The sequence below is a fragment of the Micromonospora lutea genome (assembly GCF_016863535.1).
GTDB classification, from domain to species: Bacteria; Actinomycetota; Actinomycetes; order Mycobacteriales; family Micromonosporaceae; genus Micromonospora; species Micromonospora lutea.
The window spans coordinates 1-113164 of record NZ_BOPB01000007.1; the positions used below are offsets into that span (position 1 = coordinate 1).

General features: G+C 71.4%; 110 protein-coding genes and 2 pseudogenes (1 of these 112 cut by a window edge). 75 read left to right on the forward strand and 37 right to left on the reverse strand.

What is annotated here, in order from left to right:
• The 8 genes from Vlu01_RS06740 to Vlu01_RS06775 all read left to right on the forward strand — a co-directional run.
• The coding region (locus Vlu01_RS06740; protein ID WP_308440930.1) for a CoA-transferase subunit beta at window positions 1–771 on the forward strand (771 nt) is incomplete at its 5' end.
• Window positions 772–814: 43 nt separating this feature from the next.
• Window positions 815–1555 (forward strand): protocatechuate 3,4-dioxygenase subunit beta, encoded by a 741-nt coding sequence (gene pcaH / locus Vlu01_RS06745; RefSeq protein ID WP_308440931.1) that lies wholly within the window; start codon window positions 815–817, stop codon window positions 1553–1555.
• Window positions 1548–2117 (forward strand): protocatechuate 3,4-dioxygenase subunit alpha, encoded by a 570-nt coding sequence (gene pcaG / locus Vlu01_RS06750; protein ID WP_203995558.1) that lies wholly within the window; start codon window positions 1548–1550, stop codon window positions 2115–2117. The genes pcaH and pcaG overlap by 8 nt, the downstream gene beginning before the upstream one ends.
• Window positions 2092–3432 carry a 3-carboxy-cis,cis-muconate cycloisomerase gene (gene pcaB / locus Vlu01_RS06755; RefSeq protein WP_203995559.1) on the forward strand — a complete coding sequence of 447 codons (1341 nt, stop codon included), beginning with the start codon at window positions 2092–2094 and terminating at the stop codon, window positions 3430–3432. The genes pcaG and pcaB overlap by 26 nt, the downstream gene beginning before the upstream one ends.
• Window positions 3429–4211, forward strand: a complete 783-nt coding sequence (gene pcaD / locus Vlu01_RS06760) for a 3-oxoadipate enol-lactonase (protein ID WP_239095750.1) — start codon at window positions 3429–3431, stop codon at window positions 4209–4211. Before pcaB ends, pcaD begins: the two co-directional genes overlap by 4 nt.
• Window positions 4208–4588, forward strand: coding sequence for a 4-carboxymuconolactone decarboxylase (pcaC, locus tag Vlu01_RS06765; protein WP_203995560.1), 381 nt, complete (start codon window positions 4208–4210; stop codon window positions 4586–4588). The genes pcaD and pcaC overlap by 4 nt, the downstream gene beginning before the upstream one ends.
• A complete protein-coding gene (locus tag Vlu01_RS06770; RefSeq protein ID WP_203995561.1) occupies window positions 4585–5373 on the forward strand; it encodes an IclR family transcriptional regulator in 789 nt (262 codons plus the stop codon). The genes pcaC and Vlu01_RS06770 overlap by 4 nt, the downstream gene beginning before the upstream one ends.
• A 109-nt stretch (window positions 5374–5482) precedes the next feature.
• Complete coding sequence (locus Vlu01_RS06775) at window positions 5483–7057, forward strand: Na+/H+ antiporter (RefSeq protein ID WP_203995562.1); 1575 nt, start codon at window positions 5483–5485, stop codon at window positions 7055–7057.
• A 28-nt stretch (window positions 7058–7085) separates the two neighbouring features.
• On the opposite strand, the gene Vlu01_RS06780 is transcribed toward Vlu01_RS06775, so the two are convergent.
• Window positions 7086–8333, reverse strand: coding sequence for a PucR family transcriptional regulator (locus tag Vlu01_RS06780; protein WP_203995563.1), 1248 nt, complete (start codon window positions 8331–8333; stop codon window positions 7086–7088).
• Between the two features lie 84 nt (window positions 8334–8417).
• Between Vlu01_RS06780 and Vlu01_RS06785 the strand changes: the two genes are divergently transcribed.
• On the forward strand, window positions 8418–9509 hold the full coding sequence (locus Vlu01_RS06785; protein WP_203995564.1) for a ferredoxin reductase: 1092 nt from the start codon (window positions 8418–8420) through the stop codon (window positions 9507–9509).
• 13 nt (window positions 9510–9522) lie between these two features.
• The gene (locus Vlu01_RS06790; protein WP_203995566.1) at window positions 9523–10680 is read left to right on the forward strand and encodes a fatty acid desaturase family protein; all 1158 of its coding nucleotides are present in this window, start codon (window positions 9523–9525) and stop codon (window positions 10678–10680) included.
• Window positions 10681–10715: 35 nt separating this feature from the next.
• Here the strand turns inward: Vlu01_RS06790 and Vlu01_RS06795 are convergent, their stop codons facing one another.
• Together Vlu01_RS06795 and Vlu01_RS06800 are read right to left on the reverse strand one after the other, a co-directional pair.
• Window positions 10716–10892 carry a hypothetical protein gene (locus tag Vlu01_RS06795; protein WP_203995568.1) on the reverse strand — a complete coding sequence of 59 codons (177 nt, stop codon included), beginning with the start codon at window positions 10890–10892 and terminating at the stop codon, window positions 10716–10718.
• A gap of 97 nt (window positions 10893–10989) precedes the next feature.
• A complete protein-coding gene (locus Vlu01_RS06800) occupies window positions 10990–11709 on the reverse strand; it encodes a polyamine aminopropyltransferase (protein WP_203995569.1) in 720 nt (239 codons plus the stop codon).
• Window positions 11710–11820: 111 nt separating this feature from the next.
• Here Vlu01_RS06800 and eccB point away from each other — a divergent pair, with 111 nt between their 5' ends.
• Together eccB and Vlu01_RS06810 are read left to right on the forward strand one after the other, a co-directional pair.
• Entirely contained in the window at window positions 11821–13194 is a 1374-nt protein-coding gene (gene eccB / locus Vlu01_RS06805; RefSeq protein ID WP_203995572.1) for a type VII secretion protein EccB, read from the forward strand.
• Window positions 13195–13313: 119 nt separating this feature from the next.
• Window positions 13314–13889, forward strand: a complete 576-nt coding sequence (locus tag Vlu01_RS06810; protein ID WP_203995573.1) for a dihydrofolate reductase family protein — start codon at window positions 13314–13316, stop codon at window positions 13887–13889.
• Window positions 13890–14100: 211 nt separating this feature from the next.
• On the opposite strand, the gene Vlu01_RS06815 is transcribed toward Vlu01_RS06810, so the two are convergent.
• The 4 genes from Vlu01_RS06815 to Vlu01_RS06830 all read right to left on the reverse strand — a co-directional run bounded on the left by Vlu01_RS06815 (window position 14101) and on the right by Vlu01_RS06830 (window position 18951).
• Complete coding sequence (locus Vlu01_RS06815) at window positions 14101–15861, reverse strand: ABC transporter ATP-binding protein (protein ID WP_203995574.1); 1761 nt, start codon at window positions 15859–15861, stop codon at window positions 14101–14103.
• Window positions 15858–17609 (reverse strand): ABC transporter ATP-binding protein, encoded by a 1752-nt coding sequence (locus Vlu01_RS06820; protein ID WP_239095751.1) that lies wholly within the window; start codon window positions 17607–17609, stop codon window positions 15858–15860. Before Vlu01_RS06820 ends, Vlu01_RS06815 begins: the two co-directional genes overlap by 4 nt.
• Window positions 17610–17705: 96 nt before the next feature.
• The gene (locus Vlu01_RS06825; protein ID WP_239095752.1) at window positions 17706–18317 is read right to left on the reverse strand and encodes a class I SAM-dependent methyltransferase; all 612 of its coding nucleotides are present in this window, start codon (window positions 18315–18317) and stop codon (window positions 17706–17708) included.
• A 22-nt stretch (window positions 18318–18339) separates the two neighbouring features.
• Window positions 18340–18951: a class I SAM-dependent methyltransferase gene (locus Vlu01_RS06830; RefSeq protein ID WP_203995575.1), complete on the reverse strand. Its 612-nt coding sequence runs from the start codon at window positions 18949–18951 to the stop codon at window positions 18340–18342.
• A 306-nt stretch (window positions 18952–19257) separates the two neighbouring features.
• On the opposite strand from Vlu01_RS06830, the gene phoU reads away from it, so the two are divergent.
• From phoU to Vlu01_RS06860, 6 genes are all read left to right on the forward strand, one after another.
• Window positions 19258–19902, forward strand: coding sequence for a phosphate signaling complex protein PhoU (phoU, locus tag Vlu01_RS06835; RefSeq protein WP_203995576.1), 645 nt, complete (start codon window positions 19258–19260; stop codon window positions 19900–19902).
• 214 nt (window positions 19903–20116) lie between these two features.
• A complete protein-coding gene (pstS, locus tag Vlu01_RS06840; protein ID WP_203995577.1) occupies window positions 20117–21193 on the forward strand; it encodes a phosphate ABC transporter substrate-binding protein PstS in 1077 nt (358 codons plus the stop codon).
• An 84-nt stretch (window positions 21194–21277) separates the two neighbouring features.
• On the forward strand, window positions 21278–22270 hold the full coding sequence (pstC, locus tag Vlu01_RS06845; protein ID WP_239095753.1) for a phosphate ABC transporter permease subunit PstC: 993 nt from the start codon (window positions 21278–21280) through the stop codon (window positions 22268–22270).
• Window positions 22267–23181 (forward strand): phosphate ABC transporter permease PstA, encoded by a 915-nt coding sequence (pstA, locus tag Vlu01_RS06850; RefSeq protein ID WP_203995583.1) that lies wholly within the window; start codon window positions 22267–22269, stop codon window positions 23179–23181. The genes pstC and pstA overlap by 4 nt, the downstream gene beginning before the upstream one ends.
• Window position 23182: 1 nt before the next feature.
• Window positions 23183–24040 carry a phosphate ABC transporter ATP-binding protein PstB gene (gene pstB, locus Vlu01_RS06855; protein WP_203995585.1) on the forward strand — a complete coding sequence of 286 codons (858 nt, stop codon included), beginning with the start codon at window positions 23183–23185 and terminating at the stop codon, window positions 24038–24040.
• A 178-nt stretch (window positions 24041–24218) separates the two neighbouring features.
• On the forward strand, window positions 24219–24968 hold the full coding sequence (locus tag Vlu01_RS06860; RefSeq protein WP_203995587.1) for a winged helix-turn-helix transcriptional regulator: 750 nt from the start codon (window positions 24219–24221) through the stop codon (window positions 24966–24968).
• A 110-nt stretch (window positions 24969–25078) separates the two neighbouring features.
• Here Vlu01_RS06860 and Vlu01_RS06865 read toward each other — a convergent pair whose 3' ends face one another.
• Window positions 25079–25537, reverse strand: a complete 459-nt coding sequence (locus Vlu01_RS06865) for a hypothetical protein (protein ID WP_203995591.1) — start codon at window positions 25535–25537, stop codon at window positions 25079–25081.
• A 347-nt stretch (window positions 25538–25884) separates the two neighbouring features.
• On the opposite strand from Vlu01_RS06865, the gene Vlu01_RS06870 reads away from it, so the two are divergent.
• Entirely contained in the window at window positions 25885–26241 is a 357-nt protein-coding gene (locus Vlu01_RS06870; RefSeq protein ID WP_203995592.1) for a DUF2267 domain-containing protein, read from the forward strand.
• A gap of 77 nt (window positions 26242–26318) precedes the next feature.
• On the forward strand, window positions 26319–26801 hold the full coding sequence (locus tag Vlu01_RS06875; RefSeq protein ID WP_203995593.1) for a type II toxin-antitoxin system PemK/MazF family toxin: 483 nt from the start codon (window positions 26319–26321) through the stop codon (window positions 26799–26801).
• Between the two features lie 59 nt (window positions 26802–26860).
• Here Vlu01_RS06875 and Vlu01_RS06880 read toward each other — a convergent pair whose 3' ends face one another.
• Window positions 26861–27508, reverse strand: a complete 648-nt coding sequence (locus Vlu01_RS06880; RefSeq protein ID WP_203995595.1) for a GGDEF domain-containing protein — start codon at window positions 27506–27508, stop codon at window positions 26861–26863.
• Window positions 27509–27760: 252 nt separating this feature from the next.
• On the opposite strand from Vlu01_RS06880, the gene Vlu01_RS06885 reads away from it, so the two are divergent.
• From Vlu01_RS06885 to Vlu01_RS06895, 3 genes are all read left to right on the forward strand, one after another.
• Window positions 27761–28000 carry a DUF397 domain-containing protein gene (locus tag Vlu01_RS06885; protein WP_155216430.1) on the forward strand — a complete coding sequence of 80 codons (240 nt, stop codon included), beginning with the start codon at window positions 27761–27763 and terminating at the stop codon, window positions 27998–28000.
• A gap of 139 nt (window positions 28001–28139) precedes the next feature.
• Window positions 28140–29015 carry a Sco1979 family transcriptional regulator gene (locus Vlu01_RS06890; protein WP_373307307.1) on the forward strand — a complete coding sequence of 292 codons (876 nt, stop codon included), beginning with the start codon at window positions 28140–28142 and terminating at the stop codon, window positions 29013–29015.
• A gap of 15 nt (window positions 29016–29030) precedes the next feature.
• On the forward strand, window positions 29031–30548 hold the full coding sequence (locus tag Vlu01_RS06895; protein ID WP_203995597.1) for a serine/threonine-protein kinase: 1518 nt from the start codon (window positions 29031–29033) through the stop codon (window positions 30546–30548).
• A 29-nt stretch (window positions 30549–30577) separates the two neighbouring features.
• Here Vlu01_RS06895 and Vlu01_RS06900 read toward each other — a convergent pair whose 3' ends face one another.
• Entirely contained in the window at window positions 30578–31285 is a 708-nt protein-coding gene (locus Vlu01_RS06900; RefSeq protein ID WP_203995598.1) for a carbon-nitrogen hydrolase family protein, read from the reverse strand.
• Between the two features lie 83 nt (window positions 31286–31368).
• On the opposite strand from Vlu01_RS06900, the gene Vlu01_RS06905 reads away from it, so the two are divergent.
• Both Vlu01_RS06905 and Vlu01_RS06910 read left to right on the forward strand, forming a co-directional pair.
• Window positions 31369–32169, forward strand: coding sequence for a DedA family protein (locus Vlu01_RS06905; RefSeq protein WP_203995986.1), 801 nt, complete (start codon window positions 31369–31371; stop codon window positions 32167–32169).
• Between the two features lie 80 nt (window positions 32170–32249).
• Complete coding sequence (locus tag Vlu01_RS06910) at window positions 32250–32693, forward strand: protein-tyrosine phosphatase family protein (protein WP_203995599.1); 444 nt, start codon at window positions 32250–32252, stop codon at window positions 32691–32693.
• A 110-nt stretch (window positions 32694–32803) separates the two neighbouring features.
• On the opposite strand, the gene Vlu01_RS06915 is transcribed toward Vlu01_RS06910, so the two are convergent.
• Both Vlu01_RS06915 and Vlu01_RS06920 read right to left on the reverse strand, forming a co-directional pair.
• Complete coding sequence (locus Vlu01_RS06915) at window positions 32804–33532, reverse strand: class I SAM-dependent methyltransferase (RefSeq protein WP_203995600.1); 729 nt, start codon at window positions 33530–33532, stop codon at window positions 32804–32806.
• A 149-nt stretch (window positions 33533–33681) separates the two neighbouring features.
• Window positions 33682–34581 carry a hypothetical protein gene (locus Vlu01_RS06920; protein WP_203995601.1) on the reverse strand — a complete coding sequence of 300 codons (900 nt, stop codon included), beginning with the start codon at window positions 34579–34581 and terminating at the stop codon, window positions 33682–33684.
• A 319-nt stretch (window positions 34582–34900) separates the two neighbouring features.
• On the opposite strand from Vlu01_RS06920, the gene Vlu01_RS06925 reads away from it, so the two are divergent.
• The 11 genes from Vlu01_RS06925 (at window position 34901) to Vlu01_RS06975 (ending at window position 47038) form a co-directional block, all read left to right on the forward strand.
• Window positions 34901–36196, forward strand: coding sequence for a D-alanyl-D-alanine carboxypeptidase family protein (locus tag Vlu01_RS06925; RefSeq protein WP_203995603.1), 1296 nt, complete (start codon window positions 34901–34903; stop codon window positions 36194–36196).
• A gap of 162 nt (window positions 36197–36358) precedes the next feature.
• Window positions 36359–37558 carry a D-alanyl-D-alanine carboxypeptidase family protein gene (locus Vlu01_RS06930; RefSeq protein WP_203995994.1) on the forward strand — a complete coding sequence of 400 codons (1200 nt, stop codon included), beginning with the start codon at window positions 36359–36361 and terminating at the stop codon, window positions 37556–37558.
• Window positions 37559–37668: 110 nt separating this feature from the next.
• Window positions 37669–38430 carry a M15 family metallopeptidase gene (locus tag Vlu01_RS06935; protein ID WP_275409271.1) on the forward strand — a complete coding sequence of 254 codons (762 nt, stop codon included), beginning with the start codon at window positions 37669–37671 and terminating at the stop codon, window positions 38428–38430.
• 207 nt (window positions 38431–38637) lie between these two features.
• Window positions 38638–39552: an ion transporter gene (locus Vlu01_RS06940; RefSeq protein WP_239095755.1), complete on the forward strand. Its 915-nt coding sequence runs from the start codon at window positions 38638–38640 to the stop codon at window positions 39550–39552.
• Between the two features lie 119 nt (window positions 39553–39671).
• Window positions 39672–42494, forward strand: a complete 2823-nt coding sequence (locus Vlu01_RS06945) for a Na+/H+ antiporter subunit A (RefSeq protein ID WP_203995609.1) — start codon at window positions 39672–39674, stop codon at window positions 42492–42494.
• Window positions 42491–42958, forward strand: coding sequence for a Na(+)/H(+) antiporter subunit C (locus Vlu01_RS06950; protein WP_203995611.1), 468 nt, complete (start codon window positions 42491–42493; stop codon window positions 42956–42958). The genes Vlu01_RS06945 and Vlu01_RS06950 overlap by 4 nt, the downstream gene beginning before the upstream one ends.
• Entirely contained in the window at window positions 42955–44532 is a 1578-nt protein-coding gene (locus tag Vlu01_RS06955) for a Na+/H+ antiporter subunit D (RefSeq protein WP_203995613.1), read from the forward strand. The genes Vlu01_RS06950 and Vlu01_RS06955 overlap by 4 nt, the downstream gene beginning before the upstream one ends.
• Entirely contained in the window at window positions 44529–45158 is a 630-nt protein-coding gene (locus tag Vlu01_RS06960) for a Na+/H+ antiporter subunit E (RefSeq protein WP_239095756.1), read from the forward strand. The genes Vlu01_RS06955 and Vlu01_RS06960 overlap by 4 nt, the downstream gene beginning before the upstream one ends.
• Complete coding sequence (locus Vlu01_RS06965) at window positions 45155–45418, forward strand: MrpF/PhaF family protein (RefSeq protein WP_203995615.1); 264 nt, start codon at window positions 45155–45157, stop codon at window positions 45416–45418. Before Vlu01_RS06960 ends, Vlu01_RS06965 begins: the two co-directional genes overlap by 4 nt.
• Complete coding sequence (gene mnhG / locus Vlu01_RS06970) at window positions 45415–45789, forward strand: monovalent cation/H(+) antiporter subunit G (protein WP_203995617.1); 375 nt, start codon at window positions 45415–45417, stop codon at window positions 45787–45789. The genes Vlu01_RS06965 and mnhG overlap by 4 nt, the downstream gene beginning before the upstream one ends.
• A 307-nt stretch (window positions 45790–46096) precedes the next feature.
• Complete coding sequence (locus Vlu01_RS06975) at window positions 46097–47038, forward strand: RtcB family protein (protein ID WP_203995618.1); 942 nt, start codon at window positions 46097–46099, stop codon at window positions 47036–47038.
• A gap of 37 nt (window positions 47039–47075) precedes the next feature.
• On the opposite strand, the gene Vlu01_RS06980 is transcribed toward Vlu01_RS06975, so the two are convergent.
• Window positions 47076–48008 carry a hypothetical protein gene (locus tag Vlu01_RS06980; protein ID WP_203995619.1) on the reverse strand — a complete coding sequence of 311 codons (933 nt, stop codon included), beginning with the start codon at window positions 48006–48008 and terminating at the stop codon, window positions 47076–47078.
• A 226-nt stretch (window positions 48009–48234) separates the two neighbouring features.
• Between Vlu01_RS06980 and Vlu01_RS06985 the strand changes: the two genes are divergently transcribed.
• On the forward strand, window positions 48235–49437 hold the full coding sequence (locus Vlu01_RS06985) for an MFS transporter (protein WP_203995620.1): 1203 nt from the start codon (window positions 48235–48237) through the stop codon (window positions 49435–49437).
• A 176-nt stretch (window positions 49438–49613) separates the two neighbouring features.
• The gene (locus Vlu01_RS27775) at window positions 49614–49736 is read left to right on the forward strand and encodes a hypothetical protein (RefSeq protein WP_275409265.1); all 123 of its coding nucleotides are present in this window, start codon (window positions 49614–49616) and stop codon (window positions 49734–49736) included.
• Window positions 49737–49757: 21 nt separating this feature from the next.
• Here the strand turns inward: Vlu01_RS27775 and Vlu01_RS06990 are convergent, their stop codons facing one another.
• From Vlu01_RS06990 to Vlu01_RS07015, 6 genes are all read right to left on the reverse strand, one after another.
• The gene (locus Vlu01_RS06990; protein ID WP_203995621.1) at window positions 49758–50414 is read right to left on the reverse strand and encodes a maleylpyruvate isomerase family mycothiol-dependent enzyme; all 657 of its coding nucleotides are present in this window, start codon (window positions 50412–50414) and stop codon (window positions 49758–49760) included.
• Complete coding sequence (locus Vlu01_RS06995; protein ID WP_203995622.1) at window positions 50411–50968, reverse strand: DUF488 domain-containing protein; 558 nt, start codon at window positions 50966–50968, stop codon at window positions 50411–50413. Before Vlu01_RS06995 ends, Vlu01_RS06990 begins: the two co-directional genes overlap by 4 nt.
• Window positions 50969–51143: 175 nt before the next feature.
• Complete coding sequence (locus tag Vlu01_RS07000) at window positions 51144–52040, reverse strand: Gmad2 immunoglobulin-like domain-containing protein (RefSeq protein WP_203995628.1); 897 nt, start codon at window positions 52038–52040, stop codon at window positions 51144–51146.
• The gene (locus Vlu01_RS07005) at window positions 52037–53536 is read right to left on the reverse strand and encodes an ATP-binding protein (RefSeq protein ID WP_203995629.1); all 1500 of its coding nucleotides are present in this window, start codon (window positions 53534–53536) and stop codon (window positions 52037–52039) included. The genes Vlu01_RS07000 and Vlu01_RS07005 overlap by 4 nt, the downstream gene beginning before the upstream one ends.
• 13 nt (window positions 53537–53549) lie before the next feature.
• Window positions 53550–54230, reverse strand: a complete 681-nt coding sequence (locus Vlu01_RS07010; protein WP_203995634.1) for a response regulator — start codon at window positions 54228–54230, stop codon at window positions 53550–53552.
• Window positions 54231–54328: 98 nt separating this feature from the next.
• Window positions 54329–54907 (reverse strand): AMIN-like domain-containing (lipo)protein, encoded by a 579-nt coding sequence (locus Vlu01_RS07015; protein ID WP_203995636.1) that lies wholly within the window; start codon window positions 54905–54907, stop codon window positions 54329–54331.
• A 234-nt stretch (window positions 54908–55141) separates the two neighbouring features.
• Between Vlu01_RS07015 and Vlu01_RS07020 the strand changes: the two genes are divergently transcribed.
• The 3 genes from Vlu01_RS07020 (at window position 55142) to Vlu01_RS07030 (ending at window position 58824) form a co-directional block, all read left to right on the forward strand.
• Window positions 55142–56326, forward strand: coding sequence for a snapalysin family zinc-dependent metalloprotease (locus Vlu01_RS07020; RefSeq protein WP_203995638.1), 1185 nt, complete (start codon window positions 55142–55144; stop codon window positions 56324–56326).
• Between the two features lie 154 nt (window positions 56327–56480).
• Window positions 56481–57527 (forward strand): TRM11 family SAM-dependent methyltransferase, encoded by a 1047-nt coding sequence (locus Vlu01_RS07025; protein WP_203995639.1) that lies wholly within the window; start codon window positions 56481–56483, stop codon window positions 57525–57527.
• 181 nt (window positions 57528–57708) lie between these two features.
• A complete protein-coding gene (locus Vlu01_RS07030) occupies window positions 57709–58824 on the forward strand; it encodes a ricin-type beta-trefoil lectin domain protein (protein ID WP_203995640.1) in 1116 nt (371 codons plus the stop codon).
• Between the two features lie 103 nt (window positions 58825–58927).
• Here Vlu01_RS07030 and Vlu01_RS27910 read toward each other — a convergent pair whose 3' ends face one another.
• Both Vlu01_RS27910 and Vlu01_RS28055 read right to left on the reverse strand, forming a co-directional pair.
• Window positions 58928–60634 carry a sulfatase-like hydrolase/transferase gene (locus Vlu01_RS27910; RefSeq protein WP_203995641.1) on the reverse strand — a complete coding sequence of 569 codons (1707 nt, stop codon included), beginning with the start codon at window positions 60632–60634 and terminating at the stop codon, window positions 58928–58930.
• A gap of 14 nt (window positions 60635–60648) precedes the next feature.
• Window positions 60649–61470 (reverse strand): CDP-alcohol phosphatidyltransferase family protein, encoded by an 822-nt coding sequence (locus Vlu01_RS28055; RefSeq protein ID WP_203995642.1) that lies wholly within the window; start codon window positions 61468–61470, stop codon window positions 60649–60651.
• Window positions 61471–61566: 96 nt separating this feature from the next.
• Between Vlu01_RS28055 and Vlu01_RS07045 the strand changes: the two genes are divergently transcribed.
• The 7 genes from Vlu01_RS07045 to Vlu01_RS07075 all read left to right on the forward strand — a co-directional run bounded on the left by Vlu01_RS07045 (window position 61567) and on the right by Vlu01_RS07075 (window position 67221).
• Window positions 61567–62547: a zinc-dependent alcohol dehydrogenase gene (locus tag Vlu01_RS07045; RefSeq protein ID WP_203995643.1), complete on the forward strand. Its 981-nt coding sequence runs from the start codon at window positions 61567–61569 to the stop codon at window positions 62545–62547.
• A gap of 3 nt (window positions 62548–62550) precedes the next feature.
• Complete coding sequence (locus Vlu01_RS07050; RefSeq protein ID WP_203995645.1) at window positions 62551–62982, forward strand: 6-pyruvoyl trahydropterin synthase family protein; 432 nt, start codon at window positions 62551–62553, stop codon at window positions 62980–62982.
• On the forward strand, window positions 62966–64018 hold the full coding sequence (locus Vlu01_RS07055; RefSeq protein WP_239095757.1) for a glycosyltransferase family 4 protein: 1053 nt from the start codon (window positions 62966–62968) through the stop codon (window positions 64016–64018). Before Vlu01_RS07050 ends, Vlu01_RS07055 begins: the two co-directional genes overlap by 17 nt.
• Complete coding sequence (locus Vlu01_RS07060; RefSeq protein ID WP_203995647.1) at window positions 64015–64839, forward strand: methyltransferase domain-containing protein; 825 nt, start codon at window positions 64015–64017, stop codon at window positions 64837–64839. The genes Vlu01_RS07055 and Vlu01_RS07060 overlap by 4 nt, the downstream gene beginning before the upstream one ends.
• Window positions 64840–64925: 86 nt before the next feature.
• On the forward strand, window positions 64926–65864 hold the full coding sequence (locus tag Vlu01_RS07065; RefSeq protein ID WP_239095769.1) for a lysylphosphatidylglycerol synthase domain-containing protein: 939 nt from the start codon (window positions 64926–64928) through the stop codon (window positions 65862–65864).
• A gap of 11 nt (window positions 65865–65875) precedes the next feature.
• Complete coding sequence (locus Vlu01_RS07070) at window positions 65876–66517, forward strand: GTP cyclohydrolase II (RefSeq protein ID WP_203995654.1); 642 nt, start codon at window positions 65876–65878, stop codon at window positions 66515–66517.
• Window positions 66514–67221 (forward strand): RibD family protein, encoded by a 708-nt coding sequence (locus Vlu01_RS07075; protein WP_239095758.1) that lies wholly within the window; start codon window positions 66514–66516, stop codon window positions 67219–67221. Before Vlu01_RS07070 ends, Vlu01_RS07075 begins: the two co-directional genes overlap by 4 nt.
• On the opposite strand, the gene Vlu01_RS07080 is transcribed toward Vlu01_RS07075, so the two are convergent.
• Both Vlu01_RS07080 and Vlu01_RS07085 read right to left on the reverse strand, forming a co-directional pair.
• Complete coding sequence (locus Vlu01_RS07080) at window positions 67188–67772, reverse strand: GNAT family N-acetyltransferase (RefSeq protein ID WP_203995655.1); 585 nt, start codon at window positions 67770–67772, stop codon at window positions 67188–67190. The two genes, Vlu01_RS07075 and Vlu01_RS07080, sit on opposite strands and share 34 nt — an antisense overlap.
• Entirely contained in the window at window positions 67765–69825 is a 2061-nt protein-coding gene (locus tag Vlu01_RS07085; RefSeq protein WP_203995656.1) for a penicillin acylase family protein, read from the reverse strand. The genes Vlu01_RS07080 and Vlu01_RS07085 overlap by 8 nt, the downstream gene beginning before the upstream one ends.
• Window positions 69826–70172: 347 nt before the next feature.
• Here Vlu01_RS07085 and Vlu01_RS07090 point away from each other — a divergent pair.
• From Vlu01_RS07090 to Vlu01_RS07110, 5 genes and pseudogenes are all read left to right on the forward strand, one after another.
• Window positions 70173–70298, forward strand: a pseudogene (locus Vlu01_RS07090) (ABC transporter substrate-binding protein); the annotation flags it as partial.
• Window positions 70299–70439: 141 nt separating this feature from the next.
• Window positions 70440–71999 (forward strand): pyridoxal phosphate-dependent decarboxylase family protein, encoded by a 1560-nt coding sequence (locus tag Vlu01_RS07095; protein ID WP_203995657.1) that lies wholly within the window; start codon window positions 70440–70442, stop codon window positions 71997–71999.
• A 35-nt stretch (window positions 72000–72034) separates the two neighbouring features.
• Entirely contained in the window at window positions 72035–73315 is a 1281-nt protein-coding gene (locus tag Vlu01_RS07100) for a lysine N(6)-hydroxylase/L-ornithine N(5)-oxygenase family protein (RefSeq protein WP_203995658.1), read from the forward strand.
• Window positions 73312–73935 carry a GNAT family N-acetyltransferase gene (locus Vlu01_RS07105; protein WP_203995660.1) on the forward strand — a complete coding sequence of 208 codons (624 nt, stop codon included), beginning with the start codon at window positions 73312–73314 and terminating at the stop codon, window positions 73933–73935. The genes Vlu01_RS07100 and Vlu01_RS07105 overlap by 4 nt, the downstream gene beginning before the upstream one ends.
• A complete protein-coding gene (locus Vlu01_RS07110; RefSeq protein WP_203995662.1) occupies window positions 73922–75730 on the forward strand; it encodes an IucA/IucC family protein in 1809 nt (602 codons plus the stop codon). Before Vlu01_RS07105 ends, Vlu01_RS07110 begins: the two co-directional genes overlap by 14 nt.
• Window positions 75731–75781: 51 nt before the next feature.
• On the opposite strand, the gene Vlu01_RS07115 is transcribed toward Vlu01_RS07110, so the two are convergent.
• A complete protein-coding gene (locus tag Vlu01_RS07115) occupies window positions 75782–76360 on the reverse strand; it encodes a hypothetical protein (protein WP_203995664.1) in 579 nt (192 codons plus the stop codon).
• A 141-nt stretch (window positions 76361–76501) separates the two neighbouring features.
• Between Vlu01_RS07115 and Vlu01_RS07120 the strand changes: the two genes are divergently transcribed.
• The 3 genes from Vlu01_RS07120 (at window position 76502) to Vlu01_RS07130 (ending at window position 79308) form a co-directional block, all read left to right on the forward strand.
• Window positions 76502–77686 carry an NHL domain-containing protein gene (locus Vlu01_RS07120; RefSeq protein WP_203995666.1) on the forward strand — a complete coding sequence of 395 codons (1185 nt, stop codon included), beginning with the start codon at window positions 76502–76504 and terminating at the stop codon, window positions 77684–77686.
• Between the two features lie 62 nt (window positions 77687–77748).
• Window positions 77749–78153 (forward strand): hypothetical protein, encoded by a 405-nt coding sequence (locus Vlu01_RS07125; RefSeq protein WP_203995668.1) that lies wholly within the window; start codon window positions 77749–77751, stop codon window positions 78151–78153.
• A 78-nt stretch (window positions 78154–78231) separates the two neighbouring features.
• Window positions 78232–79308: a hypothetical protein gene (locus Vlu01_RS07130; RefSeq protein WP_203995670.1), complete on the forward strand. Its 1077-nt coding sequence runs from the start codon at window positions 78232–78234 to the stop codon at window positions 79306–79308.
• Between the two features lie 79 nt (window positions 79309–79387).
• On the opposite strand, the gene Vlu01_RS07135 is transcribed toward Vlu01_RS07130, so the two are convergent.
• Both Vlu01_RS07135 and arfA read right to left on the reverse strand, forming a co-directional pair.
• Window positions 79388–80386, reverse strand: coding sequence for a phosphotransferase family protein (locus tag Vlu01_RS07135; RefSeq protein WP_203995672.1), 999 nt, complete (start codon window positions 80384–80386; stop codon window positions 79388–79390).
• A gap of 4 nt (window positions 80387–80390) precedes the next feature.
• The gene (arfA, locus tag Vlu01_RS07140) at window positions 80391–81920 is read right to left on the reverse strand and encodes an arabinosylfuranosidase ArfA (RefSeq protein ID WP_203995674.1); all 1530 of its coding nucleotides are present in this window, start codon (window positions 81918–81920) and stop codon (window positions 80391–80393) included.
• A 110-nt stretch (window positions 81921–82030) separates the two neighbouring features.
• Between arfA and Vlu01_RS07145 the strand changes: the two genes are divergently transcribed.
• The gene (locus Vlu01_RS07145; RefSeq protein WP_203995675.1) at window positions 82031–82738 is read left to right on the forward strand and encodes a hypothetical protein; all 708 of its coding nucleotides are present in this window, start codon (window positions 82031–82033) and stop codon (window positions 82736–82738) included.
• A gap of 75 nt (window positions 82739–82813) precedes the next feature.
• Here the strand turns inward: Vlu01_RS07145 and Vlu01_RS07150 are convergent, their stop codons facing one another.
• Window positions 82814–83830 carry a LacI family DNA-binding transcriptional regulator gene (locus Vlu01_RS07150; RefSeq protein WP_203995676.1) on the reverse strand — a complete coding sequence of 339 codons (1017 nt, stop codon included), beginning with the start codon at window positions 83828–83830 and terminating at the stop codon, window positions 82814–82816.
• A gap of 264 nt (window positions 83831–84094) precedes the next feature.
• Between Vlu01_RS07150 and Vlu01_RS07155 the strand changes: the two genes are divergently transcribed.
• The 4 genes from Vlu01_RS07155 to Vlu01_RS07170 all read left to right on the forward strand — a co-directional run bounded on the left by Vlu01_RS07155 (window position 84095) and on the right by Vlu01_RS07170 (window position 89162).
• A complete protein-coding gene (locus Vlu01_RS07155; protein WP_203995677.1) occupies window positions 84095–85246 on the forward strand; it encodes a Gfo/Idh/MocA family protein in 1152 nt (383 codons plus the stop codon).
• Window positions 85243–86397 carry a dihydrodipicolinate synthase family protein gene (locus Vlu01_RS07160; protein WP_203995678.1) on the forward strand — a complete coding sequence of 385 codons (1155 nt, stop codon included), beginning with the start codon at window positions 85243–85245 and terminating at the stop codon, window positions 86395–86397. Before Vlu01_RS07155 ends, Vlu01_RS07160 begins: the two co-directional genes overlap by 4 nt.
• Window positions 86394–87212: a sugar phosphate isomerase/epimerase family protein gene (locus tag Vlu01_RS07165; RefSeq protein ID WP_203995679.1), complete on the forward strand. Its 819-nt coding sequence runs from the start codon at window positions 86394–86396 to the stop codon at window positions 87210–87212. Before Vlu01_RS07160 ends, Vlu01_RS07165 begins: the two co-directional genes overlap by 4 nt.
• A 417-nt stretch (window positions 87213–87629) precedes the next feature.
• A complete protein-coding gene (locus tag Vlu01_RS07170) occupies window positions 87630–89162 on the forward strand; it encodes a COG1361 family protein (protein WP_203995680.1) in 1533 nt (510 codons plus the stop codon).
• A 35-nt stretch (window positions 89163–89197) separates the two neighbouring features.
• Here the strand turns inward: Vlu01_RS07170 and Vlu01_RS07175 are convergent, their stop codons facing one another.
• On the reverse strand, window positions 89198–90106 hold the full coding sequence (locus Vlu01_RS07175) for a 5'-3' exonuclease (RefSeq protein WP_203996002.1): 909 nt from the start codon (window positions 90104–90106) through the stop codon (window positions 89198–89200).
• 83 nt (window positions 90107–90189) lie between these two features.
• Here Vlu01_RS07175 and Vlu01_RS07180 point away from each other — a divergent pair, with 83 nt between their 5' ends.
• A complete protein-coding gene (locus Vlu01_RS07180; RefSeq protein WP_203995682.1) occupies window positions 90190–90570 on the forward strand; it encodes a VOC family protein in 381 nt (126 codons plus the stop codon).
• A 10-nt stretch (window positions 90571–90580) separates the two neighbouring features.
• On the opposite strand, the gene Vlu01_RS07185 is transcribed toward Vlu01_RS07180, so the two are convergent.
• Window positions 90581–90805 carry a hypothetical protein gene (locus tag Vlu01_RS07185; RefSeq protein ID WP_203995683.1) on the reverse strand — a complete coding sequence of 75 codons (225 nt, stop codon included), beginning with the start codon at window positions 90803–90805 and terminating at the stop codon, window positions 90581–90583.
• A gap of 245 nt (window positions 90806–91050) precedes the next feature.
• Between Vlu01_RS07185 and Vlu01_RS07190 the strand changes: the two genes are divergently transcribed.
• Both Vlu01_RS07190 and Vlu01_RS07195 read left to right on the forward strand, forming a co-directional pair.
• Window positions 91051–92193 (forward strand): acyl-CoA dehydrogenase family protein, encoded by a 1143-nt coding sequence (locus Vlu01_RS07190; protein WP_203995688.1) that lies wholly within the window; start codon window positions 91051–91053, stop codon window positions 92191–92193.
• An 86-nt stretch (window positions 92194–92279) separates the two neighbouring features.
• Complete coding sequence (locus tag Vlu01_RS07195) at window positions 92280–92750, forward strand: Lrp/AsnC family transcriptional regulator (RefSeq protein ID WP_203995690.1); 471 nt, start codon at window positions 92280–92282, stop codon at window positions 92748–92750.
• A gap of 14 nt (window positions 92751–92764) precedes the next feature.
• Here the strand turns inward: Vlu01_RS07195 and Vlu01_RS07200 are convergent, their stop codons facing one another.
• On the reverse strand, window positions 92765–93379 hold the full coding sequence (locus Vlu01_RS07200) for a histidine phosphatase family protein (protein WP_203995692.1): 615 nt from the start codon (window positions 93377–93379) through the stop codon (window positions 92765–92767).
• Between the two features lie 273 nt (window positions 93380–93652).
• Between Vlu01_RS07200 and Vlu01_RS07205 the strand changes: the two genes are divergently transcribed.
• Window positions 93653–93847 (forward strand): CsbD family protein, encoded by a 195-nt coding sequence (locus tag Vlu01_RS07205; RefSeq protein ID WP_203995694.1) that lies wholly within the window; start codon window positions 93653–93655, stop codon window positions 93845–93847.
• Window positions 93848–93953: 106 nt separating this feature from the next.
• Here the strand turns inward: Vlu01_RS07205 and Vlu01_RS07210 are convergent, their stop codons facing one another.
• On the reverse strand, window positions 93954–95351 hold the full coding sequence (locus Vlu01_RS07210) for a KamA family radical SAM protein (RefSeq protein WP_203995696.1): 1398 nt from the start codon (window positions 95349–95351) through the stop codon (window positions 93954–93956).
• Between the two features lie 93 nt (window positions 95352–95444).
• Between Vlu01_RS07210 and kdd the strand changes: the two genes are divergently transcribed.
• From kdd to Vlu01_RS07240, 6 genes and pseudogenes are all read left to right on the forward strand, one after another.
• The gene (gene kdd, locus Vlu01_RS07215) at window positions 95445–96554 is read left to right on the forward strand and encodes an L-erythro-3,5-diaminohexanoate dehydrogenase (RefSeq protein WP_203995698.1); all 1110 of its coding nucleotides are present in this window, start codon (window positions 95445–95447) and stop codon (window positions 96552–96554) included.
• Window positions 96555–96558: 4 nt separating this feature from the next.
• Window positions 96559–98127, forward strand: coding sequence for an amidohydrolase (locus Vlu01_RS07220; RefSeq protein WP_203995700.1), 1569 nt, complete (start codon window positions 96559–96561; stop codon window positions 98125–98127).
• A pseudogene (gene kamD / locus Vlu01_RS07225) lies at window positions 98124–99680 on the forward strand (lysine 5,6-aminomutase subunit alpha); the annotation flags it as partial. The gene Vlu01_RS07220 and the pseudogene kamD, both read left to right, overlap by 4 nt.
• A 62-nt stretch (window positions 99681–99742) precedes the next feature.
• The gene (gene kamE, locus Vlu01_RS07230) at window positions 99743–100498 is read left to right on the forward strand and encodes a lysine 5,6-aminomutase subunit beta (protein ID WP_203995704.1); all 756 of its coding nucleotides are present in this window, start codon (window positions 99743–99745) and stop codon (window positions 100496–100498) included.
• The gene (gene kal, locus Vlu01_RS07235) at window positions 100495–100887 is read left to right on the forward strand and encodes a 3-aminobutyryl-CoA ammonia lyase (RefSeq protein WP_203995705.1); all 393 of its coding nucleotides are present in this window, start codon (window positions 100495–100497) and stop codon (window positions 100885–100887) included. Before kamE ends, kal begins: the two co-directional genes overlap by 4 nt.
• Entirely contained in the window at window positions 100884–102215 is a 1332-nt protein-coding gene (locus tag Vlu01_RS07240; RefSeq protein WP_203995706.1) for a glutamate mutase L, read from the forward strand. The genes kal and Vlu01_RS07240 overlap by 4 nt, the downstream gene beginning before the upstream one ends.
• Before the next feature lie 451 nt (window positions 102216–102666).
• Here the strand turns inward: Vlu01_RS07240 and Vlu01_RS07245 are convergent, their stop codons facing one another.
• The gene (locus tag Vlu01_RS07245) at window positions 102667–103251 is read right to left on the reverse strand and encodes a helix-turn-helix domain-containing protein (RefSeq protein WP_203995713.1); all 585 of its coding nucleotides are present in this window, start codon (window positions 103249–103251) and stop codon (window positions 102667–102669) included.
• 72 nt (window positions 103252–103323) lie between these two features.
• Here Vlu01_RS07245 and Vlu01_RS07250 point away from each other — a divergent pair, with 72 nt between their 5' ends.
• From Vlu01_RS07250 to Vlu01_RS07265, 4 genes are all read left to right on the forward strand, one after another.
• A complete protein-coding gene (locus tag Vlu01_RS07250; protein ID WP_203995715.1) occupies window positions 103324–104904 on the forward strand; it encodes a bifunctional NAD(P)/FAD-dependent oxidoreductase/class I SAM-dependent methyltransferase in 1581 nt (526 codons plus the stop codon).
• Window positions 104905–104964: 60 nt separating this feature from the next.
• Window positions 104965–106590: an apolipoprotein N-acyltransferase gene (gene lnt / locus Vlu01_RS07255; protein ID WP_239095771.1), complete on the forward strand. Its 1626-nt coding sequence runs from the start codon at window positions 104965–104967 to the stop codon at window positions 106588–106590.
• Between the two features lie 14 nt (window positions 106591–106604).
• The gene (locus Vlu01_RS07260) at window positions 106605–107411 is read left to right on the forward strand and encodes a polyprenol monophosphomannose synthase (protein ID WP_203995717.1); all 807 of its coding nucleotides are present in this window, start codon (window positions 106605–106607) and stop codon (window positions 107409–107411) included.
• Window positions 107412–107505: 94 nt separating this feature from the next.
• Window positions 107506–108045, forward strand: coding sequence for an FxsA family protein (locus Vlu01_RS07265; RefSeq protein WP_203995719.1), 540 nt, complete (start codon window positions 107506–107508; stop codon window positions 108043–108045).
• A gap of 67 nt (window positions 108046–108112) precedes the next feature.
• On the opposite strand, the gene Vlu01_RS07270 is transcribed toward Vlu01_RS07265, so the two are convergent.
• The 5 genes from Vlu01_RS07270 to Vlu01_RS07290 all read right to left on the reverse strand — a co-directional run.
• The gene (locus Vlu01_RS07270; RefSeq protein ID WP_046564157.1) at window positions 108113–108454 is read right to left on the reverse strand and encodes an RNA polymerase-binding protein RbpA; all 342 of its coding nucleotides are present in this window, start codon (window positions 108452–108454) and stop codon (window positions 108113–108115) included.
• Between the two features lie 290 nt (window positions 108455–108744).
• On the reverse strand, window positions 108745–109338 hold the full coding sequence (locus Vlu01_RS07275) for a pyridoxamine 5'-phosphate oxidase family protein (protein WP_203995721.1): 594 nt from the start codon (window positions 109336–109338) through the stop codon (window positions 108745–108747).
• A gap of 148 nt (window positions 109339–109486) precedes the next feature.
• On the reverse strand, window positions 109487–110644 hold the full coding sequence (locus Vlu01_RS07280) for a coiled-coil domain-containing protein (protein ID WP_203995723.1): 1158 nt from the start codon (window positions 110642–110644) through the stop codon (window positions 109487–109489).
• 51 nt (window positions 110645–110695) lie between these two features.
• Window positions 110696–112894 carry a glycosyl hydrolase family 95 catalytic domain-containing protein gene (locus tag Vlu01_RS07285; protein ID WP_203995726.1) on the reverse strand — a complete coding sequence of 733 codons (2199 nt, stop codon included), beginning with the start codon at window positions 112892–112894 and terminating at the stop codon, window positions 110696–110698.
• Window positions 112891–113164, reverse strand: the 3' end of a protein-coding gene (locus Vlu01_RS07290; protein ID WP_203995728.1) for a LacI family DNA-binding transcriptional regulator. The gene runs 800 nt beyond the window's last position; the window shows 274 of its 1074 coding nt (coding positions 801–1074); its start codon lies beyond the right edge, outside the window; the stop codon is at window positions 112891–112893. The genes Vlu01_RS07285 and Vlu01_RS07290 overlap by 4 nt, the downstream gene beginning before the upstream one ends.

Below are 113164 nucleotides of genomic sequence, written 5' to 3' on the forward strand. Positions count from 1 at the left end.
GGCATGAGTGAGCGGTACACGGCCGACGAGATGATGACGGTGGCGGCCGCCCGACAACTGCGCGACGGTACCGCCTGCTTCGTCGGGATCGGACTGCCCAGCACGGCGGCCAACCTGGCCCGGGCCACGCACGCCCCCGGCCTGGTGCTGATCTACGAGTCGGGTTGTCTCGGGGCCAAGCCGGACCGGCTGCCGCTCTCCATCGGTGACGGCGTCCTCGCCGACACCGCCGACGCGGTGATCCCGGTGCCCGAGGTGTTCAACTACTGGCTGCAACCCGGGCGCATCGACGTCGGTTTCCTGGGGGCCGCGCAGCTCGACCGCTACGGCAACATCAACACCACGGTCATCGGTGGCGACTACACCGACCCGAAGGTGCGCCTGCCCGGTGCCGGTGGCGCTCCCGAGATCGCCGCGTCCTGCGGTGAGGTGGTGGTGATCGTCCGGCAGAGCCGACGTACCTTCACCGAACGCGTCGACTTCGTCACCTCGGTCGGCTACGGTGCCGGCCCCGGTGACCGGGCCCGGCTCGGGCTGCGCGGCGGTGGACCCCGCACCGTCATCACCGACCTCGGCGTCCTCGAAGCCGACCCGGACACCTGCGAACTCACCCTGACCCGGCTGCATCCGGGCATCACCGTCGAGCAGGTCCGCGACGCCACCGGTTGGCCCCTCGCGGTCGCCGACGATTTGAGCACCGGCGAGCCACCCACCACCGAGGAACTCACCGTGCTGCGCGCCCTTGAGGCCACCATGCGGCCGACGGCATGAACAGGCGGCGGATACTCGGAGCGACTGAAGGGGAGGAGCGGCCTTGACCCAGGACGCCGACCGGAAACTGATCCTGCCGAGCTACCGGCGCGACGACGTCGACGCTCACCCGCCACTGCTCAGCCCCGGTTACCGGTCCACCGTGGCACGGGCACCGCACCAGCCGTTGGTCTACCTGCCGCAGCGGCTCACCGAGGTCACCGGCCCGCTGCTCGGCGAAGGCCGTCTCGGCGAGCTGGACCATGACCTGACCCGCCAGCACGACGGCGAACCCCTCGGGCAGCGGATCATCGTGCACGGCCGGGTGCTGGACGGCGACGGTCGCGCCGTGCCGCACACCCTCGTGGAGATCTGGCAGGCCAACGCCGCCGGGCGCTACCGGCACGCCGCCGACACCTGGCCGGCGCCGCTGGATCCGAACTTCACCGGCGTCGGGCGCGCCCTGACCGACTCCGACGGCCGCTACCACTTCGTCACCGTGCAGCCCGGGGCGTACCCGTGGCGTAACCACGACAACGCCTGGCGGCCCGCGCACATCCACTTCTCCCTCTTCGGTCGGGCCTTCACCCAGCGGCTGGTGACCCAGATGTACTTCCCGGGCGACCCGCTCTTCTCCCAGGACCCGATCTTCAATTCGGTCCGCGACGAGCGGGCCAGGCAGCGGATGGTGGCCCGCTACGACCACCGCACCACCCGCCCGGAGTGGGCGCTGGCCTACGAGTTCGACATCGTGCTGCGGGGCCGGGAGGCGACCGTGTTCGAGGACGAGGACGACGATGAGTGAACCGCTGGGCCTCACGCCCGCCCAGACCGTCGGGCCGTACCTGCACATCGGGCTGAACTGGCCCGACGGGGCGTACGTGGTGCCGGACGGCACACCCGGAGCGTTCTGGCTGCGTGGCCGGATCGTCGACGGCACCGGCGCCGCCGTGGTCGACGCGATGGTGGAGAGCTGGCAGGCCGATCCCGACGGCTGCTTCGACCACCCCGACGATCCGCGTGGCGCCCGGCCATCGGCGGTTCCCGGCTTCCGGGGCTTCGGCCGGGCCGCGACCGACAGCGAGGGCCGGTACGCGTTGCACACCGTCATGCCGGGGCCGCTGCCCACCTTCGACGGCGACACCGAGGCGCCGCACCTGACCCTGTCGGTGTTCGGGCGGGGCCTGCTGCACCGCCTCGTCACCCGGGTCTACTTTCCCGGCGAGGCGGCCAACGCCACCGACCCGGTGCTGCGTACCGTCGACCAGGAGCGTCGTGACACGCTGCTGGCCCGCCCGGCCCCGGACGGCTTCCAGTTCGACATCCGCCTGCAGGGAGAGCATGAGACCGTCTTCTTCGCCGTCTGAGGGACTGCTGCGGGGGCTCTCCGGCACGGCTGACGTCGACGCCGAACTCGGCGACCACGCCCTGCTGCGGGCGCTGCTGGACGCGGAGGCCGCGCTGGCCCGGGCAGGTGCCGAGGCCGGACCGGTGCCCGCCCCGGCCGCCGACGAGATCGTCCGGCAGTGCCGCGCCGAACGCTACGATCCGGCCGTTCTCGGCGCGGCGGCGGAGGCGGCCGGCAACCCCGTCGTCCCGCTGGTGCGGGAGTTGAGCGCGGCGGTCGCCGGACCGGCCCGCCCCTGGGTGCACTACGGCGCCACCAGCCAGGACGTGCTCGACACCGCCCTGTCGCTGGTGTCCGTCCGCGCCGCCGGTCCGCTGCTGCGGCACGTCGCCGACGCCGCCGACGGCGCTGCCCGGCTGGCCCGGACCCACCGGGACACCCTGATGGCCGCCCGTACCCTCGGCCAGCAGGCCGCACCGACCACCTTCGGGCTCAAGGCGGCCGGCTGGCTGGTCGGCCTGGTCGACGCGGGTACCCGGCTGAACCGGGCGCGTGCCGGCATGCCCGCGCAACTCGGCGGGGCGGTGGGCACCCTCGCCGCGTACGGCCCGGCCGGGCCGATGGTGGTCGAACGGTTCGCCGCGCACCTGGGCCTGGCGGCCAGCCCGCTGCCCTGGCACACCCGCCGCCAGCCCCTGCTCGACCTGGCCTCGGCCCTCGGCGGGTTGCTCGCCGTGACCGGCAAGATCGCCCTTGACGTGGGCCTGCTCGCGCAGACCGAGGTCGGCGAGGTGGCCGAAGGCGGCGACGGGCGCGGCGGCTCCTCGGCGATGCCACACAAACGCAACCCGGTGGACTCGGTGCTGGTCAGCGCTGCGGCCCGTCGCGGTCCCGGGCTCGTCGGCACGCTGTTCGCCGCCGCCGGTCAGGAACACGAGCGGGCCACCGGTGGCTGGCACGCCGAATGGGAACCCCTGCTCGATCTGGTGCATCTCGCCGGTGGAGCCGCGGCGCGTACCGCCCGGATGCTCGGCGCCCTCGACGTGCGTCCGCAGCGGATGCGGGCCAACCTGGACGCCACCGGTGGCCTGCTGCTCGCCGAGGCGGTCGCCGCGCGGCTGGCACCGGCCCTGGGTCGGTCCGCCGCACACGACCTGGTGCGTCGCGCCGCCGGCCGGCCCGACTTCCGGGCGGCGCTGCTGGCCGAGACGGAGCTGCGCGCCCACCTGTCGGAAGCGGACGTCGACGCCGCACTCGACCCGGCCGGTTGGCTCGGCAGCACCGGGCACCTCATCGATCGCGCCCTCGACCTGCATCAGGAGGCATCGTCGTGACCGTCGGGCTGCACGCCACCGTGGACGGCCCGCCGGACGCCCCGGTGCTGCTGCTCGGCAGTTCCCTCGGCACCACCGGCGCGATGTGGCAGCCGCAGGTGGCGGCGCTGGCCGCCCGGTACCGCGTCGTCCGTTACGACCATCTCGGCCACGGCGGTTCGGCGGTGCCGACCGGGCCGTACACCATCGACCTGCTCGGCCGGAAGGTGCTGCGACTGCTGGACGACCTGGGCGTCGCCCGCGTCCACTACGCCGGGCTCTCCCTCGGCGGGATGGTCGGCATGTGGCTGGCCGCGCACGCGCCCGAACGGATCGACCGCCTCGCCCTGCTGTGCACCTCCGCCTCGCTCGGGCCGGCCGACGGCTGGCGGGCCCGGGCCGCCACCGTGCGTGCCGGTCGGCTGGACAGCATCGCCGATGCGATCGTCTCGCGCTGGTTCACCCCCGCTTTCGCCGCGACCCGCCCGGACATCGTCGCCGCGTACCGGGATCACCTGGTCAGCACCCCCGCCGTCGGGTACGCCGGCTGCTGTGAGGCGATCGCCGCGATGGATCTACGGGCGGACCTGGCGACGGTACGCGCCCCGACGCTGGTGATCGGTGCCGCCGATGACCCGGCGACCCCACCGGAGCAGGCGGCGGCCATCGCCGAGAGGATCCCGGCGGCCCGCCTGGTGGTGCTCGACGGGGCGGCGCACCTGGCCAACGTCGAGCAGCCCGAGGCCGTCACCCGGCTGCTCACCGACCACCTCGATCCGGAAGGCGCGGTGCGGAGATGACCGACCAGCAGCGGTACGAGGCCGGCATGGCGGTACGCCGACAGGTGCTCGGCGACGCGCACGTCGACCGGGCCGTCGCGGGCACCGACGAGTTCACCACCGACTTCCAGGACCTGATCACCCGCTACGCCTGGGGTGAGATCTGGACCCGGGAAGGGCTGGACCGCCGTACCCGCAGCTGCGTCACCCTCGCCGTGCTGGCCACCCTGCACCACGACGAGGAACTGGCCATGCACGTACGCGCCGCCCTCCGCAACGGCCTGACCCGCGACGAGATCGGTGAGGTGCTGCTCCAGGTGGCCGTCTACGCTGGCGTACCGGCGGCGAACCGGGCATTCAAGGTGGCCCAGGAAACTCTGCGGCAGGAGGCCCAGTGACCGACGAGGCGGCGACCCGCTCCGGCGAGTACGTCCAGTCGTTGGAGCGTGGTCTCGCCGTGATCCGGGCCTTCGATGCCGAACACCCGCAGCTCACCCTCAGCGAGGTGGCCCGCACCACCGGACTGACCCGCGCCGCCGCACGCCGTTTCCTGCTGACCCTGGTCGAACTCGGCTACGTACGCACCGACGGGCGGCTGTTCTCCCTGCGTCCGCGCATCCTCGATCTCGGCTACGCCTACCTGTCCAGCCTGAGCCTGCCCGAGGTGGCCCGCCCGCACATGGAGGCGCTGGTCGCGCAGGTGCACGAGTCCTGCTCGGTGTCGGTCCTCGACGGCGACGAGGTCGTCTACGTCGCCCGGGTGCCCACCAAGCGGATCATGACGGTGGGGATCAGCGTCGGCACCCGGTTCCCCGCGTACGCGACGTCGATGGGTCGGGTGTTGCTCGCCGCGCAGCCGGCCGGGTGGCTGGACGACTATCTCGCCACGGCGCCGCTTCGGCCGCTGACCCGGCGCACCGTGACCGACCCGGCCAAACTGCGCGCCATCCTGACGAAGATCGCCGCAGCGGGGTACGCGCTCGTCGACCAGGAGCTGGAGGAGGGGCTGCGGTCACTGGCCGCGCCGATCCACGGCGACAACGGCTCGGTGGTGGCCGCGGTCAACGTCTCCGCCCACGCCAGCCGAGGCTCCTTCGAGACGATCCGCAAGGAGCTGCTGCCGCCGTTACTGGCCACCGCCAGGCGCATCGAGGAGGACCTGGGCGCGGGTCCCGGTCGCTGAGCACGGCTGCGAGCCACTTCTCCAAGCTCCGGACCCCCGCCCTGTGGCGAATCCGCCCGGGGCGGTCCGTCGGCGTACCACCATGTGGGGGCGACGAACGGGAGACGAGATGCGTGAGCTGCTGCTGGTCATCACGCTGGGCATCGTCGTGCTGGTCGGTACCACCCTCGGTGGCCGGTACCGGGTGGCACCGCCGGTGCTGCTCATCTGCATGGGTGCCCTGGTGGCGCTGCTACCCCCGTTCTCGCACGTGGTTCTCGCACCCGAGCTGGTGCTGGTGCTGTTCCTGCCGGCGATCCTCTACCGGGAGAGCCTGGTCATCAGCCTGCGGGAGATCCGGGCGAACATCGTGGTCATCACGATGCTGGCCGTCGGCCTGGTCGGTGTCACGATGGTCGCGGTGTCGCTGGTCGTGCAGCGGCTCGGCGTCGACCCGGCGGTGGCCTGGGTGCTCGGCGCGGTGCTCGCCCCGACCGACGCCGCCGCGGTGGCCGGGCTGGCCAAGCGGATGCCTCGACGCCTGCTGACCACCCTGCGCGCGGAGAGCCTGGTCAACGACGGCACCGCCCTGGTGCTGTTCGCCATCGCGCTGGGCCTGCTCGGTGGGGGTGCCGCACCGACCGCCTTCGAACTCGTCGAGCGGATCGGCCTGTCGTTCCTGGGTGGCATCGCGGCCGGCATGCTGGTCGGCACGGTGGTGATCCTGATCCGCCGCCGCCTCGACGACCCGCTGCGGGAGGGCGCGCTGAGCGTGCTCACCCCGTTCACCGCCTTCTTCCTCGCCGACAGCATCCACGAGAGCGGGGTCCTCGCGGTGGTGGTCGCCGGCCTGATGCTCTCCTACGCCAGCCCCCGGGTGGTCCGGGCCCGGTCCCGGATCCTCGCGCTCTCCTTCTGGGACCTGACCACCTTCCTCATCAACGGTGGGCTCTTCGTGCTGGTGGGCATGCAGATTCCGCGGGCGGTGCGGAGCGTCACCAGCGTCGCTCTGGGCCGGGCCGTCGTCATCGCGCTGGTGGTGGCCGTGGTCCTGGTGCTGGTACGGATGCTCTGGTTGCACCTGATCGCCGCCGTGGCCCGGTTGGTGGATCGGCGCGAGTCCAGGCTCGCCCGCCGGGTCAACTGGCGGGTGCGTACGGTCGCCGGATGGGCGGGTTTCCGGGGGGCGGTCTCCCTGGCGGCTGCGCTCGCCGTGCCGTTGACCACCGGGGATGGCAGCCCGGTGCCGGAACGAGACCTGATCATCTTTGCCGTCGCCGCGGTGATTCTGGTGACCATGCTCGTGCAGGGCGCCACCCTGCCCTTCCTGATCAGCTGGGCCGGGTTGAGAGGCGACCCGGAACAGGTCACGGAGGCGAGGCAGGCCCAGGTGGCCGCCACTCAGGCCACCCTCGACGCCCTGCCCGCCATCGCCGACCGGGTGGGTGCCGAGGAGAAGATCGCGCAGCGGCTCCGGGCCGAGTACACGGGCCACCTGAACGCGGTGCAGGCCGAGCCGGAGGACGAGTCGTTGGCCGCCCGGGAGGTCGAACGTGAACTGCGACTTGCGGCCCTCGAACACAAGCGACGCGAGATCACCCGGATGCGGGACCGGCGGGAGATCGACGATGCCGTCCTGCGGGAACTGCAGGCCCGGCTGGACGTCGAGGAGATCCGCCTGCTGGGCCCGATGTCCTCCGAGTGAGAGTCGCGTCCCACCGCTGCGGGGCCACTCACCCGGCCAGCGCCCCGCCGGCCGGCAGCGCGAGTGCGACTGTGAGGTCGAGCAGACTGCGCGGATCGGTGAGACGGTCACCGTAGAGCTGGCGTAGCTGACCCATCCGGTAACGCACGGTCTGCGGATGGACGAAGAGGTCGGCGGCGACGTCGTCTCGCCGTCCCTGGTGCAGCAGCCAGGACCGCAGCGTCTCGGTGAGCCGGTCGGCGGTGGCCGCCGGCAGCTCGGCCAGGGGTTGCAGGACCCGGGTCCGCAGATCGGTGAGCGCCTCGATGTCGGCACTGAGCAGCAGTTCGGCCAGGTGCTGTTCGGTGTCCAACGGCTCGCCGTCGGTGGGCTGGGGGAGAGCCAGCGCGACGACCCGGAGCACTCTGCGATACGAGGAACAGACCCGGGCCCAGGGACGGGAGGGCCCGAGCACCGCGCGACGTCCGTGCAGCACCCGGACGAGCTGCCGGCGACGGTCGCCGTGCATGTCCGGTACGAGCAGCACGGCGGTTTCCTCACCCGGCTCGCCGACCGGCAACTCCTCGCTGCTCTCCAGGGTGTGCTCGCCCAGCAGGGCCAGCGCCCCGCGCGCCTTCGCCTGTGGCAGCAGCGCCACGGTGAGGGTCTGCGGCAGCGGCCAGTCGGCCCGCTCGGCGCTGCGCCGCAGCACGTCCTCCGCGTCACCGGCTAGTAACTGCTGGGTGAGGCGTTCCAGGTTCCTCCGTCGGGCCCGGCCCACGCTGGCCAACTCGTCGGCGTGCCCGGCGACACTGGCGGCGGAAAGCTCGTCGATGTACGCGAACATCAACTCGGCGAAGTCGGCGACCGTGGCGGCGGGCAGGCCGGTCGCCACCGTGGCGGCGGCCAACTCCCGCCAGGAGACCCGGGCACCCACCCGGTACGCCGCCAGCAGCGCGTCCACACTGCGACCCGACCGGGCCTCGCCGCTGCCCAGGGCGTACGCGGCCTCCAGTGCCGGGACCAGCGGGGTGCTCGGGTCGCTGACCTGCGGACGGTCGCTGGCCTGGGACTGTTCGAGCAGTTGCAGGAAGGTGCCCAACGCGATCTGCACCGCGCTCTCAATCTTGTCCCGCATCTGCCCGGTCAGGGTGCCGGAGTAGCTGGGCACCTCGCCGGTGATCGCAGTGACGGTCTGCGCGGCGACCAGCGGCAGCCGGTCGCGCAGCTCACGGGCCACCCGCTGGTCCAGTTGGATGCGGGCCGCCCGATTGGTCGTTCCGGCTGGTTCCGCCACGGTTGTTCTCCCCGCACAAAAGGGATGGATCGCTTTACCTTCGCTGGCCAAGATTTTATGCCAGGCCGCCGCGACCATCGTCTTATGACCGCCACCGTCCCGCGACCGGGCCCGACGAGATCTTTTCGGCGCCGCCTGTGGCGGCTCGCCGAGACGGTGACCACGCCGGTCCTGCCCAGTGACTACCTCGACCTGGTCGCCCCGCTCCGCGCCGGTGCCGACCTGCGCGGCCGGATCGTCGCCGTACACCCGGAAACCCCGGACGCGGCGACCCTGCTGATCCAGCCCGGCCGGAGCTGGCGTGGACACGTTCCCGGCCAGTACGTCCGGCTCGGCGTCGACGTCGACGGGGTCCGCCAGTGGCGGGCCTACTCGGTCACCTCGGCCCCCGGCCGGCGCGCCGAACCGATCACGGTGACGGTGAAGGCGATCCCCGACGGCGTGGTCAGCAACCACCTGGTACGCCGCATCACCTCCGGCACCATCGTGCAGCTCGACCAGGCGCGCGGCGACTTCGTGCTGCCGGAGCGGGTGCCGTCGCGGGTGCTGTTCCTGACCGCGGGCAGCGGCATCACGCCGGTGGCCGGGATGCTGCGCTCGGGGGCGCTGGCCGGCAGCGACGTGGTGCTGGTGCACTCGGCGCCGACCGCCGTCGACGTGGTCTTCGGCGCTGAGCTGCGGGGTCTCGCCGAGCGCGGCGCCATCCGCCTGATCGAGCGGCACACCGAGGTCGAGGGTCTGCTGGACGTCGCCGAACTCGACACCCTGGTCCCCGACCACCTGGAGCGCGAGACCTGGGCCTGTGGCCCGCTCGGGCTGCTCGACGCGGCGGAGGAGCACTGGTCGGCACGCGGTCACGCCGCGCGGTTGCACACCGAGCGGTTCCGGCCCACGGTGATCACCGCGGGTGACGGCGGGACCGTCACCTTCACCCGATCGTCGGTGACCGTGGCGGCCGCCGGCGGTACCCCGCTGCTGGATGCCGGCGAGAACGCCGGGGTGCTCATGCCGTCCGGCTGCCGGATGGGCATCTGCTTCGGTTGCGTGCTGCCGCTGCGCCAGGGTGCGGTCCGCGACCTGCGCAACGGTCAGCTCACCACCGCCCTGCCGGGTGACGGCGTACGCGTGCAGACCTGTGTGTCTGCCGCCGCCGGCCCCTGTGAACTCGAGATTTGATCGGAGACCGACCATGACCGTGATGCAGAAGAAGGCCGAGAACCCGATCGCCCACCTGACTGCCGAGGACATCGAGACCCTCGGCAAGGAACTCGACGCCATCCGGGAGCGGGTGATCGCCTCCCGGGGCGAGCGGGACGCCGCGTACATCCGCAAGGTCATCTCGACGCAGCGGAAGTTGGAGATCAGCAGCCGGGTGGTGCTGTTGTTCTCGCTGTTCCCGCCGGCCTGGATCGTCGGCACCGCCGGGCTGTCGGTGGCGAAGATCCTGGAGAACATGGAGATCGGGCACAACGTCCTGCACGGCCAGTGGGACTGGATGCGGGATCCGAAGATCCACTCGACGAGTTGGGAGTGGGACCACGTCGCCCCGGCCGACCAGTGGAAGCAGTCCCACAACGAGCTGCACCACCGCTACACCAACGTGGTCGGCAAGGACAACGACCTCGGCTACGGGATCATGCGGGTCGACGAGGACCAGCCCTGGCACCCGGCACACCTGGGCCAGCCGGTCTACAACTTCCTCAACGCCTGCTTCTTCGAGTACGGCATCGCGGCGTACGACCTCGACCTGGGGAACAAGCTGAAGAACGGGGGGCACAAGGATCCCGAGTTCCGGACCAGGCTCCGTGCGGTCGGTCGGAAGATCCGCCGCCAGTTCCTCAAGGACTACCTGCTGTTCCCGGTGCTGTCCGGTCCGTCGTTCCTGCACACCCTGGCCGCCAACTTCACCGCGAATCTGATCCGCAACCTGTGGAGCCACTCGGTGATCATGTGTGGGCACTTCCCGGAGGGGGTGGAGACCTTCGAGAAGACCTCGATCGAGGGTGAGACCCGGGGGGAGTGGTACGTGCGGCAGATGCTCGGCTCGGCCAACATCAGCGGCAGCCGGCTGATGCACATCATGACCGGTAACCTGTCGTTCCAGATCGAGCACCACCTCTTCCCCGATCTGCCGAGCAACCGTTACCAGGAGATCGCGCCGGAGGTGCGGGCGCTGTTCGACAGGTACGGGCTGAAGTACACCACCGGCTCGCTGCCCCGGCAGGTCTTCTCCGCCTGGAAGAAGGTCTTCCGGCTCGCCCTGCCGAACCGTCGCCAGCCCACGGCGCCGGCCACCCCGCTCGACGACTCCGCCGACCGTCCGACCCAGGCTCTCGTCCCTGCCTGACCGGGCTCACCGCGCCCGTCCGCGTTCGACCAGGCTCAGCGACGGTTGGGGTAGTTGTGGGCGGATTGGCGGCCCTTGACGAAGGCCAGCACGATCACTGCGGCGAGCGCGATGAGGCCGATGATCACCAGCCAGCGGACCGCTTCGAGGAGCAGCCCGAGCAGGACCAGCACCCCGGCGATCACGCCGACGACCCAGAGCAGGGCACGCATCTCCACCTCCCAGCCGGACGCCCGGCGGTCCGGGCGCGGTTGCCCGGACGGGTACCCGTATCGCCCAGGATCATGCGGGATGCGTAGCTGCGCGGGCTCAGCCCGCAAGCTGCCCCAGATAGACGGTGTTGGCTGACTCGCCGCCGGTCAGCGGATTGGCGAACCGCACCACATGGCTGTGGTGGATGGGGAAGACGGCGGCGAGGGCAGCTTCGAAGTCCCGGTCCGGTGGATCGTCCGACCAGAGGGCGAACACCCCGCCCGGACGCAGCAGCCGCGCCAGCCGGCGCAATCCGTCGGGCCGGTAGAACGCGGCGTGACTCGGATGCAGCGGGTGTCGGGGGGAGTGGTCGACATCCAGCAGCACCGCGTGGAAGCGACGCCCGGCGTCGTCGGGGTCGAGGCCGTCCGGACCGGCCACCCGGGCGAAGAAGTCGGCCCGCACCAGCCGGGTACGCGGATCCGTGGCCAGTCCGGCGGCGAAGGGCAGCAGGCCGCGCCGATGCCAGTCGATGACGTCCTCGACCGCCTCCACCACCAGCAGGGAGGCGACCCGCTCGTCGGCCAGGGCGGTACGGGCGGTGTAGCCGAGGCCCAGTCCGCCGACGACGACGTCGAGGCGGTCACCGGTCAGCGGCGCCAACCCCAACCGGGCCAGCTCGACCTCACCGGCGGTGAACAGGCTCGACATCAGGAACTCGTCGTCGAGCTTGACTTCGTACACCTCCAGGTCGAGCCGTGGATCGCGACGCCGGCGCAGGCTGATCTCGCCGATCGGTGTCGGCCGCCAGGCCAGTTCCTCGAAACGTAGGTTCACCGCCGCGATGCTACCGACCGGTGAACCGCCGCCCCTGGTGTGACGCACGGTCCTCGGGACATCGACGCAGCGCATATCCTGTGCCCCGATCGTCTCGCCGGAGGGGAAACGATGGCGTCGCGGCAGGACCAACTGCACTCGTACCAGTTCACCATCCAGCGGACGGTGGCCGCCCTGGTGACGCGGGAGCCTGATCCGGTGCAGTCGCCGTTGCGTCGGCTCGCCAGCGCCGGGATGGCCAGTGTGCTGGTGGCGGCCATCGGGCTGGGCGGTGCCGCCCTGTACGGCCTCTTCACCGGTGGCGGCGCGAAGTGGCGCGACGCCGGTGTGGTCATCGTCGAGAAGGAGTCCGGCGCCCGGTTCGTCTACCGGGAGGAGAAGCTGCACCCGGTGCTCAACTACGCCTCCGCCCTGCTCATCATCGGCGCGCAGCAGCCGAAGACCGTCCTGGTGTCGCGCCGGTCGATCGACGGAGTGCCGAGGGGCTTGCCGTTGGGCATCCGCGACGCTCCCGACTCGCTGCCGCCGGCGACCCGATTGTCCACCGCACCGTGGACGGTCTGCTCGGTGTCTCCGCCCGAGCACCGACCGGCGACGCGGTCGGTGCTGCTGGTGGGCACCGGCGACACCGCCGGTCGGCCGCTGGGCCGGGACGCACTGCTGCTCCGTGATGACGACGGTCGGCTGCACCTGCTCTGGCAGCACCGGCGACACCTGATCCGGGACACCGACCGGGTGCTGGCCGCGCTCGCGATCACCCGCTCCCGGTCCGTCCCGGTGGCCGCCGCCCTGCTCAACACGGTGCCGGCCGGAATCGACCTGGCTCCGCTGAACCCGCCCGGCCTGGGCCGACCGTCCGCCCGGGTCGCCGACGCCCGCATCGGCGACGTGCTGGTGGTGAGCAACTCCGGCGGCCTGCGGCAGTACGCGGTGGTGCTGCGCGACGGGCTGGCCGGCATCACCGAGTTGCAGGCCGGCCTGCTGCTCGCACGCACCGGACAGCGGGAGCCGGCGCAGACCAGCCTGGGCCGGTTCGCCGCCCTGCCGCAGCTGCCCGATCTCGTCCCGGTCGGGCCCGACGCGCCGCCGGCTGCGCCGCCTCGGCTGGCCACGCCGGACTCGTCGACGATCTGCGCGCGGGTCGGCGATGACACCGGCGCGGTCGAACTGTGGCTGGATGCGGAGGTGCCGGCCCCGACCCCGGCGTCGGCGCGGTCTCCTTCGACCACCGCTGACCAGGTGCTCGTGGAGCCGGGGCGGGGTGCGGTCGTCGAATCGGTAGCCACGCCGAGTGCCACCGGCGGCGCGATCTCCGTGGTGACCGACCTCGGCCGCCGGTACGCGCTCGCCGGTCCCGAGGTGACCGGCATGCTCGGCTACGGCGACGTGCAACCCGTCCGGCTGCCCGCAGGGGTGGTCAGCCTCGTCCCCGCCGGTGCGCCGCTCGACCCGGACGCGGCCCGCCAGCCTGCCGCTCCTGCCTGACGCGCGTCGCACGCGCCCCGGAAGTGGTAGGAAATTTCTCGGCGTGCGTTGTCGAATCCGGCGACACCCGCTCGTCGCACTGATGACAGCACGTCAGACCTACACCGAGGAGCGACCCCATGCGTACCCTGATCGCCACCGCGTTCGTCTCGCTCGACGGCGTCATGGAGGCACCCGGCGGAGAACCGGGTTACCGCAACTCCGGCTGGACCTTCAACGACATCGCGTTCGACGAGGCCGCCTACGAGATCAAGGGCCGCGAACAGGACGAGGCGGCGGCGATGATGATGGGTCGGGTCAGCTACCAGGCGTTCGCGCCGGTGTGGCCGGACATGACCGCCGAGTTCGCCCGCTACAACGCGATGCCGAAGTACGTCGTGTCGACCAGTCTCCAGGAGCAGGACCTGGTGTCCAACTGGGGAGAGACCGTCATCCTCCGATCGCTGGACGACGTCGCCGCGCTGAAGCAGACCGACGGCGGGCCGATCATCATCCACGGCAGCACCACGCTGAACCGCAACCTCTCCGACGCCGGTCTGATCGACCGTTACCACCTGCTGCTCTTCCCGGTGCTGCTCGGTGCGGGCCAGCGGCTGTTCAGCGACACCGACCGCGACAAGCAGAACCTCACGCTCGTCGAGAGCGAGTCCTACGCCAACGGGATCCAGAAGCTTGTCTACGACGTCACCCGCTGATCAGGGTCACCGACCCGCTCGACCGGCGGGCCCGCCTGTGGTGCCGTCGTGGGTAGATCTGTTGTCGTCGGAACGACAACAGATCTACCCACCCGACAGGTGCGCCGGATCAGGAACCCCCCGGCTGGGCACCGACCCCACCACTGCTTGCGGTGGCGTTCCCAGCGCCAACTCCATCTCGTTCGTGAGGCGGTCAATCTCGCCCGGTCGGTCAGCCGTGCCAGGAGTGCCAGAGGGCGGCGTAGGCGCCACCGGCGCGGACGAGTTCGTCGTGGCTGCCGAGTTCGGTGATCCGGCCATCCTCCAACACCGCCACCCGGTCGGCGTCGTGCGCGGTGTTCAGCCGGTGCGCGATCGCGATGACGGTACGCCCGCTGACCACGGCGGCGAGCGCCCGCTCGGTGCGCCGCGCGGTCGTCGGATCGAGCGCCGCGGTCGCCTCGTCGAGGATCAGGATGTGCGGGTCGGCGAGTACCAGCCGGGCCAGCGCGAGCTGTTGGGCGTCGGCGGCACCGAGTTCGCGGGCGCCGTCGCCGAGTTGCGTGTCGAGTCCGTCGGCCAGGTCGGCGTACCAGTCGGCGCTCACGGCCGCCAGTGCGGCGCGCATCTGCTCGTCGGAGGCGTCGGGCGCGGCGAAGGCGAGGTTGTCGCGTAGCGTACCGATGAAGACGTGGTGTTCCTGGGTGACCAGGGCGATCCGGCGTCGTCGCTCGGCCGGATCGAGGTCCGTCACCGGGCGACCGTCGAGGCTGACCACGCCTTCACGTGGTGCGTCGATGCCGGCGAGCAGCCTGGCCAGAGTGGACTTCCCGGCACCCGAAGGGCCGACGATGGCGAGGCGTTCACCAGCGCGTACCGCCAGGTCGATGCCGTGCAGCACGTCCGGCCCGTCCGCGTACGAGAACCGGGCGCCGCGCACGACGAGCCGTCCGGGCCGGACGGGCACCGGGTCGCGTGGTCGCGGTGCCCCGGCAGTGACCGAAGTGGTGGCGGGATCGGACTGCTGGCCGACACCGAGTACGCGGGCGAACGAGGCGAGGCCGCGTTGGGCCTGTTCCATCCACTGCAGCAGCCGATCCAGTGGTTCGATCGCCTGCTGGAGGTAGAGCGCGGCGGCGACCACCTCGCCGAGGGTCGCCATGTCCCGGTCCAGCAGGACACCACCGAACAGCAGCACCGCGGCGATCGGGAGGGCGTAGCTCGCCTCCACCACCGGAAAGAAGACCGACCGGAGCGCCAGGGTCGCCCGGCGGCTGGCCCACACGCGACCGATGCGCTGCCTGCCGTGCGCGATGCGGACGGCACCGAGGCGGAGCCCTTCGACGGTGCGGGCCCCCTCCGCGGTCGTGGTCAACGCCTCGGTCAGCTCGGCCGTCGCGGCACCTTCGGCGAGATACGCGGGCCTGGCGCGACGCAGATACCAGCGGGTGACCGCGACAATCGACGGCAGCCCGGTCAGGGCGACCAGGCCGAGCAGCGGATGCAGCAGGAAGACCGCGCCGAAGAGCAGCGTCAGCTGGGTCGATGCGATGACCATGACGGGCACCACGTCTCGGACGGTGCTCCCGACGGTCGTCACGTCCACCGAACTGCGGGTGGCGAGTTCGCCGGTGCCGGCCCGTTCGACGACGGAGATCGGCAGATCGAGCGTCCGCGCGACGAATCCCTCGCGCAACCGGGCGACAGCCCGTTCACCGAACCGGTGGCCGGCGTACTGGGCGTACCGGGTGAGCAGCCCGTGAGCCAGCACGCATCCGCCGATGGCGAGCGCCAGGCGATCCAGCTCGGCGGTGCCGGCACCGGCTGCGACCGCGTCGACGATCCGGCCCAGCAGCCACGGCGTGGCGAGCCCGGCGACCGCTGCCGCCCCGTGCAGCAGCAGCACGACGACGACCGCGCGACGGTCCACCGCGATGAGACCCAGCGCGGCGCGGCGGACGACCGGCCGGTCGGCGACGGGCAGGCCGCTCACCGCCGGGACCCGTCGACGTCGGCGGACACGCCGTCCCGGGACACCAGGGCCCGGTAACCCGGGTCACCCTGGAGCAGCTCGACGTGGCTGCCGACCGCGACGACCCGGCCCTGGCACAGATGCGCGACCAGGTCGGCGTTGCCGAGCAGCAGCGGTGAACTGGTCAGCACGACCGTGGTCCGCCCGGCCCGCGCGGCGTGGAGACGCCGTGCGATCCGCGCCTCGGTGTGCGAGTCCACGGCCGATGTCGGGTCGATGAGGATCAGCACGTCCGGCTCGGCGAGCAGGGCCCGGGCCAGGCGTACGCGTTGTCGCTGGCCGCCGGAGAGGGTCCGGGCCCGTGCACCGACGGGCATCGCGAGCCCGTCCGGATGGGCGTCGACGATGTCCTCCGCCGACGCCGTACGCAGCGCCACTCTCAGGTCGGCGTCGCTGCTACCGGCCCGCACCGTCAGGGTCTCGCGCAGCGTCCCGGCGAAGAGGTAGGAGTCGTGGTCGGCGACGAGGATGCGGGCCCGCACCTCGTCGAGCGCGATGCTGGTCAGTGGTACGCCGCCCCAGGTCACCTCGCTGCCGACGTACCGCCCGAGGCGGTCGGCCAACGCGACGGCCGCATTGGGATCATCGGCGGCGACGGCCAGCAACCGCCCGGCGGGAACGGTCAGGCCGGTGTCGGGGTCGTGCAGGTCGGCGGGCCCGTCCGGTGCGGGCTGCGGCTGCGTCCCGCCGACCGGCGACGCCGGGCCGACCTCGTCCGGGGTCAGGTTGAGCAGCGCCACGATCCGGCGGGCGGCGACCCGGCCCCGGATCAGCTGATAGCCACCTTCGAGCAGGAACCACACCGGCACGATGAGGACCGCCACGTACCCGTACACGGCCACCATCTGCCCGATCGTGATGTCACCGGCCGCGGCCATGCGTGCCGCCAGCCACACCACGGCGGCCAGGAACAGCCCCGGCACGACGATCGTCAACGCCTCGATCCAGCTGTTCACGGCACCGACCCGGTAGCCCTCGGCCAGCAGTTGCTGTGAGCGGGCGGCGTACCGGCGGGCGAACAGTCCCCGCCCGCCGACCCCGGCGAGCACGCGCAGCCCGGCCACGATGTCGGCGGCGCGGGTGGTGAGGACACCCTGCTGGTGACGGTAGACCGACTCGACCCGTTCGAGGCGGCGCAGCAGCGGTGCGACGACCAGCACCACCGCTGGCACGCCGAGCAGCACCAACACGGCCAGCAGCGGGGCGACCGACCACAGTACGAAGGCGACGAACACGTACGCGAGGACGGCACCGACGCCCGGGCCGGTCATCGTCAGTACCGCCGATGTGTGGGTGATGTCGGCGCCGCCCACGGTGGCGACATCACCGGCGGCGAGTCTGCGGGGCAGCACCGCACCGATCCCGGACAGGTGACGTGACAGGACGGTGGCGGAGCGGGCGGACGCGTCCTCCCGGACGAACGTCATCGTCCGGTGCCGCATGATGCCCAGGTACGCCAGGCCTGTCCCGGCGGCAACGATCGCGGCCACCCACCACAGCAGCGTCCGGTAGTCGGCGGCGCGCAGTCCGTCGTCGATGGCCCGGGCGACGAGGTACGGCCGCAGCGACAGTCCGAGCATCCAGGCCGTGCCGATGAGGGCCCCGCGCAACACCCGCCACGGCTGGCAGCGGACCAGCCACCAGATGTACCAGAGTGGCCCCCTCGTATCCGGCGTGCCCGGCTCGGCAAGAGGGAGCTGTGGGGGCATCGGTACAGATTACGATCAGCCTCGCGGCGCTTCCACGTCAATATGAGCCGAGCCGACGCCGAGCTACCGGGATCGCAGGAGGTGGGGGAGCGGCGGTCAGGTGGGGCGACGCAGGATGGTGACGGCGAAGTCCGCGTCGTCGCGCCACGGGCGCAGATCCCAGGTGGCGAAGCGATGTTCCAGGCGGAGTCCGGCGCTGACCACGTCGGCGTCGAAATCCGTCAGCTGATACCCCCGGTCGGTCCCGAATCCGACCGCGACCACGCCGTCCGGGTGCAGATGGGCGGCGACGCGGCGCAGCACCCGGGGTTCGGTGCCGGCGGCGACGAAGGTCATCACGTTGCCGGCCAGCACCGCCGCGTCGAACGGCTCGCTCTCGCCGGCCGCCGTGAGGTCCAGTTCGGCCAGATCGGCGACGAGCCAGCGTGGCGCGGGATGATCGACGCGGGCCGCGTCGATCAGGACCGGGTCGGCGTCCACCCCGACCACCGTGTGCCCATGCCTGGCCAACTCGGCGCCGACCCGGCCGGTGCCGCAGCCGGCATCGAGGATCCGGGAGGCCGGTGGTACCAGCGTGTCGAGCAGGCGGGCCTCACCGGCCAGATCCGCCCCTTCGGCCGCCAACTGCCGGAACCGGTTGACGTACCACTGCGAGTGCCCAGGTCCGGTGTCGGTGACCCAACGGGTGTCCCTCATGCGCTCGCTCATGTCGCAACCGTATCCGGACGGCTCAGGGCAGTCGGGCGACGGTCACGAACTCGTTGTAGGTGAACACCTTGCCGGCGACCCGGTGGAACGGAAAGGAGTACTGGCGCAGCACGGTCAGGCCGAGTTCCCGGCAGGTTTCCGCGGTCTCGTCGAACCCGACGAAGCGGACGTGCGTGGGGTCACTGTGGTAGCCGCGCTCCTGCGGGGTGATGAACACCGCCCGGCCGCCGGGGCGCACGAACGGCAGGTACGAGGAGACCACCTCGCGCGCCTGTTCGGCCGGCATGTGTTCCAGCAGGTGTGCGGCGAGCATCGAGTCGAACGCGTCCGGGCGGGCGTGCTCGGACCGGAAGAACTCCTCGACGGTGTACGCCTCCAGCCCCAGCTCCCGCGAGTGGGCCACCGAGGTGGGGTTGTGGTCGACGCCGACCGCGCCCGTGCCAAGGTTGATCAGGTTGCGGCCGAGACCCGACCCGACGTCGAGGGTCCGACCCAGCCGCAGTCGCCGCAGGTTCCACCGGTAGGGGGCCTGCACGTCCAGCAACCGCTTCCAGCGCGCCCCGCCGAGGTGCCGCAGTCGCTGGGTGTAGTCCTCACCTTCCGTGTCCGTCGGCTCCTGCCGTGCGGGTGCCATCAGCCCTCCCAGTTGCCGTGCCGCTCGTCCTGGTACACCCCCATGTACGCGTGACCCGCGTCGCGATCGTCCCAGCCTAGCGGGGAAAACCGCTGCGTCACGCGGTGGCACGTGTGGCGATCCGAGCTGTTCCGTCGGTCGGGTCGGGTCGGTTCCGAGTGCCGCTGCGGGCCGACGGTGAACACGGTCGGCTGTGGGGGGTCACACGGCCCGACGGCAGGTAGGTTTCTGTCCAGGGTCGGCTGGCTGCCGTCCCGGTTCCGGGTGCCACCGTGACGGGGCGACCGGTTGAACGGGAGGGGCGCGATGAGTCGGGACAGCTTCGACGAGCAGCTCGACCGGCTCACCGGCGTACTGGCGGTGATGAGCCGGGACGCCAGCGCGGCGATCCGAGGGGCCAGCACCGCATTGCTGGAGGTGGACCGGAACGCGGCCGAGACGGTGCTCGCCGGCGACGCCGTGCTGGACGCCCGGCGGGCCGAGGTGGAGACGATGATCCCCGAGGTGCTGGCGCGGCACCAGCCGGTCGCCTCGGACCTGCGGCTGGTGGTGTGTGCGCTGCGGGTCGCCGGGTCGTTGGAACGGATGGGCGACCTCGCGGTGCACGTCGCGAAGGTCGCGCTGCGTCGGCATCCGGTGGGGGTGGTCCCGGAGCCGGCCATGCCGGTCATGATGGCGCTGGCCGAGGCGGCGGCCCGCGTCGCGGACAAGAGCGCGATCGTGCTGGCCACCCGGGACCGGTTCGACGCCATGCAACTGGGGCTGGACGACGACGAGGTCGACGCTGCCCAGGAACGCCTGCTGTCGCAACTCGTCACCGACTGGCCGTACGGGGTGGAGTCCGCGATCGACCTGGCCCTGCTCGGCCGGTACTACGAGCGTTACGCCGACCACGCGGTGAACGTCGCGCGCCAGGTCGTCTACCTGGTGACCGGCACGATCCGTCTCTGATCGGGCCCGCGACGGACAACAACCGGTCGCAAGAATCGGGACAATCGGTACTCCGGGCCTGCAACGTCACATCGGCGCTCCCCGGGTGGCGGTAGCGGGCCGGCAAGTTCATGTTGCGTTCACCTGGGTCCGGGAGTCCGGCTACCTGGGCCTCCTAACTTGGCTCGCGTACGGCCCGAACGGGCTGATGCACCCCGATAGAGAGGCTTACCTGGTGAACCGCAACGTGCTTTCGCGGCGCGTCCTTGTCGGCGTCGCGCTTGCCGCGCTCGCGCTTACCGGCTGTGGTGGCAACGGCAACAGCTCGGAGCCGGGCGGCAGTGGCGGCGACGGCGCCTACGCCGACCTGTCCGGCGAGTTGAAGGCGTCGGGCGCCAGCTTCCCGGATGCTTACTACCAAGAGGTCGTCGAAGCCTTCAAGGCCGAGGCGTCCGGTGTGACGGTCACCTACAACGCGACCGGCTCCGGCACGGGCAAGAAGCAGTTCGGTGAGGGTCTTGTCGACTTCGCCGGCACCGACAGCCTGGTGAAGGAGACCGACGGCGTGGCCGCCGGCTCGTTCCTCTACGTCCCGACGGTGGCGGCCCCGATCACGGTTTCCTACAACCTTGAGGGCGTCGACAAGCTCCAGCTCAGCCCGGAGACGCTCGCCAAGATCTTCCAGACCGACATCAAGACCTGGGACGACGCGGCCATCAAGGCCGACAACCCGGGTGTCGAGCTGCCCAACACGCCGATCACCGTCGCGCACCGTTCGGACGGTTCCGGCACCACCAGCAACTTCACCAAGTACCTCGACGCCGCTGCCGCCGGCACCTGGAAGCTGGGCAGCGGAGACACGGTGGCCTGGCCGGCCAGCACCCAGGGCGGCGAGAAGAACACCGGTGTCGCCCAGATCGTCAAGCAGACCAACGGTGCCGTCGGGTACGTCGACCTGAGCGACGCCAAGGCCACCGGTCTGACGTTCGCCGCCATCAAGAACAAGGACGGCCAGTTCGTCGAGCCGTCGCTGGAAGGCACCACCGCTGGTCTGGAAGGTGCCGAGATCGCCGACGACCTGAGCTACAACCCGCTCAACGCCGCCGGTGCCACCGCCTACCCGATCACCGCGCCGACCTTCATCGTCGTCAAGACCTCCTACGACGACGCGAACAAGGCCGCGCTGGTCAAGGGCTTCCTCACCTACCTGCTCAACGAGGGCCAGGACCTGGCCAAGGACGTGGACTTCGCGCCGCTGCCGGCCTCCCTCAAGGACAAGGCGCTGGCCCAGGTCGAGAAGATCCAGGGCTGATCCGATCAAGATCGCTAGGGCTTTCAGCTGGGGACGGGATCGCGTCGATCCCGTCCCTAGCGGGGTACCTGAGCTGGAGTGAAGATGACCTTGACGAAGAATCCCCCCGCCGCCAAGCCGACGTTGACCCAGCGCGGCAGCAGCGCCCTCGGCGACCGCGTCTTCTCCTGGTGGACGCTCGGCACCGGCCTGCTGGTGCTGGCGGTCCTCGGGCTGATCCTCATCACCACCGTGCGGGAGGCCTGGCCCGCGTTCGACGCGATGGGCCTGCGTTTCATCACCGAACGCGTCTGGGACCCGAACCCGGCCACCGGCGACGCCATCTTCGGTGCGCTGTCGTTCGCGTACGGCACCGCGGTCTCGTCGCTCATCGCGCTGCTCTTCGCGGTGCCGGTCTCGGTCGGCATCGCGCTGTTCCTGACCGAACTGGCACCGCGCCGGCTGCGCGGCCCGGCAGTGACCGTGATCGACCTGCTGGCCGCCGTGCCGTCGGTGGTCTTCGGCCTCTGGGGCATCCTGGTCGTGGCGCCCGCGCTGGTTCCGTTCTACCAGTGGATGCATGACGTCCTCGGCGGCGTACCGCTGCTCGGCCGTCTCTTCGGCCCGGTCGGCAGCGGGCGCAACTTCATGACCGCCGGCCTGATTCTGGCGATCATGGTCACGCCGATCATCACCTCGATCACCCGCGAGGTGTTCAGCACGGTGCCGCGTGCCGACAAGGACGCCGCCCTCGCGCTGGGCGCCACCCGGTGGGAAATGATCCGGGGAGCGGTCTTCCCGCACAGCTTCGGTGGGGTCGTCGGCGCGGTCATGCTCGGCCTGGGGCGGGCGATGGGCGAGACGATCGCCGTTGCCCTGGTCATCGGCGGCGCCACGAACATCACCGCCAACCTGTTCGCCCCCGGCAACTCGATGGCCGCCGTCATCGTGCAGCAGTTCGGCGAATCCACCGGCACCTTCACCGCCGCGCTGATCGGTCTCGGTGTGGTGCTGTTCGCGATGACGGTGTTGATCAACGTGTTCGCCCAGGTGGTCGTCCGTCGGGCCGAGGCCCGGATGAAGGGAAGCGTCGCGTGACCGTCACCGCACCACCCGCCACCCGCCCGACGGCCAGCGGACCCGACCTGACCCGGGCGGCGCTCTCTGGCCGGCGGCGGTTCACCAACCATCTCGCCACGGCAGCCATCTGGTTCGCCGTGCTGCTCGCCGTCATCCCGCTGGCCCTGGTGACCTATACGGTCATCGCCAAGGGCGGTGGGGTGATGAGCCTGTCGTTCCTGAACGAGGACATCCCCAACTCCTACCGCCGCGTCGGCGGGGGCATGGGCCCGGCGATCGTCGGCACGCTGCTCATCACCGGGATGGCCGCGTTGATGGCGATCCCGCTCGGCGTCTTCGGCGCGATCTACCTCAACGAGTACGGCAAGCAGCGTCCACTGGCCCGGGTCATCCGGTTGATGGCCGACGTGATGACCGGCGTGCCGTCGATCGTGATGGGGCTGTTCGTCTACATCTCCTGGGTGCTGCTCGTCGGTGAGCAGACCGGCTTCGCCGGTGCGTTGGCGCTGGCCTGCCTGATGCTGCCGGTGGTCATCCGCAGCAGCGAGGAGATGCTCCGGTTGGTACCGGACGAGCTGCGGCAGGCCAGCATGGCGCTCGGTGCCCGCAAGTGGAAGACCACGCTCACCGTGGTGCTGCCGGCGGCGATCTCCGGGATCACCAGCGGCTCGCTGCTGGCCGTCGCCCGCGCGGCCGGCGAGACCGCCCCGATCATCATCGTCACCGGCATCGTCTTCTCGCCCAACTGGAACCTCTTCGACGGTTCCAACACGGCGCTGCCAGCGCAGATCTTCCGCAACGCCAGCCAGCCCTTCGAAGCCGCTCAGGACCGGGCCTGGGGTGCGGCGTTGACGCTCATCGTGATCGTGCTCGGCTTCACCATCATCGCCCGATTCATCTCCAGCCGGTTCGCCATCAAGGAGCGCTGACATGGCCAGCAACGACACAAACCTCACCACCCGCCCGTCCGTGGCGGTGCACACCCCCGGCACCGCCACCGGTGCCGAGTCCGCCGCCTCGGTGATGCGGCTGCGCGACGTCAGCGTCTACTACGGCAGCTACGAGGCGGTCCGCGGCACCAGCATGCCGATCCAGCAGAACCAGGTCACCGCGATGATCGGGCCGTCCGGCTGCGGTAAGTCCACCGTGCTGCGGGCGCTCAACCGGATGAACGACCCGATCCCGGGTGCCCGGGTCAGCGGTGACGTCCTCTTCCACGGCCAGAACCTGTACGCCAGGGACGTCGACCCGATCCAGGTCCGCCGGCGCATCGGCATGGTGTTCCAGAAGCCCAACCCGTTCCCCAAGTCCATCTACGACAATGTCGCGTACGGGCTGCGGATCAACGGCATCAAGGGCCGTCTCGACGACCACGTCGAGGAGGCGCTGACCCAGGCCGCGCTCTGGGACGAGGTCAAGGACAAGCTCCGCAAGAGCGCCCTGGCGCTCTCCGGGGGCCAGCAGCAGCGGCTGTGCATCGCCCGGACGATCGCGGTCAAGCCCGAGGTGATCCTGATGGACGAGCCCTGCTCGGCCCTGGACCCGATTGCCACGGCGAAGATCGAGGATCTGATCTTCGAGCTGACGAACGACTACACCATCGTGATCGTCACGCACAACATGCAGCAGGCGGCCCGGGTCAGCCACTACACCGCGTTCTTCACCGCCGAGGTGGACGAGCAGCAGGAGCGGCACGGCCGGCTGGTCGAGTTCAGCCAGACCGGCAAGCTGTTCACCAACCCCGCCGACAAGCGTACGGAGGACTACATCACCGGTCGCTTCGGCTGAGGCCGAACGCGACCGTCGACGATGGGGCGCCGTTGTCCACGGGTGACCCACCGGGTGTGGTTGCTCGTGGTGACGCCCAGCCACGTCCGTTCGACCGTCGCCGACCTGTAGTGCAGGGGGTCGCCCTGCGCGACCGAGGTGTCGCGGTGGGCCTGAACTGAACCGGAGCCGGTGTGCGATGAACAATCTCGTCGAGGCCACCAGGGGTGACCATCGATCCGACGGGCGTTTCGTGCTGCTCGTGGTGGACGACGACGAGAGCGTCGGTGCCGCGTTGGTCGCCCAGCTGGCCGACCATCGGGTACGCGGCCACCACTTCGCGCACGCCGCCGAGGCCCTGCTGGCCGCCGGGGCGCTGCAACCGGACGCGGCTGTGGTCGCCGCTGGGCTGGCCACCATGAGCTGCACCGAGTTGGTGCGGCTGCTCGCCCGCCGGGCCGGCATCCCCACGGTGGTCGGGGTGGGTGACGAGGACGGCGGGGTGGCCGCAGCGGCGCTCAAGGCCGGTGCCACCGCCTGCGTACGGTGTCCCTACCAGCCCGAGGAGATGCTGCCCATCCTGCGGGCCATCCGTCCGGAGATCTCCGGTGCCCTCGATCCACCGATCGAACTGGGCGGGCTACGGGTGGACCCGGCGACGTTCGAGGTGAGCCTGCACGGCCGGACGATGGCCCTGCCGTTGAAGGAGTTCCGGCTGCTCTACTTCTTCATGAGCCACGCGGAGCGGACGGTCACCCGGGAGCAACTGCTCGCCGCCGTCTGGGGTGGCATCTCCGACGACACCTCGAACACCCTGACCGTGCACATCAAGCGACTGCGTCGGCGGTTGGCGCTGGACGGGGACCGGGCCCCGATGATCGTGACGGTACGCGGCCTGGGCTATCGGTTCGTGCCGGCCCAGGCCACGGCAACGCCGTCGACGTCGTGACGATGGACCGGGGGCGCGCCGTGCGGTGGCGGGAGGTGCGTCAGCGAGGTCCGGGGGCGGCCGGGGGTGTTGGCGCGGGGCCAGACCCGTGCCAAGCCGGTCGGGCCGGCTCAGCTTCCGGCGACGCGCGCGGCGTCACCGCGTCGGTTGCCGGCGGCGACCTCCAGTCGGCGGACCTGTTCGATCACCGCCACCACGACGGCGTGTCCCTCCGGCGACAGGCGGGCGTCGACAAGCCGTAACGCCACCTGCCGGATGTGCGGGTCGGCCAGCAGATGGAGGAGGTCGTCGTCGGGCGGATCCCGGTCGGCGGGTCGTCCGGTGAAGAACGAGGGTGGGCGACCGAAGAAGGCGGCGATCCCCTCCACCACGGATCGCCGTGGGTCCGGTGCCCGGCCCTGGCGCAGGTTGTTGAGGTGGGTGTGGGAGATCCGGCAGCCGCGCCGGGTCAACTCGCCGGCGACGTGACGGACGCTGTACGGCTTGCCGGTCGGGTCCGGGGTGGTGCGGAACAACCAGTCGAGACGCTCGGCGAAGGTCTCGCCGGGCTGGTCCGGCTCCTCAGTCATGGAGGCTCCTCGCGCCGCGGAACACCAGATTTACACGAGGGCTGGACACGGAATCCAGCATTGACAGGACTCCTTACTGTACGCGTACGATGGCATTCGTTTGGCAACCCCAGCGGCCGGACGGCTCCGGCCCGGCGGGTTGCCAACGTGGTCTCTCGGGCCCGCACACGTGGTGGCGAACGGGGGCGCGACGTGTGCGAGCGAGCCGCGCACGACGGCCGAGAGACCTCCGGGCGGCGCTCGTCCCGCCGGCCTCGCTCATGGCCGGTACCCGGCGGGCCCGCCCGGGCACCGTACGGTCACCACGGGCGGGCGTTTGTCCGGTGCCGACGGGGGTACCCAGCGCCGTGCGGTTTCCGCTCTTCGTCGCCGCGGTGTCCCGCCGTTCCGGGCTGGCACCCGAACCCGCGGCCATCATCTCGCGCGCGGTGCTGCAGACCGTCGTGGAGCGGATGACCGGCTCCGCGCCGGCCGACCCAACCGGGTATCTACCGACCGAGCTGACCGATGCGGTGTCGCCGGACGGGCCGACCGACTTCCTGCGCCGGGTCGGCGAACGGGCCGGAGTCGACGAGCGTACGGCTGCTGCCGGGGCGGCGGCCGTGTTCGCCACCCTCCGCGAGACGGTGACCGTCGGCGAGTTCCAGGACATGGTGGCGCGGCTGTCGGCCGACAGCGGTGGCACCGAGCCGATCGCCGGGTGACGCGCGTCCGTCACCTGGCACGAGTGAGCCCGCTCCCTGCCGGCGGGCGGACCGGTGGCAACGGATAGGCTGCCGCCGTGGCAGGTCTGTTCAGGAATGTGGCGTCCCGCGTCGGCGCGGTGATTCCGAAGCCGCGACGGGCCGGACCGTCCCCGGCGAAACTCGCGCGGCCGCGTCAGGTCAACGCGCTGCAGCGCCGCGAGTTGTCGTACGCCCCGGAACTCGACGGCCACGCCGACCCCGGGGAAATCGTCTGGACCTGGGTGCCCTACGAGGACGACCCCCGGCAGGGCAAGGACCGGCCGGTGCTGGTGGTGGGTCGGCACAGCCGGACGCTGTTCGGGCTGATGCTCTCCAGTCAGGGTGACCGTCAGGGCGACCGGCACTGGCTGGCCCTCGGGCCGGGCGAATGGGACCGGGACCGGCGTCCGAGCTGGGTGCGCCTGGACCGGGTGCTGACCATGCGGGAGGACAGCATCCGGCGGGAAGGCGCGGTGCTGGACCGGGCCCGGTTCGACCGGGTGAGTCAGGCCCTGCGCGCCGGGTACGGCTGGCGCTGATCGCCTCGCTCGCCGCGGAGTCGGTGGCCTCAGCCGGCGACGCGTGTGCCGGGGTGGCGTCAGCACTCGGCGAGGTACGCGGTGTCGCGTAGCGCCCGGCCGGGTCGGCCACTGCCGAGCGCCTTGGCCTCGTACATCGCCGCGTCGGCGCGGTTGAGCGCCTCGGTGAGCTGGCTGTCGTGCACCGGTGCCAGACCGACCGAGGCGGTCACCCGGAGAGTGACGCCACCCATTGGGATCGGCGCGGCGAGCATGTCGTACAACCGTCGGGTGGCGTGGTCGATCCATCGTCGGTCGAGGGTCGGGCTGGCCAGCAGCCCGGCGAACTCGTCGCCACCGAGGCGGGCCACCAGGTTGTCACCGGCGAAGGTGGCCAGTCGCTCGGCGACGCTGACCAGCACCTGATCGCCCGCAGCGTGTCCGTACCGGTCGTTGATCTGCTTGAAGTCGTCGAGGTCGAGCACCACGGCGATCAGGTGGCAGCCGGAACGGTCGGTCAGCAGCGTCGCGGCGAGGCGGTAGAAGGCCCGCCGGTTGGGTAGACCGGTGAGGGGATCGTGGCTGGCGGCGTGGCGCTCGGCGGTGAGTTCGGCTTGCAGACGCCCGATTTCGGCTTCGGCCCGCACGGCTCGGCGCCCCAGCTGCCAGGAAGAGAGCAGTGCTCCTGCGGCGCAGATGCCGGACGCGACGGTCAGCGGATCCGGCACCACCATCTCCCTTCTCCGCGACACGCGTCCGACGCCGATCGGCGGACGCTGCCAGACACCTCGTTTCCCCTGATGGTCGTCAGGTTCGCGGGACAGAACGTGAGCAGGTAGGCGTCACGTACGTGCGTTATCATCCCCGGTGTCCATTGCAGATGCAATAGCAGATGCACGTGCATAACGAGCCGACACCGTCCCTCAAGCCGCTACCGCTCCTCCCACGGCACCGGCGCCCATCGGAGAGAACAGAACCTCATGCAGCAGCCGCCCAACGGTGTTCCCGTCAACCACCTGCCACCCCTCGCCTGGCAGAAGAGCCGGCGCAGCAATCCCAGCGGTAACTGCGTCGAACTGGCGGAACTGCCCGGTGGGGCAGGCATCGCCATGCGTAACTCCCGACACCCCGACGGACCGGCACTGATCTACACCGTGGACGAGATCGCCGCGTTCGTGCTCGGTGCCCGAGACGGTGACTTCGATCACCTGATCGGCTGACCCCACATCCCATCGACGGGATTCGTCGCCCACGGGATGGGCGGTTCATCTCACTGATGGTTCATGGCATGCTTACACGTCGGTCGAGTCGGTCCACCGACATCAACCGCTGACGGCATGTGGAGGACGGTAGGTGACCATGGTTTCCGCCGAGGAGGGCCCGGCGGCCGGCCCGACCGTGCTGCGGATGCTGCTGGGTGCCCAGTTGCGGCGGCTGCGGGAGTCGCGGGGCGTGACCCGGGAGAGCGCCGGTTGGGAAATCCGGTCCTCGGAATCGAAGATCAGCCGGATGGAGCTGGGGCGGGTCGGCTTCAAGGAGCGCGACGTCGCCGATCTGCTCACGCTCTACGGCGTCACCGCCGAGCAGGAGCGTGCCGCGTTGCTCAAGCTGGCCCGGGACGCGAACAACCCGGGCTGGTGGCACCGGTACGGCGACGTCCTGCCCTCATGGTTTCAGTCGTACCTCGGCCTGGAGGCCGCGGCCGCTCTCATCCGTAGCTACGAGGTCCAGTTTGTCCCGGGGCTGCTGCAGACCCCCGAGTACGCCCGAGCCGTGGTGCTGCTCGGCCACAGCACGGCCGGTCCCGAGGAGATCGACCGTCGGGTGGACCTGCGGATGCGACGACAGGAACTGTTGGCTCGGCCGCGTCCACCGCGACTGTGGGCGGTCGTCGACGAGGCGGTGCTGCGCCGGCCCATCGGTGGCCCCGCGGTGATGCGCGGCCAACTGGAGGCGCTGCTCAAGGCGACCCGTACGCCGAACGTCCGGCTCCAGGTGATCCCGTTCGCCGCGGGTGGGCACGCCGCCGCCGGGGGCGCCTTCACCATCCTGCGCTTCGGCGATCAGGACCTACCCGACATCGTGTACATCGAGCAGTTGACCAGCGCCATCTACCTGGACAAGCGCGAGGACCTCGACTTCTACGCGGTGGCCATGGAACGGCTCTGCGTCGAGGCCGAGCCCCCGGAACGCACCCCGGAAATCCTCGAACGCCTCATCGCCGACCTGAACTGACCCACCCCCACCCCCATGTCGCCGTTCACCCCCAGCCTACGGTTGCACGACCGCTACGTGCTGCACGAGCGCATCGGCCTCGGCGGCATGTCCGAGGTCTGGCGCGCCGACGACGAGGTGCTCGGCCGGTCGGTCGCGGTGAAGGTGCTCGCCGGGACGTTCGCCGTCGACCCGGACCTGCGGGCCACCCTCCGACGGGAGGCCCGCGCCGCAGCGCGCCTGACCCACCCGCACGTCACCCAGGTGTACGACTACGGCGAGGCGGCCCTGCCCGGCGGGAACGTCGTGCCGTACCTGGTGATGGAGTTGGTCGACGGGCGGAATCTCGCCGATCGCCTGGCCGAGGGGCCGCTGCCCTGGCGACCGGCCCTGCGGATGGCCGCCGAGGTGGCCGCCGCCCTGGCCGCCGCGCACCGCCTGGGCGTGGTGCACCGGGACATCAAACCGGGCAACGTCATGCTCACCGCCAACGGCGCCAAGGTGCTCGACTTCGGCATCGCCGCGCTCGCGGGGGCCCCGACGCCCGGTGCCCGACCGGCGAGTGGCGCCCTGATGGGTACGCCCGCGTACCTCGCGCCGGAACGGCTGAGCGCCGACCCGCCGCACCCGGCCAGCGACGTGTACGCCCTCGGCGCGCTGCTGTACCGCACCCTCACCGGTGACGTCCCGTTGCCCGTGCGCAGTTGGCCGGATGCCGTCCGGGTGCACGCGAACCGCCCGACCGTGCCGCCGCTGCGGGTGCCGGGGCTGCCGACCGACCTCGCCGAGCTGGTGCTGGCCTGCCTCGACCCCGATCCGGAACGACGCCCCCCAGCCGGACGACTGGCCACCCGGTTCCGCGCCGCCGTTGCCGCGGAGGCGGCACCGGCCACGTACGACACACCGGTCGCCGATGGTGACCAGCAGGCGGCGACGGACCTCACTCGGCCGCTGCGTCAGCATCCACCAACCCTGGTCGAGCCGGCGGCCCGCCCGGCGACCGGCAGCTCCGCCGTCCGACCTCGATCCTTGACGCGTGCGCCACTACGGGTGCGGGCACCCGGACGGCCGCCGATCCGGCGCGGGCGTACCGGCCCACCAGCGGGGGCACTGGTCACGTTCGTCCTGGTCCTGCTGCTGGGGCTGGGCGCGTCACTCATCCTCGGCGATCGGGGGGACGGGCAGTCCACAGCCGCTCCCACCACGCCGACGTCCGCACCGCCGACCTCCTCCGCGCCCGCCTCACCACGACCCGCCGCCACCTCGCCGGCCGACCGACCGGAACCGGTGAGCCTGCGACGGGCGGCCGTCGAACTCATCGCGTTGCTCACCGAGGCGCAGCTCACCGGGGAGATCGACCGTAAGGCCGCCGATCGGTTGCGCAAGGAGCTGACCGATCTGGCCGGGGGCCGGCCGAAGGACCAGGAGAAGCGACTCCAGGATGTGCGCAAGCGTCTCGATCACGAGGTGGAACGCGGTCGGATTCCCGCCGACTTCGCCGACCGGGTGGACGACGTGCTGGACCGGTTCCCGACGACCCTGCCGAGGGACTGACCCGGCCCGGCACCGCCCTTGTGCTGCGGTCAGGTGAGGGTCGTCCGGACGAATTCGCCCGGTGCGGTCCCGGCGCGGGCGAGCACCGATCCGTCCGGCGCCCAGATCGCCGATCGTCCGGCCGCCGCGGCGAAGCCGCCACCGGTCGAGCCGGCGAAGCTGGCGACCGCCACGACGACCTGGTGGGTGGTGGAGATGTGCGCCGCCCGCTGGTCGGGCACGTGCGCCTCCGCCGCGGAGTCGAGAATCGAGGCCGCGTACACGTCGACGCCGGCAGCGCAGGTGCGTGCCGCGTGGTCCGGTATCCCGGTGTCCCTGCAGATCGCCAGGCCGACACGCCAGCCGTCGACGTCCAGCACCACCGGTGCCGGCCCCGGGCGGAACCGCCGGGCCTCGACGCCGCCGAGCCACATCTTGCGGTACGCCACCCGGGCTCCGGTGTCGTCCACGGCGAGGGTGGCGATGTGTTCGCCGGCCACCGGCGCGCCGACCAGCGCGAGCGTTCCTGTCGCCGCGCAGGCCGCGACGAGCGGTGCGAGCCGGGAATCCGACGGGTCGACCGGCGCGGCGTCCAGTTCGTAGCCGGTCAGCGACAACTCCGGGAAGACCACCACCCGGGCCGCCGCGGTACGCACCAACGCCGCGTGCGCCGCCACGTTCGCGTCGATGTCGTACGCCGCGCACCGGGGCTGGGCGACGGCGATGCGCAGCGGAGGGAGCGCCGATGGCCGTGGCATCCGCGAAGCCTAGACTCCGCGCAGCAGAAAAGTCGACGCCGGTTGAGCAACTCTCAGGTGAGCTTCGTAGCGTGTAGCGCATGATGCATGTCCAGTACGCTTCGTCCGAGGTCGTCGCCCAGTCCGCACCGCCCGAGGACGGTCTGGTCGGGTTCGTCACCGACCTGGTCGAGCGGCTCGGCGGCCCGGGGGCGGGGCTGGCCGTGGCGCTGGAGAACCTGTTCCCCCCGATCCCCAGCGAGGTGATCCTGCCGCTCGCCGGGTTCGTCGCGGCGCAGGGGCGGATGAGCGTCATCGGAGCCATCTTCTGGACGACACTCGGTTCGCTGCTCGGTGCCGTCGCGCTCTACTGGATCGGAGCCGCGCTGGGTCGGGAACGGACGCGGGCCATCGCGGCGCGGCTGCCGCTGGTGAAGCTCAGCGACATCGACCGGACCGAGGAGTGGTTCCTGCGGCACGGCGTCAAGGCCGTCTTCTTCGGGCGGATGATCCCGATCTTCCGAAGCATGATCTCCATCCCGGCCGGGGTGGAACGCATGCCGCTGTTGACCTTCGTGGTCTACACCACGCTGGGCAGCCTGATCTGGAACACCACCTTCGTGATGGCCGGTTATCTGCTCGGTGACAACTGGCACCTGGTGGAGGGGTACGCCGGAATTCTGCAGAATCTGGTGATCATCGCCACGGTGCTGGGTCTCGTCTGGTTCGTCGTCACCCGGTTGCGGCGCTCCCGTCGGGCCGGCGGCCTGCGGTCCAACGACAGCGTCGTCGGCCTGACCGACTCGGCGTCGACCGGGGTTCCTGATCCCGACGGACGGGGCACCATCTACCGCAGCGTCTGGTCCGACGGTCACCAGCAGAGCGACCAGGACGTCAATCGCTGAACAGTGCCCCGCTGACGGGTCGGACGCGTCCACCCGGACGACGTCGGCTGTGGCAGTCGAGCTTGGGTAAGGTCGTCGGGGTGCAGGAGCGACGAGCCTGGGCCGACGAGATCGGTGTGGTGGAACTGCCCGGCGGGGTGCGGATACGGGGCCGTCGGATCGGTGACCGGGCCTCACCGGCGGATTTCAGTCTGCTGCTCGCACCCGGGCCGGTGCCAAACTGGACGTACCGGCGGGTCCGCTGGCCGGATTTCTGGGTTCCACTGGACCGGGCGGACGCCGTGGACGCGTTCGGTGAGGCGTTGCGCCGTGGGTACGCCGGCGAGCGGGTGGAGGTGGCCTGTCGGGGTGGGACGGGGCGGACCGGCACCGCGTTGGCCGCGCTCGCCATCCTCGACGGTTTGCCCGCGGAGGAGGCGGTCGACTGGGTGCGTGCCGCCTACCGGCCGGGTGCGGTGGAGACTCCCTGGCAGCGGCGTTGGCTGCGTCACCTGACCAGATCGTCCACCGGACGCATCGACTGATCGGGGACGGGCTGCGCGTGGGAGACGCGCGGCCTGCCGCGCCCGACCCGCGAGGCGGGCACCGGCTACCGGGTGTACGACCAGGCTGAGCAGCAGGCCGGCCGACACTTTCAGCGCAGCACCAGCAGGTCGAGACAATCCACGACCGGCCCGTCGGTGGTGCCGACTGCCGCCCGCAACCGGGCCATGCCGGCCGCGTACTCGGCCTCCGTGATCAGTTGTAGCGGAGTGTGCGCACGCCGGTCCATCCGGTCGGCGTACTCGGCCAGGGAACCGGCGACGGTCTGGGCGACCGGCTCCACAGTGCTCACCGGAAAGCCCGCCCGGGCGAAGGCGGCCCGGACGGCTGCCAGCCCGGGGTAGGCGTCGAGCACCCGCAACGCCTCGGGAAACCAGCCGAACAGGGAGATCCGCTGGTGCCGCCCCGGAAAGGGTGACCGGATCAGCACCGGGGCGCCGGGCCGCAGCACCCGACGCAGTTCGCGCGCCATGGCGTCCAGATCGTCGACGTGGTGGATCATCGTCGACAGCCAGGCGCCGTCAAGGCTGGACGCGGCCAGGGGCAGCGCGGCGGCGTGCCCACCGAGCAGTGGCCGGTGCGCGCAGCGGGACCGCATCGCCGGTGCCGGCTCCACGGCGAGCACCCGCACGTCGTACCAGTCGGCGAAGGCGCTGGCCCAGATGCCGGTGCCGGCACCCAGGTCCAGCAGGGTCGCGCCGACGCGCGGCCGCAGATGGTGCTGGACGGCCTGCCGCCACCGGACCAGTCCGTCCCGGTCCAGCTCGCGACCGGCGGCGAAGGCAGCGGCGGCGGTGTCGTCGTACGGAATCAGCGCCACGGCCACCACCTCGGATCCGCCGGCGGAGGTTCGGTCGGCGGTAGTAGAGGTTGTAGTCCGACCATGACCGTCGGTCAACAGAATGTGGTCGATCAGGCACCTCCGGTGGGTGGCGGCAGCTCGCCAACCACCCACCGGTGGGACCGCGTTCACTTCGTCGAGCAGGGCCTGGCCAGGTTCACCAGTTCGGCGGGGCGGTTGCCGTCGACCCGGCCGATCGCGGTGGCGATGCGGTTGATCGCGGCGACGCGCCGATCCTCCAGCGGGCCGATGATGGTGTTACGCACGAAGTTTGGGCCGCCCTGGGGGTTGGCCGCCTGCTGGGCGAGGCGAGCATTGGCGTCGGCGATCTGGCTGTCCAGGTTGGCCAGTTCCCGCCGCACCTCGGCCGCAGCCTGAGCCGGCACCGCCGGAAGCCGGTCGGCCACCGTCGGGCAGCTCACCCGCTGGGCCACCCCGGTACCCGCATTGCCGTTGCCCGCGTTGCCGTTCCCGTTTCCGTTTCCGGCGTTGCCGTTCCCGTTCCCCGCGTTCCCCGCGTTCCCCGCGTTGCCCGCGTTGCCCGCGTTGCCCGCGTTGCCGTTTCCGTTTCCGGCGTTGCCGTTGACGGCGCTGGGCACGCCGGGTGCGTTCAGGCCGCAGGTGGCGAAGGCGGCGAGGTCGGGACGTTGGCCACCGACCCGGTTGATGGCGATCCCGATTCGGTCGAGGGCGGCGGTGCGCTTGCTGGCCAGGGGACCCAGGATGGCGTTCTGCACGAAGTTCGGGCCACCCTGGGGGTTGGCGGCCTGCTGGGCGAGGCGGGCGTTGGCGTCGGCGATCTGCTTGTCGAGGTTGGCCAGTTCCTGCTCCACTCCGGCGCGGGCGGCGGCGGGCACGTTGGACAGCTTGTCCCGTACGGTCGGGCAGTTGGCCGTCTGTGGCGCGGCGGCGGCGTCGTCGGCGGAAGCCAGCGTCAGGCCACCTCCCAGGAGCACCACCGCCAGGACACCGACACCGCCGAGCTTCAACGCGGCGTGCTTCCGGTGCTGCTGCGTACGCCTGACCATGCTCTTCTCCTCATGATTGACCGCCGAACGGGCCGGCCTGTCGGGCCCGTGGGCTGGTGCGCAGTGGGATGCCCGGGAGGACGATCGACAGCGGCGGCCGGCCCCGCCCCGCACGCCGAGGACCTTCACGGGTGACGTCGGACCGGGCTGCGGGAGCGCTCCCGCAGCAGGTCCGGGCGTTCGATGTGTTCGGTCGTGGATACGGGGGGTGCGGGCGATCGGTTCACCATCTCCCCGCGAAGATCGCGGTCGGCGTCCACCCGATTCCGGACGGGCGGGGTGGTCGACACCGGCGATCCTGTCGTTAGTCTGCGTGTTCATGAGAGTCCGGGCCCTGGCGGCCGGCTGCGCCGTCCTCGCCGCAGTGGCGATTTCCGCGACACCGGGTGTCGCGGCGAACACTGTGGGTTCCGGGCGACCCTCACCGGTCGCCCTTGCCGCTCCCGCGCCACCGCTCTCCGCGCCGGGTCTGGCCGCAGCAGCTCCGACGGCCGTTCCCTGCCCGAAGGCAGCGGCACCGAAGGTGGTCCGGTCGCCCAAGCCGACACCGCCGCCCTCCGTTGCGGAGCATCGGGTGGTCGGCGGAGACGCCCTCGCCACCCCCGGGTTGATCGTGCCGCCCGGTGTGCCGACGCCGCCGAAGGTGACGGCGTCGTCGTGGCTGCTGGCCGACCTGGACACTGGTGAGGTCCTGGCTGGCTGCGGTCCGCACGAGTACGCGACCCCGGCCAGCGTGCAGAAGTTGCTGCTGGCCGCGACCATGCTGTCGAGACTGGATCCGGCCCAGGTGGTCACGGTCACCAGGGAGGATCTGGACATCGCCCCGGGTAGTTCGGCCGTCGGTCTGCTGCCGGGCGGCCGGTACCGGGTGGAGACCCTCTGGCTGGGACTGCTGCTGCAATCCGGCAACGAGGCGGCGAACGCGCTGGCCCGCCTCGGCGGCGGCGCCGACGGTGTCGCCGGCGGAGTGCGGGCGATGAACGAGCAGGCCCGGCGGCTCGGTGCCCGGCAGACCCGCGCGGTCACCCCGTCCGGGCTGGACGCTCCCGGCCAGTTCACCAGCGCGTACGACCTGGCCCTGATCGCGAGGGCCTGCTTCGCCGACCCGGCGTTCCGTCGGTACGTGCTCACCGAGCGCACCCGTATCCCGGCGCAGAAGGCGTTGCGGGCCAAGGGGTTCGAGATCCAGAACGAGAACCAGCTGGTGTACCGCTACCCCGGTGCGCTTGGCGGCAAGACCGGCTTCACCGACTACGCGCGGCACACGTACGTCGGTGCGGCGCAGCGGGACGGTCGCCGACTTGTCGTCACGCTGCTCGGTGCCGAGCCCCGTCCGCAACGCGGTTGGGAACAGGGCGCCGCGCTGCTCGACTGGGGCTTCGCGTTGCCTCGGCAGTTCAGCGTCGGCCGGCTGGTGGAGCCGGGGGAGTTGGACGCCGAATCACCGGTCGTGCCCGAGTCGGCCGACGCGGCAGCGCCGGTCGACACCAGATCGACCACCGACGGGCCCGGCGCGGGCATGTTCGTGGCGCTGGCTGTCGGTGCGGTCGCGATCGCGGTGGCGGTCGTCGCCGGACGACGGTCCCGCCCCACCGCCCGGGACCTCCCCGAGTAGGTCGGGCGAGACGTCGTCCCGGGCAGCCCGGATTCACGATCCGGGCCGGACGGCAGGGCAGGGCTCCGCGCTGGTCGATACGCCGGACTCGCCGGAATTCACCCGATAGTGTCGCTGACTGTGAGAGTTTCCGCGCTTGCCGTGGCGGTCGCCGCCGCCCTGATGACAACGCCCCTGGTGCCCGTCGTCGGCGCCGACGCGGCAGCGCCGGTGCCGTGCCCGCGTCCAGCGCCACCAGCTCCCGGTCCCACACCGCCGGTGACGCCCTCTCCGGACCCGGTCCAGCGGGCCGTCGGCGGGCCCCGACTGGCCACCTCCGGGCTGGTCGTCCCCCCGGGTGTGCCGAAGCCGCCGAAGGTGGCCGCCACCTCGTGGCTGGTGGCCGACCTGGACAGCGGCGAGGTCCTGGGTGGTTGCGGTCCGCACGAGTACGCCACCCCGGCCAGCGTGCAGAAGCTGCTGCTGGCCGCGACCATGCTGCCGAGACTGGACCCGACCGCCGTCGTCACCATCACCGCCGGTGATCTCGACATCGAACCGGGAAGTTCCGCCGTGGGGCTGGTGGAGGGCGGCCGGTACCGGGTGGAGACGCTCTGGCTGGGGTTGCTGCTCCGCTCGGGAAACGAGGTGGCGAACGCGTTGGCCCGTCTCGGTGGTGGCCCGGACGGGATGGCCGGCGGGGTGCGGGCGATGAACGAGCAGGCACGCCTGCTCGGCGCGTACCAGACCCACGCGGCGACCCCCTCCGGGCTGGACGGCCCCGGCCAGTTCACCAGCGCGTACGACCTGGCCCTGATCACCCGGGCCTGTTTCGCCGACGCGCGTTTCCGGCGTTACGTGGCCACCCGGGAGGCGACCATCCCGGCCCAGCCGAAGCAGCGTGCCAAGGGGTTCACCGTCGACAACGACAACCAGCTGCTCTACCACTATCGCGGCGCGCTGGGCGGCAAGACCGGCTACACCGACCTGGCCCGGCACACCTACGTCGGTGCCGCCGAGCGCGGCGGGCGTCGGCTGGTGGTCACGCTGCTGGGTGCGGACGTGATCGACCAGCGGGGCTGGCAGCAGGGCGCGGCCCTGCTCGACTGGGGCTTCACGGTGCCGTCGGCGGCCTCGGTCGGCGTGCTGGTGAGCCCGGGCGCGACCACCGCCTCGCCGCCACCGTCGGCCGTACCGCCGCAGGCGCTTCCTGGCGGCGCGTCCGGTGCGGAGGCGTCCGACCCGGGCACCTTCGCCGAACGGCTCCGGTCAGCCTCCCTCATCGGTCTCGTCGTCGGTCTGGCGCTGCTCACGGCGGGCCTGATCGGCCGTCGGAGGCGGTCGCGCACCTTCGGAACGGAACGGCCGACGCGTACCGAATGACCGCCGCGGTGACCCGGAAGCGCGGGCGACCTGACGACTCGGGCCGGCACCGCCTTCCGACCGCCGGACGGAGGTGGCTGGCCGCGACGATCGCGGTCGTAGCGCTGGCGGTGGCCGGGTGTACGCGCGAGGAACGTCCCCCGGCCACGCCGCCACCACCCTCGCCGCAGACGTCATCGGGGCCGGGCTTCGTGGTCTTGTCCGATGTGGATCATCGTATCCTCACCGACATCAGGTACGCCTCGGCATACAACTTCCTCGGTCGCCCGGTCGACGGCTACCAGCAACCGTTGTGTCTGCTCACCGCTCGCGCCGCCGCGGCGCTCCGCGGGGTGCAGGACGCGGCGCTCGCCGTCGGACGCAGCCTCAAGGTGTACGACTGTTATCGCCCACAGCGGGCCACCGACGACTTCCTCAACTGGGTCGGCCAGCCGGGACGGGACGCCATGAAAACCGCGTTCTACCCTCGGGTGCCCAAGACGGAACTGGTGGACCGTGGTTATCTCGGCGCACCCAGCGCACACAGCCGGGGCAGCACCGTCGACCTCACCCTGGTCGACGTGCCGGCACCCGACCAGGCGCGCCACGTTCCCGGCCAGCCGTTGGTGGCCTGCACCGCCGCACACCGGCAGCGCGTCACCGACAACAGCGTCGACATGGGTACCGGCTTCGACTGCTTCGACCCGCTGTCACACATCGACTCGGACCGGGTCAGCGTCACCGCGCGGGAGAATCGGCGGCAACTGCGGCAGTTGATGACCGACGGCGGTTTCGTCGGTTACGACCGCGAGTGGTGGCACTTTCGCTACCGCGACGAACCCTGGCCCGACACCTACTTCGACCTGCCGGTCGCCCGTTCCTCGACCGGCTGACCGCCACCTCGCACCCGATCAGAAGCGACGCGCGGTTCGAGACGTGACGAACCTGGTGCGCCGGCTGGGCGGCTGATGACCGTATCTGCCGCCCCGTAGGCTGTCGGCCATGATTGCCGTACGTCAGCACGCCGACGACGCACGGTGCGTGGCCTCACCGGCCCCGGTGCCCGGACCGGGGCCGGTCGCTCGATGAGGGGTGGGCCCGTGCCGGCTCCGCGAGGCGGGTCGGCCCGCACCACCCGCGGTGCCGCGCTCTTCGAACTCTGCGCCCGGCTCGCCGCCTCCCGCTCCTTCGAGATCGCCATCGTCGTGGTCATCCTCGTCAACGGGGTGGTCCTCGGCCTGGAGACCTACCCCGACCTGGGGTCTGCCGGCACCGCGCTGCGGGCGCTCGAATGGGTCTTCCGGTCGATTTTCGTGGCCGAGATCACCATCCGGATCCTGGCCTACGGTCGCCGCCCGCAGGACTTCTTCCGGCACGGCTGGAACGTCTTCGACTTCCTGGTGATCGCTGCGATCTTCATCCCCGGGCTGCACGGCGACTCGGCGTTGCTGCGGGTGGTCCGGGTGCTGCGGATCGTCCGGCTGGTGCGGTTCTCGCCCGGTCTGCGGATGATCGTCTCCGCGTTGTGGCGCAGCCTGCCCGGCATCGGTGGCTTCTTCGCCCTGGCCGTCGTGACGCTCTACGTCTACGGCATGGCCGGCTGGTTGATCTTCGGTGAGGTCTATCCGGAGCAGTACGGAGACATCGGCCGGTCGCTGCTGACGCTCTTCGTGCTGCTGTCGTTGGAGACGCTGCCGGAGCTCATCGAGCAGGGGATGGAGCTCTCGCCCTGGACGGTGCTGTACTACGGCAGCTTCGTGGTGATCACCGTGAACCTGCTGCTCAACATCCTGATCGCGGTCTTCGTCAACTCGATGGAGGAGGCGCGCCGGCTGGAGATGACCGAGGGACTCGGCCCTGGTTACGACTCCGACGGCGACGGCGTGCCCGACGAGGTGGACCGGATCGCGATCAGCCAGCGCCTCGACGACCTGCGTACGCTGATCGTGGAGCTGGAACGGGAACTGCGCATCGACCGGGACGACGGACGACTGCGGCGCGCGGGAAAGGAGTGACCGCCACCGGCCAGCCTCCTCGCGAAGCGTCCGCGTTTGATCAGAATCACGACGGATGCGGATAACGCCTGTGACCGGATAAGGTCGTTACACCGTCTGATGATCTCTGGGGAGGCTGTGTGCTGGCACTGGTGGCGGTCCATGCGTTGGCAGCTGTGATCGCCCCGGGGCTGGTGCGGCTCTGGGGACGCAACGCTCTCTACCTGGTGGCGCTGGCGCCGGGCGCCACGCTGGTCTGGGCGCTCACGAACACGAGCGGGGTACGCGGCGGTGAGCCGGTCGTCGAGACGGTGCCGTGGGTGCCGCAACTCGGGCTGGAACTCGCCCTGCGGATGGGGACGCTGTCCTGGCTGATGGTGGTCCTGGTCGGTGGGGTCGGCGCGCTGGTGCTGGCCTACAGCGCCCGCTACTTCCACACCGGCGATGCCGGTCTCGGTCGCTTCGCCGCCGTCTTCGTCGCCTTCGCCGGCGCGATGCTCGGCCTGGTGATCTCCGACGACCTGCTGCTGTTGTACGTGTTCTGGGAACTGACCACCGTCTTCTCGTACCTGCTGATCGGCTACGACCCGGTGAAGCGCGCCGGCCGGCGGGCCGCCATGCAGGCCCTGCTGGTGACGACGCTGGGCGGTCTGGCGATGCTCGCCGGGTTCGTCATGCTCGGCCAGCACGCCGGCAGCTACCGCTGGTCGGAGGTCGCGGAGAACCTGCCCGGTGGTGGCTACCTCGCCGTCGCCGTGGTGCTGATCCTGCTCGGCGCGCTCAGCAAGTCGGCGATCTTCCCGTTCAGTTTCTGGTTGCCGGGCGCGATGGCCGCCCCGACGCCGGTCAGCGCGTACCTGCACGCCGCGGCGATGGTGAAAGCGGGCGTGTTCCTGGTCGCCCTGATCGGACCGGCGGTCGCCGAGGTCACGCCCTGGCGGCCGGTGCTGCTGGTCACCGGCCTGATCACCATGTTCCTCGGCGGTTGGGCCGCGTTGCGTCAGGTCGACCTCAAGCTGCTGCTGGCGTACGGCACGGTCAGCCAACTCGGCCTGCTGATGGTGATCCTCGGTGGGGGCACCCGGGACGCCGCGCTGGCCGGGGTGGCCATGGTGCTGGCCCACGCGTTGTTCAAAGCCACCCTCTTCCTCACCGTCGGCATCGTCGATCACGCCACCGGCACCCGGGACCTGCGCGAACTCAGCGGACTCGGTCGTCGGTCACCGGCCCTGGCGGTGGTGGCGGGACTCGCCGCCGCCTCGATGGCCGGTCTTCCGCCGATGGCCGGGTTCGTGGCCAAAGAGGCCGCGCTCGAGGCGCTGCTGCACGGGGGCACCGCCGATCTGGTGGTGTTGGCCGGTGTGGTCTTCGGCTCGGTGCTGACCGTCGCGTACACCCTGCGGTATCTCTGGGGGGCGTTCGCCGTCAAAGACGGCATCCCGGCCACCGAGGCCCGGCCGGTCTCCTGGTCCTTCCTCGCCCCGGCGGCGGTGCTGGCGATTGCCGGCGTCACCGTCGGTGTGCTCGCTCCGGCGGTGGATCGCCTGCTCGCCCCCTACGCCGACCTCTATCCCTCCGCCGAGCCCGGCTACCACCTGGCCCTCTGGCACGGCCTGACGCCGGCCCTCGGTCTGTCGGTCCTCGCGGTGGCCGGCGGCGTCGGGCTGTTCCAGCTGATGCGCCGCGAGCGGGTACGGGCCACCCTGCGACTGCCGTTCGACGGCGCGGCCGTCTACCGCAAAGGCATCGGGCTGGTCGACCGGGTGGCGGTGGAGCTGACCGGTGCGACCCAGCGCGGTTCGCTGCCGTTCTACCTCGGCGTCATCCTGGTGGTGCTGGTCCTGCTGCCGGGTGGCGCGCTGGTGGCCGGTGGTCCCTGGCCGCAGCGGTTCCACCTCTGGGACACGCCGTTGCAGGGGGTCGCCGCAGCCGTGGTGGTGGTCGCCGCCGTGATGGCCGCCCGCGCGCTGCGTCGGCTGACCGCGATGATTCTGGTGGGTGTCGCCGGATACGGCATCGCGTTGCTCTTCATCCTGCACGGCGCGCCCGACCTGGCGTTGACCCAGTTCCTGGTGGAGACCGTCACGATCGTGATGTTCGTGCTGGTGCTGCGGCGGCTGCCGGCGAAGTTCTCGGAACGACCGATCCGGTCCAGCCGGCGCGGCCGCGTCGCCCTCGGGGTCGCGGTCGGCACGGTCACCGCCGGCATGGCGTACGTCGCCGCCGGCGCCCGGCAGGCCGTGCCGATCTCCGTCGACTTCCCCGACGGGGCCGTGTCGTACGGCGGCGGCAAGAACGTGGTCAACGTGACCCTGGTGGACATCCGGGCCTGGGACACCATGGGCGAGATCGCGGTGCTGGTGGTGGCCGCCACCGGCGTGGCCAGCCTGATCTTCCGTCACGCCCGTGACCTGGACCGGCGCAGTGACATACCGGGCGGCGGTCGGGCGGAGTCGACCCGACCCCGCTGGCTGACCACCGGCGCCACCGCCCGCGCGCAGTCGGTCATCCTCCAGGTGATCACTCGGCTGCTGTTCCACGCCATCATGCTGTTCGCCATCTATCTGCTCTTCAGCGGCCACAACGCGCCCGGCGGTGGCTTCACCGCCGGCCTGGTCGCCGGCCTCGCCCTGGCCGTGCGCTATCTGGCTGGCGGGCGTACCGAACTCAACGGGGCGGCACCCGTCGACGCGGGTGTGGTGCTCGGCGCCGGGCTCTTCGTGGCCGTCGGTACCGGCGTGGCGGCGATGCTGCTCGGCGGCGAGTTCCTGCAGAGCGCGTTGCTCGACTTCCACCTGCCTCTGCTGGGGCACATCCACTTCGTCACGTCGGCCTTCTTCGACGTCGGTGTCTTCCTGATCGTCGTCGGCCTGGTCCTGGACATCCTGCGCAGTCTCGGTGCCGAGATGGACCGCCAGCACGAGACCGAGGACGACGAGGTACGGGAAAAGGAGCTGGTGTGACACCGAACCTCACCTACGTCATCGTGATCGGCGTGCTCGTCGCGGCCGGTGTGACGTTGCTGCTGGAACGCAGCCTCACCCGGGTGCTGATGGGGGTCATCCTGCTCGGCAACGGCGCCAATCTGCTGCTGCTCACCGGTGGGCGCGCCGGTGGGCCGCCGATCGTCGGCACCACGCCGCAGGAGGAGATGAGTGATCCGTTGCCGCAGGCGATGATCCTCACCGCCATCGTGATCACTCTCGGCATGACCGCGTTCCTGCTCGCCCTGGCCTACCGAAGCTGGCACCTCAACGGCCACGACGAGGTGCAGGACGACGTCGAGGACCGCCGGATCATGGATCTCGCGGAGCGCGACGAGGTGCCGGACGACGACGTCGACGGTGACGACGACGATGACGACGAGACGGAAGCCGGAGCTGAGCGGACGCTGGCCGGCACGGTGGACTCGGGGAGGGCCGGATGACGCACCTCGTTCCCCTGCCGGTGGTGATGCCACTGCTCGGCGCGGCCCTGACGCTGCTGCTGCTCGGGCGCCCGCGCGCCCAGCGGTGGGTGAGCCTGACCGTGCTCACCGCCACCGTCGGGGTGGCCGCCGCGCTGCTGGTGAAGTCCAGCGTGGATGGGCCGCTGGTGGTGGAGGTCGGCGGCTGGGCCGCCCCGCTGGGCATCGTGCTGGTGGCCGACCAGCTCGCCGCGCTGATGCTGGTGGTCTCCGCCGCGGTGACCCTCTGCGTGCTGGTGTACTCCATCGGGCAGGGTATGGCCGACGGCAACGAGGAGACGCCGCTGTCGGTCTACCACCCCACCTACCTGGTGCTGACCGCCGGCGTGTGCAACGCCTTCCTCTCCGGTGACCTGTTCAACCTCTACGTCGGCTTCGAGATCCTGCTGGTCGCCAGCTACGTGCTGCTCACCCTGGGCAGCACCGAGACGCGCATCCGGGCCGGCACCACCTACGTCGTGGTGAGCCTGCTCTCCTCGGTGATCTTCCTGGTCGCGATCGGCCTGGTGTACGCCTCGACCGGTACGCTCAACCTGGCCCAGCTCGTCGACCGGCTGGACGCCCTGCCGGACGACCTGCGGCTGCTGTTGCAGGGCATGCTGCTGCTGGCCTTCGGCATCAAAGCGGCGGTCTTCCCGCTGTCGGCCTGGCTACCGGACAGCTACCCGACCGCCCCGGCCCCGGTCACCGCCGTCTTCGCCGGCCTGCTCACCAAAGTCGGCGTGTACGCGATCATCCGGACCGAGACGCTGCTCTTCCCCGGCGGGCGCACCGCCACCCTGCTGCTGGTGACGGCGGTGCTGACCATGGTGGTCGGCATCCTCGGCGCGGTCGCCCAGTCGGACATCAAGCGGTTGCTGTCGTTCACCCTGATAAGCCACATCGGCTACATGCTCTTCGGGGTCGGGTTGACCTCGGCGCTCGGGCTGTCCGCCGCGATCTTCTACGTGGTGCACCACATCACCATCCAGACCACCCTCTTCCTCGCCGCCGGCCTGGTCGAACGTCGCGGCGGCAGCACCACCATGGATCGCCTCGGCGGTCTGGCGAGACTGTCGCCGCTGCTGGCCATCCTGTTCTTCGTGCCCGCGCTGAACCTTGCCGGCATCCCGCCGTTCTCCGGATTCCTCGGCAAGCTCGGCCTGGTCCAGGCCGGGATCGACGACGGCGGGGTGTTGGCCTGGATCCTGGTCGCCGGTGGGCTGCTCACCAGCCTGCTCACCCTGTACGCGGTGGCCCGGGTGTGGAACCTGGCATTCTGGCGGGCTCCGCACCCGGAGATGCCCGACTCCGATGAGGCGGCCCAGGCGGCCCGCGTCGAGGGCGCGGTGCAGCCGCAGCAGCCGCTTCCCAACGGGCACTCCGGCGCGGTGCTGCCCAAGTTGATGATCGCGCCGACCGTGGCGCTGGTGGTCTTCGGCCTGGTGCTGACCGTGGTCGCCGGTCCACTCTTCGAGCTCAGCACCGACGCGGCCGACGACCTGCTGCGCCGGACACCGTATGTCGACGCCGTCTTCCCAGGGGGTACGCCGTGAACCCCGACCAGATGACCCCCGCCCCGCCGACCGAGCCGCCGAACCCGCCACTGACCCGATCGGCCCGGCAGCGCAACCAGATCACCGCGATGGTCGGCCTGGTGACGGTGTGGGTGCTGCTCTGGGGCACGCTCTCCTGGGCCAACGTGATCTTCGGACTGGTGGTGGCCGCGATCCTTCTCGCGGTCTTCCCGCTGCCGCCGGTGACGTTCGCCGGCCGTATCCACCCGATCGGGATGCTGCGTTTCTGGCGGCGCTTCCTGAGCGACCTGGTGGTCGCCTCCGTACAGGTCGCCTGGCTGGCCCTGCGGCCGAGGCACGTCCCGCGCAGTGCGATCATCGCGGTCCCGATGCGGGTGAACACGGACCTCAACCTCACCCTCACCGCCGAGGCGCTGACCCTGGTGCCGGGCAGCCTGATCCTGGAGGCCGACCGCGCCACCGGCACTCTCTTCGTCCACGTCATCGGCGTGAACAGCCGGGACGAGGTCGAACAGTTCCGGCGCGGGGTGTACGACCTGGAAGCGCGCATCGTCGAGGCCATCGGCTCACCCGACGAGCTACGCCGCGTCCGCACGATCGGGTACCCGAACCCGCCGGCCGACCTGGAAGGGGAACCGACATGACCACCGTCGCCGTGACCGTGACCGCGTTGCTAGCGGTGGCCGGCGGGCTGACCCTGACCCGCGTCATCCGTGGCCCGTCGATCCTGGACCGAGCCGTGGCCACCGATGTGCTGCTGGCCATCATCGTCGCCGCGATCGCCACCGAGGCCGCCTACAGCCGCGACGCCACCGCCCTGCCGGTGCTGGTCGTGCTCGCGGTCCTCGGGTTCGTCGGGTCGGTCAGCATCGCCCGTTTCGCCACGCGGAGGAAGAGCGAATGACCCTCGACGCCGTCCTCGACATCGTCGCCGCCGTCTGCCTGATCAGCGGCGCGCTGCTCAGCCTCGCCGCCGGGGTGGCCCTGGTGCGCTTTCCCGACCTGCTCACCCGGATGCACGCCGCAGCCAAGCCGCAGGTCCTCGGGCTGCTGCTGGTGCTGGTCGGCTGCGGGGTGCGGCTGCGTACCGGCGTGGACATCACCACGCTGGTGCTGGTTGGCGTCTTCCAACTGGCCACCGCCCCGGTGGCCGCGCACATGATCGGCCGGGCCGGATACCCGCACGAGGAGATCCGCACCGATCTGCTGCTCACCGACGAACTCGCCGCCCACCTGGACCGGCTCGCCGGTGAGCGGGACGAGGCCAGGGCCTGAGGGCCGTGCAATATCCATTGCGGGCGACCCAGGTCGTTCGTAGTCTTCTCGGCATCTGATCAAGACGGGCACCGGAAGGAGGCACGCCGTGCGGCAACGGAACCACTGCTGGCCGACCGGCGTGCTCGTGCCCACCGGCGCATCAGCCGGCCTGATCACATCGCCCCGGCGAACGGACGGACGCAGCTAGCCAGCGCGTCGACCGACGCCGAGGGCCGCCCCACCCGCCACGGGCCGGGGCGGCCCTCGTGTTCTCAGCACCCCGCGTCGTCTGGCGGGGTTTCACCGTGCAATCAGGAGAAACACCATGGGCTTCAGCCTGCTCGCGGGGACGCGAGCGCCGGTACGGGTCTGGACCGACCCGTACGCCATCGAGCCGCAGGCGGCGCGGCAACTGCGCAACATCGGCGCGCTGCCCTGGGTGCAGGGCGTCGCGGTCATGCCGGACGTGCACTTCGGCAAGGGCGCCACCGTCGGCTCGGTCATCGCGATGCGGCAGGCGGTCTCGCCGGCCGCCGTCGGGGTCGACATCGGCTGCGGCATGTCGGCGGTGCGTACCTCGCTGACCGCCGCCGACCTGCCCGACGACCTGGCCGGGCTGCGCCGGGCGGTCGAGGACGCCATCCCGGTCGGCTTCGCCCAGCGTGACGAGCCGGTCGACCCGCGCCGGGTCCGAGGGCTGGACCAGCGTGGCTGGGGCGACTTCTGGCGGCGCTTCGCCGATCTCGATCGGCGGGTGGCGCAGCTGGAAACGCGGGCCCGGCGGCAGTTGGGCACCCTCGGCGGCGGCAACCACTTCATCGAGGTCTGCCTGGAGTCCGGTGGCGTCGACGCCGGGCGGGTCTGGTTGATCAGTTGCCACCACAACTACGTGGCGGAGGAGATTTACGAGGGGGTGGACGTGTTGGTGACCCGGAAGGGCGCTATCCGGGCCGGCCTCGGTGACCTGGGAATCATCCCCGGTTCGATGGGCACCGGTTCGTACATCGTCCGCGGCTCGGGCAACGACTGGAGCTACCGTTCGGCCTCGCACGGTGCGGGCCGGCGCATGTCCCGGGCGCAGGCGAAGCGCACGTACAGCACCGCGGACCTGGCGGCGCAGACGTCGGGTGTGGAGTGCCGCAAGGACGCCGGAGTTCTCGACGAGATCCCCGGCGCGTACAAGGACATCACCGAGGTGATGGCGCAGCAGGATGACCTGGTCGAGGTGGTCGCCCACCTCAAGCAGGTGATCTGTGTGAAGGGTTGAGCGACGGTCGACGCCCGTCGGGGGGCGGGCGTCGACCCTACGCCCCGTCGGCCGCGCTGATCTCCGTGTGCCAGTCCGGCACATGTGCCTCGGCGAGGCGGTGCCACGTCGCCGGGCCGCCCCGCAACGGCCAGGCACGGGTGGTGCCGTAACCGGTTTCGACACCGCGTAGGTCGCGGGCGAGGCGGCGGTGCACGGCGGCGAGGGCCTCCGCCGCGCCGGGCGTACCGGCGGACACCTGGTGCCGTACGGTCTGAGCGGTCGTCGCGTAGCGGCGCACGGTGGTGTCCGTGTCGACGTCGACCTGGTGCTGGTCCACGAGGGAGAGCATGAGCACCGGCGGCAGGCCGTCCTCGGCGACAGCGGCAACGAGTCGATCGTGACCGTCCAGCACGACAGGGCAGTCGAGACCACTGATCCACCAGAGCAGCACAGGGGGGAGCATGCCCTCCCGGAACTGCTTCCGGTAGGCCCTGACCCGCCCGGCCTCAGGGTTGGCCAGCGGGCGCAGCGGCAGGATCTGCCGGCGCCGGTCTCCGCTGAACCAGTCGCCCCAGCCCCGGTCGTGCGGCAACAGGACCGGGGTCCGGTGCCGCGCCGCGTCGCCGTCCGGGCGGGCGACGTCGCCGCCGATCACCCAGCGACCCGCGTGTAACGGCCCGTCAGCGGTTCCGGACAGCGCGGCAGCGAAGTGGTGCGCCCACCGCCCCCGCCAGACGCCGCCCGCGTCGGCGGTGCCGAAGGCCGCCGCCTGGGCCGCGCGGATCGGCGCGACCGGCGGGCGGTGCTGCCCGGTTGTGGCGTACGCGACGCCGAAGCGGTCATCAGCCACGCTGGCCAGGAGCACGATCTCGGTGCCGTGCCGCAGCACGAGCAGGCCGCGGCCGGCTGCCTCCACCCGCAGGGCGGGCCGAGCCGGCTGTTCGACGTCGAGGACCAGCGCATGCCACGCGCCCTCCGCGCTCGACATGGGAAGGTTCCTCCGGCGTACCACCGACTTCTGCTGGGCCACGGACCCATCATCGGTCACCGCAGGCCGGCCGCCCACCGATGACGCCCCGGGAGGGCCAGCGCCGTCGACCAGAGCGGACGACGGCGAAAAACCGTTTGACGGCGTACATATTCTGATCCTCCGTACCTTCGGCGGACCGTGAGTCGCGAGGGGGGCCCTGCCCTCTCGACACTCAGGAGCCGCAATGCGCCGCCGACCCGCCGTCACCTTCCTCCTCGGCACCGTCTTCCTGGACATGCTCGGGCTCGGCCTGATCGTGCCGATCATGCCGGCGCTGATGACATCGGTCACCGAGGACGCCGCCGCCGCTGTCTTCTGGTCCGGCCTGCTCGGCTCGGTCTACGGCCTGCTGCAGTTCGTGGTCTCACCACTGCTCGGGCGGTTGTCCGACCGCTACGGCCGCCGTCCGGTTCTGCTCGCGTCGTTGACCTGCCTCGGCGTCGACTGGCTGGCCCACGCGGCGTCGCCCAGCCCGTGGACCCTGTTGGTGTTCCATGCCGCCGCCGGTGCGTGCGCGGGAACGTACACCGTGGTCAACGCCTATATCGCCGACGTCACGGAACCTGGTTCGCGGGCCCAGGCGTACGGGTTGATCGGTGCCGCCTTCGGGCTCGGCTTCGTCGCCGGCCCGGTCCTCGGCGGCCTGCTCGGCGCTGTCGACGTACGCCTGCCGTTCGTCGCCGCCGCCGTGTTGTGCTTCGCCAACGTCGCGTACGGCTGGTTCGTCCTGCCGGAGTCGCGATGCGGCGACCCGAGCACCCCGTTGACCCTGCGGCTGGCGAACCCGGTCGGTGCCATCGCCACCGTCCTGCGCCGGCCGGTGCTCGGCCGCCTCGCCGGTGCCCGCTTCTGCGCCGACGTCGCCCGGATGACCCACCAGTCGACCTGGACGTTCTTCCTCACCCACACGTTCACCTTCAGCACCATCCAGATCGGCGTCGTGCTGGCCGCCTCCGCGCTCGCCGGAGCGGTTTACCAGGCCCGAGCCGTCGGACCGGTGGTGCGGCGCCTCGGTGACAAGCGCGCCGCGGTCGCCGGCAGCCTCCTCGGCTTCACCTCGCTCGCCGCGACGGCGTTCGTGTCCGTGCCGTGGCTGCTCTATCTTCTGTGCGCGGTCGGCGTGCTCGGTTCGGTCGCCAGTGCCGCCGCGCAGTCGTGGATCTCCCGCACCGTCCGGGCCGATGAGCAGGGCACCGTACAGGGCGCGTTGACGAGCATCGGCGCGATCGCGGAGACCGTCGTGCCGGTCACGGCCGCAGCGGCGTTCGGCTGGTCGCTGACGTACGCGTCACCCGGCTCGGTCTACCTCGGCGCGGCCGTCTTCGCGGCCGGGTCGGCGCTGCTGCTGGCGGTGACACCCGACCTCCGGTCGAGGCCGTCCGGGTAGACCCACATGGGCCGGCGCCATGGTGTCCCTCGTCCCTGGTGGGGATCCGGGCCGTTGTAGTAACGGACGTCCGACAGATCCACGGCGAGGGAACGGAACGGCACCTCCACGGTCACGTCGGTGACGCTACGAGTCGTCGTCGCATCGGGGAGCGGCAGGCGCTCGCCCGACGGGGCATGAACCAGTACGCGCCACCGAGTCGCCTGCACGTCTGGCTGAACGAGGTCACGATCCGCGCGGTCACCCTGCCCGGCATCCGTGACCTCGTCCGTCGCGGCATCGAACGCCAGAACCGCTGATCTGGCCGGTCCCGGCGTCCGTCACGTCGTCGCGCACCGGCTGAGCAGAAGCGGCACACCGTCGCCGGTCAGGTCGGCGCAGTAGGCCCGACGTCCGGTCATCGCCATCGTCAGGGCGAGCGTGGAGCCGGACACCAGCGGCCCGGCGCCGGTGGTGAAGGGCCCGTCCGTCGCCGCCAGGCGCAACCCACCGATCCGGCCCTTGGCCGGTACGGTGAGGTCGGAGCCGGCGAAGTACTCGGCGACCCGGGTGACGGTCTCGATCGGGTACGCGTGCTCCAACCCCAGAGGGCGGCGGATGTCCTCGCCGTGCACGACCTGCTCGCCGAGCATCGCCAGCACCGGCAGGGGCGGCTTGGTGGTGCTGGTGATGATCTGGCGGAACCGGTCCAGGGTGTCGTCGGGGGTGTCGCCCAGTTGTTCCCTGAGTCGCATGAGCACCTGCCGGTCGAAGTCGAACCGGCACCGGATCACGCCCAGCATCCAACGCCTGGGGGTGAGACTCGCCGCCGCGGTGAGATGGGCGAGGACCTCACGCACCGTCAGGCCCGTACACAGCGACGGTGTGGTCCACCGGTCGGCGGTCAGGCCAGCGAGGTCGTCGGCCAGCGCCGCCCGTTCCGCGTGGACCAGCGACCAGAGGACGGCGCGTTCGTGTCGGGCAGTGTGCTCGTTCATGCAGTGGACCCCGCCGAGGGCGGGTAGGTCACCTGCCCGTCGGTGCCGATCGACGGTGTCGCACCCCACCTGCCGAGTTCGTGCCGCCGTGGCGTGGCGTTGCCGATCAGGTGCCACACCGTCCAGCCGTCAGCGGTGAGCGTGCTGGCGATCAGCAGCCGGTGGCAGCGCCACGGCATCGGCTCGCCGCACATGATGGCGGTGCGGTGCTCCGTGGCGAGGTCGGCCAGTCGCCTGATGCCCTCCTGATACTGGGGCGTCAGGGTGTAGTCGGCGTAGTTCTTGAAGCTGGGTTGCCGCCAGCCGGCGTTGACCTGCGGATCCACGTCCTGTTTGCGGCGTCGGCCGCCCAGCTCGGGCAGGTGCACGTAGTCGATGCCGGCCCGCTCCAGCCAGTGCGGCAGCGCGTCGCGGCTGAACTGCGGGTTGCGTCGCGACCCGGGATGCGCGCGAACGTCGGCGAGCAGACTGATGTCGTACTCGTGCAGCGGCTTCAGAAACGCCGGCTCCGGGCACGTCCAGTGCCCGATGCTCCAGATCTCCCGCGATGTCACTATCGGCCTCGTTTGGTGGAGCTCGTCGTTGTCGCGCCGGTTGGCGACACTCGCCGCCGTCAGGCCGAACAGTCCGAGCGTACGGCCACGGAGGCGCCGCCGCCCGACATGGGCGCACGCCGGCGGATCACCGCCACGCCACGCCGGGAAACCGTCGCCGGTAGGGAACGGTGGTCTACCCGGTGGCGGCCAGCGTCACCGGTACGGCGACGGTCTTCGTGCGGGAGCCGTCGGCGGCGGACACCTCGTACACCTCGATCGTGCCGGGCTGCTCGCGGACCAGCCGGTATCGCACGGTGGCCCGGTAGCTGCCCCGGCAGCCGGTGCCGCAGGTGGCGGTGGTGAAGCCGGTGGCGAGCTGCCGGCCGGTGGCGTCGAGCACGCGGACGTTGACGGTCGCCTCGAACACGTTCGCGGTGCCGGTCACGGTGACCGGGCTGGTCACCCGGTCACCGATGGTCGGAGCGGTCACCACGATCGGGGGCAGCAGGTCGGCGTAGTCGCTGCGGTCGGCCGGCGCGGCGGTGCCGAAGGCGACCTGCCGGACGGTGGGGAACTGGGTGAGCGTGTAGACCACCTGCGCCTCCCGTAACCGGCCGGTGGCCGGATCGGGCGCGGCGGCCAGCCGGACCGTGGCGACACCGGCGACGATCCGGCTCACCTGTGCGCCGTCAGGCAGCAGGGTGACCAGACCGGTGGCGGACTCGGCGGTGGTCGGTCCGGCGGCCAGTTCGTCCAGGGCGAGCCGCGACGTGGCCACCGTGGCAGGTCGGGTGCGTCGGGTCGGTGCGAGTCGCCCGTCGCGGACGTACCACAGGTGCAGGGTGAGGGTGGCGGGCCGGCTGGTGCCGGTGGTGCCGATGCCCGGCGTGGTCGGGGCGGGGGCGTCGGTGGGCGACGGCGCGATGGTGGTGGGCGGCGCGGTGGTCGTCGGTGGGGCGGCGCTGGTGGGGCCCGGCGGGCTCGACGTGACAGCCGTGGGTGCCGGGCCGAGTGAACCGGACCGCGACGGCGCGCACCCGGCCACCAGGAGCAGCAGGGCGCTCAGCATGGCGACGCGTCGGCGGATCATCCGGCACCGCCGGACGGTGGGTCCGAGCGCTCCGGCCCGGCGTCGTCTGATGTGTCGTCCGCCTCGGCGTCGGGTGGCGTCTCGGCGGGCAGGTCCAGGCGGAATCGGGTGCCGGCGTCGGGGGCACTGTGCACGGTCAACCGGCCGTCGAGCAGCCGGGCGTTCTCCCGGGCGATGGCCAGACCGAGTCCGCTACCGCCACCCGAGCGCGATGGATCGACCTTGTGGAACCGGTCGAACAGGCGCGGCAGGTGCTCGGCCGGGATGCCGGGCCCCTGGTCGTCGACGTCGAAGAGCACCCGATCATCTGTCCGGTGGGCCCGTACGCGGATCTCGCCGGCACCGTGTTGCACGGCGTTGGCGATCAGGTTGCCCAGCACCCGTTCCAGTCGGCGCGCGTCGGTGCGCAACCGCAGCGGGCCGCCGTCGATCGTCACCCGGTCCGGCCAGCCGCGCGCGGCGACGATCGCGCGCAACAGGGCCGGCGCGTCCACGTCGGTCACGCTGACCGCCTCCCGCCCGGCGTCCAGCCGGGAGATCTCCATCAGGTCCTCCACCAGGCGGCGCAGCCGGACCACATCGGTGACCAGCAGCTCACCGGCGCGCCGGGCGTCACCCGGCAGCTGGTCGAGGTGCTCGCGCAGCAGCGAGGCCGCGCCGACCAGGGCGGTCACCGGGGTACGCAGCTCGTGCGCCACGTCGGCGGTGAAACGCCGCTCCCGTTCCTGCGCGCGGTGCAGGGCCGCGATCTTCGCCTCCAACGCCTCGGCCATCTCGTTGAACGAGGCGGCCCAGGCGCTGAACTCGTCGCGTCCACCCACCGGCAGCCGGGTGGCGAGCAGGCCCTCGGTGATGGCCCGCGCGGCCCGGCTGGCCCGCCCCACCGGTTCCAGGGTGCGCCGGGCGAGGGTGTGCCCGACAGTGGCGGCGAGCAGCACCACCAGGACCCAACCGGCCGCGAGCGCGTTGCGGAGCTGCTCCAGCCCGGCGGCGAGGTCCCCCTCACCGGTGATCACGTACAGCTCGGCGGTCGAGCCGGGAATCCGGCCCCCCACCACGAGCAGCTCGGAACTGCGCTGATAGCCGAGCTGTCCGGCCGCGACGGTGCTCCGCAGCCGCGCAGTCAGGGGTGGCGCGTACGCCGGGTCGGAGGGCCACAGGTCACCGGCGACCAGCACCACATGCCGGCCGCTGCTCTCGAAACTGGTCAGCAGTTCGGTGCGGCGCTGCTCGGTCAGCGGCAGGAACTGCCCGGCGAGCACCAGTTGGTACCGCGCGTCGGCCGCGGCGGCGTGCAGCGACGCGTCGTAGCGGGCCTGTCGCAGCAGCAGGTACGACCCACCGGCGAGCGTCCCGGCGGAGATCCCGGCGACCAGCACGAACGCGATGGTCAGCCGACGGCGCAGCCGCCCGGGACGCACGGTCTGCCGGTCCGCCGCCGCGACCCGTGCGGGCGAGCTGCCGATCGTCGCCGCCGGTGCGGGCCTGCTGCCCATGGTCTGCGCCCGCTCAGCCGGCGACGAGCTTGTATCCGGCGCCGCGTACCGTGCGGATCAGCCGAGGGTTGCCCGGGTCCTCCTCGACCTTGGCGCGCAGCCGCTGCACCGCCACGTCGACCAGCCGACTGTCACCCAGGTAGCTGTGGTTCCAGACGCGGTCGAGCAGCAGCTCGCGGGTGAAGACCTGCCCAGGTCGGCGGGCCAGCTCCAGCAGGAGCCGGAACTCGGTCGTGGTCAGCGGTACCTCCTGACCGTCGCGGCGGGCCACGAACGCGCCAGGGTCGATCTCCAGGCCGCCGACCCGCAGCGGACCGGGCTCGGACGGCACCGCCGTGCGGCGCAGCACCGAACGGACCCGGGCCACCAGTTCGGGCAGGTCGAACGGCTTGCGCAGGTAGTCGTCGGCACCGCATTCGAGCCCGACCACCACGTCGATGGTGTCGGTGCGGGCGGTCAGCATGAGGATCGGCACCGCGCTGCTGCGCCGGATCTCCCGACACACCTCGAGGCCGTCCAGGCCGGGCAGCATGACGTCCAGCACGATCAGGTCGACCGTCCCGGCCCGCCAGGCGGCCAGGGCCTGTCGGCCGTCGACTGCGGTCTCCACCCGGAAACCGGCGCGGCGCAGCCCGAGGGCGGTGACCTCCCGGATGGAGGCGTCGTCCTCGACCACCAGCACGCGGCCGTCCATGATGCACCCAGGGTAGTCCCGGGAGGTCGGTGGGTCACTCGGCGTGACGGGCGGAGGTGGGGGGCCGGCCGGTGCCGGACCCCCACCGCAGCGGTCGGTCATTCCTGCCACTGGTGCGCCACGTCGAGCACGATCCGGCTGTGGTCACCGGGACCGGCCAGGACGAACGCCCGGAACGGCAACCGGGCGCGGACACCGACGGCGAAGGTGGTGTAGCCCTCGAAACTGCCGCCGAAGACCACGTCGCGCAGGGTCCGGTAGCGCAGCACGTTGGCCACGTGCTCGCCGGTCCGGTACGGCACCGTCGCGAGATGCTCGTCGTCGTACGCGGGGGCGCGCAGCGAGACCCGCAGCAGCGCGTCACCGGCGGTGTACGGCGACAACGCCAGCCCTTCACCGTCGGTGTACGTCTCGCCGTACCCGACGGAGTAGCCGGTGACCGGGCCGTCGAACTCGAACACGACCCGGTCGTAGCAGTCGTGCCGGCCGGTGCGTACGTCGATCAGTGGTGCGGAGCTGAGTGCCCCGGCGGTCTTGTCGCCGCTGCCCCAGGTGATCCCGCAGTACGGCGCGCCGGTCGCCGCCTGCTTGGCGGTGGTGGGGGTGGCCGTGACCGTCGCGGCGATCAACGTGGCGAGCGCCACGAGCAGCGTGGTGGCGGTCCTTCTGATCCGCATCCTCATCTCCTTTCTCGTCCCGCCGCGACCTACCGCGCGAGCGGGTGTGACCTGGTGGGATCCACCGTCGTGCCGGCTCGCCACCGGAGTTTCACGGTGGCGTAACGCGCGAGTAACAGCGGCGGGCGGTATGACGCATTCGCGATGACAACCGGCCCCGAATGACCATTAATATTCACGCACATCGATTGCGGCGTGTGTGGGCGCGCCGCTCAGTCCGCAGGGGAGTACGAGATGATCCGACGACAACTGCTGCGCGCGGCCACCGTCGCGCTGGCGGCGGTGCTGGCGGCAACCGGGGTGCAGGTGGTTACCGCCGCCAGCGCCTCCGCTGCCCGGACCGTCTACTACGACGCCAGCCGGGCCGGCGAGTTCCGGACCAACTTCGACCAGGCCGCCCAGATCTGGAACAGCCGGGTCAGCAACGTCCGGCTGGTGGCCCGCACGCCCGGCAACATCACCATCTACGTCGACAACGGCTGGCCCCGGGCGCAGACGACCAGCCTCGGCAACGGCCGGGTCTGGATGGGATGGGAGGCGGTCAACCAGGGCTACCACCGCACCCGGATCGCCACCCACGAGATCGGCCACATCCTCGGCCTGCCCGACCGGCGTACCGGGCTCTGCTCCGACCTGATGTCCGGCAGCAGCGCACCGGTCTCCTGCACCAACGCCAACCCCAGCGCGGCCGAGGCGAGCCGGGTCGACCAGCTCTTCGCCGGCAGCCGGAGCACGTCGGTCGACGCCGCGACCTACACCTGGACCGAGGACTCCGACATCGGGATCCTCGTGGTCAACGGCCGGCCGGCCACCGAGAACTACCCGTGGCTGGTGTACTCCTCCGGCTGCACCGCCACCCTGATCAAGGCCAACTGGGTGGTCACCGCGAAGCACTGCCCGACCCCGTCGTCGGTGCGGGTGGGCAGCACCAACCGCAGCAGCGGCGGCACGGTCGTCCGGGTCAGCCGGGCGGTCAACCACCCGAGCATCGACGTCAAGCTGTTCCAGCTGGCCAGCTCGGTCAGCTACGCACCCGCGCCCATCCCGACCACCTCAGGTGCCGTCGGTACGGCCACCCGGATCATCGGGTGGGGTCAGACCTGCGCGCCCCGTGGCTGCGGCTCCGCGCCGACCGTGGCGCACGAACTGGACACCTCGATCGTGGCGGACAGCCGGTGCAGTGGCATCAACGGCCCGTACGAGATCTGCACCAACAACACCAACGGCAACGCCGGCGCCTGCTACGGAGACTCCGGCGGCCCGCAGGTGCGTCGGATCAACGGCGTGTGGAACCTGATCGGCGCGACCAGCCGCGCCGGCAACAACAACTCCACCTGCGCCACCGGCCCGTCCATCTACGGTGACCTGCCCTCGATCCGCTCCTGGATCAACACCCAGGTAGGCGGCCTCCCCGCCTGACCTTGCCCCCGTCGATCATGCAGTTGTGGTGCCTCACGAACGCCTCGAACAGGGGCATTCCGGGTGCCACAACTGCATGATCGCGTGAGAGGGGGGCGGGAGGGGGCGGGAGGGGTGGGGGTGGGGTGGGGGTGGGGTGGGATAGTGGTGGGTTGTGACGCGGTGTGGGGTGTTGATTCTGCCTTCGGGTAATCGGGTGTATTCGGGGGCGGCGGTCGAGTTGACGCGGGCGGAGCTGGAGATCTTCGGCGACGCGGTGCTCGACGGGCGGCTCGGGGAGGTGGAGACCACCACCATCGGCGGGGTCGGTTACGTCACCTTCACCGTCGCCGGTGGGCTGACCGAACGGGACGTGGCCCTGCTGAGCAACCTCTCCAGCGGGTACGCGTTGTTCGAGTTCGTCGGCGACCTGCTGCGCCCGGTGCCGCTGGCCCGGCTGGACCGCTTCGACGACGACCTGATCACCATCCAGAAGTACCCGGGCAAGACCAACGAACAGTTCACCAGGCTGCTGCTCAACGTCACGCTGCTCGCCTCCGACTGGGCCGGTGACCTGCTGACCCGGCGATTCCGGGTGCTGGATCCGCTGTGCGGTCGGGGCACCACTCTCAACCAGGCGATGATGTACGGCTTCGACGCCGCCGGCCTCGACCGGGACAGCAAGGACTTCGAGGCGTACCGGACGTTCCTCACCACCTGGCTCAAACGCAAGCGGATCAAGCACCGGGTGCTGGAGTCCGGCCCGGTACGCCGGGAACGCAAGGTGGTCGGTCGGCGGCTACGGGTGGAGGTGGCCGCGTCGAAGGAGGCGCACAAGGCCGGCGACGTGCAGTCGGTGGACGTGGTCAACGCCGACACCACCCGGGCCGGCGAGTTCTTCCGTCCGGAGAGCGTGGACCTGCTGGTGGCCGACGCACCGTACGGCATACAACACGGCAGCCGTACCGCCGAGCAGGGCTTGGCCCGCGACCCGCTGGCCCTGCTCGCCGCCGCCGTGCCGGTCTGGGCGCGGTTGCTGCGCCCCGGCGGCGCCCTCGGCATCTCGTGGAACACCAACGTGGCCCGCCGCGAGGCCGCTGCCGAGCACCTGGCCGCCGCCGGCCTCACCGTCCAGGACCACGCCCCCTGGCGCTCCCTGAGCCACCGCGTGGACCAGGCCATCGTCCGCGACATCCTCGTAGCCCGCAAACCCGCCTCCTAGGCCACCCCTCCCGTCCTGCCACATCCCGCCCCCCCCGACCCCGCGATCAGGCACTGCTGGTCCCGAGGAGACGGGTGGCCATCGATTAGTGTCACTGTTAGCGTTCACAGAAAAGGGTGCCAGACTTCGTCGCGATGTCGGAGCTGGTCGCGCCCGGGCAAACAAGTGGCGGGAGTTGATGATGCGGATGAGGGCACGATGGCTCGCTGCGGTCGCCGCGCTCGGTCTGGTGGCCGCCGGTGTGGTGGCGCAGCCCGGCACGGCCAGCGCGGAGTCCAACGGCGGGGTACGGGTGATGCCGCTCGGCGACTCGATCACCGAGGGCACCCAGATTCCGGGCGGCTACCGGATCGGTCTCTGGCAGCGCCTGGTCAACGGCAGGTACACCGTGGACTTCGTCGGGTCGCAGTTCAACGGGCCGGCCAACCTCGGTGACCACGACCACCAAGGGCATCCCGGCTGGCGTATCGACCAGATCGACGCCAACATCGTCGGCTGGCTGAACACCCAGCGGCCACGCACCGTCCTGCTGCACATCGGCACCAATGACATCCTGCAGAACTACAACGTGAGTACCGCGCCGAACCGGCTCTCCACGCTCATCGACCGGATCACCACCACCGCCCCCGACGCGGACGTGTTCGTCGCGCAGATCATCACGCTCTCGAACGCCAACCAGGCGGCGGCCGTACGCACCTTCAACGCGGCGATTCCCGGCATCGTGCAGAGCAAGGTGAACGCGGGCAAGCGGGTCCACCTGGTGAACATGCACAGTGCCCTGACCACCGCCGACCTGATCGACGGCGTCCATCCGACCGCCAACGGCTACGACAAGATGGCCGCGGTCTGGTACAGCGCGCTGCAGTCGGTGTCCGGCAGCATCGGTACCCCGGGCAGTGGCGGTGGAACGACGACGACCGGGATCGTCGGCGCCGCATCCGGCCGGTGCCTCGACGTGCCGGGCTCCAGCACCGCCAACGGCACCCAGCTCCAGTTGTGGGACTGCCACGGCGGCGCCAACCAGCAGTGGAGCTACACCTCCGGTCGGGCGCTGACCGTCTACGGCAACAAGTGCCTCGACGCCGCGGGCTACGGCACCTCGCCGGGCACCCGGGTCACCATCTACGACTGCCACGGTGGGACGAACCAGCAGTGGCAGCTGAACGCCGACGGCACCATCACCGGCGTACAGTCCGGTCTCTGCCTGGACGCCAGCTCCGCCGGTACCGCCAACGGCACGAGAATCGTCCTCTGGACCTGCAACGGTCAGGCCAACCAGCGGTGGAGCCGACGGTAGCCACAGCTACCGTCGGCCGGGGGTCCAGGGCTCGTACGCCCGGCTGGAACGCCGACCGCACGCCGGCTGCCCCCGACCGCACCGACCGGGAGCGTGGTCGCGTTCAGCGACCCTGGGCCCGAGGTCGGTCGGGAGTGGGGCCGAAGGCGGTGAGGAAGCGGTCGCGGAACTCGTTCATCGGCCAGACCGGTGCGTCCGGGTCCGGGGTCAGGCCGTCCTGCCAGCCCCAGTCGCCAATGCGTTGCAGCACCGCCGGATCCCTGGTCACGATGTGGATCGGCACGTCGTGGCTCGGATTCTCGCCGGTGACCACCGGCGCGGGCTGGTGGTCACCGACGAAGATCAGCACCGTGTCGTCGTCGCCGTGCTTCTCCACGTAGGAGACGAGCGTGCGAAGCGTGTAGCTGATGGAGTGCCGGTAACCGGTGCGGGCCTGCGCCGTCGGCGTACCGATGATGCCCCGCCGGAACACCTCGCCGTTGTCGATGGTGTCCCAGTCGACCAGCGACGGCACCTTCGTCCAGGGGGAGTGACTGGACACCAGAGCCAGCTCGGCCATCACCGGACGGTCCCGAGGCCCCGCCAGCTCCCGCTGGTGGAACTGGTGGATGGCGAACTGGTCGGGCATCGGCGCGAAGGCGAACTTCGGGCCCTCGTAGCCCAGGTCGGGACCACTGTAGAACTGCTCGTAGCCGTAGAAGGCACCCTCCGGCCAGGCCTGGTTCACCGCCGGCATCACCCCGACCGTACGCCAGGAGGCGCGCCGGAACGCGTCACCGAGGGTGAACCGGTCGGTGGCCAGCAGGTTCCGGTAGCGCTGGTTGTTGTCGACCCAGAGACCGGACAGCAGGGTGGCGTGCGCCAACCAGCTCGCACCGCCGATGGTGGGCGAGGTGAGGAAGCCGCTGCGGGTGGCGAAACCCGCGGTGGCCAGCCGATCGGCGCTCTCGTCGAGCATCCGGGGGATGGCGGCGAACTCGGCGTCGGTGACCGCGTCGCGACCGTAGCTCTCCACGAACGCGATCAGCACGTTCTTCCCGCGCAGCCCGGTGAGCAACTGGTCGGCGGGCACGTCCCGGAACGGGTCCGTCCCCACCTCGTTGGCGAACACCTGGCGGTCGTACAGCCGATCCCGGACCTCGGCGGCGTGCTCGTGAACGAGGGTGGTGGCGTTGCTGTCGGCCATCGGCATGGCGGGCACGATCCGCACCCCGAAGGCGGCCAGCACCGCCCAGACCACCACCAGCGTGGCGATGGCCCGGGTGCTGCCGGTGCGGTGCCGGGCCAGCAACCGGGACAGCCGTACCGTGGACAGGGCGGTCAGCAGCGGCACGGCCAGCAACATCAGCCCGACCCCGAGCGCGATGGCGATCGCGCCCGGCCGACCGATCGACTCGGCCACGAAGGTGAACGCCTCGTCCAACAGTGACCAGTCCAGCACCAGGTCGAACGGACGTCCCAGCGACGAGTAGAAACCCAGGTCACCGACCTTCACCACGGCGACGAGCCCGAGCAGCCCCCCGGCCAGCGCGGCCACCACCCGGCGGGGCCGACCGGGCAACGCGAGCAGCAGCGCGGCCAGCAGCAGCGCCTCCAACGGGAGCCGCAGGAACGCGCCGGGTTCCAGCTGCCACGGTCGGTTGGGCAGGGTGAACGTGACCAGCACCAGCACGGCGGCGAGCGCCGTGACCACGCGGGCCAGGATCCGGCGGCGGCGGGTGCGGCCCCGCTCGCCTACCTCGATCTCGTCGGGCTCGGTCTTCGTGGTCTGGTCCGCGTGCGGCATGGACGCCGGGGCGACGATCGGCAACTGGCTCTCCCGGGTCAGCGCAGCGACAGGACAGGGGCGATGGACAGGTCCCGCTCGTCGGCCCGCTCGGCCCGACGCACGTCGATCGGCACCGTCGGCAGGGTCGGTACCGCCGTCACCGTCAGGGCTGGCGTGACCCGGACCGCCCGGTGCCGCCACAGCCACCTGACGTCTCGCCCGAACGACTCGACCAGCAGACCCAACGCGGTCAGCAGCACCACGGTCGTCAGCATCCCCGGTAGCACCTGGGCGGCGGCGATCGCGAGCATGATCCCCTGAACGGCGGCGACCACCTTACGCCAGTACCGGGGCGGCAGTTGCGCGTCCACCCAGGGCAGCGCCCAGCCGGCGGCCAGGAAGAGGTACCGCATCAGGCCGATGGCGAGCACCCAGGCGCCGACCGAGGGGGCGACGTAGAGGCTCAACATCAGCACCAGGAACGAGTCGACCTCCATGTCGAACCGGGCACCGAGGGCACTGGTCGTCCCGGTGTGGCGGGCCACCTTGCCATCGACCGCGTCGAGGGCCAGCGCCACCGTCGTCATCGCCACCAGCACCGCCACCGGTGCGGGACGACCGCTGGTCAACGCGTCGGCGATCAAGGCGGTCACCGCCCCGACCAGCAGTCCGCGGCCCATCGTCACCCAGTCGGCCGGTCCCAGCCGGTCCGAGCCCGCGTGACGCAGCCCACGCACGAGTGCCAGGCAGGTCACCACCCCGTACGCCAGGCCCGCCAGCCAGCCCGCGACACCGAGACCGACCGTCGCGGCGAGCCCCGCCAGCAGAACGATCTGGACGATCAGCCCGATTTGCGGACCGGTTCGAACTGTGGACACCGTGCCTCCGTGTTTATGATCGACGACCCCTGACAGGGAACTACGGAAAATACGACGGATCGGTTCGGTCCGGACGCAGGTAAGGAGAAAAATCCGGTGACGCGTACCGCCCTCGCCTTCTGGCTCCGGGCTCCCGGCGTGGGTGAGCTGCGTCCGGTGACACTGCCCGAGCCGAGCGCCGACGAGGTCCTGGTGCGCAGCCGCTACTCCGGGGTCAGCCGGGGCACCGAGACCCTGGTCTTCACCGGTGGCGTGCCCGCCAGCCAGTACGCCGCGATGCGTGCCCCGTTCCAGGAGGGGGACTTCCCGGCCCCGGTCAAGTACGGCTATCTCAGCGTCGGCGAGGTCGAGCAGGGACCGGCGCACCTGCGCGGGCGTACGGTCTTCTGCCTGCACCCGCACCAGAGCGCGTACGTGGTGCCGGCGGAGGCGGTGACCGTCGTACCGGCGGAGGTCCCGGCGGCCCGTGCGGTGCTGGCCGGCACGGTGGAGACCGCCGTCAACGCGTTGTGGGACGCCCCGCCCCTGGTCGGCGACCGGGTCACCGTGGTCGGGGGTGGCATGGTCGGCTGCGCCGTGACGGCCCTGCTGGCCCGCTTCCCCGGCGTACGGGTGGAACTGGTCGACACCGATCCGGCCCGCGCCGAGGTGGCCGCCGCGTTGGGTGTCGACTTCGCCGCCCCCGACAACGCCGCCGACGGCCGTGACCTGGTGGTGCACGCCAGCGCCACCGCCGCGGGCCTGCAACGCGGCCTGGACCTGCTCAGGCCGGAAGGCACCCTGCTGGAACTGAGCTGGTACGGCGACCGGCCGGTGCAGTTGTCCCTCGGTGGCGCGTTCCACTCCGGTCGGTTGAGTATCCGCAGCAGCCAGGTGGGCATGGTCGCTCCGGCACGACGGGGCAGTCGCAGCTACACCGACCGGATGGCGCTCGCCCTGGACCTGCTCGCCGACCCGGCGTTCGACACGCTGATCACCGGCCGGTCGCCGTTCGCGGAACTGCCCGACGTGCTTGCCCGACTCAGCGGGGGCGACCTGCCCGCGCTGTGCCATCTCATCACCTACGACGGGGAGTGAACCGTGTTCAGCGTGACCGTCCGTGATCACATCATGATCGCTCACAGTTTCCGTGGCGAGGTTTTCGGCCCCGCCCAACGGCTGCACGGCGCGACGTTCGTCGTGGACGCCACCTTCCGTCGCCCCGATCTGGACGACGACGGCATCGTGGTCGACATCGGGTTGGCCACCGATCAGCTCAAGGCGGTGCTCGGCGAGCTGAACTACCGCAACCTTGACGACGAACCCGCGTTCGCCGGCACGAACACCACCACGGAGGTGCTGGCCCGCACCATCGCCGACCGCCTCGCCGACCGGATTGGCGCTGGTCAGCTCGGCGTAGGCGCCCGGGGTCTGACCGGGATCACGGTCACCCTGCACGAGTCGCACGTGGCCTGGGCCAGCTACGAGCGGACGCTGCCCGGCTCGACCGCCGTCGGTGAGGGCACCGCCTGACGTGCTGAGCCTGCACGTGATCCTGCCGGGCGACATCGACGACCCGGCGTCACCCAGCGGCGGCAACGGCTACGACCGGCGGATCTGCGCCGGGCTCGCCGCCGCCGGCTGGTCGGTACGCGAGCACGCCGTCCCCGGCGACTGGCCGCGACCGGCCCCGGTGGCGCGCGCCGCGCTGGCGCGGGTACTGGCCGGCCTACCGGACGGCGCGTTGGTGCTGGTCGACGGGCTGGTCGCCTCGGTGGTGCCGGACGAACTCGCCGCGCACTCCGGCCGGTTGCGCCTGGTCGCGTTGGTGCACCTGCCAAGGGACGACGACGCCGAGGCCGGGGCGCTGGCAGCGGTCACCGCGGTGGTGGCCACCAGTTCGTGGACCCGCGACGCGTTGCTGCGGCGGTACGCGTTGCCGGCCGAACGGGTGCACGTGGCCCCGCCCGGGGTGGACCCGGCGGCACCGGCGTCCGGATCGGGGACCGGTTCGGCGTTGCTCTGCGTCGCGGCGGTCGCCCGGCACAAGGGCCACGACGTGCTGGTCGAGGCGCTGAGCGCGGTGACCGACCGGCCCTGGCGGTTGACCTGCGTCGGTCCACTGCACCGGGAGCCGGAGTTCGTCGACCGGCTGCGCGAGCGGATCACCGCGGGACGGCTCGGTGACCGGATCCGGCTGACCGGACCGCTGGCCGGTGACCAGCTCGACGCCGCGTACGCCGCCGCCGACCTCCTGGTGCATCCGTCGCGCGGCGAGACGTACGGGATGGTCGTCACCGAAGCGCTGGCGCGCGGCGTACCGGTGCTCGCCTCGGCCGTCGGCGGACTGCCCGACACCCTCGGGCGCACGGCGGCGGGCGACCGGCCGGGCCTGCTGGTGCCACCCGAGGACCCGGCCGCCCTCGCCACGGCGCTGCGTCGGTGGCTCGACGACGCGGCCCTGCGCGAGCAGCTGCGGCACGCCGCCCTCCGGCGGCGGGACACCCTCGCCGACTGGAACAGCACCGTCGCCCAGATCACCACGGCCCTGAAGGAGGCGTCGGCATGAGCATCGATCTCCCGCCCGATTTCGCGCAGTGGCTCGCGCTGCGGGAACCCGCCGATGTGGCGGCCCGGTCCATGGAGTTGGTCGACACGCTGCGTGCGGCGCTGCCCGGCCACAGACCCCTGGTGGTGCACGATCTCGGCACCGGGACCGGTTCGCTGGGTCGTTGGCTGGCCCCGCTGCTGCCCGGCGCGCAGCACTGGATCCTGCACGACCAGGATCCCGATCTGCTGGCCCGGGCCCGGGCCAGCATGCCCGCCACCGCCGCCGACGGCGCACCGGTGACCGTCGAGACGCGCCAGGGCGACCTGACCCGGCTGACCGCCGCTGAGCTGGCCGACGCCGCTCTGGTCAGCGCCTCGGCCCTGCTCGACATGCTGACCGCCGAGGAACTCGACCAGCTGGTCGCCGCCTGCGCGAAGGCCGGTTGCCCGGCGCTGTTCCTGATCTCCGTGACCGGCACCGTGCGGTTGACCCCGGCCGACCCGCTGGACGACGAGGTCGCCGCCGCCTTCAACGCCCACCAGCGTCGTACCGTCAACGGTCGCCGGCTGCTCGGACCGGATGCCGCTGCCGCCTGCGCCGCCACCTTCGCCCGGCACGGGGTGGACGTGGAGCTACGACCCAGCCCGTGGCGGCTCGGGCCGGATCAGGCCGCCCTGGCGGCGCAGTGGTTCACCGGATGGCTCGACGCGGCCCGGGCGCAACGCCCCGACCTGACCACCCGTTCCGACGAGTACGCACGACGTCGGCTGGCGGAGGCTGAAACCGGTCGCCTCGGGGTACTGGTCGGTCACGTCGACCTGCTGGCGCTGCACCCTTGAACCGGCAGTCGACGAAGTACGTGCGTACAGTCAGGGAAGATCGCCATGCCGGGGAGGCGCGGATGGGGGATGAAGCTGGCAGTGCCATGCCCCGGGCGACCCCGGTGGGCCGCTCGTTCTGGGGTTGGGCCCGGCTGGCGCTGGGCGTGGGCGTCCTCGTGGGACTGCTCTGCTGGTTCGGCACCGGCCCGTTCCTGGCCGGCCTGCGGCTGATCGACGCGCCCGCGTTGGCCGCCGCGCTCGCCATCGGGGTCCTCACCACGGTCTGTGCCGCCTGGCGGTGGAGCCTCGTCGCGGGTGGCCTGGGCGTACGCCTGCCACTGCGGGAGGCGGTCGCCCACTGCTACCGAGCGATCTTCCTCAACGCGACGCTGCCCGGCGGGATCCTCGGTGACGTGCACCGTGCGGTGCGTCACGGACGCGACGTCGGTGACGTCGGACGGGGCATCCGGGCGGTGGTGTGGGAACGGATGGCCGGCCAGGTGGTGCTGGTCGCGGTCGCCGCGGTGCTGCTGTTCGCGTTTCCGTCACCGGTGCGCCCATTCCTGCCCGTGGCCACCGCCGTGGCGGTGGCGGTGCTGGTCGCCGTGGTGCTGGCCGCCCGACTGCTACCGCAGTCAGGTGCCTCCCGGTGGGCCCGCGCCGTGGGCACCGCGGTCTCCGATGTCCGCAACGGACTGCTTGCTCGGCGTACCTGGTTCGGGGTGCTGCTCGCCTCCGCGCTGGCGGTCGCCGGACACCTCGCGACGTTCCTGGTGGCGGCACGCACGGCAGGGTCCACCGCCCCGTTGAGCCTGCTGCTGCCGTTGACCCTGCTGGCCCTGCTCGCGATGGGGGTGCCGGCGAACGTCGCCGGGTTCGGCCCCCGCGAGGGGGTGGCCGCGTGGGCGTTCGCCGCCGCCGGCCTGACCGCCGCCGAGGGGGTGGCCACCGCGACGGTGTACGGCGCTCTGGTGCTCGTCGCGAGCCTGCCCGGAGCCGCCGTGCTACTGGCCCGACGTGTCCGAGTACCCGCCACCGTCTGATGAGGAGACCCATGTCCGAATCACTGCCTGTCGCCACCGTCCGGACGCAGGTTACCGTCCCGCTACGGTTTCCCGACGGCTACAGCACCACCGCCCGGCTGTTCACCTTCGACGGGCTGGTCGACGGCCGGGAGCACCTCGCCTTCGCCCTGGGTGACACCGGAGCGGCGGAACGCGACGGCGGCGCGCCGCTGGTCCGCCCGCACAGCGAATGCCTCACCGGCGACGTGTTCGGCAGCCAGCGCTGTGACTGTGGCCCCCAGTTGCGCGAGGCGGTGCAGCGGATCGCCGACGTCGGCGGCTACCTGCTCTACCTGCGCCAGGAGGGTCGGGGCATCGGGCTGTACGCCAAGCTCGACGCGTACGCGTTGCAGGACGCGGGGCTGGACACCTTCGAAGCCAATGTCGCACTCGGTCACGCGGAGGACGAGCGCGACTACACCGTCGCCGCGCAGATGCTCGCCGCGCTCGGTGTCGGACCGATCGCGGTGCTGAGCAACAACCCGGAGAAGACCGAGCAGTTGGGCCGGCTCGGGGTCACCGTGACCGAGCAGGTGCCCACCGGCGTGTTCCTGTCCCCGGCCAACGCCGAGTACCTCGCGGCCAAGGCCAGCCGTGCGGCCCGCACCGCCGACCTCCCCTTCGTCCGGTGAGCGGCCCGCCCGAGGTGGCGCGGCCCTACGTGCTGCTCAGCTGCGCCACCTCGATAGACGGCTACATCGACGACGCCACCGACGAGCGGTTGCTGCTGTCCAACGACGCGGACCTGGACCGGGTGGACGAGGTCCGCGCCAACTGCGATGCGATCCTGGTCGGTGCCGGTACCGTCCGCCGGGACGACCCCCGGTTGCTGGTGCGGTGCGCACGACGCCGAGCCGAGCGGGTCGCCCGTGGTCTGCCGTCATCGCCGACCCGGGTGACCCTGACCGCCTGCGGCGACCTGGACCCGGCTGCGCGATTCTTCACCGTCGGCGACACCGAGCGGGTCGTCTACAGCGCCAGCGGCGCGGTGGAGAAGACCCGGCACCGGCTGGGTGAGCTGGCCACCGTGGTCGACGCCGGTGAGCCGGTCGACCTGGCACGGATGCTGGCCGACCTCGCCGAGCGGGGCGTGGGTCGGCTGCTGGTGGAGGGTGGCGCGGGCGTGCACGGGCAGTTCCTCGCCGAGGGACTCGCCGACGAGTTGCACCTGGTGGTCGCTCCGTTCTTCGTGGGCGACCGACGGGCGCCGCGGTTCGTCGGCGAGGGCCGCTTCCCGTGGCACCCGGGCCGGCGGGCGCAGGTGGTGGAGGCACGCCAGATCGGTGACGTGGTGCTGACCCGCTACGCGCTGTCGGACCGCTGCGATCCGGGGTAGGACCGGTGTGGAGGCCGGGCGAGGAACATCAGCCGGGCGCGCTTGTCCGGCAGGTCCACCAACGGGCCTTCGACGAACCCGGCCCGCCGCAGCCGGCCGATGGCCTTGTCGTTGCGGGCGTCCGGCTCCATCACCATCCGTAGCCGACGGTGGTCGGTGAAGACGAAGGCGACGAACTCGTCCAGCAGCGTGCCGGTGAAGCCGGGCTCGGGCCGCACCGGCGTGCCGATCAGCAGGTGACCGCCGTAGTCGCCGGGGCGTACCGGGTAGCACTCGCCGACCGGGTCGTGCTCCGGTTCGTAGGTCTGGAACAGCGCCACCGGCTGCCCGTCGCGCAGCGTGAGGTACGCGTGGTGGGTGGCGAGCGAGTCCACGTACCGGTAGATCTCGGCGACCCGGTCCCGGTCGGCGTCGCGCATTCCCCAGAACCGGGCCCGCTCCTGGCTGACCCAGGAGTGGATCACGTCGGCGTCAATCTCGGGGTCGACCGGCCGGAAGGTCACCACACCGAACCCGGGCACGTGCCGTTCGTAGTGGTGCGGGTCAGTCATCGTGCTCCTCGGTCAGCCGCTCCCAGTCACAGGTCACCGTGATCAGGTCGCCGTTCACCCACAGTGGTAGCTGGTCGTCGTGGTGTGGCCCGGAGCCGGTGGCGCCCAGCGGCACCACCCAGCGGCTGTCCTCCCGTCGGGCCAGGTCCCACACGTAGCGGGCCGCCGGCCCACGCAGGCACAGGTCGGTCACCCCGGGGACGCTGGAGGTGGCCAGCACACAGTCGTGGTCACCGGAGAGTTGCGGCCCCGGCGGTGCGGCCGGGTCGGGTAGCGCCCGCCACGGCAGGAGCCGGTGCCGCTCGCCCCAGCGTCGGAGGTCGCCGGCGGCGGCGACCTCCGCGAGGGCCTCGCGCAGCAGTTCGGTCCGATCCAGGCCGGGCAGGTCCGCGTGCAGCAGCGACGTCACCGCGTACCCGACCCGGGCGGTCAGGGACAGCCAGGGCCGGAACACCTCCGGGTAGCCGGCAGGTTCGGCCAGCGCGGCCAGCGCGGCCAGCGCGGCCAGCGCGGGGTGCGCGGCGAGCCGGCGGGTCACGGCGGACCGCAGGTCGGCGAAGGTGGCGGCGTCGACGCTGTCGGCGGCCATCCGGCGGTCCCAGGCCAGGAGACGTTCCCGCAGCCCGGCGGCGGCCGAATCGAGGTTGTCCAGCGTGGCGAGCAGGTCCAGCAGCGGCCCGGCGGCGGCCAGGTGGGTGTCGGTGTGCACACTCGCCAACTGCTCGGCTCGCCAGTCGGCGGTGGTGTCCAGCAGCTGGCGGATCCGGTCGGCCCGGTACGGCGGCGCGAACTCCACACCGAGCCCGGCGGCGATGCCACGGTCGTTGGCCATCACCGCCACCTCAGCCACCGGGACGCTCGGCATGTCGTGCCAGCCCTGCCAGGCGTGGCGCGCCTCCCAGCCGGGCACCACCCGCAGCCCGTTGTCCCGATGGCGTCGGGGCACCCGGCCGGCCACCCGGTGCAGCAGCCCTCCGGCGGTGTCGGCCGCGAGGACCACGTTCACCGGCTCGACCCAGCCGTGCAGTGCCGTGTCGATGTCGGCGACCGTGCGTGCCCGCAGCAGCGCCGGCAGGACGCCGAAGCCCAGCTCGCCGAGGACCCGGGGCGGGTAGCGCAGGCTGACCGTGACGGCCGGGTCGTCATCGGGCCCACCGGCCACCAGCGGCCCCCGCTCGGTCTCGATCACCTCGACCTCGACCGGCTCGGCGCCGGCCACTTCGATCACTTCGACGTGTCGGTCGGCGGGCCGCCACCCGTCGGGCCCGTACGCCTCGACCCGGTCACCGCGGCGGCGCAGTCGTTCGGCGTAGCCATCCTGGTAGTCGGCCATCGCGTTGGTGATCGCCCAGGCGACGGTGCCGGCATGGCCGAAGTGCGGGATGCCCGGAATTCCGGGCACGGCGAAGCCGAGGACGTCGTACTCCGGGCAGGCCAGGCGGATCTGCTGGTAGATGCCGGGTGCCTCGATGAACCGGTGCGGATCACCGGCGATCAGGGCGGCCCCGGTGGCGGTGCGGTCGGCGGCGAGCAGCCAGCCGTTGCTGCCCGAGGTGACCTGGCTGTCGGCGGCGAACAGGCCGGTCCCCTGCGGACCGAGCCGGCGGGTGACCTGATCGCGCCAGAGTTTGGTGCCGAAGCCGGCGAAGAGCACGTGGTGGCTGAGCCAGAGCGCGAGCGGCGTCCACGGCTGCCAGCGGCCCGGCCGCAGGCCGGTGGCGGCGAACTCCGGGGCCCGCGCCGCACCGGCGGCCAGCGCGTCGTTGACCCCGTCCACGTAGCGGCCCACCCACTCGGCGGTGGCCGGGTCGAGGGCGGCGTGACAGCGTCGTGCGGTGTCGTCGAGCCTTGCCCGGCGGGCGAAGCTGTCCCAGGCCACCGCCTCGATGCCGAGGAAGGAGGCGGAGGTGCCCTGGGATCGGTGCCGTTCCACCTCCAGCTGCCAGGCCCGGTCCGCAGCGGTGACCCGGCCCTGGGCGAAGGCCAGCGAGGTGTGGTCGTCGGCGCGCAGGTGCGGGATGCCGTAGTCGTCGCGGTAGCGGCGCGCGCTCACCGGGTCAGCGTACCGGTTTGGAGGCTGGGGACCCCGGCGACGCCGAGCAGCGCGAACCACACCTGACCGGTGCCGCCGCCGAGCCGGCCGGGATCGGCGAGGAGGTTGCGGAGGTGCCGGGGTGGTGCGGTCGACCGAATCGGCGTCTCGTACGGTGGCGAATCGATGACGGACAGTGTGAACTCCAGTGTGGTGTGAAACGCCGTCGGGACTTGACAGGAGCCGAGTCTAGGCAGGAAGTTAGGTTAGGTTAGCCTAACCCCCGGCTGTCCGTGGTCTGAGACCCTGATCGAAAGACGACACCAATGTCTGAGCACCTCTCCGTCCGTCGCCTCTCCCGCCGGGGGCTGCTCGCCGTCCGGGCCGGACAGGTCACGCCGTGGGACGCGGTGCCCCGCTTCTCGTACGCCGGCGCGGCTCCGCGGCTGGAGAACCTCGCCATGGCGATCCAGGGGGCGAGCAAGCTCACCTGACGCCGCCCGGGGCGGCCGTGATTCACCCTCCCCACCGGCCGCCCCACCACCTCCCAGCACCTGAAATGCCCGCCGCCCACCTGTCGTGCGGCGGGTTCCGGCTGCCCAAAGATCGAACCGCCGAGCGTGGAGGACACGTCCATGACCCTGCCGGTGCACCCCGCCGAGGCAACGCCGAGTCACCCGGAGCCCCGGCCCACACCCGCCCGGGCACACCTGCTCAGCGACGACACAGTTGAGCAGTACCGCCGAGCCGTGGCCGCCGGCACCGACCGGGTGGCCCGTCGGGTGGCCGAGGTGACCGGACCCTTCACCGGCGTACGCCCGGACGAACTCGCCCCGCAGGTGGAGGCGATCGACCTGAACCGGCCGCTGGGCGACACCACCGCCGCGCTCGACGAACTGGAGGACGTCTACCTGCGCGACGCGGTCTGGTTCCACCACCCGCGTTACCTGGCCCACCTCAACTGCCCGGTGGTGATCCCGGCGTTGCTGGGCGAGGCCATCCTCAGCGCGGTCAACTCCTCGATGGACACCTGGGACCAGAGCGCCGGCGGCACCCTGATCGAGCGCCGGCTCATCGAGTGGACCGCCGAGCGGATCGGCCTCGGCCCGGCGGCCGACGGAGTGTTCACCAGTGGCGGCACCCAGTCCAACCTGCACGCCCTGCTGCTGGCCCGGGAGGAGGCGCTGGCCGCGGCCACGCCCGCCGACCGGCGGATCCTGCTGCCCCAGTTGCGGATCATCGCCTCGGCGGCCGGTCACTTCAGCGTGCAGAAGGCGGCCAAGCTGCTCGGCCTGGCACCGGACGCGGTCGTGGTGGTGGAAACCGGCCCCGACCGGCGGATGCGTCCCGGCGCGGTCCGACACGAGATCGCCCGCTGCCGGCGTGCCGGCCTGACCGTCATGGCCGTGGTGGCCACCGCCGGCACCACCGACTTCGGCACCATCGATCCGCTCGACGAGATCGCGGAGGTGTGCGCCACGGCCGGCGTGTGGCTGCACGTCGATGCCGCGTACGGCTGCGGGCTGCTGGTCTCACCCACCCGCCGGCACCTGCTCCACGGCATCGAGCGCGCCGACTCGGTCACGGTCGACTACCACAAGTCCTTCTTCCAGCCGGTCAGCTCCAGCGCGCTGGTGGTCCGTGACCGTCGGACCCTGCGGCACGCCACCTGGCACGCCGACTACCTCAACCCGGCCCGGATGGTCGCCCAGCGCATCCCCAACCAGGTCGACAAGAGCCTGCAGACCACGCGTCGGTTCGACGCGCTCAAGCTCTGGTTGACCCTGCGGGTGATGGGGCCCGATGCCATCGGTGAACTCTTCGACGAGGTCTGCGACCGGGCCGCGCAGGTGTGGCGGATGGTCGCCGCCGACCCCCGCTTCGAGGTGCTGACCCGCTCACAGCTGAGCACCGTCGTGTTCCGCTGGCAGCCCACCGGACCGGGCCGGGACCTGGCCGACGCGGCCAACCTCCGGGCCCGCGAGGCGTTGGCCGCCTCCGGCCTCGCCGTGGTCGCCGGCACCCGGGTCGACGGCCGGCAGTACCTCAAATTCACCGTCCTCAACCCGGCGACCACCGCCGCCGACGTCGCCTACGTGCTGGATCTGATCGCCGAGTACGCCGGCCGGCACGTGCACGAGCACGAGCACGCCGCATCGTCCACTGCCGCCGGCCTGACCTGCCCGGTCGGCTGAGCATGCCACCCGCGAACCCGAGCCTGGAGGGCCGGATGTCCAGCTACGACTTCATCGGAATCGGCCTCGGGCCGTACAACCTCGGCCTGGCCTGCCTGACCGCACCCATCGCCGACCTCGACGGGCTGTTCCTGGAGGCCCGCGACGACGTCTCCTGGCATCCCGGCATGCTGCTGGAGTCGTCCCGGTTGCAGACGCCGTTCCTGGCCGACCTGGTGACCCTCGCCGACCCCACCTCGCCCTTCTCGTTCCTCAGCTACCTCAAGGAGATCGGCCGGCTCTACCCCTTCTACATCCGGGAAAACTTCTTCCCGCTGCGGGTGGAGTACGACGCGTACTGCCGCTGGGCCGCCGCCAGGCTGCCCAACCTGCGTTTCGGACACCAGGTGACCGCCGTCGAGTACGACTCCACCGAGGACAGGTACCTGGTGAGCGCCACCGTCGACGGTGCCACCGTCACCCATCGGGCCCGGCATCTGGTGCTCGGCACCGGCACCCCGCCCCACCTGCCGGCCGCCTGCGCCGGCCTGACCTCCGACGCCGTGCACAACTCCCGGTACCTGGAACACCGGGACGCGTTGCGGGCCAAGCGGAGCATCACCATCGTCGGCAGCGGACAGAGCGCCGCCGAGATCTACCACGACCTGCTCGGCGCCATCGGCACCCACGGTTACCAGCTGAACTGGGTGACCCGCTCGCCACGCTTCTTCCCGCTGGAGTACACCAAGCTCACGCTGGAAATGACCTCGCCTGACTACGTGGACTACTTCCACGCGCTGCCCGAGCCCACCCGGTACCGGCTGGAGGCCGAGCAGAAGGGTCTGTTCAAGGGAATCTCGGCTGACCTGATCAACGACATCTACGACCTGCTCTACGCCTCCAGCCTCGACGGACCGGTGAACACCCGCCTGCTGACCAACACCGAGCTGACCGGGGTGACCCACGACGGGAGCACCGGTGTGCACACGCTCCGGCTGCGCCACGTCGAGCAGGAACGGGAGTTCACCCTGGAGACCGAGGGGTTGGTGCTGGCCACCGGCTACCGGTACGAGGTCCCCGCGTTCCTGGAGCCCATCCGGGACCGGCTGCGCTTCGACGACCACGGCCGCCTCGACGTCGCCCGCAACTACAGCGTGGATGCCACCGGACGAGGCGTGTTCCTCCAGAACGGCGGCACCCACACGCACAGCGTCACCTCGCCGGATCTCGGCATGGGTCCGTACCGCAACAGTTGGATCATCCGGGAACTGCTCGGCCGCGAGGCGTACCCCATCGAGAAGTCGATCGCCTTCCAGGACTTCGGGGTGACCGGGTGACCCAGCTCGTCTACCGCCGCCACGATCGCCGACTCGGCGAGTTCGCCCTGCGTACGCTCGACGTGGCCGCCGACGCGCCGGTGCTGCACCGATGGGTGACCCACCCCAGGGCCGCGTTCTGGCTGATGCAGGACGCCGACGTCGACGCGGTGGCCGCCGAGTACCAGCGCATCGCCGCGCATCCGCACCACGAGGCGTACCTGGGTCTGTGGCGCGCCGAGCCGGCGTTCCTCGCCGAGCGGTACGATCCGGCGCACGTCGAGTTGGTCGGCCTGCACGACACCCGGCCCGGCGACGTCGGCATGCACTTCCTCTGCGCACCCACCGACGCCCCCGTGTCCGGCTTCACCCGGGCCGTCATCACCACCGTGATGGCCTGGCTCTTCGCCGACCCCGCCACCGAACGGGTCGTGGTCGAGCCGGACGTGCGCAACACCGCCGTGCAGGCGCTCAACGCGGCGGTGGGCTTCGAGGTGATCGGGCCGATCACCAAGCCGGAGAAGACCGCCCTGCTGAGCATCTGCACCCGGCAGCGGTTCCTGGCCGCCACCGGAGCCGCCACCGAAGCCGGCTCTGACGTCGGCATCACAGCAAAGGAGCATCACCGTGACCACGCGTGACCCGGTCGCACACCTGCGCCCGGATACCTGGGAGCGGGCCAACCGCCTGCTGGTGCGCAAGGCGTTGGCCGAATTCACCCACGAGCGCCTGCTCGCCCCCGAACCGGACGGCCCGGCCGCCGATCCGACCGGCCGCCGGTGGTACGCGGTCACCGTCGCCTCCGGCGCGGTCCGGTACCGCTTCGCGGCCCGGGTGCTGACCCTGGAACACTGGGACATCGACCCGGAGAGCATCACCCGGCACCGCAACGGCGAGCCCTCGCCGCTGGACGCGGTCGACCTCTGCCTCGACCTGCGTGACGCGCTCGGCCTCACCGACCGGATCCTGCCGGTCTACCTGGAGGAGATCAGTTCCACCCTCGCCAGCCTGGCGTACAAGCTGGATCGGGCGCTGCCCAGCGCCGCGAAGCTGGTGGAGGCCGACTTCCAGACCATCGAGACGTCGATGACCGAGGGCCATCCCTGCTTCGTGGCCAACAACGGGCGGCTCGGCTTCGGCGTCGACGAGTACCACCGCTACGCCCCCGAAGCGGCCCAGCCGGTACGGCTGATCTGGCTGGCCGCCCACCGCGACCATGCCACCTTCACCAGCGCCGCCGACCTGGACCAGGAGACGCTGCTGCGCACCGAACTGGGCGAGGCGACCCTCGCCCGGTTCGCCGGGACCATGACCGAACTGGGCCTGGACCTCGCCGACTACCATCTCATCCCGGTGCATCCCTGGCAGTGGTGGAACAAGCTGTCGGTCACCTTCGCCGGCGAGGTGGCGCGCCGCCGGCTGGTCTGCCTCGGCGAGGGTCCGGACGAGTACCTCGCCCAGCAGTCCATCCGCACCTTCTTCAACGTCAGCCAGCCCGAGCGGCACTACGTCAAGACCGCGTTGTCCGTGCTGAACATGGGCTTCATGCGGGGACTGTCGGCCGCGTACATGGCGGCCACCCCGGCCATCAACGACTGGCTGGCCGGCCTGATCGACGGTGACGAGGTGTTCCGGGCCACCGGTCTGACGATCATCCGTGAGCGGGCCGCCGTCGGCTACCGGCACCGCCAGTACGAGGCCGCCACCGACCGATACTCGCCGTACCGCAAGATGCTGGCCGCGCTCTGGCGGGAGAGCCCGGTCCCCGACCTGGAACCCGGTCAGCGACTGGCCACCATGGCGTCGCTGCTGCACGTCGACGCCGACGGGCGCTCCTTCGCCGCGGAGCTGATCGCCTCCTCCGGGCTGGCACCGGAGGAGTGGCTGCGTCGTTACCTGACCGCCTACCTGACTCCGCTGCTGCACGCCTTCTACGCCTACGACCTGGCGTTCATGCCGCACGGGGAGAACGTCATCCTGGTGCTCCGCGACGGAGTCGTCGAGCGGGCGATCTTCAAGGACATCGCCGAGGAGATCGTGGTGATGAGCGCCGAGGCGCAGCTGCCGCCGGCGGTCGAGCGGATCCGCGCCGACATCCCGGAGGACATGAAGCTGCTGTCGATCTTCACCGACGTCTTCGACTGCTTCTTCCGCTTCCTCGGCGCGACGCTGGCCGATCAGGGCGTCGTCGACGAGGAGACCTTCTGGCGCACCGTGGCCGACTGTGCCACCGAGTACGCCGGCCGGGTGCCCCACCTGGCCGACCGGCTGGCCCGCTACGACCTGTTCGCGCCGGAGTTCGCGCTCTCCTGCCTCAACCGGCTGCAACTGCGCGACAACCAGCAGATGGTCGACCTGGCCGACCCGTCGGCCGCCCTGCAACTCGTAGGCGCCCTGACCAATCCGCTGGCTCGCTTCGCGCCCGGCGTCGGGTAGGCGGTCGGGCCCGGCCGGGTCGCAACCCGGCCGGGCCGCATCCCGTCACGGTCAGTTCCGGGCGCGGTTCTGGCTGCGTAGCTGATTCAGCGCCTCGGTCCAACGCCTCGGCACGCCGAGGTCGAGGAATTCCGCCTTCAACGCCGCGATCTGCTGCTCCCGGTCGCCGAGCATCGCCGTGACGGCTGAGGCGGCCTGGGACACGAAGGCACCCTCGCCGAGTCTGGCAAGGGTGCCGTCGGCGATGTCCACCGTCCAACGTAGGCCGCCGGTGGTGCGCACGGTGATGGCGCCGTCCGGTGACCGGCCCGTCGCTGCCACCCCGTTGAGTGCCTCGGTGTACGCGGCCTGTCCGGCGGCCGGTTCAGCGGGTCTGTCCGGGCTCACCACGACGCGGAACGACGCCAGCCGTCGCTCGTGGAGCTCCGCGCGCGACCGGTGCAATGCGATCCACATCGCCTGCCCGAGGCGGCCGAGCTGATGGGCGAGATCCGTCTCGGTGTAGCGCCCGTACACCCCGTAGCCGAACGTGATGCGCAGGTCGGTGCCGTCCGTGGTGGTCGCCCAGATGGCGCCGTCCGGCGATGACGCGGAGATCTCCGGCCACCGTTCGAGCACTTGTGCGGTCACATCTCCCCGCTTCCGCTGGTCGTCCGAGCGCAGGTCGCGTCGGCGCGTCGGCTTCTGATCCGAACCAGTCTCGTGGCACCGTGTTCTCGAGGCGGCCGTAGCGGGCCGTCGATCCGTGCCGGCCTATGTTAAGACTAGTCCGTGAAGCGAATCTGGCGCGGACTCGTGGCGGCCCTCATCGCGGCGAGCACGGTCGCGGCGCCCCAGCCGGCAGCGGCCGACGGCGCGACCGCAACACCGTACGCCGGCACCGGCGACGCGGGATACTCCGGCGACGGTGGCCCTGCTGCCGCGGCGGCGTTGAACAAGCCCGGCGGAGTGGCGGTCGGGCCAGGCGGCGTCGTCTACCTGGCTGACACGGAGAACTGGGTCGTCCGGGCGATTTCCGCGGACGGCGTGATCACGACGGTTGCGGGTCGGGGCCGGTCCGGGCCGGATGCGCCGGAGACACCCCTGACCGGGGACGCCGAGGTACCCGCCAGCGAGACAACCCTCCGCTATCCGAGCAGTGTGGCGGTGGGGCCGACCGGATCGGTCTACATCGGCGACAGCGGAAACGCCCGCATCCTCTCGATGTCACCGGACGGTGCCGTCAGTCTGGTGGCCGGCGGCAACGGAGTCGGCTTCTCGGGTGACGGGGGGCCGGCTGTCGACGCCCAACTGCGCGATGTCGGCGGGATCGAGGTCGAGGCCGACGGTGCCGTAATCTTCGGTGACCTGCGCAACTACCGGATCCGCCGGATCGCGGCCGATGGCGTCATCGACACCCTCGTCGGCAGTGGTGACGTCGGAGTGCTGGCCAGCGGTGAGGCAGGATCGTTCACCTTCCCCTACGGACCCCTCTCGACGGCGACCGGTCCCGGCGCCGATCGCTGGGTGGCCAGTAACCTGCTGTACAACATGTCGGGCACCCGGCTGCGGGCTGCGGTCCGCGACGGGAACGGTCGGTGGTCGGCCGCCGAGCCCGAGGGCGCCACGATTCCGGCCGGCGTCTGGCGGGGCACCCTCCACGTCGCCGCCACCGGCAATGCTGTCTATCTGTCCGGTGACGACGGGCTCTACCGGCTGTATCCGGACGGTAGGTTCGAGACCCTGCTGGCGAACCCGTCGATCGTGGGTCCACTGGCCATGGTGGACGACCACATCGGTTACCTGGCGGATTCGCGGTCGAACCGGCTCTACCGTCTCGACCTGCCGCCGCTGGCCGATGCGGACCCGAGCGGTGACGATGCGTGGTGGCGTCAGTGGTGGGTGTTGGCGATCGTGGTGGTGCTGGCCGCCGGGCTCGTGGTGGCGGTGCTCGTGTCGCGTCGCCGTCGAGGGTGAACACGACGCCGATCGGAACGTGGCCGACCGGTCACGGTGGCCATTGGCGGGGAGTGATGGTTGTGCCGGAAGATGTCACAGGTGGTGAGCTGTACGCGTTGTGGCGAGTGTCCGAGGCCCTGCTGCCGCGCGTGGCGGACGTCTATTACGACGCGAATCGCGCGGTCGCGGCGGCCGACAGTGCCTCCGGTCTGACCTTCGCCCTCACCATGTGGAACACGGTGAGATACGAGTTGCAGGACATGTACGCCGACATCGGCGGGGTGGTGATGGACGCCGCCACCGCAGTGCGGGACGCCCGACTGGCGTACGAGGCGACCGATGCGGAGGCGGCCAGGGAGTTGCAGGGCATCCTCGCCGATTCGTTGCGCAACTCCACCGATCCCAACATCGCGCCGCCGGCGCCGAATTCGGAGGACGACCCGGGCCAGCCGATCCCCGCGCCACGGGCGGGCGGCACGTCCTGACCCAGGCACCACGTCCGGTCGGAGGCCATGCCGGCGGGCGGCTACGGAAACCGTTGTGCACGGAGAGGCCGAACAGTTGTGGGAAACGCCGACACGCCGTCCGAATACACAAACGAGAACTTCGTACCGACGCTGAAGCAGCAGGCCGAGAAGCTGCGGCAGGAGTTCGTCCGGCAGAGCCTGAAGGACATGAACTCCTACCTCGATGCGCTGCTGCTGGAGTACAACAAGGCCAATCCGGACCGGCCGGCCTCGACCGTCACGTCCGGTGGGTTCTCGGTCATCATCAACAACGGCCCGGGTTTGCCGAACAGCGAGGTGGTGATCACCGAAGCGGAGATCAGGCGGTGGGAGCACGCGATCCAGCATGAGCACTACGCGTGGGTCGTACCCACCTTCGAGCGTTACCTGACGCCCGATCCGGACGAGGCCAACCCGGCCATCGAAAGCCTCGGCAAGATCGCCGAGGCTTTCGGAGGGGTCGCGACCGAGGCGGGAAAGCTGGGCAACCGTGATCTCGGGTTGACCGGGCTGCAGACCGTCCGCGACCAGATGGAGCGGCACTGGGAGGGTTCGTTCCAGCAGACCTTCATCGGCAACTTCCTCGCGCCCCTGGAGAACGGGCAGGCCTGCCAGGCCGCCGCGGCCCGCATCTCCAAGGAACTGTTGGAGACCAACAAGATCAGCAAGATCGCCCAGCGAAAGGCCATCCTCGACCTGATCGAGAAGGCGCTCGCCGCACTGGGAGATCTCGGAGCCGGTGGCAAGTCCGCCAGCAGCTATCAGTGGGCCACTCTCGTGGGCATCGCCGCGGGCACGCTCATCGCCACCACCGGCGGTATCGCCGCCTGGATCGGCGCGGTCATCATCTCGTCCAGCACCCTTGCCCAGGGGCTGAAGGTCGGCGACGAGAAGCCGGTCGAACTGGGCGGCGTCACCGCCCAGGACGTCGCCGTGGCGGTGCAGCGTGCCCTCGTCAAGCAGAACGAGAAGTTCGTCGAGGACGAGACCAAGGTGGCTGACGCCTTCACGCGCCTACACCACGACATCGTCGAGGCGCGTAAGGTGGTCGGTCAGCTCGGGGTCAACCGACCTGACCTCTACGGCGCCGCGACCACCGACATCTACGGGGGCGGCCTCACCCCATCCAGCTGACCACCCCGACCGGCCGGCGGTCACCGCAAGGAAAGCCTGCCCGGCCCCGGCCAGGGCACCGGCGGGCCGGTTGGCCCGGTCAGGCCAGATCGGCGAGGTCCCGCACCAGCAGCTCGGCCAGCAGGGCGTGTCGGCCGGGGTCGTTGTCCGGCGTGATGCCCCGGCTGGGCATCTCCACGGTCATCAGCAGGTGCAGGTGCATCCGGTACAGCGCGAGCCGGCGGCGGACCCCGTCGTCGAAGACCAGCGGCACGCCGGTGGCCTCGGCGTACCCGCGCAGGAAGGGATGCGTCGGTTCGTCCTCGGCACGGCGGAACAGCAGCGGAGAGACCAGATCGAGCAGCGGATCGCCGTAGAGGAACCGCTCGCCGTCGACCAGCCCACACATCCGGTACGCACCGTCGGCCGCTGGGGCGGCGAGCACGTTGCCGTCCCAGCAGTCGAAGTGCAGCAGCGCCGGCCGGCGTACCGTGTCGAGCAGCGCGTCGTGGCGGGCCACCAGCGCGCGGAACCGCTCCGGCGGCACGGGCAGCGCCACGTCCCAGTCGGCGGCGTCGGCGAGCAAGTCGTCGATGATCGCCGTGAAGGTGGCCGACCAGGTCGGTCCGCCGGTCCGGCCCGCGTCGTAGCCGAACCGGTCGCCGGTGATCCGGTGCAGGCTGGCCGTCGCCGCGCCCAGGTCGGCACGGACCGGCTCGTCGTCACCGTCCAGGTCGGGCAGTGCTCGGCCAGGCAGCCGCCCGGTGACCAGCCATTCACCGAGCCGCCGGTCCCGGCCGTGGTGCAGCACCGGCGGCACCGGCACCTGCGGTGCCCGCTTGGCGACCAGCCGGAAGTAGCGGGCCTCGGCGGCGAGCAGGTCGGTCTCGTAGCGCAGCAGCCGAGCGGTGGGTGGCGGGGCGACCTTCAGCACGACATCCCGGTCACCATCGAGGCGGGCCCACCACACCGCCGCGAAGCCCCCACCGGACAGCGGCCCACAGTCGACCACCCGCGGATCCGGACCGAAGGACGACCGTACAAGATCGACCACGTCGTCGGGGGAGAGGATCCGTTGAGTCGGACTGACCGGCGCCATCCGGTCAGTCCTGGTGGGGACCGGCGGCTCGGGCGACCGTCAGCGCGGTCCACGACACCGGCGGCAGCTCCACGGTGAGCAGACCGTCGGAGAGTCGCGCGGTGTCGTTGGTCCGTAGCCCCACCCGTTGCGGGTCGCGCAGGTCGTTGGCCGCGCGTACGTCGGTGTCCCAGATCCCCCGGGCCGAGACCTCCCCGGTCGGCTGGCACGCGCGGAGGTCGATTGTCACCTTCGTCGCCTCGGTGAGGTGCCGATTCTGCAGGAAGATCGACATCTCGGATCCCTCGCTGGTCGCGGCTGCGGCCACCACCGGCACCGAGCCGAAGGTCGCGGTGGTCGTCTCGTCGGTGTCGGCCAGGACCCGCAGCGCGTCGCCCCGGGCGGCGTGCGAGGTCACCGAGAACGGGAAGAAGGTGGTCTGCCGCCAGGCCGGCCCACCGGGCTCCGTCATGATCGGCGCGATCACGTTGACGAGCTGCGCGAGGTTCGCCGAGGTGACCCGGTCGGCATGGTTGAGCAGACTGATCAGCAGACCGCCGAGAACCACGGCGTCCGCGACGGTGTACCGGTCCTCCAGCAGACGCGGGGCCACCGGCCACTCGTCGATGGTGAACTGCCGCGCCTGTTCCTGCCAGCGGCTCATGTACCAGATGTTCCACTCGTCGAACGAGAGGTTCACCCGCTTGGACGACCGTTTGACCGTGCGGACGTGGTCGACGGTGGCGACCACCGACTCGATGTAGGAGTCCATGTCGACGCCGGAGGCGAGGAAGCTCGCGAGATCCCCGTCGTGCTCCTGGTAGTAGGCGTGGCAGGAGATGTAGTCGACGTCGTCGTACGCGTGGGTCAGCACGACGCGTTCCCACTCGCCGAAGGTCGGCATGCCCCGTCCGGACGAGCCGCAGGCGACCAGCTCCAGATCCCGGTCCACCTGTCGCATCGCCTTCGCCGTCATCGCCGCGAGCTTGCCGTAGTCCTCGGCGTCGCGGTGGCCGAGCTGCCAGGGCCCGTCCATCTCGTTGCCGAGGCACCACATGGCGACGCCGAACGGGTCCTTGCGGCCGTTGGCGGCCCGCTGGGCGGCGCGGGCGGTGCCGGCCGGCAGGTTGGCGTACTCCAGCAGCTCGACGGCCTCCTTCGGGCCCCGGGTGCCGAGGTTGACCGCCAGCATCAGCTCACTGCCGACCAGGTCCAGCCAGCTCTGAAACTCGTGCAGGCCGACCTGGTTGGTCTCGGTGGAGTGCCAGGCGAGATCGAGCCGGCGCGGACGCTCCGCCACCGGGCCGACGCCGTCCTCCCAGTTGTAGCCGGAGACGAAGTTGCCGCCCGGGTACCGAATCGTGCTGACCCCGAGCTCCTTGACCAGCTCGACCACGTCCCGCCGGAACCCGTCCGGTCCGGCGCTCGGATGCCCCGGCTCGTGGATGCCGTCGTAGATGTGACGACCGAGGTGTTCGACGAAACCGCCGAACAGCCGGCGACGGACCGGTCCGATGGTGAAGGCCGGGTTGATGGTGAGGTGCGCGCGAGGCATGGGGCTCCTTACGATGATCATCCACGATAACGTTTTCGACGACGGTAGACGAGCCCGGTCAGCACCGACCCACCGCAGATTGGGGCACTATGCGAGCTGGGGGGTGACACATGCGCTTTCCTCGCCTTGCCGGCATCGCCGGCATCGGGTTCGTCGCGATCCTGGTCGCGGCGAACCTCCTCCTGACGGCGGCAGGTTTCCCTACCCCGTCCGAACACGCATCCGTCGAGGAGATCGCCGAGGTCTTCGCCACCGGGTCCGGATCCCTGCGACTGGCCTCGGCGCTCCTACCGGCGGCCTGGTTGCTGGCCACAGTCTTCGCCGTCGGGGTCTGCGCCTGCCTCGGACGCTTCGAGCGGGGCCGTGCCGACCCGTGGTCCCTTGTCGGTCTCGCCGGCGTACTCATGCAGTCGGTGGTGTTCACGAGCGTCGAGGCCACCCGCCTGGCCCTGACCTCCGCCGCCGAGAACGGCTCGGGTGACGTTGCCGGCCTGTGGGGTCTGCACACCGCTCTGTTCGGCTTCAACCAGGTATTTCTGGCGACGGCACTCGTCGGCTTCTCGATGTCCGGCATCCGTAACAAGGTCATCGCCCGCTGGCACGCCATCACCGGCTTCCTCGCCGCCACCCTGCTGTTCCTCACCGCGACGACCAGCCCGTACGGCGTCGGCGACGTCAACCCGCTTGCCCTGCTCGGCCTCGTCGGCTGGCTGCTCTGGCTGGTGTGGATCGTGGCGTACAGCGTCACCCTGATCCGGCACCCGCCCAAGCCGTTGACGTCCACCACCAACGCCGACACTGCCCCCGCCAGCACATGACCGGCTGAGGACCGCCGACATCGATCTCCGGGGGAGCCGCGACGGCGCTTCACCGCCGGCGAACCGGCAGGTGCGTCACCTCGGCGCGGGTCCGGAGCTGTCCCGGCGGATCAGGTCGGCGGCGAGCGATTCGACCCGAGGGCTGGCGGCTCCCGGGTCGAGGGCCAGGGCCATCGCCCGGGCGCCCATCTCGACAAGCGGCAGCCGGATCGTGGTCAGCGCCGGGGTGACGTCGCGGGCCATCGGCATGTCGTCGAAGCCGAAGACGCTGACCTGCTGGGGCACCGGCACCGCGCGGGCGCGCAGCAGCGCCAGCGCGCCGATGGCCATCGAGTCGTTGAGCGCCGCGATCGCGGTCAGTCCGGGCTCCGCGTCGAGCAGTGCGGCGGTGGCCTCAGCGCCGCCGTCGCGGTCGAAGTCGGCGTACCGGATGCGGTGTTCCGGCAGCTCCCGGCCGTGTTCGGCGAGCGCCGCGCGGAGCCCGGTGAGTCGGTCGGTCGTGGTGGTCAACACCCGAGGCCCGGCCACCACGCCGATGTGTTCGTGGCCGAGGCGGCACAGCTCCTGACCGAGGAGTTCGCCACCGCCCCGGTTGTCCGGCATCACCGCGTCGCCGGAGTGCTCGTGGCGGCCGATCACCGCGACCCGGCCACCGGTGGCCTCGTACGCGGCGAGCTTGCCGTTGAGCAGCCGGGTGAAGTCGGCGTCGTGGTAACCGGAGCCGGCCAGGACGATGGCGGCTACCTGTTGGCCCCGCAGCAGCTCGACGTACTCCAGTTCGCGTTCCGGGTCGCGGTAGCTGTTGCAGATCATCAACAGCCGGCCCTGGTCGGTGGCGACCCGTTGCAGACCCCGGGTGATCTCCGAGAAGTACGGGTCGGAGACGTCGTGCACGATCACCCCGACGGCGCCCCGGTGGGAGCGGGCCAGCAGTTGGGCGTGGGCGTTGGGTACGTACTGCAATTCGGCGACGGCCCGTAGCACCCGCTCGCGCAACTCCTCGGTGACCGGCTTGCTGCTGCCGTTGATCACACGGGAGGCGGTGGCGGGTGAGACACCGGCCCGCCGGGCCACATCGGACAGCGTCGCCACACCCGCCCCCTCGCGTCGCGTCGGCCGCTGTCGTGGCGACCAGCGACACCGTACCGCAGTGAGGGCCCTTCGCTGTTGCCCGGTAAACGCAGGTCAACGCCCGCAGGTCGAGGCCTCGCAGCTGGTGCCGGTGTGCGGGGCCACGGTCGAGACGGCCGAAAGTTCCGCCGCCAGGCAAGCCCTTGCCTGGCGCCTACGGCACCGCCTAATCTGGCAGGAAAGCGCTTACCTGATCGTTTCGGCGCGTACGACGGAAGGACCTCCATGACCCGCAGGTCGATCGGCATCATCGTGAACGGCGTCACCGGTCGGATGGGATACCGACAGCATCTGGTGCGCTCCCTGCTGGCCATCCGCTCCTCCGGTGGCGTGCCACTGGCCGACGGCACCACGCTCTGGCCGGAACTCGTCCTCGTCGGCCGCAGCGAGACCAAGCTGCGTCAGATCGCCGAACGGCACGGCCTGGACGACTGGACCACGGACCTGACCGCCGCGCTCGCCCGCGACGACGTCCAGGTCTACTTCGACGCGCAGGTCACCCAGCAGCGGGAGAAGGCCATCCGGCAGGCCATCGAGGTCGGCAAGCACATCTACACCGAGAAGCCCCTCGCCGAGGACACCGCCGCCGCCCTGGACCTGGCCCGCGCCGCCCGGGTCGCCGGCGTACGCACCGGTGTGGTGCAGGACAAGCTCTTCCTGCCCGGGCTGCGCAAGCTCAAGCGCCTGCTCGACGGTGGCTTCTTCGGCCAGGTGCTGTCGGTGCGGGGCGAGTTCGGCTACTGGGTCTTCGAAGGCGACTGGCAGCCGGCACAACGGCCGTCCTGGAACTACCGGGCCGCCGACGGCGGCGGCATCGTGGTGGACATGTTCCCGCACTGGCACTACGTGCTGGCGGAACTGTTCGGCGAGGTACGCGCGGTCACCGCGACCGTGGCCACGCACATCCCACGCCGGGTGGACGAGGCCGGCCGGCCCTACGAGGCCACCGCCGACGACGCCGCCTACGGCGTCTTCGAGCTGGAGGGCGGCGTGATCGCGCAGCTCAACTCGTCCTGGTGCGTGCGGGTGTACCGCGACGAACTGGTCGAGTTCCAGGTCGACGGCACCGAGGGCAGCGCCGTGGCCGGGCTGCGGCGCTGCCGGGTGCAGCACCGGGCGGTCACCCCCAAGCCGGTCTGGAACCCGGACCTGCCGGCCACCGAGGACTTCCGTTCGCAGTGGACGGAGGTGCCGGACAACGATGACTTCGACAACGGCTTCAAGGTGCAGTGGGAGGCGTTCCTGCGGCACGTCGCCACCGGCGAGCCGTTCCCGTGGGACTTCCTGGCTGGTGCCCGAGGCGTGCAGTTGGCCGAGCTGGGCCTGCTGTCGGCCCGCGAGGGGCGCCGCGTCGAGGTGCCGGAGCTGGCCCTGTGAGCGGCACCGAGGTGACCCTGCCCAGCGGCCGACGCCTGCGACTCTCCGGCGGCACCGGGCATCCCCGCCCCGCCGGCCCGCCGAACTGCCGCATCGCGTACGCCGCCGCGCACGTGGTGGCCGATCCGGCCGCCGACAACACCCCGGGTACCCCGGCGGTGCTGGACTGGGACCGTACCCTCGCCTTCCGCCGGCACCTCTGGTCGTACGGCCTGGGGGTGGCCGAGGCGATGGACACCGCGCAGCGCGGCATGGGCCTGGACTACCCGGCCACCCGGGAACTGATCCGCCGCAGCGCGGCGGAGGCCCGGGCGGCCGACAGCCGGATCGCGGCCGGGGTCGCCACCGACCAGCTGCCGCCCGGCCAGGCGACGCTCACCGAGGTCACCGCCGCCTACCGTGAGCAGCTCGACGACGTGCAGGCCGCCGGGGCGGTGCCGGTGCTGATGTGCAGCCGGCACCTGGCCGCCGTCGCCCGCGGCCCCGAGGACTACCTGCGGGTGTACGACGAACTGCTGCGCGCCGCCGACCGGCCGGTGCTGCTGCACTGGCTCGGCCCGATGTTCGACCCGGCGCTGTCCGGTTACTGGGGCAGCACCGACCTGGACCTGGCCGCCGACACCGTGGTCGAGTTGCTGAAGACCCACGCACCCCGGGTGGACGGCATCAAGGTGTCACTGCTCGACGCGGGGCGCGAGGTGGCGTTGCGTCGCCGGCTGCCGGCGGGGGTACGCCTCTACACCGGCGACGACTTCCACTACCCGGAACTCATCCGAGGCGACGAGGCCGGCCACTCCGACGCCCTGCTCGGGGTCTTCGCCGCCATCGCACCCGCCGCGTCGGCGGCGTTGGCCGCCCTCGACCGTGGTGACCTGGCCGCGTACGACGAGATTCTGGCCCCGACCGTGCCGTTGGCCCGGCACCTGTTCGCCGCACCGACCTGGTACTACAAGACCGGCATCGTCTTTCTCGCCTGGCTGGCCGGGCACCAGGACCACTTCACGATGGTCGGCGGGTTGCAGTCCGGCCGCTCGCCGGAGCACCTCGGCACCCTGCTCACCCTCGCCGACACCGCCGGCCTGCTGCCCGACGCCGAACTGGCCGCCGCCCGGGCCCGTGCCTTCTTCACCGTCGCCGGGGTGGCCCAGTGACCGGGGACCGGGCGGCGCTGCGCCGGTTCTCGTTCAACCAGGCCACCGCCCAGCACTGGCCGCTGCCCGACGCGGTCGCCGGTTGCGTCGCTGCCGGCGTACCCGGTATCGGCCTGTGGCGGGAACCGGTCGCGCAGTACGGCCTCGGCCGCGCCGCGAAGCTGGTCCGGGACGCCGGGCTGACGGTCACCACCCTGTGCCGGGGCGGGTTCTTCACCGCCGACGACTGGCGGGAGCAGAACCTGCGCGCCATCGACGAGGCGGTCGCCCTCGGTGCCCCGGTTCTGGTCCTGGTCTCCGGTGGCCTGCCGGCCGGAAGCCGGGACATCGACGGCGCCCGGGCCCGGGTCGCCGACGCGATCGCCGAACTCGCCCCGCACGCCGACGCCGCCGGGGTGACGCTGGCCATCGAACCGTTACACCCGATGTTCGCCGCCGACCGGTGCGTCATCGCCACCCTCGGTCAGGCGCTCGACATCGCCGAACGGTTCGACCCGAGGGTGGTCGGCGTGGTGGTGGACGCATACCACGTGTGGTGGGACGACACCGTCCACGACCAGATCACCCGGGCGGGGGAGCGGGTCGCCGCCTTCCAGGTCTGCGACTGGGTCACCCCGCTGCCGGAGGGGGTGCTGCTCGGCCGGGCGCTGCCCGGTGACGGCTGCATCGAGTTGCGCCGGCTGCGCGAGGCGGTGGACGCGGCGGGCTACACCGGCCCGATCGAGGTGGAGGTCTTCAACGCCGACGTCTGGGCCCGCCCCGGCGAGCAGATCCTGGCCGCCGCCATCGACGGCTACCTGCGCGAGGTCGCCTGAGGGCGCCGTGGGGTGGTGGTCGCGGAGGGTCCACCGGGCGGGTGAGGACGAGCCGATCGCGGTCGGTACGCCCGAACACCGCGGTGGTGTCCAGCCGGGTCCGGTCAGCGGGTCCGGTCGGCGGGCGGAGCATCACATCAACGGGTCGCTCACCGCGATCCGTTGATGCTCTCAGCTCGACAGGGCCCACCTCCGCTTATGACGGACCTCGGAGCGCCACCGCCGCAACGAGCCACCTGTCGGCGGCGACAGCTGGTGCCGTCCGAGGCCGGGTCACGCCGGGCGGAAACCGCCGGGTGACCTCAGGCGGCGGCGCGCCGGGCCGACGGCGAACCACCTGCTTCCGGCGACGGTGGCATCCGTGAGAGTCTTACCCGGCTCAGCTCCCGCGGTATCACCGTTCCTGAGGGACTCACCATGCAGACTCATGTTGTTCGTCGGTGGCTTGCCGGCGTGGCCGTCGTCGGCATGCTCGTCACGGTGACCGCCGGTGCGCCGGCCGCCGCCGAGCCGTCCGCAACCGCAGCGGTACGCGTCAACGACGTCATCGTCGCCGTCGACGGCCCGCAGAAGTGGGTCTCGCTCAGCATGCTGGGTGATCAGCAGGTGGGCACCTACACGGTGCGGGTGGACCGCAGCGCCGTCATGGCGTTCGCCGACATCGACCAGGGTGACGGTCCGGACGTCTGCACGACGTCGGGCGCGGTCCTCACCTGCGCGGTGACGATCGACGGCGACTGGGGTTCGGAACTGCTCAGCCTGGCGGTGCGGGCGGCCGGGGACGCGCAGCCCGGCCAGCAGGGGGAGTTGCTGTTCACCGTCACCGCACCGGACGGGACCACCGGGCCGTACCGGTCCAGGGTCACCGTGGGCGAGGGGGTCGACCTCGCCACCGAGCGGACGATGACCCTCGACAGCAGCCTGGGCGCCCGGGTCGACGTACCGCTGACGGTGCTGAACCGGGGCACGAAGACCGCGCACGGGATGGTGCTGTACCTCTCCGGATCCTACGGGTTCACCCCGTCGAAGCGGTACGAGAACTGCGAGTACAGCGATCTTGATCTCGACAGCAGCGCCTTCGCCTGCACGTTCGACGATTCGCTGGAGCCCGGTGAGGCGCTGCGGGTGGACTCGACGTTCGGCGGGACGGTACCGGCCGACAGTTGGGCGCCGAACCTGCACCACAGCTACGCGGTCTGGTTCACCCCGGCTGACTGGGAGGAGTTCCGTTCCCGGTTGCCCTCGGCCGGGCCGCTCGGTCCGAAGGGGAGCGACGCGGCGCTGACGCTGGTGCCGGTCGAAGGGACGCAGGCCCGCGCGCTCGGGCAGACCGACACCGACACCCTCGACAACGAAACCCGGGTCACGCTGACCGTCGACGGCGACCAGCGGGGGGACGTGGCCGCGGAGGGGACCACCGTCGCGGGGGCGGTCGGCGACACCGTGGCGATGCGGGTCGGCTACCTCAACAACGGCCCCGCGAGCGCCGGGCCCAACGGTCAGCAGGGGCTCAACGTCGAGACCATCGTGACCCTTCCGGCCAACGTCACCGCGGTCACCGCCCCACAGGCCTGCGTCGACCAGCAGGAGGACGAGTGGCGGCCCGGTAAACCGGGCGCGCGGGTGTACGTGTGTGCCGCACGCGGCACGATCAGCCGTGGTGAGCGGGTGAGTTTCGAATTCGACCTGCGGATCGACCGGGCCGGTGGCAAGGGCGGCACGGTCCGGTTGCACACCTTCAACGGCGACGGCCCGGTCAACGACCTGAAGCCGACCAACGACACCGCGAAGATCGAGGTGAAGCTGACCGGCGGTGGCGGCGGTGGCGGTTCGCTGCCGATCACCGGCGCCCCGACCGGCCTGATCGTCGGCGTCGGTCTGCTGCTGGTCGTCGCCGGTGCCCTCGGCTACCTGCTGGCCCGCCGCAGCCGGATCCGGTTCATCGTCTGAGCTGGCCCGGGAACTGAGCTGGCCCGGGAACCGGGTCAGCTCGTCGGGGTGCGGGTGGCGAGCGCATCGACCAGGCGACGGGTGGAGCCCGCGAGGTTCCACCGCTCGGCCAGGTCGAGCAGCCGTTCCGGGTCGGCCGGCGCCACCGGCAGCTCAGTGGGCAGCGGGGGTAGCGGCACGTCCAGGGCGACCCGGACCACCTTCGGCGCCACCGCCAGGTAGTCCCGTGCCGCGTTGAGCTTGGTGCGCAGCCCGGGTGCGAAGCCGGCGGCGGGGTCGTCCAGGGCGGCGAGGATACCGGTGATGTCGCCGTACCGGTCGATCAGCCGGGCGGCGGTCTTCTCGCCGACGCCGGCCACTCCGGGCAGCCCGTCGGACGGATCGCCCCGCAGCGCCGCGAACTCGGCGTACCGGTCGGCCGGCACGCCGTAGCGGGACCGTACGGCGGCGTCGTCGCAGTCCTCCAGTTTGGCCACACCGCGTCCGATGTAGAGCAGTCGCACGCCCCGGGAGTCGTCGATCAGCTGGAACAGGTCCCGGTCGCCGGATACCACCTCGACCGGCCCGGGCTGGGTTACCGAGAGGGTGCCCAGCACGTCGTCGGCCTCGTAGCCGGTCGCGCCGACGACGGTGATCCCCACTGCGTCGAGCACGTCCAGGATCATCGGCACCTGCGGGGTGAGGGTGTCCGGCACCACCTCGCCACCCTCGGGGGCCACCCGGTGCGCCTTGTACGACGGCAGCAACGCGACCCGCCAGTCCGGCCGCCAGTCGTGGTCCATCGCGCACACCATCCGCCCGGGGCGGCGGGTGCGTACCAGGTGGGCGAGCATGTCGAGGAACCCGCGCACCGCGTTGACCGGCTGACCGTCGGCGGTCTTCGCGGCGGATTCCGGGATGCCGTGGAACGCCCGGAAGTAGAGACTGGGTGCGTCGATGAGCATGATCGGGGTCTGCGCAGTCACGCCCGACAGCCTGGCACACCCCACCGACGTTCGACGACGGGCGACACGATCAGGAGGACGCGATGAGCACTCCCACCCGGCTGACGCTGACCCAGGTCAACCTGGACACGCCCGACCCGGTCGGGCTGGCCCGCTTCTACGCCCGGCTGCTCGGCTGGGAGACCGAGATCGAGCAGGACGACGACGTGATCCTGCGCAACGCCGACGGCGGGGTCGGGCTGGCTTTCCAGCGGGAGCGGGCGTACGCGCGGCCGACCTGGCCGGCCGAGACCGGGCGGCAGCAGATGTCGATGCACCTGGAGATCGGCGTGACGGATCTGAGCGCCGCTCTGGACCACGCGTTGGCCTGCGGCGCGACGCTGGCCGAGTTCCAACCGCAGGAGGACGTCCGGGTCTGTCTGGACCCGGACGGCCACCCGTTCTGTCTGTGGTTGCAGGGCTGACCCGGCGCGGTCAGCTCGCGCCGGCCGCACCTCGCCGGCCGCGTCGCCGGGCGTACGGCAGCACGAACAGGTAGAGACCGGTGAACATCAGCAGAGCCAGCGGCAGCAGTGGCAGATAGGCCACCCATTCGACCGGCTCCTCCCGCGTGAACGCGACGACGGTGACGAGGACCGCCACCGTGAACACGATCGCCAGCCACCGGTGAAGCTGCCGGATCACGTTGTTCCACCCCATCGGAACCTCCTGGACCAGTGAGTCGCGGTTGCCTGGCCGCGACGACCTCGTGCCACGCTAACGACGCGTGAGGAGCCGGGGCTTCTCGATTCCTGACCGGTTCGCCGCCGGTTCTTCGCCGCGCGGGTCGACACCGTCGGCCCATGATGACCCAAACGAGCGTTAAGCTAGGTGGGGCCACGGCACCTGCCCGGACGGCCACGAGGAGCCCAACTCACCACCACTCCCGCGGAGCTCAACACACCATGACTGTCGACCGGATCCTCCCCACCGACGAGGCACACGACCTGCTGGAGTTGGCCACCGAGCTGGCCGACCGGGAACTCGCGCCGAAGGCGGTCGAGTACGAACAGCGCGGCGAGTTCCCCCGGGAGGTGCTGCGTACGCTGGGCCGGGCGGGCCTGCTCGGCCTGCCGTACCCGGAGGAGTACGGCGGTGCCGCCCAGCCGTACGAGGTCTACCTGCAGGTGTTGGAGATCCTGGCCAGCCGCTGGCTCGCGGTCGCCGAGGCGGTCAGTGTGCACACCCTGTCCTGCCATCCGGTCGCCACGTTCGGCTCCGAGCAACAGCGCAAGTTGTTGCCCGACATGATCGGTGGGGAGCTGCTCGGGGCGTACTGCCTGTCGGAGCCGCAGGGTGGTTCGGACGCCGCGGCGCTGACCACCCGGGCGGTGCGCGACGGGGACGGCTACGTCGTCACCGGCACCAAGGCGTGGATCACGCACGCGCAGGTGGCCGACTTCTACAACATTTTCTGCCGGACCGGCGGCCCCGGCTCGCGCGGCATCTCCTGTCTGCTGGCCGACCGGGCCACGCCGGGCATCCACCCGCAGGCCGCCGAGCGCACCATGGGGTTGCGCTCGTCGCCGGTGGCGCAGGTCGTGTTCGACGAGGCCCGGGTGCCGGCCGACCGGCTCGTCGGTGGCGAGGGGGCGGGCTTCAGCATCGCCATGTCGGCGCTGGACTCCGGGCGGTTGGGCATCGCTGCCTGCGCGGTCGGGCTCGCCCAGGCGGCGCTGGACTACGCGGTGGACTACGCCCGGGAACGCGAGCAGTTCGGTCGGTCGATCATCGACTTCCAGGGGCTGGGCTTCACCCTGGCCGATCTGGCCACCCAGATCTCCGCCGCCCGGGCGTTGACCCTGGCCGCGGCTCGGCTGCGCGACGCGGGTCGGCCGTACTCGATCGAGGCGGCCAAGGCGAAGTTGTTCGCCACGGACGTGGCGATGCGGGTGACCATCGACGCGGTGCAGGTGCTGGGCGGCGCGGGATACGTCGCCGACCATCCGGTCGAGCGGTACCTGCGGGAGGCGAAGGTGTTGCAGATCGTGGAGGGCACCAACCAGATTCAGCGACTGGTGATCTCTCGGGCACTGGCGAAAGACTGACCGAACGCGTTCGTCGGCCCGCAATACGCGACGGCGGGCGGGTTTGTCAGTCGCGTGGACCGGTCGTACCCGGTAGGTTGCACGCCGTGGAGGAGATCGACCGCGCCATCGTGGTGGCGCTGACCGCGGACGGCCGGCTGTCGTACACGGATCTGGCGGAGAAGGTCGGCCTGTCGGTTTCGGCAGTGCATCAGCGGGTGCGTCGGTTGGAGCAGCGTGGGGTGATCAAGGGCTATGCCGCGCGGGTCTCCTTCGAGGCGTTGGACCTGCCCCTGACCGCGTTCGTGGCGATCCGGCCGTTCGATCCGTCGCAGCCGGACGACGCACCGGAACGGCTGGCCCACCTGCCGGAGATCGACTCGTGCTACTCCGTGGCGGGGGAGGACTTCTATCTGTTGCTGGTCCGGGTGGCCGGGCCGGTCGACCTGGAGCGGGTGCTCCAGGAGATCAGAACGGCGGCGAACGTCACCACCCGTACGACCGTGGTGCTGTCCACGCCGTACGAGCACCGGCCACCGAAGGTGGGGCGGGAGCCGACGAGCCAGCCACCCCGCTGATCCTGCGCCGGGGGTCAGTGGCGGGCCGTCGAGTCCGCCGTGCTCTGCTCGGGCGGTGCCGGAGGTGGTTGGTTCCAGCGGAGGATCACCCGCCGGCCGTGTTCGTGACCGAGCAGGCTGAGGGTGGCGGTGTCCAGGCGGAACAGCCCGCCGGCTGACGGCGGCAGGCCGATCCACCGGGCGCCCAGGACGCGTAGGGAGTGCGCGTGTCCGACCAGTGCGACGGGACCCCGGTCGAGTAGTGGGTGCAGCTTGGCGAGCAGTCGGTCGAGGCGCTCGCCGATCTCACTCGGCGACTCGCCGCCCGGACAGCCGTCGGTCCAGACGCTCCACCCGGGATGTTCGTTCTGGATCTCCGCGGTGGTGCGGCCCTCGTAGTCGCCGTAGCGCCACTCGGCGAGGTCGTCGTCGGTGCCGGTGACGGCCAGACCGGCCAGTTGCGCGGTGCGCAGCGCCCGGAGCCGAGGGCTGGTCAGCACCGCGACGAACCGCCGTCCGGCGAGAGCCGGTCCGAGCGCGCGGGCCTGCCGCTCGCCGTCGGGGGTGAGCGGCAGATCGGTGTGCGAGGTGTGTCGGCGGCTGGCGCTCCAGGTGGTTTCGCCGTGCCGGACGAGCAGGATCTCGCTCATGCCGTCGCACCGTGTCGCTGCCCGGCGTGGTGCGTCCGGACCGCTTCTGCGATGAGGGTTCGCTGGTCCACGCCTCCAGTCAACCAGGCGGGCATCGCCGTTGTCGGATGACGCCGCAGCTCTCACCCATATCCCTAGTGTCCTAGGATGCCGTAGCGGATATGTGCGCGCCCACCGGCTGAGCTGCCGTTTCAGGCCACCGGACCGGGGGACACCAGAGTGAGCGGGGCGATCCGCTCCGCTCGCACCGCCGAGACAGGCAGGGGAGGCGACATGAGCTTCACCGACAAGGCGAAGAACAAGGTCGAGGAACTGGGCGCCGCCGCCAAGGAGCGCATCGGCGACATGACCGACAACGACCGCATGCGGGCCGAGGGCGCCAACCAGCAGAGTGGTGCCCGGGCCCGTCAGGCTGGTGAGAAGGTCAAGGACGCTGGGCGCAACGCGAAGGATGCCATCACCAAGTGATCGTCCGGCACGGAAGCGGGCCACCGGAATGATCCGGTGGCCCGCTTCGCGGTGCGGGTACGGGTCGGCGTGGGAGGTGCCGTTCCGGCTGTGAGCTGGGCTGGGCTCAGTCGTCGCGGTGGTCGCGCCACCACTGCTGACCAGCCTGGGGAAGGCTGTCGATCGGGTCGTAGTAGGCGTAGCGCTTGCTGAGCGCCTCCAGGTCGGCGGACTCGATGGAGGTGCGGTAGTTCTTCGTCCAGTAGGAGATGCCGCGTTCCCGGTCGTACTCGGTGACCATGTGCACCCAGCGCTTCCCGACGAAGGGCACGTCGCAGACGATCCGTGGGGTGGCGTATCCGGGGAGGTAGCCCATGATGTCGTGCTGGAGCTGCTGGGCGTGCCAGACCGGGACTCGCCAGTGCTCGGCGTTCGGGATCATGTCGCACATGTAGAAGTAGTAGGGCAGGATGCCGGCTTCGCCCTGGAGCGCGAAGCAGAGGTCGAGCAGGTCGGTGCTGGTGGCGTTGACCCCGCGCATCAGCACGCCCTGGTTGCGTACGTCGCGTACGCCGATGTCGAGGGCGGTCTGGGCGGCCCTGGCGACCAGCGGGGTGAGTGACTGGGCGTGGTTGACGTGGGTGTGGATGGCGAGGTTGACGCCGCGGCGGGCGGCGGTGCGGGCGACCCGCTCCAGGCCCTCGACGACGTCGGGTTGCAGCCAGTGCTGGGGCAGGCCCATGAGGGCCTTGGTGGCGAGCCGGATGTCACGGATGGTTTCGATCTCCAGCAGGCGCATCAGGTACGACTCGAGGTTGCGCCAGGGCACGTTGGCCACGTCGCCGCCGGAGACGACGACGTCGCGGACGCCGGGGTGTGCTTTGAGGTAGGTGATGTGGGCGTCGTACCGGTCGACGGGTTTGAGGGTGAGCTTGAGCTTGTCGACCGTGGGGGTGGAGTTGCCGACGAGGTCCATACGGGTGCAGTGCCCGCAGTACTGCGGGCAGGTGGAGAGCAGTTCGGCGAGGACCTTGGTGGGGTAGCGGTGGGTCAGACCCTCGGCGACCCACATGTCGTGTTCGTGCAGTGAGTCGCGGGTGGCGTAGGGGTGTGACGGCCAGTCGGTGCGTCGGTCCGAGGCGACCGGGATCATGTAGCTCCGGATCGGGTCGGCGAGCAGCGCGTCGGTGGTCGGTGGGGCGTACGGCACCATGGTGTTGATCATTTGCGGGGGCACCAGCATGGACATGGTGGCCAGAGCGCGCTGGTCGGCTTCGAGGTCGGCGTAGAAGGTGTCGTCGACGGTGTCACCGAGCACGGTGTGGAGCTGCTTGAGGTTCTTGACGCAGTTGACTCGTTGCCACTGGGCGCTCTCCCACTGGTCGCGGGTGACGTCGCGCCAGCCGGGGAAGCGGGTCCAGTCGGGTTCGACGAGTGGGTTGCGGCGGTACTCGTAGGGCTGGCCGGTGAGGGTGGGGGGCGGTGGTGCCGGGATGGTCTGCACCGGCGGTCGGGTCTGGGTCACGGCCCCTCCTTGGTCTGGCTAAGTGATCAGCGAACCCGAAGGCTACTGGAAAAATTTCGGTAGAGAAATTATTCTGCCGTAAGTTTTCCCGCCATGCGAGTCGAGGGCGGGGCTTCAGGCGGCTGGGACAGGGAGGTCGACGTGACGTCACCGGTGGGTCTGCACCGCGTCGTGGAACCCGCGGGCGTGCTGCCGCAAGCTGCCTGGCGGCTGGACACACGTCCGGAGATCGCGCCGAACGAGGTGCGGATCCGGGTGGAGCGGCTGAACCTGGACGCGGCGAGCTTCCGGCAGTTGTCCGAGAAACACGGCGGGGACGGTGACGCTGTCCGGGCCGAGGTGCTCGACATCATCTCCACCCGGGGGAAGATGCAGAACCCGGTGACGGGATCGGGCGGCATGTTGATCGGCACGGTGGAGGAGGCCGGTCGACGGTCGCCGTTGGGGCTCAAGGCGGGCGAGCGGGTGGCGACCCTGGTGTCGTTGACGTTGACCCCGCTGGTGGTGACCGACGGGTTGGCCGGCTGGGACGGTCGTAGTGAGCAGGTGCCGTGCGAGGGGTGGGCGATTCTGTTCGCCCGGTCGGTCGCGGCGGTGCTGCCGGCGGATCTGGATCCGCAGTTGTCGCTGGCGGTGCTGGACGTGTGTGGTGCGCCGGCGTTGACGTCGCGGGTGGTGTCCCGGTATGTGGCTGAGCGGGCGGCCGAGGGGGATGCCCGACCGGTGACGGTGGCCGTGGTCGGCGGGGCGGGTAAGAGTGGTTCGTTGTCGCTGGCGGCGGCGCGGCGGGCGGGCGCGGGTCGTACGGTCGGCGTGGTGCCGGTGGTCGCGGAGCGTGACGCGCTGGTGGCGGCGGGGGTGGCCGATGTGGTGGCGTTGGCGGACGCCCGTGATCCGGTGGCGTTGTCGACGGCGGTGACGTCGGCCCTGGCGGTGCCGGCGGACGTGACGGTGGTGTGTGTGGATGTGCCGGGCTGTGAGCACGGTGCGGTGTTGGCGACCGCGGACGGCGGCACGGTGATCTTTTTCTCGATGGCGACGAGCTTCGCGGCGGCGGCGCTGGGTGCGGAGGGTCTGGCTGCGGACGTGACGATGCTGGTCGGCAACGGGTACGTGCCGGGGCACGCGGAGTTGGCGTTGGGTCTGTTGCGGGGCGAGCCGGGGGTGCGTGGGCTGTTCGAGGCACGGCTGGCGGCAGACTGAGGCTATGACGAACAACCCCTCGACGTTGTATCGCGCTGGTGTGTTGCACTGCCCGGCGGATCCGTCCGCGACGGCGTTGCTGGTGCGTGACGGGCGGATCGCCTGGTTGGGTTCGGATGCCGACGCCCCGTCTGCGGACCGGGTGGTGGATCTGGACGGCGCGTTGGTGACGCCGGCTTTCGTGGACGCGCATGTGCATGTCAGCGACACGGGTTTGGTGTTGTCCGGGCTGGATCTGTCCGGGGTGCGGTCGGCTGGCGAGTTGTTGGACGCGGTGTCGGCGTACGCGGCGGGTCTGCCGGCGGACGCGGTGGTGCTGGGGCACGGGTGGGACGAGTCGACGTGGTCGGTGGCGCAGCCGCCGTCGGCTGGGCAGTTGGGGCGGGCGGCCGGTGGTCGGCGGGTGTATCTGTCGCAGGCGTCGATCCATTCGGCGTTGGTGTCGTCGGCGTTGCTGGTGGCGTGTCCGGAGGCGGCAGGGGCGCCGGGGTACGACGAGTCGGGTTGGTTGCGTCGGGACGCTCATCATGTGGTGCGGGCGGTGGCGCGGGCGTCGGTGACGCGGGCGCAGCGGGTGGCGGCGCAGCGGGTGGCGTTGGGGTACGCGGCGTCGGTGGGGATCGCGGCGGTGCACGAGTGTGGTGGGCCGGAGATTTCCGATGAGGAGGACTTCACCGGTCTGTTGGCGATCTCTGGTGCGGGGGTGCCGGAGGTGTACGGGTACTGGGGTGAGTTGGGTGGGGCGGCTCGGGCTCGGGAGCTTGGTGCGGTCGGTGCTGGTGGTGATCTGTTCGCTGATGGTGCGTTGGGTTCGCGGACGGCGCATCTGTCGCAGCCGTACGTCGATGGTGAGGGGTGTGGTCACGGTTATCTGACCGCGGATCAGGTTCGTGATCATTTGTTGGATTGTGCGGCGCATGGGTTGCAGGGTGGGTTCCATGCGATCGGTGACGCGGCGGTGTCGACGGTGTTGGAGGGTTTCGCGGCGGCGGCGCGGCGGGTGGGCACGGATCGGTTGCGGGCGGCGCGGCATCGGGTGGAGCACGCGGAGATCGTGGATCGGCGGTTGATCGCCGGGTTCGTGGAGTTCGGGGTGGTGGCGTCGATGCAGCCGGCGTTCGACCGGTTGTGGGGTGGCGCGGGCCGGATGTACGAGACGCGGTTGGGGTTGGCGCGGTCGTTGGCGTCGAATCCGATGGGTGCGATGCACGGGGTCGGGGTGGCGTTGGCGTTTGGTTCGGATTCGCCGGTGACGCCGTTGGATCCGTGGGGTTCGGTGCGGGCGGCGGTGGCGCATCACAATCCGGTGCAGCGGATGAGTGTGCGGGCGGCGTTCGCGGCGCACACGCGGGGTGGGTGGCGGGCGGTGCATCTGGATCGCGAGGGGGTTCTCGCGTTGGGTGCGCCGGCGACGTTCGCGGTGTGGTCGACGCCGGCTGGGGTGGAGCGGGGGTTGCCGGTGTTGCAGGCCGAGGATCCGGAGGCGCGGGGTGCGGATGATCCGACGCCGTTGCCGGTGTGTCGGCGCACGGTGTTGCGCGGCGAGGTGATCTATGAGGAAGGGTCGGCGTGACTGGGAAGCTTGACCTGGATCCGGTGCTGGTGGCGCGGGCGCGGGAGTTGGCGCGGCGGGCCGGGCGTCCGGTGGTGGAGTTGGCGCGTAGCCACACGACGGTGTCGGTGGAGCGGGCGGTGCTGCGGCTGGCCGGGGTGACCGGGGCGGATCCGGACGGTATCCCGTGGGTGAACCGGCTGGTCGACGCGGTGGTCGCGGACGTGGGGTTGGGGCACGGGGTGGCGGTGCCGGTGTTCGACGCGCTGGCGCGGGAGCAGATCACGGACGTGACGTTGCTGGCGCAGAAGGCGGCGGCGGGTTCGGTGCGGTTCGTGGTGCCGTCGGGGCGGGCGGGGACGGCGGCGCGGCGGGCGGCCCGTAAGGCGGTGGCTGCGGGGATCCGGCGGATGGATCGGCGGCGGGCGGAGCGGGACCGGCTGGTCAAGCGGTTCGGGGATCCGCCGCGGCGGCCGTGGATCTATTTGATCGTGGCGACGGGGGATATTTACGAGGACATTCCGCAGGCGCAGGCGGCGGCGCGGGCTGGGGCGGATGTGATCGCGGTGATTCGGTCGACGGGTCAGTCGTTGTTGGATTACGTGCCGGAGGGTGCGACGCGGGAGGGGTTCGCTGGTACGTACGCGACGCAGGAGAACTTCCGGTTGATGCGGGCGGCGTTGGATGTGTCGTCGAAGGAGTTGGGTCGGTATGTGCGGCTGACGAACTACGCGTCGGGGTTGTGCATGCCGGAGATGGCGACGTTGGCGGGTCTGGAGCGTCTGGACATGATGCTCAACGATTCGATGTACGGGATTTTGTTCCGGGACATCAATCCGGTGCGGACGTTTGTGGATCAGAGGTTCTCGCGGCAGGTGCACGCGCGGGCGGGGATCATCATCAACACTGGTGAGGACAACTATCTGACCACTGCGGACGCGGTGGATGAGGCGCACACGGTGACGGTGTCGCAGTTGCTCAACGAGTATTTCGCGCATGAGGCGGGGTTGGCGGACTGGCAGTTGGGTCTGGGGCACGCTTTTGAGATCAACCCGGATGTGCCGGAGTCGTTGCGGTTGGAGTTGGCGCACGCGTTGTTGGCGCGGGAGTTGTTTCCGGATGCGCCGTTGAAGTGGATGCCGCCGACGAAGCACATGACCGGGGACGTGTTCCGGGGGAATCTGCTGGATGGTTTCTTCAATCTGGTGGGTGCGCTGACCGGGCAGGGGATTCTGCTGGTGGGGATGATGACGGAGGCGGTGGTGACGCCGTGGTTGTCGGATCGGGACATCGCTTTGCAGAACGTGCGGTACGTGTTGGGTGCGGCTGGTGGGTTGGCTGAGGATTTCCGTCCGGCGTCGGGTGGGTTCATTCAGCAGCGGGCGAACCGGGTGTTGGGTGAGGCGGTGGATCTGCTGGAGCGGATCGGGGATGAGTCGTTGTTGACGGCGATCGCCGAGGGCACGTTCGGGATCATGAAGCGGCCGGCTGATCGGGGTAAGGGTCTCGACGGGGTGGCGCGGCACGAGGCGGATTACTACAACCCGGCGTCGGAGATTCTGGAGCAGCCGGGGGAGCGTGGAGTGCGCGAGCGCAGCGAGGGGGTCCCGCAGTCGCGGTCCGAGGGGGTTCGGCCGTGAGCGGCGGCAGTGTCGTGCGGCCGTACGGGGACACCACTGGTGACGGCATGGTGCAGGTGTCGTTCACGTTGCCGGTGCCGCATGACAAGCGGGCCGAGGGTGCGGCGGTGCAGTTGGCGAACAAGATGGGTGTCGATCCGGCGTTGTTGGTGCACGCGAAGCCGGTCGGTGACGGGTTCACCTTTTTCGTGGTGTACGGGCGGGTGAACCATCTGGTGGACCTGTCGGCGGTGCGGGTGGTGGAGCGGGATTTTCCGTTGCTCAGTGCCAAGGAGGTCAACGCGGTCGTCAAGCGGCGGTTGCGGCGGAAGTTGTCGGTGGTGGGGGCGTGTATCGGTACGGACGCGCACACGGTGGGCATCGACGCGATTCTCAATGTGAAGGGCATCGCGGGGGAGAAGGGCCTGGAGTATTACCGGGAGTTGTCGGTGACGAATCTGGGTGCGCAGGTGAGTGTGCCGGAGTTGGTGGAGGCGGCGCGGGTGGCGCGGGCTGATGCGGTGTTGGTGTCGCAGGTGGTGACGCAGCGGGACGCGCATCTGCACAACACGCGGGAGATGTCGGCGGCGTTCCGGGAGGCGATGCCGGCGGGGCGACGGCCGTTGTTGATCGTGGGTGGGCCGCGGTTCGACGAGTCGCAGGCCGCCGAGCTGGGGGTGGATCGGATCTTCGGGCGGGGGACGACTCCGGGTGAGGTGGCGTCCTACCTGGTGCACGCGTTGATCACGGGCAGGGAGGCGAAGGTGGCATGACTGAGCGGCGGTTGGGTGTGACGGTGACGCATCGGCGGTATGTGCCGTACGCGCACGCGCACTACGCGGGCAATCTCGTCGACGGGGCGTACGCGTTGGGGCTGTTCGGGGATGTGGCCACCGAGGTGTGTATCCGTACCGACGGGGACGAGGGGTTGTTCGCGTCGTATTCGGATGTGCAGTTCAGGGCGCCGATGAAGGCTGGTGACGTGCTGGAGGTGGTGGCGACGGTGACCCGGGTGGGTTCCCGCAGCCGCACCATCGACTTTGAGGCGCGGGTGGTGTGCCGGGGTCGGCCGGATCGGGGCGGGTCGGCGGCGGAGGTGTTGGCGGAGCCGTTGGTGGCGGTGACGGCGACGGGCACGGTGGTCGTGCCCGCTGCGGCGTGAACGTCGCGGTCTGCGCCGACGTCGGTTCGACGTACACGAAGGTCGCGGTGGTCGACCTCGACGGTGGTGGGTTGGTGTCGGCGGCGGCGGCGCCGACCACGGTGGGTTCGGATGTGTTGTACGGGCTGGACGCGGCGGTGGGGGTGGCCTGTGCCGGGCTCGGGTCGACTGCGGTGCCGTGGTTCGTGTGTTCGTCGGCGGGGGGTGGGTTGCGGCTGGCGGTGATCGGCTACGAGCCGTTGGTGACGGCGCAGGCGGGGCGGCGGGTGGGCCTGTCGGCGGGGGCGGACGTGGTGCATGTGGCGGCGGGACGGCTGGGGCGGGCGGAGTTGACGGCGTTGCGGGCGGCCCGCCCGGACGTGGTGTTGCTGGTGGGTGGCACCGACGGCGGGGACGCGGAGACCCTGACGCACAACGCGACGCGGTTGGCGCGGGCCCGCTGGCGGGTGCCGGTGGTGTTGGCGGGCAACGTGGACGTGCGTGACGACCTGCACGGGCTGTTGGCGGGGGCGGGTGTGCCGGTGACGGTGGCTGACAACGTGTTGCCGCGTATCGGGGTGCTGGCGCCGGGGTCGGCGCGGGCGGCGATCCGGCAGGTGTTCCTGCGGCACGTCATCGGTGGCAAGGGGTTGTCGCGGGGGGGCCGGTTCGCCCGGCTGGTGCGGGCGGCGACACCGGACGCGGTGCTGTCGGGGGTGGAGGTGCTCGCCGAGGTCGCCGGTGGTGACCTGGTGGTGGTCGATGTGGGTGGTGCCACCACGGACGTGTACTCGGTGCTCACTCCGGACGAGCGGGCCAGTGGGCCGGGCCGGGAGGTGGCCGGTGAGCTGTGGCGGGCTCGCACGGTGGAGGGGGACCTGGGTGTGCGGTGGAGCGCACCCGGGGTGGTGCGGGCGGCTGTCGAGGAACGTCTCGTCGCGGTGGGGGACGGTGACGGGTTGGCGGCGGACGCGGCGGTGCGGGCCGCCGATCCTGGGTTTCTGCCGGTCGATGCCGCCGGGCGGGCTGTTGATGCGCGGTTCGCGGCGTTGGCGGCGACGGTGGCGTTGCGTCGGCATGCGCGTGGGGTGGGCACCGGTGAGCGGGCGGGTCGGGATCTGCGGGACGTGCGGCTGCTGGTCGGTTCCGGTGGGGTGCTGCGGTACGCCCCGGACAACGACGCGGCCGGGGTGTTGGATGCGGTGTTGACCGACCATGCCGGTGGGTGGGCGTTGCCGAGGGCGGCGCGGCCGGTGGTGGACACGGACTATGTGCTGGCTGCGGCCGGGTTGCTGGCCGAGGAGCATCGGGTGGCGGCGCGGGGGTTGCTGCGGCCGTTGCTGGGTTGAGCAGGGTGGATGGTTGCTGGTGTGTGTGGTCGGCTGGGGCGCGTCGTCGGAGCGTCGGCGGCCCGACACGCCGGGGCGGGGCGACGACTCGTCGGGGGTGGGTTGACAAGCACGGGGGTGCGCCACGTACCGTCTTTGAGTCCTACCACGGGAAGCGGCTGTTGTTCGCTTCGTCCCTTCGTCCGCTGGCCGAGCGACACGGTGCACGTTCAGTCGCGGCGGCCAGGTCCAGCGGGCGGGGGTCGGCGGGGCGGCGCGAACCGGCCGCGATTACCGGTGTACGGGCAGGGTGGGGTGCACGGCCAGTAGACAACGGCCAGGCGAGGACAGCCAGTCATCGTCCGGTCGGTCCGAAGGTCGGCGTGTCCTATTCCGCCGCACCGGCCGGGAGGGGCCTGGGAGCATCGGGGCGCGGCGTATGCCGCGCCCCGACTTCGTGGGGCCGGTGGTGTCAGGCGCCGCTGGTGGGGCGGGCTCGTACGTGGAGGCGTTCGCCCTGCGGGCCGAACAGGTTGAGCACTTCGGTGGGTGTGGGGCCGGGGTTGGTGACGCAGTGCGGCACCCGGGTGTCGAACTCGGCGACCTCGCCGGGGGCGAGAAGCAGGTCGTGTTCGCCGAGGCGCAGCCGCAGCTGGCCGGAGAGCACGTACAGCCACTCGTAGCCCTCGTGGGACTTCGGTTGCGGGTCGGCGGGGGTGTGTGGGGGCAGGATCTGTTTGAACGCCTGCAGGCCACCGGGGCGCCGGGTCAGCGGCAGGAATGTCATGCCGTGCCGGACGATGGGTCGGGGGCGTACCCGGGGGTCGCCGACGGCGGGCGCGCCGACCAGTTCGTCCAGGGGCACCTGGTGGGCGCGGGCCAGGGGCAGCAGGAGTTCCAGGGTGGGGCGGCGCTGTCCGGATTCGAGCCGGGACAGGGTGCTCACCGAGATGCCGGTGGTGTCGGCGAGTTCGTTCAGGGTGGTGCCGCGTTGTTTGCGTAGTGTGCGCAGTCGGGGTCCGACCGCTGCCAGCACCGCCGCCTCCTCATTTGCCATAACAGCAAGATTACTTGTCAGCCTGGCGATGGTGGTTGCACGGTGGGAAGCATCACCGACGAGGGGACGGACATGGGCGACAGATTCGACGTGGTGGTGGTCGGCGGTGGGGCCGCCGGGTTGGCCGGGGCGTTGGCGTTGGCGCGGGCCCGACGCAGGGTGCTGGTGGTGGACGCGGGGGAGCCGCGTAACGCTCCGGCCGCCGGGGTGCACAACTATCTCGGGCGGGAGGGCATGCCGCCGGGGGAGTTGCTGGCGGTGGGTCGCGCGGAGGTGACCGCGTACGGCGGGCGGTTCGTTTCCGGGCGGGTCGACGCGGTCACCCGCGACGACCAGGGTTTCGTGGTCACGATCGACGGGGAGCGGGTGGTGTCCGCCCGCCGGTTGCTGGTCACCACGGGGCTGGTCGACGAGTTGCCCGAGGTGCCCGGGTTGACCGAGCGGTGGGGGCGCGACGTGCTGCACTGCCCGTACTGCCACGGCTGGGAGGTCCGGGACCGGCGGATCGGGGTGCTGGCCGCCGGGCCGTTGGCCGTGCACGCGGCGAAGCTGTGGCGGCAGTGGAGCCCGCAGGTGCGGGTGCTGCTCAACGGGGGCCCGCCGCCGGGGCCGCAGGAGGCCGAGCAGTTGGCGGCGCGGGGTGTGGCGGTGCTGTCCGAGCCGGTCGTGGCCGTGGAGAGCGTCGAGGACCGGCTGGTCGGGGTGCGGTTGGCCTCCGGGGAACTGGTGGAACTCGACGCGGTGGTGGTGCCGGTGCGGATGACGGCCCGTTCGGCGCTGCTGGAGTCGCTCGGATTGGAGCCGGTGGATGTGGAGCACGCCGGTCAGGTCGTCGGGCGGCAGATTCCGGCCGACGCCACCGGCGCGACCGCCGTGCCGGGGGTGTGGGTGGCCGGCAACGTGGCCGAGGTGTCCGCCCAGGTGATCCGCGCGGCGGCAGCGGGCATGACCGCCGCCGGGATGATCAACATGGATCTGGTGGAGGAGGACACCCGCGACGCGGTGGCCGAGCATCGGCGGCAACGGGAGGCCATGTTCACCGAGGCGGCGTGGGAGGAGCGCTACCGGTCCAAGCCGGCGGTGTGGAGCGGCCGACCCAACCCGCAGTTGGTCACCGAGGTGAGTGAGTGGGCTCCCGGCCGGGCGTTGGACGTGGGCAGCGGTGAGGGCGCCGACGCGGTGTGGCTGGCCGAGCGCGGCTGGCAGGTCCACGCGGTGGACATCTCCACCGTCGCGTTGGCCCGGGCCGCCGACCACGCGCAGGCGGTCGGCGCCGAGGTGGCCGCCCGCATCGAGTGGATCCACGCCGACCTGTCGCGGTGGTCGCCGACGCCGGGCGCCTACGACCTGGTGTCGGCGCAGTTCATGCAGCTGCCGCCGCCGCAGCGGTGGGAGGTCTTCGGTCGGCTGGCTGAGGCGGTCGCTCCCGATGGCCGGCTGTTGATCGTCGGACACCACCCGACGGATCTGCGTACCGCGGGTCACCGCATGCACTTCCCGGAGATGATGTACACCGCCGAGCAGGTCGCCGCGGAGCTGGACCCGACGCGCTTCGAGGTGCTGACCACGGCGACCCGTCCCCGGACGGTGGCCGGTGCGGACGGGCGTGACGTCGTGCACCACGACGCCGTGCTGCTGGCCCGCCGCCGCTGACGATCACGGTGGCCGGGTAGCCTTCGGCGCGTGATCGCGTCCGACCCGCCCGTGACGACCGTGGACCGTGCCGCCGGGGCCGGCCCGCCGCCCGTGCCGGTGGCGGCGGGCCCGGTGCGCCTGCCGGCGGCTGTCGCCATGGCGGTGGCCGCCGGGCTGGCGTTGCTGCTGGCTTTCCCGCCGTACGGGTGGTGGCCGTTGGCGCCGGTCGGGGTGGCCCTGCTGGCCGCCGCGACCCACCGGCGGCGGCTGCGTGCCGGCGCCGGTCTGGGCTTCCTGACCGGTCTGACCCTGTTCGCGCCGTTGCTGGCCTGGACGAACCTGCACACCGGCTACCTGCCGTGGGTGCTGCTGTCGTTGTTGCAGGCCGGCTACCTGGCGGTGCTGGGGCTGGCCTCGGCGTGGGTGTCGCCGCTGGCCGACCGGTTCCCGGCGGTCTGGCCGGCGTTGACCGGTGTGCTGTGGGTGGGGCAGGAGGCGCTGCGCGACCGGACGCCGTTCGGTGGGTTCCCGTGGGGGCGGCTGGCGTTCGGTCAGGACGATTCGCCGCTGCTGCGGTTGGCCGCGGTGGGCGGTGCGCCGCTGGTGACGTTCGCGGTGGGATTGGCCGGTGGGTTGCTGGTGGCCGGGGCCTGGTGGACGGTAGGGGCCCGTCGAGCCACCGGTGGTGCGCGGTGGTGGGTGCCCGCGTCCGGGTGCGCCGCGGCGGTGTTGCTGCTGTTCGCCGGTGGGCTGGTGGTGCCGGTGGCCACGACCCGCGACGCGGCGAGCGTGACGGTGGCGATCGTGCAGGGCAATGTGCCGCGGCTCGGGTTGGACTTCAACGCGCAGCGGCAGGCCGTGCTCGACAATCACGTCGAGGCCACCATCGGCCTGGCCGGCGAGGTCAGCGCCGGGATCCGGCCCCGACCGGATCTGGTGGTGTGGCCGGAGAACTCCAGTGACATCGACCCGCTGCGCAACGCCTCGGCCGGGGCCCGGATCTCGGCCGCCGCGGACGCGGTGGGGGTGCCGATCCTGGTCGGTGCCGTGTTGTCCGGGCCGGAGCAGGGGCAGGTGCGTAACGCGGGACTGCTGTGGCGTCCGGGTAGCGGACCGGACCTGGAGCAGCTGTACATCAAGCGTCATCCGGTGCCGTTCGCCGAGTACGTGCCGTTGCGCCGGATCGCCCGCATGGTCAGTGACCAGGTCGATCGGGTCCGCGCCGACTTCGTGGCCGGCACCGAGCCGGGGGTGGTGGACAGCGGCCCGGTGGTGCTCGGGGACGTGATCTGCTTCGAGGTCGCCTACGACGGGTTGGTCCGCGACACCGTCGTCGGTGGGGCGCAGCTGCTGGTGGTGCAGACCAACAACGCCACCTTCGACGAGGCGGAGGCACGTCAGCAGCTGGCCATGGTGCGGCTGCGGGCCGTCGAGCATGGGCGTGCCGCGTTGATGGCCTCCACGGTCGGGGTGTCCGGGTTCGTTTCCCCGGACGGGCGGGTAAGCGACGCCACCGGGTTCAATACCCGTGCGGTCGTGGTACGGCAGCTACGGCTGACCGAGGGACGCACGCTGGCCACCCGGGTCGGGGTGCTGCCGGAGGTCGTGCTGGCCGGGCTGGCGGTGGCCGCGCTGGCCGGCGCGGCGGTGCTGCGACGCCGGCGGGACGGCCGATCCGCACAGGTGGCCGCCCATCCGGGGTGAAGGGGGCAGCGGTGATGCGCGGAACCGACATCCGTCCGGTGATGACCGGGGTGCCCGGCGTGGGTCGGGTGCTGGTGGTCATCCCCACCTACAACGAGGCCGACAATGTCACCGCGATCGTGCGGCGGGTTCGGCAGGCCGCGCCGCAGGTGGAGATTCTCGTCGCCGACGACAACAGTCCCGACGGCACGGGTGTGATCGCCGAGGGCATCGCCCGCAGCGATCAGCGGGTGCATGTGCTGCACCGGGAAGGCAAGCAGGGACTCGGCGCGGCGTACCTGGCGGGGTTCGCGTGGGCGCGGGGGCGTGACTTCGACGCGGTGGTGGAGATGGACGCCGACGGTTCACACGCCCCGGAGGATCTGCCGGCGTTGCTGGCGGCGGCCCGGGACGCCGACGTGGTGATCGGATCGCGGTGGACCCGGGGTGCCCGGGTGGTCAACTGGCCACTGCGGCGGCTGCTGCTGTCGCGGTGCGGCAACCTGTATGCGCGACTGGCGCTGGGTATGCCGGTCGCGGACGCCACCGGCGGCTACCGGGTCTACCGGGCCGGTGTGCTGGACGCGCTGGACCTGGATTCGGTGTGCTCGCAGGGATACTCGTTCCAGGTGGAGCTGTCCCGGCTGGCCCATCGGGCGGGAGCGCGGATCGTGGAGGTGCCGATCACGTTCGCCGAACGGGAACGTGGCGCCAGCAAGATGAGTCCGCTGATCGTCGTCGAGGCGTTGTGGCGCATCACCGGGTGGGCGGTACGCGACCGGCGTACGGCGGTGCGGCGGGGGTTGCGCGCGGCCACGGCCGGGCAGGCACGGTGGCCTTGAGCGGCGGCGTGTCATGCTGGACGGACGGGACGGCTGCGCCGCCGGGCGGGGCCGAGACGCAGACGACGAGGCGCCGTGAGGCGGATGGGGTGATATGCGCCGAACACTGAGGTTCGTACCGTTGGCTCTGCTGGTGTCCGTGGCCGTGGAGATCGCCGTTTTCGTTCTGGTCGGCCGGGCGCTCGGGTTCGGTGCGGCGATGCTGCTGGTGTTCGCGGTCTCGCTGCTGGGCCTGGTGCTGCTGCGCCGGGAGGGCGTGCGGGCGTGGCGGGGTTTCCGGGAGGCGGCACAGTCGGGTCGGCCGCCCGGTCGGCAGGTGACCGACGGGCTGGTGGGGTTGCTCGGGGCGCTGCTGCTGGCGAGCCCCGGGCTGGTCAGCGGCCTGGTCGGGTTGCTGTTGCTGGTGCCGCCGGTGCGACGGTTGGTCCGTGGTGGGGTGCAGCGGGCCGCGGAGCGTCGGGTGTCGTCGATGACGGCCGGTGACCTGTTCGGGCCCCGTCGGGTCCGGGTGTACCGGGGTGGGCCGCAGCAGCCGGCGCAGGCTGCGCCGCAGGCCACGCCATCACAGACGCCCACCTCCCCCGCAGCGGTCGAAGGGCAGGCCATCGAGGGCGAGATCGTGGAGCCGCGTTAGCGGACGCACAAACGGTGCCCCCGGGAGATTTCCCGGGGGCACCGTTTGTCGTAGCGCGTCAGGTGGGTCAGGCACGACCGCGACGGGTGCGGACCTCCTGCAGCCGCTCGGCGAGGATGTCCTCCAGTTCGGCGATCGACCGCCGCTCCAGCAGCATGTCCCAGTGGGTACGCGGCGGCTTGGCCTTCTTCTGCTCCGGCTCACTGCCATCGACGAGCCGGGCCACGCTGCCGTCGAACTTGCACTCCCAGGTGGTCGGGACTTCGGCGTCGACGGCGAACGGCACCTCGAACTGGTGTCCCTTGGCGCACAGGTACTCGCGGGTCTGCCGCGGCGCGAGCTCCGTGTTGCGGTCGGATTCGTAGCTGACTGCGCCCAGCCGGCTACCGCGCAGCATACGCTCGCCCATGATCGACTTCCCCTCTTCGGTGGTGCAGGTCCTATCGGTGTAACGGTCCGTCTCCGCCGGGCCATTCCCACGGCCACGCCTCGACGCCCGCAGACCCGGGTGCGCAGTCAAGGGTAACCAACCATGGCGTACGCCCGGCGGGGTTGCCCAGCCGGGTCGTCTCGGCGGACCGCCGCCGCCAGCGGGAATGGTAGCCGGCCCGGACGGTGTCGCGGGGACGCGGTGGGTGACGCGCCGGGCGGTACCCGTTGGTGTCGCAGCGCGGTCAGCCGGCTTGTGTCGCGGCCCGGTCAGCCCGTTGCTGGTGTCGGCGGCAACGGCAACGGTAGCCCGGGCAGGCCGTCGATGCTGGTGACGATGTCGTCCTTGCCGGCGAAGTAGGCGTCCAGCGACGTGTCGTCCTCCCGGGCGAAACGGCGGGCGTGCAGGTCCCGATCGGCGTCGTAGGCCATCAGCGGCACCGCGTACCCGCAGGTGTCGCGGATCAGCCGGGCGCGCACCACGATGATCGCCCGTAGGCCGTGCTGGGTGGTGTCGATGTCGGCGAAGCGCGCGAGCAGGTCGGGAAAGCGGGGGTCGTCACGGAACACCGGCTCGCCCCGGCCGTGCACCCGCACGATGTTGGGCGGGCCGGTGAAAGCGCACCACATCAGGGTGATCCGGCCGTTCTCCCGCAGGTGGGCGATGGTCTCCGCGTTGCTGCCGGCGAAGTCCAGATAGGCCACCGTCTGCTCGTCGAGCACCACTAGGCAGCCGCGCAGGCCCTTGGGGGAGAGGTTGATAGTGCCGTCGCCGGCCAGTGGCGCGGTCGCGGTGAAGAACATCGGCTGCGCCTCGATGAATTCCCGCACCCGCCCCTCAATGCGCTCATACGTCCTACCCATACCCCCATCCTCACCCACCCGCGCAACCGATCATGCAGTTGTGGCAGTCGACTTGCCCCGCATTGGACGTTTTCTGAGGTGCCACAACTGCATGATCGACGAGGCGGGGGCGGGGGGGCGGGGGAGCGGGGGGCGAGGGGGGTGGGTGTTAGGGGGTGGGGTGGGTTAGGGCGGTGGCCAGGTCGGCTAGCTTGGCGGCCAGCTGCGCGACGCGTTCGCGGGCGTCGTCGCGGTCGGTCTCGACGGTACGCAGGCGTACCGTCAGCTCGGTCACCTGGCTCTCCGCGGCGCTGAGGGTTGCCCGGACAGCGGCCAACTCGTCGCCCAACCGGTCGGCGCGGGCGGTGACCGCGGCCTGCTGCTCGCCGGCCTGCCGGGCCTGCGCCTGCGCCCGCTCGCGGTCGGCCTCAGCCTGCACCCGAGCCTGCTGCGCCCGCTCGGCGTCGGCGCGGGCCGCCACCGTGTCCGCCCGCGCCCGCTCCGCGTCGGCGTGCATGCGCTCATACTCCGCGCGAGCCTGCTCGGCTTGCGCGTGGGACTGTTCGGCTGCGGTCCGCGCCTGGTCCAACTCGCCCCGCAGCCGCTCAGCCTCGGCGAGCGCCGTCGCGGCGGTACCAGCGGCCCGTGCGGCGTCCGCGCGGGCGGCGTCGCGTTCGGCGGTCAGCTCCGCGCCGCGGCGGTGTTCGGCGGCCAGGTCGGCCCGCAGCGACGCCACCTGGGTGCGGGCGGCGTCCCGGTCGGTCTCGGCCTGTGCCCGCAACGCCTGCGCGGCCGCCGCCTCCCGCCGCGCCTCGTCCCGGGCGGCCTCCGCGTCCTGCGCCCGGCGTGCGGCGGCGATCGCCTGCTCGGTCGCCCGGGTCGCCTCGTCGCGGGCGGCGTCGCGTTCGGCGGTCGCCGTCTGCGCCAGCCGACGCTGTCGCTCGGCCTGTGCCGCGGCGTCCTCGGCGGCCCGCAGCGCCTCGTCGCGTTCGGTCTGCGCCGACGCGATCTCCCCGGCGGTATCTGCGCGCAGCTGTGACAGCTGCCGCTGCACCCCGGCCGGGGACAGTTCGGCGTGCAACGCCTCGGTCAACGTCGCCACGATCTGGTCGAGCCGGTCCACGGCCTCCCAGGTGCGGGCCACCTGCCCGGGCAGGCCCGGAGCGTTGCGGTGGCGCATCCGGCTGTTGCGGGAGGCCCGTTGGCAGGCGCCGTCGTTGTCCCGGCAGTACCGGAACGGGCGGCCGGCACCGGCCCGCTGCGGCACGTCGCGTCCGCAGTGGGCGCAGGGCCGGATCTCGGCGGCGGAAGTCGACTCGGCGTCCATCGAACGCGCAGTCTAGTGCGCCGTCCAGCGACACCGACGAGGCCGCGGCTGCTACCGGGGGAACGACACAACGATCGGCTCGCCGGCGCTCACCTGGCGTATCGCCGTGCCGTAGGGGCTGGCGACCCGCAGGCGCTGCGGGACGGCGGAGACCAACCGGGCCCGCACCGCGCCGGGCCGCCACCGCAACTCCTCCACCATGATTCGCCCCGGGCAGCGCACCCCGCGCAGCGCGCCGCGTGGCAGTCCCGGCAGTGGCGCCGGCAGCAGCCGCAGCCGACCGGGTCGCCCCTGCACCAGCGATTCGATCAGCACCGCCGGCAGGGCGTGCGCGGCGTCGGCGTTGTAGGTGACCCGCCCCGGGTTGTGCGCGCTCATCAGCGACCGGAAGAACATGTCATTGCCGACAATCTTGAGTAGGTTCGCCTCCACCAGCGGCCCGTCGTGCAGCCGGGCGGCGGCCAGGGCCCGGTGCAGGCTGCCGTGCGCGGACAGGTTCTCGTCGCCCCGGCGACGCAGCGCCCGGTGCGCGGCAGCCGCAAGCTCCGGGGTGTCCTCGGGGTTGATCTCGCCCAGCGGCCACACCGGATACAGGTGGCTGACGTGGCGGTGGTCCTCGTCGGCCCGATAACCGGGCCAGGCCCACTCGGTCAACGCCCCGTCGGCGTCGACCCGGTACGCCGGCAGCCGCGCCGCCAACCGCGTCCACCGTTGCTCGCCGGTGAGCGCGGCGGCCACGGTGAACGCGTGCCGTGCCGCGGCGATGTCCATGGTGGCGTTGACCGCCGCGGGCACCGCCTGGCCGGCGGCGTCCAGCGGCCCGGTCTCCGCCGAGTACGACGGCACGAAACCCCACGTCCCGTCACCCGCGGTGGTGGTCAACACGTCGGCGAAGAACTCGGCCACCTCCACCAGCCAGCCCGCCACCTCACCCAGCGGCTCCCCGGTCACCAGGTGCCGCTCGTAGAGCGGGAACAGCAGCCAGTGCGCGCCGGGCAGCCACGCCGCGAACGGCCAGTCCGGATGCAGGTGGAACAGGTGACCGTGCTCGCCGTCGGTGCGGCTGGGCGCCAGCAGCCCGCGCGCACCGTAGATCGCGTGGGCGTTGCGTCGCCAGTGCTCGACCTGTGCGCGTACCAGCCGGGTGTGTGCCGCGGTGACCTCCGGCAGGGCGGCCACGTTCGCCGACGCCAACTGAAGGTTCAGGTTGGCGTCGGTGGTGAAGTCACCGGCCCAGGCCGCGTCCCACGAACCGAGCCACAGCCCGGTCAACCGGGGCGGCAGCACGCCACTGGCGCTCAGCAACAGGTAACGCCCGGCGTGGAACAGCCGCTCCAGCAGCGCCGCGTCCAGCGTGCCCGGGTCGGCGGCCTGCCGGGCCAGCAGCTCACCGACGGGCAGCGCCCGCTGCGCCGCCGGCACCGCCAGGTCCAGCTCCACCCGCCGGTACGCCGGCGTGTGCCGGGCCGTGTGCCGGGCGAGCAGATCGTCGTAGCGGGCGTCGCGGTGACCGGCCAGCCGGCGCACCAGCGATCCGGTACGCCATCGGGCCTGCGGGCGGTCCAGCACCGTCAACAGCAGCGCCGGCCCGTCGACACGGACGCCGTCGCCGTCGACCTCCACCGCGCCGCGCAGCAGGGTCAACCCCTCGAAGCCGTACGCGGTGCCGGCTGTCGGGTAGCGGCCCCGCACCCGCAGGAAGACCAACCCGTCGTGACGGTACGCCGACACCGCGTAGCTCAGCTCGGTGGGACGGCCCGGCAGCTCGCCGGTCACGCCGACCCGACAGGCGCCCATGTCCAACCGGGTGACGATCAGCCGATCGGTACGCGAGACGAACGAACGGCGCTCACCGCCGGCCCACCGCACCACGATTTCGCCGGTGTCGAAGTCGGTGTACCGGCGGTAGTCGCCCACCGGTGCACCGGCGGCGTCGATGGTGAGGGTGAAGCCGGGATGGAACGACTGCGTCCAGCGCAGCACGCCGTCACCGGCCAACAGCCGGCTGGCCTCGACCCGCCGGTCGGCCAGGACCAGTCGCCGGATCCGGGGCAGCAGCGCGGCCAGGTGCGGCGCCCGGGCGTCGTGGGTGCCGTTGGGCAGCACGAACCGGTGATGGTTGACCACGACGCGTTCGGCGTACGGCTCGCCGTGCACCATGATCCCGTACTCGCCGTTGCCGGCGAGGAGGGCGTCCTGCCAGTCGGTTGCCGCGTCGGCGTCCCAGATCCGGTGAACCGGACCGGTCACCGGGCCGCCGCCCGACCGTCGTGCACCGCCGGGACGGTGCTCGCCGCGGCGGTGCTGTCCCGGACGGTCAGCCGGGGCTCCAGCAACGTCACCTGCGGTGTCGGCTCGCCATGCACCTTACGCATGAGCAGCGACACGGCCTGTCGACCGATTTCCTCGGCGGGTACCGGCACCGAGGTCAACCGGGGGTTGGCGTGCTCGGCGAACTGGTCGGGGCAGACGGCCACCACCGACACGTCATCGGGTACGCGTCGACCCAGCGCGGCCAGC

Bases quoted from the DNA above. Each gene is read 5' to 3' on its own strand.
- pcaG (WP_203995558.1), top strand. From the start codon at position 1,548: ATGAGTGAACCGCTGGGCCTCACGCCCGCCCAGACCGTCGGGCCGTAC.
- pcaB (WP_203995559.1), top strand. From the start codon at position 2,092: ATGAGACCGTCTTCTTCGCCGTCTGAGGGACTGCTGCGGGGGCTCTCC.
- pcaC (WP_203995560.1), top strand. From the start codon at position 4,208: ATGACCGACCAGCAGCGGTACGAGGCCGGCATGGCGGTACGCCGACAG.
- Vlu01_RS06775 (WP_203995562.1), top strand. From the start codon at position 5,483: ATGCGTGAGCTGCTGCTGGTCATCACGCTGGGCATCGTCGTGCTGGTC.
- Vlu01_RS06785 (WP_203995564.1), top strand. From the start codon at position 8,418: ATGACCGCCACCGTCCCGCGACCGGGCCCGACGAGATCTTTTCGGCGC.
- Vlu01_RS06790 (WP_203995566.1), top strand. From the start codon at position 9,523: ATGACCGTGATGCAGAAGAAGGCCGAGAACCCGATCGCCCACCTGACT.
- Vlu01_RS06795 (WP_203995568.1), bottom strand. From the start codon at position 10,892: ATGCGTGCCCTGCTCTGGGTCGTCGGCGTGATCGCCGGGGTGCTGGTC.
- eccB (WP_203995572.1), top strand. From the start codon at position 11,821: ATGGCGTCGCGGCAGGACCAACTGCACTCGTACCAGTTCACCATCCAG.
- Vlu01_RS06810 (WP_203995573.1), top strand. From the start codon at position 13,314: ATGCGTACCCTGATCGCCACCGCGTTCGTCTCGCTCGACGGCGTCATG.
- Vlu01_RS06820 (WP_239095751.1), bottom strand. From the start codon at position 17,609: ATGCCCCCACAGCTCCCTCTTGCCGAGCCGGGCACGCCGGATACGAGG.
- Vlu01_RS06825 (WP_239095752.1), bottom strand. From the start codon at position 18,317: ATGAGCGAGCGCATGAGGGACACCCGTTGGGTCACCGACACCGGACCT.
- Vlu01_RS06830 (WP_203995575.1), bottom strand. From the start codon at position 18,951: ATGGCACCCGCACGGCAGGAGCCGACGGACACGGAAGGTGAGGACTAC.
- phoU (WP_203995576.1), top strand. From the start codon at position 19,258: ATGAGTCGGGACAGCTTCGACGAGCAGCTCGACCGGCTCACCGGCGTA.
- pstC (WP_239095753.1), top strand. From the start codon at position 21,278: ATGACCTTGACGAAGAATCCCCCCGCCGCCAAGCCGACGTTGACCCAG.
- pstB (WP_203995585.1), top strand. From the start codon at position 23,183: ATGGCCAGCAACGACACAAACCTCACCACCCGCCCGTCCGTGGCGGTG.
- Vlu01_RS06860 (WP_203995587.1), top strand. From the start codon at position 24,219: ATGAACAATCTCGTCGAGGCCACCAGGGGTGACCATCGATCCGACGGG.
- Vlu01_RS06865 (WP_203995591.1), bottom strand. From the start codon at position 25,537: ATGACTGAGGAGCCGGACCAGCCCGGCGAGACCTTCGCCGAGCGTCTC.
- Vlu01_RS06885 (WP_155216430.1), top strand. From the start codon at position 27,761: ATGCAGCAGCCGCCCAACGGTGTTCCCGTCAACCACCTGCCACCCCTC.
- Vlu01_RS06890 (WP_373307307.1), top strand. From the start codon at position 28,140: ATGGTTTCCGCCGAGGAGGGCCCGGCGGCCGGCCCGACCGTGCTGCGG.
- Vlu01_RS06895 (WP_203995597.1), top strand. From the start codon at position 29,031: ATGTCGCCGTTCACCCCCAGCCTACGGTTGCACGACCGCTACGTGCTG.
- Vlu01_RS06900 (WP_203995598.1), bottom strand. From the start codon at position 31,285: ATGCCACGGCCATCGGCGCTCCCTCCGCTGCGCATCGCCGTCGCCCAG.
- Vlu01_RS06905 (WP_203995986.1), top strand. From the start codon at position 31,369: ATGCATGTCCAGTACGCTTCGTCCGAGGTCGTCGCCCAGTCCGCACCG.
- Vlu01_RS06920 (WP_203995601.1), bottom strand. From the start codon at position 34,581: ATGGTCAGGCGTACGCAGCAGCACCGGAAGCACGCCGCGTTGAAGCTC.
- Vlu01_RS06925 (WP_203995603.1), top strand. From the start codon at position 34,901: ATGAGAGTCCGGGCCCTGGCGGCCGGCTGCGCCGTCCTCGCCGCAGTG.
- Vlu01_RS06930 (WP_203995994.1), top strand. From the start codon at position 36,359: ATGACAACGCCCCTGGTGCCCGTCGTCGGCGCCGACGCGGCAGCGCCG.
- Vlu01_RS06955 (WP_203995613.1), top strand. From the start codon at position 42,955: ATGACGCACCTCGTTCCCCTGCCGGTGGTGATGCCACTGCTCGGCGCG.
- Vlu01_RS06965 (WP_203995615.1), top strand. From the start codon at position 45,155: ATGACCACCGTCGCCGTGACCGTGACCGCGTTGCTAGCGGTGGCCGGC.
- mnhG (WP_203995617.1), top strand. From the start codon at position 45,415: ATGACCCTCGACGCCGTCCTCGACATCGTCGCCGCCGTCTGCCTGATC.
- Vlu01_RS06975 (WP_203995618.1), top strand. From the start codon at position 46,097: ATGGGCTTCAGCCTGCTCGCGGGGACGCGAGCGCCGGTACGGGTCTGG.
- Vlu01_RS06980 (WP_203995619.1), bottom strand. From the start codon at position 48,008: ATGTCGAGCGCGGAGGGCGCGTGGCATGCGCTGGTCCTCGACGTCGAA.
- Vlu01_RS06985 (WP_203995620.1), top strand. From the start codon at position 48,235: ATGCGCCGCCGACCCGCCGTCACCTTCCTCCTCGGCACCGTCTTCCTG.
- Vlu01_RS27775 (WP_275409265.1), top strand. From the start codon at position 49,614: ATGAACCAGTACGCGCCACCGAGTCGCCTGCACGTCTGGCTGAACGAG.
- Vlu01_RS06990 (WP_203995621.1), bottom strand. From the start codon at position 50,414: ATGAACGAGCACACTGCCCGACACGAACGCGCCGTCCTCTGGTCGCTG.
- Vlu01_RS07000 (WP_203995628.1), bottom strand. From the start codon at position 52,040: ATGATCCGCCGACGCGTCGCCATGCTGAGCGCCCTGCTGCTCCTGGTG.
- Vlu01_RS07005 (WP_203995629.1), bottom strand. From the start codon at position 53,536: ATGGGCAGCAGGCCCGCACCGGCGGCGACGATCGGCAGCTCGCCCGCA.
- Vlu01_RS07010 (WP_203995634.1), bottom strand. From the start codon at position 54,230: ATGGACGGCCGCGTGCTGGTGGTCGAGGACGACGCCTCCATCCGGGAG.
- Vlu01_RS07015 (WP_203995636.1), bottom strand. From the start codon at position 54,907: ATGCGGATCAGAAGGACCGCCACCACGCTGCTCGTGGCGCTCGCCACG.
- Vlu01_RS07020 (WP_203995638.1), top strand. From the start codon at position 55,142: ATGATCCGACGACAACTGCTGCGCGCGGCCACCGTCGCGCTGGCGGCG.
- Vlu01_RS07030 (WP_203995640.1), top strand. From the start codon at position 57,709: ATGCGGATGAGGGCACGATGGCTCGCTGCGGTCGCCGCGCTCGGTCTG.
- Vlu01_RS07060 (WP_203995647.1), top strand. From the start codon at position 64,015: ATGAGCATCGATCTCCCGCCCGATTTCGCGCAGTGGCTCGCGCTGCGG.
- Vlu01_RS07065 (WP_239095769.1), top strand. From the start codon at position 64,926: ATGCCCCGGGCGACCCCGGTGGGCCGCTCGTTCTGGGGTTGGGCCCGG.
- Vlu01_RS07070 (WP_203995654.1), top strand. From the start codon at position 65,876: ATGTCCGAATCACTGCCTGTCGCCACCGTCCGGACGCAGGTTACCGTC.
- Vlu01_RS07080 (WP_203995655.1), bottom strand. From the start codon at position 67,772: ATGACTGACCCGCACCACTACGAACGGCACGTGCCCGGGTTCGGTGTG.
- Vlu01_RS07095 (WP_203995657.1), top strand. From the start codon at position 70,440: ATGACCCTGCCGGTGCACCCCGCCGAGGCAACGCCGAGTCACCCGGAG.
- Vlu01_RS07100 (WP_203995658.1), top strand. From the start codon at position 72,035: ATGTCCAGCTACGACTTCATCGGAATCGGCCTCGGGCCGTACAACCTC.
- Vlu01_RS07135 (WP_203995672.1), bottom strand. From the start codon at position 80,386: ATGGCGCCGGTCAGTCCGACTCAACGGATCCTCTCCCCCGACGACGTG.
- arfA (WP_203995674.1), bottom strand. From the start codon at position 81,920: ATGCCTCGCGCGCACCTCACCATCAACCCGGCCTTCACCATCGGACCG.
- Vlu01_RS07145 (WP_203995675.1), top strand. From the start codon at position 82,031: ATGCGCTTTCCTCGCCTTGCCGGCATCGCCGGCATCGGGTTCGTCGCG.
- Vlu01_RS07155 (WP_203995677.1), top strand. From the start codon at position 84,095: ATGACCCGCAGGTCGATCGGCATCATCGTGAACGGCGTCACCGGTCGG.
- Vlu01_RS07170 (WP_203995680.1), top strand. From the start codon at position 87,630: ATGCAGACTCATGTTGTTCGTCGGTGGCTTGCCGGCGTGGCCGTCGTC.
- Vlu01_RS07175 (WP_203996002.1), bottom strand. From the start codon at position 90,106: ATGCTCATCGACGCACCCAGTCTCTACTTCCGGGCGTTCCACGGCATC.
- Vlu01_RS07180 (WP_203995682.1), top strand. From the start codon at position 90,190: ATGAGCACTCCCACCCGGCTGACGCTGACCCAGGTCAACCTGGACACG.
- Vlu01_RS07185 (WP_203995683.1), bottom strand. From the start codon at position 90,805: ATGGGGTGGAACAACGTGATCCGGCAGCTTCACCGGTGGCTGGCGATC.
- Vlu01_RS07190 (WP_203995688.1), top strand. From the start codon at position 91,051: ATGACTGTCGACCGGATCCTCCCCACCGACGAGGCACACGACCTGCTG.
- Vlu01_RS07200 (WP_203995692.1), bottom strand. From the start codon at position 93,379: ATGAGCGAGATCCTGCTCGTCCGGCACGGCGAAACCACCTGGAGCGCC.
- Vlu01_RS07205 (WP_203995694.1), top strand. From the start codon at position 93,653: ATGAGCTTCACCGACAAGGCGAAGAACAAGGTCGAGGAACTGGGCGCC.
- kdd (WP_203995698.1), top strand. From the start codon at position 95,445: ATGCGAGTCGAGGGCGGGGCTTCAGGCGGCTGGGACAGGGAGGTCGAC.
- Vlu01_RS07220 (WP_203995700.1), top strand. From the start codon at position 96,559: ATGACGAACAACCCCTCGACGTTGTATCGCGCTGGTGTGTTGCACTGC.
- kal (WP_203995705.1), top strand. From the start codon at position 100,495: ATGACTGAGCGGCGGTTGGGTGTGACGGTGACGCATCGGCGGTATGTG.
- Vlu01_RS07245 (WP_203995713.1), bottom strand. From the start codon at position 103,251: ATGGCAAATGAGGAGGCGGCGGTGCTGGCAGCGGTCGGACCCCGACTG.
- Vlu01_RS07250 (WP_203995715.1), top strand. From the start codon at position 103,324: ATGGGCGACAGATTCGACGTGGTGGTGGTCGGCGGTGGGGCCGCCGGG.
- Vlu01_RS07260 (WP_203995717.1), top strand. From the start codon at position 106,605: ATGCGCGGAACCGACATCCGTCCGGTGATGACCGGGGTGCCCGGCGTG.
- Vlu01_RS07265 (WP_203995719.1), top strand. From the start codon at position 107,506: ATGCGCCGAACACTGAGGTTCGTACCGTTGGCTCTGCTGGTGTCCGTG.
- Vlu01_RS07270 (WP_046564157.1), bottom strand. From the start codon at position 108,454: ATGGGCGAGCGTATGCTGCGCGGTAGCCGGCTGGGCGCAGTCAGCTAC.
- Vlu01_RS07275 (WP_203995721.1), bottom strand. From the start codon at position 109,338: ATGGGTAGGACGTATGAGCGCATTGAGGGGCGGGTGCGGGAATTCATC.
- Vlu01_RS07280 (WP_203995723.1), bottom strand. From the start codon at position 110,644: ATGGACGCCGAGTCGACTTCCGCCGCCGAGATCCGGCCCTGCGCCCAC.